The 115343-nt window shown below is 68.3% G+C and carries 86 protein-coding genes and 2 pseudogenes (2 of these 88 only partly in view); 26 read left to right on the forward strand and 62 right to left on the reverse strand.

What is annotated here, in order from left to right; all coding sequences use genetic code 11:
* The 5 genes in view from PQB87_RS25720 to PQB87_RS25740 are tightly spaced (at most 58 nt apart) and all read right to left on the reverse strand, a layout consistent with a single transcriptional unit that may run on beyond the window.
* Positions 1 to 511: the 5' portion of an NAD-dependent epimerase/dehydratase family protein gene (locus PQB87_RS25720; RefSeq protein ID WP_489244248.1), read on the reverse strand. It extends 398 nt beyond the left edge of the window; only the first 511 of its 909 coding nucleotides appear in the window; its start codon is at positions 509 to 511; the stop codon falls past the left edge of the window.
* A gap of 58 nt (positions 512 to 569) precedes the next feature.
* Positions 570 to 1406: an SDR family NAD(P)-dependent oxidoreductase gene (locus PQB87_RS25725; protein ID WP_261318356.1), complete on the reverse strand. Its 837-nt coding sequence runs from the start codon at positions 1404 to 1406 to the stop codon at positions 570 to 572.
* Between the two features lie 37 nt (positions 1407 to 1443).
* On the reverse strand, positions 1444 to 2202 hold the full coding sequence (locus PQB87_RS25730; RefSeq protein WP_027791663.1) for an SDR family oxidoreductase: 759 nt from the start codon (positions 2200 to 2202) through the stop codon (positions 1444 to 1446).
* A 40-nt stretch (positions 2203 to 2242) separates the two neighbouring features.
* Complete coding sequence (locus tag PQB87_RS25735; protein ID WP_174414038.1) at positions 2243 to 3100, reverse strand: SDR family NAD(P)-dependent oxidoreductase; 858 nt, start codon at positions 3098 to 3100, stop codon at positions 2243 to 2245.
* Positions 3101 to 3103: 3 nt separating this feature from the next.
* The gene (locus PQB87_RS25740; protein ID WP_027791661.1) at positions 3104 to 3520 is read right to left on the reverse strand and encodes a nuclear transport factor 2 family protein; all 417 of its coding nucleotides are present in this window, start codon (positions 3518 to 3520) and stop codon (positions 3104 to 3106) included.
* Between the two features lie 460 nt (positions 3521 to 3980).
* Between PQB87_RS25740 and PQB87_RS25745 the strand changes: the two genes are divergently transcribed.
* Together PQB87_RS25745 and PQB87_RS25750 are read left to right on the forward strand one after the other, a co-directional pair.
* The gene (locus PQB87_RS25745; protein WP_027791660.1) at positions 3981 to 4190 is read left to right on the forward strand and encodes a hypothetical protein; all 210 of its coding nucleotides are present in this window, start codon (positions 3981 to 3983) and stop codon (positions 4188 to 4190) included.
* 297 nt (positions 4191 to 4487) lie between these two features.
* Positions 4488 to 5984: an FAD-dependent oxidoreductase gene (locus tag PQB87_RS25750; RefSeq protein WP_153489502.1), complete on the forward strand. Its 1497-nt coding sequence runs from the start codon at positions 4488 to 4490 to the stop codon at positions 5982 to 5984.
* Positions 5985 to 6150: 166 nt separating this feature from the next.
* Here the strand turns inward: PQB87_RS25750 and PQB87_RS25755 are convergent, their stop codons facing one another.
* Positions 6151 to 7809, reverse strand: coding sequence for an acid phosphatase (locus tag PQB87_RS25755; protein ID WP_059484882.1), 1659 nt, complete (start codon positions 7807 to 7809; stop codon positions 6151 to 6153).
* Positions 7810 to 8281: 472 nt separating this feature from the next.
* On the opposite strand from PQB87_RS25755, the gene ftsH reads away from it, so the two are divergent.
* On the forward strand, positions 8282 to 10264 hold the full coding sequence (ftsH, locus tag PQB87_RS25760; RefSeq protein WP_489244250.1) for an ATP-dependent zinc metalloprotease FtsH: 1983 nt from the start codon (positions 8282 to 8284) through the stop codon (positions 10262 to 10264).
* Between the two features lie 83 nt (positions 10265 to 10347).
* Positions 10348 to 10815: an OsmC family protein gene (locus PQB87_RS25765; protein WP_233343867.1), complete on the forward strand. Its 468-nt coding sequence runs from the start codon at positions 10348 to 10350 to the stop codon at positions 10813 to 10815.
* A gap of 7 nt (positions 10816 to 10822) precedes the next feature.
* Here the strand turns inward: PQB87_RS25765 and otsA are convergent, their stop codons facing one another.
* From otsA to PQB87_RS25780, 3 genes are all read right to left on the reverse strand, one after another.
* Positions 10823 to 12229: an alpha,alpha-trehalose-phosphate synthase (UDP-forming) gene (otsA, locus tag PQB87_RS25770; protein WP_489244252.1), complete on the reverse strand. Its 1407-nt coding sequence runs from the start codon at positions 12227 to 12229 to the stop codon at positions 10823 to 10825.
* Positions 12230 to 12827: 598 nt separating this feature from the next.
* Entirely contained in the window at positions 12828 to 14447 is a 1620-nt protein-coding gene (locus tag PQB87_RS25775; protein ID WP_081064640.1) for a methyl-accepting chemotaxis protein, read from the reverse strand.
* Between the two features lie 476 nt (positions 14448 to 14923).
* A complete protein-coding gene (locus PQB87_RS25780) occupies positions 14924 to 17002 on the reverse strand; it encodes a TonB-dependent receptor (protein ID WP_226218612.1) in 2079 nt (692 codons plus the stop codon).
* 420 nt (positions 17003 to 17422) lie between these two features.
* On the opposite strand from PQB87_RS25780, the gene adhP reads away from it, so the two are divergent.
* Entirely contained in the window at positions 17423 to 18451 is a 1029-nt protein-coding gene (gene adhP, locus PQB87_RS25785) for an alcohol dehydrogenase AdhP (RefSeq protein ID WP_059683610.1), read from the forward strand.
* A gap of 64 nt (positions 18452 to 18515) precedes the next feature.
* Here adhP and PQB87_RS25790 read toward each other — a convergent pair whose 3' ends face one another.
* The 3 genes from PQB87_RS25790 to PQB87_RS25800 all read right to left on the reverse strand — a co-directional run bounded on the left by PQB87_RS25790 (position 18516) and on the right by PQB87_RS25800 (position 21805).
* Positions 18516 to 19985 (reverse strand): sialidase family protein, encoded by a 1470-nt coding sequence (locus tag PQB87_RS25790; protein ID WP_111940078.1) that lies wholly within the window; start codon positions 19983 to 19985, stop codon positions 18516 to 18518.
* A gap of 474 nt (positions 19986 to 20459) precedes the next feature.
* Positions 20460 to 20891, reverse strand: coding sequence for a MarR family winged helix-turn-helix transcriptional regulator (locus tag PQB87_RS25795; RefSeq protein WP_027791650.1), 432 nt, complete (start codon positions 20889 to 20891; stop codon positions 20460 to 20462).
* A complete protein-coding gene (locus PQB87_RS25800; protein ID WP_153489507.1) occupies positions 20888 to 21805 on the reverse strand; it encodes an alpha/beta hydrolase family protein in 918 nt (305 codons plus the stop codon). The genes PQB87_RS25795 and PQB87_RS25800 overlap by 4 nt, the downstream gene beginning before the upstream one ends.
* A 355-nt stretch (positions 21806 to 22160) precedes the next feature.
* On the opposite strand from PQB87_RS25800, the gene PQB87_RS25805 reads away from it, so the two are divergent.
* Positions 22161 to 23072 carry an ABC transporter substrate-binding protein gene (locus PQB87_RS25805; RefSeq protein ID WP_226218602.1) on the forward strand — a complete coding sequence of 304 codons (912 nt, stop codon included), beginning with the start codon at positions 22161 to 22163 and terminating at the stop codon, positions 23070 to 23072.
* 52 nt (positions 23073 to 23124) lie between these two features.
* The gene (locus PQB87_RS25810; RefSeq protein WP_489242856.1) at positions 23125 to 24219 is read left to right on the forward strand and encodes an LLM class flavin-dependent oxidoreductase; all 1095 of its coding nucleotides are present in this window, start codon (positions 23125 to 23127) and stop codon (positions 24217 to 24219) included.
* Positions 24220 to 24324: 105 nt separating this feature from the next.
* On the opposite strand, the gene PQB87_RS25815 is transcribed toward PQB87_RS25810, so the two are convergent.
* From PQB87_RS25815 to PQB87_RS25865, 11 genes are all read right to left on the reverse strand, one after another.
* Positions 24325 to 25257 (reverse strand): ABC transporter substrate-binding protein, encoded by a 933-nt coding sequence (locus PQB87_RS25815; RefSeq protein WP_489242857.1) that lies wholly within the window; start codon positions 25255 to 25257, stop codon positions 24325 to 24327.
* A gap of 34 nt (positions 25258 to 25291) precedes the next feature.
* Positions 25292 to 27079, reverse strand: coding sequence for an amino acid ABC transporter permease/ATP-binding protein (locus PQB87_RS25820; RefSeq protein WP_489242858.1), 1788 nt, complete (start codon positions 27077 to 27079; stop codon positions 25292 to 25294).
* 70 nt (positions 27080 to 27149) lie between these two features.
* Positions 27150 to 28502, reverse strand: a complete 1353-nt coding sequence (locus PQB87_RS25825; protein ID WP_321937777.1) for an LLM class flavin-dependent oxidoreductase — start codon at positions 28500 to 28502, stop codon at positions 27150 to 27152.
* A 7-nt stretch (positions 28503 to 28509) separates the two neighbouring features.
* Positions 28510 to 29559, reverse strand: a complete 1050-nt coding sequence (locus PQB87_RS25830) for an LLM class flavin-dependent oxidoreductase (RefSeq protein WP_060071895.1) — start codon at positions 29557 to 29559, stop codon at positions 28510 to 28512.
* Between the two features lie 63 nt (positions 29560 to 29622).
* Positions 29623 to 30570 (reverse strand): ABC transporter substrate-binding protein, encoded by a 948-nt coding sequence (locus tag PQB87_RS25835; RefSeq protein WP_059683599.1) that lies wholly within the window; start codon positions 30568 to 30570, stop codon positions 29623 to 29625.
* Positions 30571 to 30626: 56 nt separating this feature from the next.
* Positions 30627 to 31187 carry a GNAT family N-acetyltransferase gene (locus tag PQB87_RS25840; protein ID WP_489242859.1) on the reverse strand — a complete coding sequence of 187 codons (561 nt, stop codon included), beginning with the start codon at positions 31185 to 31187 and terminating at the stop codon, positions 30627 to 30629.
* Between the two features lie 317 nt (positions 31188 to 31504).
* Positions 31505 to 31906, reverse strand: a complete 402-nt coding sequence (locus PQB87_RS25845) for a type II toxin-antitoxin system MqsA family antitoxin (protein WP_042974280.1) — start codon at positions 31904 to 31906, stop codon at positions 31505 to 31507.
* 2 nt (positions 31907 to 31908) lie between these two features.
* Positions 31909 to 32205: a type II toxin-antitoxin system MqsR family toxin gene (locus PQB87_RS25850; protein WP_489242860.1), complete on the reverse strand. Its 297-nt coding sequence runs from the start codon at positions 32203 to 32205 to the stop codon at positions 31909 to 31911.
* Positions 32206 to 32308: 103 nt separating this feature from the next.
* Positions 32309 to 33349, reverse strand: a complete 1041-nt coding sequence (locus tag PQB87_RS25855; protein ID WP_059683597.1) for a succinylglutamate desuccinylase/aspartoacylase family protein — start codon at positions 33347 to 33349, stop codon at positions 32309 to 32311.
* Between the two features lie 254 nt (positions 33350 to 33603).
* Entirely contained in the window at positions 33604 to 33879 is a 276-nt protein-coding gene (locus PQB87_RS25860; RefSeq protein WP_027791638.1) for a hypothetical protein, read from the reverse strand.
* Between the two features lie 243 nt (positions 33880 to 34122).
* A complete protein-coding gene (locus PQB87_RS25865; RefSeq protein ID WP_059683595.1) occupies positions 34123 to 35673 on the reverse strand; it encodes a sensor domain-containing diguanylate cyclase in 1551 nt (516 codons plus the stop codon).
* On the opposite strand from PQB87_RS25865, the gene PQB87_RS25870 reads away from it, so the two are divergent.
* The 4 genes from PQB87_RS25870 to PQB87_RS25885 all read left to right on the forward strand — a co-directional run bounded on the left by PQB87_RS25870 (position 35672) and on the right by PQB87_RS25885 (position 41029).
* On the forward strand, positions 35672 to 36046 hold the full coding sequence (locus PQB87_RS25870; protein ID WP_175830151.1) for a hypothetical protein: 375 nt from the start codon (positions 35672 to 35674) through the stop codon (positions 36044 to 36046). The two genes, PQB87_RS25865 and PQB87_RS25870, sit on opposite strands and share 2 nt — an antisense overlap.
* A gap of 140 nt (positions 36047 to 36186) precedes the next feature.
* The gene (locus tag PQB87_RS25875) at positions 36187 to 39063 is read left to right on the forward strand and encodes a xanthine dehydrogenase family protein molybdopterin-binding subunit (protein ID WP_111940029.1); all 2877 of its coding nucleotides are present in this window, start codon (positions 36187 to 36189) and stop codon (positions 39061 to 39063) included.
* Positions 39060 to 39773 (forward strand): (2Fe-2S)-binding protein, encoded by a 714-nt coding sequence (locus PQB87_RS25880; protein ID WP_111940030.1) that lies wholly within the window; start codon positions 39060 to 39062, stop codon positions 39771 to 39773. Before PQB87_RS25875 ends, PQB87_RS25880 begins: the two co-directional genes overlap by 4 nt.
* Positions 39770 to 41029, forward strand: a complete 1260-nt coding sequence (locus PQB87_RS25885) for a cytochrome c (RefSeq protein WP_111940031.1) — start codon at positions 39770 to 39772, stop codon at positions 41027 to 41029. Before PQB87_RS25880 ends, PQB87_RS25885 begins: the two co-directional genes overlap by 4 nt.
* 89 nt (positions 41030 to 41118) lie before the next feature.
* On the opposite strand, the gene PQB87_RS25890 is transcribed toward PQB87_RS25885, so the two are convergent.
* A complete protein-coding gene (locus tag PQB87_RS25890) occupies positions 41119 to 41283 on the reverse strand; it encodes a hypothetical protein (protein ID WP_165580347.1) in 165 nt (54 codons plus the stop codon).
* Between the two features lie 203 nt (positions 41284 to 41486).
* Here PQB87_RS25890 and PQB87_RS25895 point away from each other — a divergent pair, with 203 nt between their 5' ends.
* Positions 41487 to 41951 (forward strand): hypothetical protein, encoded by a 465-nt coding sequence (locus PQB87_RS25895; protein ID WP_059683586.1) that lies wholly within the window; start codon positions 41487 to 41489, stop codon positions 41949 to 41951.
* A 142-nt stretch (positions 41952 to 42093) separates the two neighbouring features.
* On the opposite strand, the gene pal is transcribed toward PQB87_RS25895, so the two are convergent.
* From pal to PQB87_RS25915, 4 genes are all read right to left on the reverse strand, one after another.
* Entirely contained in the window at positions 42094 to 42585 is a 492-nt protein-coding gene (gene pal, locus PQB87_RS25900; protein WP_059683585.1) for a peptidoglycan-associated lipoprotein Pal, read from the reverse strand.
* A gap of 388 nt (positions 42586 to 42973) precedes the next feature.
* Positions 42974 to 44170 carry a porin gene (locus tag PQB87_RS25905; protein ID WP_059683583.1) on the reverse strand — a complete coding sequence of 399 codons (1197 nt, stop codon included), beginning with the start codon at positions 44168 to 44170 and terminating at the stop codon, positions 42974 to 42976.
* Positions 44171 to 44457: 287 nt separating this feature from the next.
* A complete protein-coding gene (locus tag PQB87_RS25910; RefSeq protein WP_489242862.1) occupies positions 44458 to 45036 on the reverse strand; it encodes a hypothetical protein in 579 nt (192 codons plus the stop codon).
* A 186-nt stretch (positions 45037 to 45222) separates the two neighbouring features.
* Positions 45223 to 46215: a GlxA family transcriptional regulator gene (locus PQB87_RS25915; protein ID WP_060061728.1), complete on the reverse strand. Its 993-nt coding sequence runs from the start codon at positions 46213 to 46215 to the stop codon at positions 45223 to 45225.
* Positions 46216 to 46549: 334 nt separating this feature from the next.
* On the opposite strand from PQB87_RS25915, the gene PQB87_RS25920 reads away from it, so the two are divergent.
* From PQB87_RS25920 to PQB87_RS25955, 8 genes are all read left to right on the forward strand, one after another.
* Positions 46550 to 47524 (forward strand): NAD(P)H-dependent flavin oxidoreductase, encoded by a 975-nt coding sequence (locus PQB87_RS25920; RefSeq protein WP_059484897.1) that lies wholly within the window; start codon positions 46550 to 46552, stop codon positions 47522 to 47524.
* A gap of 563 nt (positions 47525 to 48087) precedes the next feature.
* Positions 48088 to 49194 carry an ATP-binding protein gene (locus PQB87_RS25925; RefSeq protein WP_021158777.1) on the forward strand — a complete coding sequence of 369 codons (1107 nt, stop codon included), beginning with the start codon at positions 48088 to 48090 and terminating at the stop codon, positions 49192 to 49194.
* Positions 49195 to 49353: 159 nt separating this feature from the next.
* The gene (locus PQB87_RS25930; protein ID WP_489242864.1) at positions 49354 to 51840 is read left to right on the forward strand and encodes a DUF5682 family protein; all 2487 of its coding nucleotides are present in this window, start codon (positions 49354 to 49356) and stop codon (positions 51838 to 51840) included.
* Between the two features lie 100 nt (positions 51841 to 51940).
* Complete coding sequence (locus tag PQB87_RS25935; protein ID WP_059552223.1) at positions 51941 to 53065, forward strand: vWA domain-containing protein; 1125 nt, start codon at positions 51941 to 51943, stop codon at positions 53063 to 53065.
* Positions 53062 to 55299, forward strand: a complete 2238-nt coding sequence (locus PQB87_RS25940) for a YehQ family protein (RefSeq protein ID WP_489242865.1) — start codon at positions 53062 to 53064, stop codon at positions 55297 to 55299. The genes PQB87_RS25935 and PQB87_RS25940 overlap by 4 nt, the downstream gene beginning before the upstream one ends.
* 168 nt (positions 55300 to 55467) lie before the next feature.
* Complete coding sequence (locus PQB87_RS25945) at positions 55468 to 59739, forward strand: WGR and DUF4132 domain-containing protein (RefSeq protein WP_489242866.1); 4272 nt, start codon at positions 55468 to 55470, stop codon at positions 59737 to 59739.
* 42 nt (positions 59740 to 59781) lie between these two features.
* On the forward strand, positions 59782 to 60528 hold the full coding sequence (locus tag PQB87_RS25950; protein ID WP_489242867.1) for a lysozyme inhibitor LprI family protein: 747 nt from the start codon (positions 59782 to 59784) through the stop codon (positions 60526 to 60528).
* Between the two features lie 86 nt (positions 60529 to 60614).
* Entirely contained in the window at positions 60615 to 61664 is a 1050-nt protein-coding gene (locus tag PQB87_RS25955; RefSeq protein WP_489242868.1) for a hypothetical protein, read from the forward strand.
* A 122-nt stretch (positions 61665 to 61786) separates the two neighbouring features.
* Here the strand turns inward: PQB87_RS25955 and PQB87_RS25960 are convergent.
* The 19 genes and pseudogenes from PQB87_RS25960 to tssJ form a co-directional block, all read right to left on the reverse strand.
* Positions 61787 to 61948 (reverse strand): annotated as a pseudogene (locus PQB87_RS25960) (helix-turn-helix domain-containing protein); the annotation flags it as partial.
* Positions 61949 to 62150: 202 nt separating this feature from the next.
* Positions 62151 to 63641 (reverse strand): ISNCY family transposase, encoded by a 1491-nt coding sequence (locus PQB87_RS25965; RefSeq protein ID WP_489242869.1) that lies wholly within the window; start codon positions 63639 to 63641, stop codon positions 62151 to 62153.
* Positions 63642 to 63877: 236 nt separating this feature from the next.
* Positions 63878 to 68617 carry an RHS repeat-associated core domain-containing protein gene (locus PQB87_RS25970; RefSeq protein WP_489242870.1) on the reverse strand — a complete coding sequence of 1580 codons (4740 nt, stop codon included), beginning with the start codon at positions 68615 to 68617 and terminating at the stop codon, positions 63878 to 63880.
* Between the two features lie 14 nt (positions 68618 to 68631).
* Positions 68632 to 69897, reverse strand: a complete 1266-nt coding sequence (locus tag PQB87_RS25975) for a hypothetical protein (protein WP_489242871.1) — start codon at positions 69895 to 69897, stop codon at positions 68632 to 68634.
* A 15-nt stretch (positions 69898 to 69912) separates the two neighbouring features.
* The gene (locus PQB87_RS25980) at positions 69913 to 72117 is read right to left on the reverse strand and encodes a type VI secretion system Vgr family protein (RefSeq protein ID WP_489242872.1); all 2205 of its coding nucleotides are present in this window, start codon (positions 72115 to 72117) and stop codon (positions 69913 to 69915) included.
* Complete coding sequence (gene tssH, locus PQB87_RS25985) at positions 72114 to 74774, reverse strand: type VI secretion system ATPase TssH (protein WP_489242873.1); 2661 nt, start codon at positions 74772 to 74774, stop codon at positions 72114 to 72116. The genes PQB87_RS25980 and tssH overlap by 4 nt, the downstream gene beginning before the upstream one ends.
* 12 nt (positions 74775 to 74786) lie before the next feature.
* Positions 74787 to 75863 carry a type VI secretion system baseplate subunit TssG gene (tssG, locus tag PQB87_RS25990; protein WP_489242874.1) on the reverse strand — a complete coding sequence of 359 codons (1077 nt, stop codon included), beginning with the start codon at positions 75861 to 75863 and terminating at the stop codon, positions 74787 to 74789.
* A gap of 8 nt (positions 75864 to 75871) precedes the next feature.
* Entirely contained in the window at positions 75872 to 77743 is a 1872-nt protein-coding gene (gene tssF / locus PQB87_RS25995; protein ID WP_489242875.1) for a type VI secretion system baseplate subunit TssF, read from the reverse strand.
* A gap of 4 nt (positions 77744 to 77747) precedes the next feature.
* Positions 77748 to 78296 (reverse strand): type VI secretion system baseplate subunit TssE, encoded by a 549-nt coding sequence (tssE, locus tag PQB87_RS26000; protein WP_021157089.1) that lies wholly within the window; start codon positions 78294 to 78296, stop codon positions 77748 to 77750.
* A 16-nt stretch (positions 78297 to 78312) separates the two neighbouring features.
* The gene (locus tag PQB87_RS26005; protein ID WP_027791618.1) at positions 78313 to 78804 is read right to left on the reverse strand and encodes an Hcp family type VI secretion system effector; all 492 of its coding nucleotides are present in this window, start codon (positions 78802 to 78804) and stop codon (positions 78313 to 78315) included.
* A gap of 71 nt (positions 78805 to 78875) precedes the next feature.
* Positions 78876 to 80384: a type VI secretion system contractile sheath large subunit gene (tssC, locus tag PQB87_RS26010; RefSeq protein ID WP_489242876.1), complete on the reverse strand. Its 1509-nt coding sequence runs from the start codon at positions 80382 to 80384 to the stop codon at positions 78876 to 78878.
* Positions 80377 to 80931 carry a type VI secretion system contractile sheath small subunit gene (gene tssB / locus PQB87_RS26015; RefSeq protein ID WP_048024666.1) on the reverse strand — a complete coding sequence of 185 codons (555 nt, stop codon included), beginning with the start codon at positions 80929 to 80931 and terminating at the stop codon, positions 80377 to 80379. Before tssB ends, tssC begins: the two co-directional genes overlap by 8 nt.
* Before the next feature lie 91 nt (positions 80932 to 81022).
* The gene (gene tssA, locus PQB87_RS26020; protein WP_489242877.1) at positions 81023 to 82138 is read right to left on the reverse strand and encodes a type VI secretion system protein TssA; all 1116 of its coding nucleotides are present in this window, start codon (positions 82136 to 82138) and stop codon (positions 81023 to 81025) included.
* Positions 82125 to 84506 carry a serine/threonine-protein kinase gene (locus PQB87_RS26025; RefSeq protein WP_174412992.1) on the reverse strand — a complete coding sequence of 794 codons (2382 nt, stop codon included), beginning with the start codon at positions 84504 to 84506 and terminating at the stop codon, positions 82125 to 82127. Before PQB87_RS26025 ends, tssA begins: the two co-directional genes overlap by 14 nt.
* Before the next feature lie 75 nt (positions 84507 to 84581).
* Positions 84582 to 85277 carry a type VI secretion system-associated protein TagF gene (gene tagF, locus PQB87_RS26030; protein WP_091919606.1) on the reverse strand — a complete coding sequence of 232 codons (696 nt, stop codon included), beginning with the start codon at positions 85275 to 85277 and terminating at the stop codon, positions 84582 to 84584.
* On the reverse strand, positions 85259 to 88888 hold the full coding sequence (gene tssM / locus PQB87_RS26035) for a type VI secretion system membrane subunit TssM (protein WP_489242878.1): 3630 nt from the start codon (positions 88886 to 88888) through the stop codon (positions 85259 to 85261). The genes tagF and tssM overlap by 19 nt, the downstream gene beginning before the upstream one ends.
* Position 88889: 1 nt before the next feature.
* Positions 88890 to 90212, reverse strand: coding sequence for a DotU family type VI secretion system protein (locus PQB87_RS26040; protein WP_111943532.1), 1323 nt, complete (start codon positions 90210 to 90212; stop codon positions 88890 to 88892).
* Between the two features lie 15 nt (positions 90213 to 90227).
* Positions 90228 to 91643 (reverse strand): type VI secretion system baseplate subunit TssK, encoded by a 1416-nt coding sequence (gene tssK, locus PQB87_RS26045; protein WP_489242879.1) that lies wholly within the window; start codon positions 91641 to 91643, stop codon positions 90228 to 90230.
* On the reverse strand, positions 91640 to 92155 hold the full coding sequence (gene tssJ, locus PQB87_RS26050; protein WP_233343325.1) for a type VI secretion system lipoprotein TssJ: 516 nt from the start codon (positions 92153 to 92155) through the stop codon (positions 91640 to 91642). The genes tssK and tssJ overlap by 4 nt, the downstream gene beginning before the upstream one ends.
* A gap of 632 nt (positions 92156 to 92787) precedes the next feature.
* Between tssJ and PQB87_RS26055 the strand changes: the two genes are divergently transcribed.
* Both PQB87_RS26055 and tagH read left to right on the forward strand, forming a co-directional pair.
* On the forward strand, positions 92788 to 93174 hold the full coding sequence (locus PQB87_RS26055; protein ID WP_060341867.1) for a TssQ family T6SS-associated lipoprotein: 387 nt from the start codon (positions 92788 to 92790) through the stop codon (positions 93172 to 93174).
* Positions 93175 to 93218: 44 nt separating this feature from the next.
* Positions 93219 to 94664: a type VI secretion system-associated FHA domain protein TagH gene (gene tagH / locus PQB87_RS26060; RefSeq protein WP_489242880.1), complete on the forward strand. Its 1446-nt coding sequence runs from the start codon at positions 93219 to 93221 to the stop codon at positions 94662 to 94664.
* A 52-nt stretch (positions 94665 to 94716) separates the two neighbouring features.
* Here tagH and PQB87_RS26065 read toward each other — a convergent pair whose 3' ends face one another.
* The 9 genes from PQB87_RS26065 to PQB87_RS26105 form a co-directional block, all read right to left on the reverse strand.
* Positions 94717 to 96195 carry a sensor domain-containing diguanylate cyclase gene (locus tag PQB87_RS26065; protein WP_489242881.1) on the reverse strand — a complete coding sequence of 493 codons (1479 nt, stop codon included), beginning with the start codon at positions 96193 to 96195 and terminating at the stop codon, positions 94717 to 94719.
* A gap of 435 nt (positions 96196 to 96630) precedes the next feature.
* Positions 96631 to 98076: an NAD-dependent succinate-semialdehyde dehydrogenase gene (locus tag PQB87_RS26070; protein ID WP_059552233.1), complete on the reverse strand. Its 1446-nt coding sequence runs from the start codon at positions 98074 to 98076 to the stop codon at positions 96631 to 96633.
* Between the two features lie 152 nt (positions 98077 to 98228).
* The gene (locus tag PQB87_RS26075; RefSeq protein WP_059683536.1) at positions 98229 to 99527 is read right to left on the reverse strand and encodes a c-type cytochrome; all 1299 of its coding nucleotides are present in this window, start codon (positions 99525 to 99527) and stop codon (positions 98229 to 98231) included.
* A 15-nt stretch (positions 99528 to 99542) separates the two neighbouring features.
* Positions 99543 to 101777, reverse strand: coding sequence for a xanthine dehydrogenase family protein molybdopterin-binding subunit (locus PQB87_RS26080; RefSeq protein WP_060061750.1), 2235 nt, complete (start codon positions 101775 to 101777; stop codon positions 99543 to 99545).
* Between the two features lies 1 nt (position 101778).
* Positions 101779 to 102234 (reverse strand): (2Fe-2S)-binding protein, encoded by a 456-nt coding sequence (locus PQB87_RS26085; protein WP_021162722.1) that lies wholly within the window; start codon positions 102232 to 102234, stop codon positions 101779 to 101781.
* Positions 102235 to 102382: 148 nt separating this feature from the next.
* A complete protein-coding gene (locus PQB87_RS26090; protein WP_021162723.1) occupies positions 102383 to 102682 on the reverse strand; it encodes a putative quinol monooxygenase in 300 nt (99 codons plus the stop codon).
* A 93-nt stretch (positions 102683 to 102775) separates the two neighbouring features.
* Entirely contained in the window at positions 102776 to 103834 is a 1059-nt protein-coding gene (gene curA / locus PQB87_RS26095; RefSeq protein ID WP_489242882.1) for an NADPH-dependent curcumin/dihydrocurcumin reductase, read from the reverse strand.
* A gap of 234 nt (positions 103835 to 104068) precedes the next feature.
* On the reverse strand, positions 104069 to 104689 hold the full coding sequence (locus tag PQB87_RS26100) for a TetR/AcrR family transcriptional regulator (RefSeq protein ID WP_021162725.1): 621 nt from the start codon (positions 104687 to 104689) through the stop codon (positions 104069 to 104071).
* Between the two features lie 249 nt (positions 104690 to 104938).
* A complete protein-coding gene (locus tag PQB87_RS26105) occupies positions 104939 to 105958 on the reverse strand; it encodes a DNA-binding protein (protein WP_489242883.1) in 1020 nt (339 codons plus the stop codon).
* A 251-nt stretch (positions 105959 to 106209) separates the two neighbouring features.
* Between PQB87_RS26105 and PQB87_RS26110 the strand changes: the two genes are divergently transcribed.
* Positions 106210 to 106701: a papain-like cysteine protease family protein gene (locus PQB87_RS26110; protein WP_048024691.1), complete on the forward strand. Its 492-nt coding sequence runs from the start codon at positions 106210 to 106212 to the stop codon at positions 106699 to 106701.
* A gap of 281 nt (positions 106702 to 106982) precedes the next feature.
* On the opposite strand, the gene PQB87_RS26115 is transcribed toward PQB87_RS26110, so the two are convergent.
* The 5 genes and pseudogenes from PQB87_RS26115 to PQB87_RS26135 form a co-directional block, all read right to left on the reverse strand.
* The gene (locus PQB87_RS26115) at positions 106983 to 107552 is read right to left on the reverse strand and encodes an MFS transporter (RefSeq protein WP_489244282.1); all 570 of its coding nucleotides are present in this window, start codon (positions 107550 to 107552) and stop codon (positions 106983 to 106985) included.
* 3 nt (positions 107553 to 107555) lie between these two features.
* Positions 107556 to 108311 (reverse strand): annotated as a pseudogene (locus tag PQB87_RS26120) (MFS transporter); the annotation flags it as partial.
* 71 nt (positions 108312 to 108382) lie between these two features.
* Positions 108383 to 109270 carry an isocitrate lyase/PEP mutase family protein gene (locus PQB87_RS26125; protein ID WP_060061755.1) on the reverse strand — a complete coding sequence of 296 codons (888 nt, stop codon included), beginning with the start codon at positions 109268 to 109270 and terminating at the stop codon, positions 108383 to 108385.
* Positions 109271 to 109278: 8 nt separating this feature from the next.
* On the reverse strand, positions 109279 to 110169 hold the full coding sequence (locus PQB87_RS26130; RefSeq protein ID WP_489242884.1) for an amidohydrolase family protein: 891 nt from the start codon (positions 110167 to 110169) through the stop codon (positions 109279 to 109281).
* Positions 110170 to 110233: 64 nt separating this feature from the next.
* Positions 110234 to 111529, reverse strand: a complete 1296-nt coding sequence (locus PQB87_RS26135; RefSeq protein WP_048024695.1) for an MFS transporter — start codon at positions 111527 to 111529, stop codon at positions 110234 to 110236.
* 123 nt (positions 111530 to 111652) lie between these two features.
* Here PQB87_RS26135 and PQB87_RS26140 point away from each other — a divergent pair, with 123 nt between their 5' ends.
* Together PQB87_RS26140 and PQB87_RS26145 are read left to right on the forward strand one after the other, a co-directional pair.
* A complete protein-coding gene (locus PQB87_RS26140; RefSeq protein WP_048024697.1) occupies positions 111653 to 112549 on the forward strand; it encodes a LysR family transcriptional regulator in 897 nt (298 codons plus the stop codon).
* Positions 112550 to 112641: 92 nt separating this feature from the next.
* The gene (locus tag PQB87_RS26145) at positions 112642 to 113307 is read left to right on the forward strand and encodes a cation diffusion facilitator family transporter (protein ID WP_059650693.1); all 666 of its coding nucleotides are present in this window, start codon (positions 112642 to 112644) and stop codon (positions 113305 to 113307) included.
* A 193-nt stretch (positions 113308 to 113500) separates the two neighbouring features.
* Here the strand turns inward: PQB87_RS26145 and PQB87_RS26150 are convergent, their stop codons facing one another.
* Positions 113501 to 114691, reverse strand: coding sequence for a helix-turn-helix transcriptional regulator (locus PQB87_RS26150; RefSeq protein ID WP_059683527.1), 1191 nt, complete (start codon positions 114689 to 114691; stop codon positions 113501 to 113503).
* A 281-nt stretch (positions 114692 to 114972) separates the two neighbouring features.
* On the opposite strand from PQB87_RS26150, the gene PQB87_RS26155 reads away from it, so the two are divergent.
* On the forward strand, positions 114973 to 115343 hold the 5' end (the start) of the coding sequence (locus PQB87_RS26155) for an alpha/beta hydrolase (protein WP_233343309.1). The gene runs 568 nt beyond the window's last position; the window shows 371 of its 939 coding nt (coding positions 1-371); the start codon lies at positions 114973 to 114975; the stop codon falls past the right edge of the window.

Raw genomic sequence — 115343 nt, forward strand, 5'->3', positions numbered from 1 at the left:
TCTCGTTGCGCAGCCCCGGCACCGACCCGACGACGAACGGCGCGTTGACGCTGCAGACGGCGAACGACTGCGTCGCGAGCGCGCGGACACGTTCGTCGGCGAGATGGCGCGAGCGCACGTACGGCACCGTGTCGACGAGCGCCGGCGCGACCTGCGGATAGAAGCTGCCGACCAGCACCGCGCGCTTCACGCCCGCGTCGCGCGCGAGCGCGAAAAAGCGCGGCACCGCGTCGACGTTCGCGCGCTCCCAGTGCGCGGCTTCGTCGGTGCCGGGCGGCAGGTGGCGGATATCGTTGCCGGCCGCGAACAATACCGCGTCGAACGGCGCGAGATCGTCGCGCGTGAAGTTGCCGGCCACGTAATCGCGCAGCAGGACGTCGAACTGCGCGAGTGCGCTGCCGGCGGAGGGTGGCTTGCGTGCGGCGAGTGTCACGCGGTTGCCTTGCGCGTGCAGGTGCAGCGCGGCATGGCCGCCGATGAGGCCGGTGCCGCCGACGATCAGGATCTTCATGGTGTCTCCGGTAGCGGCGCTTTCGTGCCGCGTGAAATGAACAGGCGGGCGGTGCCGCTCAGAAATTGAAGCCGTTGCCCGTGACGACGGGCATGTTGGTCCAGAAGCCGTTCGGGTCGCGATACCAGCCGGCCGCCGCGAGCGCGCCGCCGTCGACATGCAGCGTCGTGCCGGTGACCCACGCGGCGAGCGGGCTCGCCAGGAACAGCGCGGCACCCGCGATATCGCCGGCCGCGCCGAAGCGCCCGAGCGGGATCCAGCGCGGGATGTGCTCGCGATGCTCGGCCGCGACCATCGCGCTGACGGGCACCTGCGGCGTCTCGGTGGTTTCGGGGGCGATCTGGTTCACGCGAATGCCGGCCGGCCCGAGTTCGAGCGCGAGGCTTTTCGTGAAGCCGGTCAGCGCGGCCTTGAACGACGCGTACACGGTGCAGTTCGGAATGGCGCGAAAGCCTTCGATCGACGACACGCCGACGATGCTGCCGCCCGCGCCGCGCTTGCGCAGCAACGGCAGCATCGCGCGCGTGACGACGAACACCTGGCGCAGGTTCGCGTCGAACAGCCGCGCGATGTCGTCGTCGGTGCAGTCGTCGAACGGTTTCGCGATCTGCAGGAAGTCGCCCACATTGTTGACGAGCACGTCGAGGCCGCCGAAGCGCGCGTCGACGGTTCGTGCGAACGCATCGACCTGGTCGCGGCGCGTGACGTCGACGGTGCCGACGAGCGCGTCGACGCCCGCCGCCTCGAGCACCTGGCGCACGTCCTGCGCGCGGGCCGGGTCGATCTCGGCTACCGCGACGCGCGCGCCGGCCGCGCCGAACGCTTCCGCACATGCACGGCCGATGCCCGCACCGCCGCCGGTGACCAGCACGGTCTTGCCGTTGAATGAAATCATCGATGAACTCCTTTGAACGGGAGAGCAGTGCGTCGCGTCACAGCGACGACACCAGTTGCGCGTTGTCGATCCGCAGCTCCGCACCGTTCACGAAACGCGATTCGTCGGACGCGAGGAACAGCACGAGATTCGCGACGTCCCGCGGGTCGCACATGCGTGCCATCGGATCGCTGCCGATGCCGAGCGCGGCCGGGTCGAGATCGGGCATCAGCGCCTGCGTCATCGGCGTCCAGATCCCGTCCGGATGGATCGAGTTGCAGCGGATGCGGTAACCGCTGCGCTTGCAGTGCACGGCGACGCTGCGCGCGAGCGCCGTCACCGCGCCTTTCGACCCGGTGTATGCGCACATCATCGGCAGCCCGCCGAGCGCGGCGACCGACGACATCATCACGATCGAACCCGGCGTGTCGTTGCCCTTCATCGCGCCGATCGCATATTTGCAGCCGAGGAAATAGCCGTCGGCGTTGGTGCGCATCACGCGCCGCCATGTGTCGAGGCTCGTGTCCTCGATCGAGCCGACCGGGCAGATCGCCGCGTTGTTGACGAGCACGTCGAGGCGGCCGAAACGGTCGAGCGTCGATGCGATCGCCTGTCGCCAGCCGTCCTCGTCGGCGATGTCGTGGCGGACGAACAGTGCGGCGTCGCCGATCTCGCGTGCGAGCGCGCGGCCGGCATCCTCGTCGATGTCGGTCAGCACGACACGCGCGCCTTCGGCGGCGAGCAGCAGCGCATCCGCGCGGCCGACGCCGCTTGCCGCACCGGTGACCAGCGCGACCTTGTTTGCGACTCGATTCATGGTCGGTCGTATTCCCTTGACGTTGAAAGAAGGCGGGCGCTCATGCGGCGCCCGGTGCGCGGCCGGCCTTGATCGCGTCGAGCGCGGCCGTGCCGTAGATCTGCGCGATCGTGTCGTCGACGCGCGGGTTGGTGCGCAGTTCGTGGCCGCCGTCGACCGCGAAACTCTGGCCGGTCACCCAGCCCGACTCGGGGCCCGCGAGATAGCGCACCGCATGCGCGATCGCTTCCGGTTCGCCGAGCGTGCCGAGCGGGATCTGTTCGAGAAAGCTGTCGACGAGCGCGCGGTTGTCGAACATCGGCGCCGTTGCTTCGGAGCGCGTGAGGCCCGGGCGCACCGCGTTCACGCGGATCTTCGCGCCGGCCAGTTCCTCGGCCGCGCCGCGCACGAGCGCTTCGAGCGCAGCCTTCGCGGTGCAGTACGCGGACAGCCAGCGGAAATTGATCTGCGCGGCCGTCGACGAGATGCAGACGATCGCGCCGCCGCCGCTGCCGGCGAGCCGCGGCGCGGCGTGACGGATCGCGGCGAACGCGCTGTGCAGGTTCAGGTCGATTTCGGCGCGGAAGGTGTCGGCGTCGTGCAGCAGCAGCGGCCGGAAGCCCGCACCGCCAACCGTCGGCACGACGATGTCGAGGCGATGGTCGAGCGCCCACGCGCAGTCGAGCGCGGCCTGCAGGTCGCCTTCGTCGCAGGCGTCGCCCGCGTGGATCGCGACGCGGCCGCCGGGCACGGCGTCGGTCAGTTGCCGTTGCGTGCGTTCGAGCGCGTCGCGGCGGCGGCCCATCAGCACGACGGCCGCGCCGTCGGCGACGAGCGCGTGCGCGCAGGCCGCGCCGATGCCGCCGGCGCCGCCCGTGACGAGTGCGGTGCGGCCGTCGAGGGGAGCAGCGGTGCGCATCGTTCAGCCCTCCAGCGGCAGGTCTTGCGACCAGTCGACGTGCAGCGTGCGCGCGGCGAAACGCCACGTGCCGCCGTCGAACACGCAGCGGTCGCGATAGCGCAGCCCCCAGTCGAGCTTGCGCTTCACGCCGTCGCGCACGTAGACGTGGCAGGCGACGCCATAGGTCTCGACGTCGGCCTCGCCGCCGTCGAGCGTCACGAGCTGGTTGTGCACGTGATGCTGGGTCGCTTCGTAGCGCTCGATCACGCGCATGCCCGTCACGATCGCGTCGCGATCGTCGAAGCGGAAGCCGGGCCCGGCGAGCTGCGCATCGGGCGTGAAGAGGGCGGTGAGTCGCGGCCAGTCGCGCCGGTCGACGGCTTGCGCGTAGCGGCACGCCAGTTCATACAGCGCGTGGCGGGGATTCGAATCGGTCATGCAGTGCTCCCGTGGAAGAACGGAAAGAGTCGGCCGCGCCGCGAGTGCGGACGCGGCGGCATTGCGACGTCGAGGCGAAGGTTCGCATCGGAGCGATGGCGACTCATCATCCATACGGAGCAGGGCGAGGGTCGGGGAAAACACCGGGGCCGGGCGCCGCGTGCCGCGTGATCGCGCCCGGATGGTGCGGCGCAGCGGCCGGCGTGCGACAGGCGTCTGACGATTGGCGCGGCCGGCCGCGACAGGCGTGCAACGCGCCGCGTCTCCTCCGCGTGTGCGAAGCCATCGCGCACGATGCTGCGATGCGACACGCCGTGCGCCCGCCGCTCAGCGTTTGCCCCTAGTCGAAATGGACGATGGCCGGCGGCCGGGCGCTGGCTACCGTGCAGTCATCCGGTGCCGCATGCGATGCGCGCCGGACACGAACCGCACCAGCGGACAACCGGAGGGGACGACGATCATGAGACTGACGACTCGCAAGCTGTGCGTACTGGCGATGGGCACGTTCGCTGCCATGGCGATGGCGCGATACGGCGCCGATCAGGTTCCGTCGCCACCGTATGCGGCCGGCATCCTGCAATGCCGCTCGGTCGACGCGAACGGGCTGCCGGCCGGCTGCGTGCCGATCGATCCGTCGCACTTCGGTTTCGCCGCGCTGCGCGGCATGTGACGTCGGCGCGGCTGCGCGCCGTGCAGGCCGGCAGCCGTGGCGGCGAGATGGCGTACCGACGCCCTTCGCCACGACCACGTCGGAATCATCGCGCGGGCCGATCCCGTTTGACGCGGGTCGCTGATTCAACCGGGCGCGGGACGCGTGCGTCGCGCACGCGCACCGTCGCACGCCCGTCCCGGCATAGGGGCATAGGGGCATCGCGGCAACGTCGGCAACGGGCGCCTGTCCGGCCCTCGCCGCATCCACCGCTGTTCATCGCTTCCCTCAGGTTTCCTACACGCTGACCCATTCCTCATGTCATCCGACTATTCCCTGACTCACCCCCTGAACATTCGAGACGTGCATCGCTGGGATGCCGAACACGATGTCGTGATCGTCGGTTTCGGCGCGGCCGGCGCCTGCGCGGCGATCGAAGCCGCGCGCGCCGGCGCCGACACGCTGATCGTCGAGCGCGCCTCGAGCTACGGCGGCACGAGCGCGCTGTCGGGCGGCGAGATCTACCTCGGCGGAAGCGGCGGCACGCCCGCACAGCGGCAGGCCGGCTTTACCGACGACACCGAGGATCTGTACCGCTACCTGATGCTGGCCGGCGGGCGCGACGCCGACGAGGCGAAGGTGCGGCTCTACGCGAACGAAAGCCTGGCGCACCACGACTGGCTCGTCGCGCAGGGCCTCACGTACAAGAACACGTTCATTGCCGAGCGGATCGTCGAACCGGAGACCGACGATTGCCTGATCTGGTCGGGCAGCGAGGAAGCCTGGCCGTTCAGCGAGGCCGCGAAGCCGTGCCCGCGCGGGCACACGCCGCAATGGCCGGGCTGGGGCGGCGGGCAGATGCTGATGCGGGTGCTGGCCGAACGCGTGGCGGCGCTCGGCGTCGCGACGCGTTACGACACGCGCGCGCTCGCATTGATCGTCGACGACGATGGCGCGGTGCGCGGCGTCGTGCTGCGCGCGTATGGCGAGACGGCATGCGTGCGTGCGCGTCGCGCGGTGATCCTGTGCGCGGGCGGTTTCGCGATGAATCGCGACATGGTGCGCCGCCATGCGCCGCAGTTCCTGCGCTCGGATGAGCCGATCGGCAGCCCCGGCGACGACGGCTCGGGCATCCTGCTCGGCCAGAGCGCGGGCGGCGCGGCGATCCACATGGACCAGGGCTTCGTCAGCCTGCCGTTCTATGCACCCGAATCGCTGATCCGGGGAATCTTCGTGAACGCGCGCGGCCAGCGCTTCATCAACGAGGACGGTTATCACGGCCGCACGGGTCATCACGCGTTCCACCAGGCCGGCGACCGCATCTACCTGCTCGTCGACCAGGCGACGTACCGCGAGCCGCCCGCGATTGCGCGGATCGGCATCGCGGCGGCCGGCGAAACGTGGGAGGAAGTCGAACGCGACCTGCAGATGCCGGCCGGCACGCTGACGGCGACTGTCGACGTCTACAACCGCCATGCTGCCGAAGGCGCCGATCCGCTGTTCCACAAGGCGGAGAAATGGCTGCAGGCGCTGATCGAGCCGCCGTTCGTCGCGCTCGATTGCCGGATCGACTACGCGTTCTATCCGCATTTCACGCTCGGCGGGCTCGACACGCTGCCGACCGGGCAGGTGGTCGACGCGACGCGCGCGCCGGTGCCGGGGCTCTATGCGGCCGGCCGCACGACCTGCGGGCTGCCGCGCTGGGGCGCCGGGTACAGCTCGGGGTTGTCGCTGGCCGACGCGACGTTCTTCGGCCGGCAGGCCGGCCGTCACGCCGCCCAGGCGGGGTGCGACGCGCTGCGCAACGCCGCGTAGCGTTGGCCGGGGGGAAATGAACGACGCCCCGGGCAATCGTATTGCCCGGGGCGTCGTTTCGGGCACCCAAGTGCCCAAGTGCTTGAGCGGCTCAGCCGCTCAGCCGCTCAGCCGCTCAGCCGCTCAGCCGCTCAGCCGCTAAGCGGCCAACCAGACCAACCCGCCGTCAGCCGAGGTCGAGCGCGTTCGTGAGATCGCCCGGCGGCGTCGCGCCGCGCGCGGCGAACGCCTTGTTGCGCGCGACCACGCCGTCGAGCGGCGCAAGCCCGTGCACGCGGCTGATGAAGCGCAGGATCGAGTTCGTGTCGTACAGCGTGTGATCGACGAAACCCTTCTTCGCGAACGGCGAGATCACGAGCGCCGGAATCCGTGAACCGGGGCCCCAGCGGTCGCCCACCGGCGGCGCGACGTGATCCCACCAGCCGCCGTTCTCGTCGTGCGTCATCACGATCACGGTGTTGTCCCATTGCGGTCCGCGCCGGATATGGTCGATCACCGTCGCGATGTGACGGTCGCCCGATTCGATGTCCGCGTAGCCCGCATGCATGTTCAGGTTGCCCTGCGGCTTGTAGAACGTGACGGCCGGCAGGCGGCCCGCGTCGATGTCGGCGATGAAGTGGTTGGTCGACGGCTCGTCGCCGAGCCCGGCGTCGCGCAGGTGCTTGCTGCGCGCATCGGTGCCGGGCGCGTAGTTCGCGAAATAGTTGAACGGCTGGTGGTGGTACTGGAAATCGGGCACGGTGCCCGTGTCGCGATGCTCGAGCGCGTACTGCCACGCGCCGCTGTACCACGCCCAGTCGATGTTCTTTTCCGACAGGCGATCGCCGATCGTCGCATAACCCTGCGGCGGCATCACGCGATGGTCGGCCGGGTCCGCATACGCGGCGTTGCCCGGGTCAGGCGGCGGCACGTAGCTCGGCTGGTACGGCGGCGCCATCGTGTTCACGCCATAGCCGTCCGGCGTCAGCGGGCCGTCGCCCGCGAACTTCGGCGGGCCGTCGAGCGCGGACGCGGGCGAATCGTCGGCGAGCTTCAGGCGCGTGCCGGCCGGATCGTCGCCTTCGACCTTCGACAGCAGTTTCGCCGCATGCGGATGCTTGTGCGCGTCCGGATACAGCGGCGGCTGCGCGGAGATCAGGAACATGTGGTTCATCCACGAACCGCCGAAGGCCGCCATGAAGAAGTTGTCGCACAGCGTGTATTGCCGTGCGAGGTTCCACAGCCGCAGCGTGTCGGCCGAATTGCGGTAATGGCCCATCACGAGGCCGCCCGAATCGGCCCACGCGGCGAACTGGTCGTTGCGGCCGCCCGCGATCTGCATCTGGTTCTGGTAGAAGCGGTGCCACAGGTCGCGCGTGATCACGCCGTTCGGCAGCGGCTTGCCCTGCGCGTCCGTGATCCGGAACGGCGCGTTCGGCAGCTTGTCGATGTCGCGCTCGGCGATCGCGTAGCGCTTGCCGTCCACTTCCTGCGCCTGCGGCACGAGCCCGCCCCAGATCTTCGGCAGCACGGGCAACGGCGTCTTGCCGTCGCGATCGAGCTGCTGCGCGTGCTCGGGCCGTACCTCGCTCAGCGGATGGCTTACGCCCGGGAAATCGCCGTACAGGTTCGCGAAGCTGCGGTTTTCCGCATAGATCACGACGATGTGCCGCACACGCTGGCGCAGCGCTTCGTCGACGCGCAGGTCGGCGGCGGAACGCGGCGCGCCGGTGGTTTCGCAGCCGCTGAGCGCGACACCCGCACCGAGCGCGGCAAGGCCGCCGAGCACGCGGCGGCGGTCAGGATCGGCAGGAAGGTCGTCGGGGCGATCGGGGGTGTCGTTCACGTCGTGGGTTCCTCGAATGGGCGGGTGGACGGGGCGTAATGCACGGCGGTGCCGCACCGGCTGCCGTGCCCAACGATGGAAGGCAACGGCCCGTATGGCGTATCGGCGCGCGCGATGCATCTGTCACAAAAATGTCACGAACGCGACTATAACGCGGCAACGGGGGCGGATGAAAGGTGTTTGTCGGACGATTCCCGTCGCGCCGCGGGCGATGCGCGACGCACTCGCGCGAACTAGACTTGATTCAGGGGCGGCGCGTCGCGGCGTGCCGCCCGGGCGAGGATTGCCCGGCGATGCCGGCCGACGGCGTTGTCGCGGCATCGTTGATGCGCAGGAGCGAGGCGAGATGGCACGCATGACTACCGCTGCCGCATGGCCGCCGACGCCGCGCGCGGGCTGCGCGCGTAGCCACGCACGTCCGCCGTGCCGCGGCAGCGCAGCATAGCGTCGCGCGCACGTCCGGCCGGATGCCATGGACAGGAAATTCGACTACCCGGGATTGCTGATCGCGGCGGGCTTCTTCGTGCTGTTCGCCGCGCAGTTGCTGATGCTGCGTCCGTCGTCGGCGTCGATCGCGTACAGCGATTTCCACCGGCTCGTCGTCGCACGGCTCGTCGACGATCTCGAAGTCGGCCCCGCATCGATCTCGGGCACGCTGAAGATGCCGCAGGCCGGCGCGGTGCTGCCGGCGTCCGAAGCTTCGGCCGTGCAGCAGGCCGGCGCGCCGTGGCGGTTCACGACCAACCGCGTGAGCGACGAACACCTGACCGACACGCTGACCGCGGCCGGCATCCGCTATCACGGCGCGCCCGACACGAGCTGGATGGCATCGCTTGCCTCGTGGCTGCTGCCGCTCGTGCTGTTCGTGTTCATCTGGAACATGATGCTGCGCAAGCGCGGCGGGCTGCAGGATTTCACCGGGATGGGCAAGAGCCGCGCGCGCGTGTACGTGCAGCAGGAAACCGGCATCACGTTCGACGATATCGCGGGCATCGACGAAGCCAAGGCCGAACTGCAGCAGATCGTCGCGTTCCTGCGCAACCCCGAACGCTACCAGCGGCTCGGCGGCAAGATTCCGAAGGGTGTGCTGATCGTCGGCGCGCCCGGCACCGGCAAGACGCTGCTCGCGCGCGCGGTGGCCGGCGAGGCGGCCGTGCCGTTCTTCTCGATCAGCGGCTCGGCGTTCGTCGAGATGTTCGTCGGCGTCGGCGCGGCACGCGTGCGCGACCTGTTCGAGCAGGCGCAGCAGAAGGCGCCGTGCATCGTGTTCGTCGACGAGCTCGACGCGCTCGGCAAGGTGCGCGGCGTCGGCCCGATGTCGGGCAACGACGAACGCGAGCAGACGCTCAACCAGTTGCTCGTCGAGATGGACGGCTTCCAGGCCGGCTCCGGCGTGATCATCATGGCCGCGACGAACCGGCCGGAGATCCTCGATCCCGCGCTGCTGCGGCCGGGCCGCTTCGATCGCCACATCGCGATCGACCGGCCCGACGTGAACGGCCGCCGGCAGATTCTCGGCGTGCATGTGAAGCGCGTGAAGCTCGCGGCCGACGTCGATCTCGGCGAGCTGGCATCGCGCACGCCGGGCTTCGTCGGTGCCGATCTCGCGAACGTCGTCAACGAGGCCGCGCTGCATGCGGCCGAACTCGGCAAGCCGGCGATCGGGATGGCCGACTTCGACGAGGCGATCGATCGCGCGCTGACGGGCCTCGAACGCAAGAGCCGCGTGATGAACGCGCAGGAGAAGCTGACCATCGCGTATCACGAGGCCGGCCATGCGCTCGTCGCGGAAAGCCGCGCGCATTGCGATCCGGTGAAGAAGGTGTCGATCATTCCGCGCGGCGTGGCGGCGCTCGGTTATACGCAGCAGGTGCCGACCGAGGATCGCTACGTGTTGCGCAGGAGCGAACTGCTCGACCGGATCGATGCCTTGCTCGGCGGGCGCGTTGCCGAGGAGCTCGTGTTCGGCGACGTGTCGACGGGCGCGCAGAACGATCTCGAACGCGCGACCGCGATGGCGCGCCACATGGTCATGCAGTACGGGATGAGCGAGAAGATCGGGCTTGCGACGTTCGACGACGGCGATGTGCGCCAGGGCATGCCCGGCGCGTGGCATGCGGGCGACGGGCGCTGCAGCGAGCACACCGCGCGGATGATCGACGACGAGGTGCGCACGCTGCTCGCCGACGCGCATGCGCGGGTCGCGATGACGCTCGGCGAACGCCGCGATGCGCTCGAACGCATCGCGCGACGGCTGCTGCAATCCGAGGTGCTCGAGCGCGAAGCGCTGCAGGCGCTGATCGACGGGCGCGTCGAACCGTCGTCCGCGACGCCGGCCGCACCGGCACCGGACGACGAAGCCGGCGCACGCGGCGGCGCGATCGAAACGGAGCATGCGTCCGCGGTCGAGCGCGATTTCGTCGCATACGGGCCGCCACGCGAACCCGAGCGCTGAAGGTACCGCGAACCTGCGGGCGGCGCGCATCGATGCGACTGCGTGCCGGCATTCCTTTCCCAGTTGATCCGCGCGGAGTCGCCATGAGCGAGGCGCACATATCGGTCGATGTCGCGCAGCAGGCGCGCTTCTGTTTCGAAGTGGTGTTTGCCGGCACGACGCTGTCGCCGGTGCTCACCGACGAACCGCCGCCGCTCGGCGAAGGACGCGGGCCGAACCCGATCCGGTTGCTGGCCGCGGCGGTCGCGACCTGTCTTGCGGCGAGCCTGCTGTTCGCGCTGGAAAAGCAGCATGTCGATCCGCAGCCGATTGCCGCACACATCGATGTCGACATGGTGCAGAACGAAGCGGGCAGGGTGCGCGTGGGTGCGATGTCGGTACGGCTGTCGATCGGCAGGACGTGGGCCGATCTCGCGGCGGCGACGCGCGTGCTCGATCAGTTCGATGCGTACTGCGTACTGACGGAGAGCCTGCGAGAAGGCATTCCGGTGTCGGTCGATCTGTGCGATGTGAGTGGCGCGGCGCTCGAATACGCGGCGACGGACGCGTGAGCGCGCGTCAGGATTCGGCCGCGGCCGCGACTTCGGCCGCTTCGGCGAGCGCGTCGAGAAAGCGCGTGCGCCACCAGTGCACGTCGGTCTTGCGCAAGATCGCCATCAGCGCCGCATGACGCTGGCGGCGCTCCTCGAGCGGCATCGCGAGCGCACGCTGGATCGCCTGCGCGGTGCCTTGCGTGTCGTATGGATTGACGAGCAGCGCCGACTTCAGCTGCTCGGCCGCGCCGGCAAAACGCGACAGCACGAGCACGCCCGGATCGGCCGCGTCCTGCGCGGCGAGAAATTCTTTCGCGACGAGGTTCATCCCGTCGCGCAGCGGCGTGACGAGCGCGACGCGGCTCGCGCGATAGAGGCCCGGCAAGCGCTTGCGCGCGACGGTGCGGTGAATGTAGCGCATCGGCATCCATTCGAGTTCGCCGTAGTCGCCGTTGATCGCGCCGCACAGGCTGTCCATCTCGCGCCGCAGGTCGTCGTATGCGCCGAGATTCTCACGGCTCGGCGCGGCGATCTGGATCAGCGTCGCGCGGTCGCGGTTCTCCGGATACTGTTCGAGCAACTCGCGGAACGCATGCACGCGCTGCGGCAGCCCTTTCGTGTAATCGAGCCGGTCGACGCCGACCAGCAACTGGCGCCGCGAATATTCGTCGCGCATCCGCTCGAACATGTCGAGGCCGTCGCGGTCGCGCGCAAGCGCCTCGAATTCGTCGACGTTGATGCCGATCGGGAACGCGCCCGCCGACAGCGTGCGGCCGAATGCACGCAGCCGGCCGTCCGGCAGCCGCGCGGCGCCGGCTTCCGCTTCGACGTAATGCTCGAAGTGGAGCAGATCCGACTCGGTCTGGAAGCCGACGAGATCGTATGCGAACAGCGAGCGCATCAGCCATTCGTGTTCCGGGATCGCGGCCATGATCGGCGGCGGCGGCATCGGGATGTGCAGGAAGAAACCGATCGGATTCGTACAGCCCATCGCGCGCAGCTCGGCGGCGAGCGGAATCAGCTGGTAGTCGTGGACCCAGATGGTGTCGTCGGGACGCAGCAGCGTGCGCAGCTTGCGCGCGAACAACTGGTTCACGCGCCGGTAGCCGTCGGCGAAGCGGCGGTCGAACTGCGCGAGATCGAGCCGGTAGTGAAACACCGGCCACAGCACGTTGTTCGAATAACCGAGGTAGTAGGCGTCGTAGTCCTGCGGGTCGAGATCGATCGTCGCGAGCTGGATGCCGCCGACGTTCTGGATCTGCACGTCGTCGCCATGCGCGGGCTGGTCGTCGCCGCCGCGCAGCTTTCCGCTCCAGCCGAACCAGACGCCGCCGGACTCCTGCAGGCTGTCTTTCACGGCAACGGCGAGCCCGCCGGCCGCGGCTTTACGGGGATCTGCAATGCGATTGGATACGACGACGAGTCGGCTCACCAGCTCTCCTGACGATTGTTGGGGGAAGGTTCGTGCGGCCGTGGCGCGAGAAGCTGACGCCGCCATCGGCACGCGGTGTGCGAAGCGATGGGGCCGCAATACGATCGGACGGGAGTCAGGGCACGCGATTCGCCGTCCGAACGCGGAGTGCTTTTTTAAGCATACTCGTCATTCGTTCGTTTTAAAAGTCTGCGTCGGCGAGCGATGCGCGAGCGAACGCAGCGTTTTCTCCATGCCGCCGGTGTGGCAACGCGCGATACATGGCCGGGATCGAAACTTGCGCAACGCTGCAAACGCGGCGTGCGCGACGGCATGCGGAGGACGGGCATCGCGCGCGATCGTCCGTGACGATACGCGTTGCCGGACACGCGCTCGATGCCGCGCCGGTCGGTAGAAACGACCGGCGACGACGCGGCTACGCCGATGCGCGAGCTACACGCGCGCGTGCCGCGAACCGGAAAGGAGACGTGCGACGGCGCGCGTGCGAACAGATCGAGCCGGACGTTGACGATGCGCGGCGCATCGCGCGGTATGCGCAAGCGTGACGCAGGCGGACCGGCGAAACCGCGTGCGTATCGCCGTCTCCTTGCGGTATCCGTTACGCGGCGGCCGGTTGCCAGTGATGCGCGGCGGGTTCCTGCGCGTGCGCGCCCGACGACGTCACGTGCGTGCCGGACGGCATCCGGAACGCGGCGACCGTTTCGGACAGCTCGCGACCTTGCGCCTCGAGCGACTTCGATGCGGCCGCGGCCTGCTCGACGAGCGCCGCGTTCTGCTGGGTCGTCTCGTCCATCTGCGTGATCGTCAGGTTCACCTGGTCGATGCCGCGGCTCTGCTCGGCCGACGCGGCCGCGATCTCGCCCATGATGTCCGTCACGCGCGCGACGGCCTGCGTGACGTCCGACATCGTCTTGCCGGCTTCGCCGGCCAGCGCCGAGCCGTCGCGGATCGTCTGCACCGACGCGGTGATCAGTTCCTTGATCTCCTTTGCCGCCGTCGACGAGCGTTGCGCGAGACTGCGCACCTCGCTCGCCACGACCGCGAAGCCGCGGCCCTGTTCGCCCGCCCGCGCCGCTTCGACGGCTGCATTCAGCGCGAGGATGTTGGTCTGGAACGCGATGCCTTCGATGATGCCCGTGATGTCGGCGATCTTCGACGAGCTCTGGCCGATTTCCGTCATCGTGTCGACCACGCGGCCGACCACCGAGCTGCCGCGATGCGCGACATCCGACGCATTCGCGGCGAGCGCGCTCGCCTGTTGCGCGTTCTCGGCATTCAGCCGCACCGTCGACGTGAATTCCTCCATCGTCGCGGCGGTTTCCTGCAGCGACGCGGCCTGTTCCTCGGTGCGCTGGCTCAGGTCGAGGTTGCCCGACGCGATCTCGCTCACGGCATGCGCGATGCTGTTCGATGAATCGCGCACGCGGCCGACGATGCCGATCAACCGCTCGTTCATGGTCCGCAGCGCGTCGAGCAGGTCGCGGGTCTCGTCGTTGCCGCTGACGTGGATACGGCTGCCGAGATCGCCGTTCGCGACCGTGCGCGCGACGTCCACGGCCGAGCCGATCGGCACCGTGATCTTGCGTGTCAGCCACAGGCCGCCGCAGGCCGCGACCGCGACCGCGATCAGGCAGATGCCGGCCAGCAGGTTGCGCTCCATCGCATAACGATCCGCGAATTGCTGGGCGATCGCGAGTTCGCGTTCATGCGTATAGGTCGCGTAGGCATCGGTCGCGCGCACGAGCTGCGCGAGCAGCGGGCGGCAGTTGTCGTCGATGTCGGCGGTCGCCTCTTCTTTCTTGCCGGCTTGCGCGAGCCCGACGATACGCAGCGCGACGGGCCCGTAGCTGGATTCGATTCGGGCGATGTTGCCCACCAGTTCGCGCGCGCGATCGGAGGTGTCGGTCGCGTTCGCCATCATCTCCTTGAGCTTCGCGAGATGTTCCTGCACGTCCTTGTGCGCCTGGTTCACCTCGGCCAGTTCGAGCTCGAGATCGGACGGTTTGGTCACGAGCACGATGTTGCGCGCCGCGATCGCGCGCCGGTCGACCGCGGTTCGGATTTGCGCGGACTGGTTCGCCCGCGCGTTGATGCCGTTCATGTAGCGGGAAAACTCGGCGTTCGTATCGGAGAGTGCCTTGAGTGCCACGCCCGACACGATCACGACGACCGCGGCGAGCAGGCCGAAGCCGCCGAGGAGTTTTGTCTTGATGCTCATTCTGGCGATATTCACGTTGTGCCTCTGCGCGTGTGGTTGGCAAATTGAATTTATTGTTCGACCAGATACGGGCTCGTGCCGGCATTAACGGGTATACCGAATGATTCTTTACCCTTCGAAAACCCTGATATTAGTTTTTTTAGCGCTGGAATCCTTTTTGGGCGGGTTTGCTCGAACCCGGGGAGAAAGAACCGAGGCGCCCGTGATTCAAAGGTTTATACGTGGAATTTGAAACCGGTTTTATCCTGCGAGGCAAAATAGATCTTTTTGCTAATAATCGTATGATGAATTTGTTTCTATTTATGGGTGAATAAAATGAAATTCCCTCGCGCTCTAATTGGGGAGGGAACCGGTGCGCGTCGTCGGTATGTGTCGCGCGATGGGCGGCATTGTCCGGAAAACGGAAATCCGTGGCGGAGTGGAGGCGCCGCAAGGCGGCCCGCGGCCCGCGGCGGGCGCCGCGGGCCATGAGAGGGTCAGAACGTGGTGCGCAACCCGGCCATCACGCTGCGGCCGCCTTCCGGCGCGAGGCCGCGCACGACCGAGGTCGAATAGCGGATTTCCTGGTTCGTCAGGTTGTCGCCGCGCAGGTACGCGAGCCAGTGCGTCGCACCGACGCGGAACTTGTAGGTCAGCATCACGCCGAGCGACGTGTAGCCGTCCGTCGAAAAGTCGTTGTCGGGCACGCGATGCTGCGACCACGCATGCGTGACCTGCGCGCGCGCACCGAACGGGCCGTAACCGTAGTCGGCCGCGAGCGTCGCGCGCAGCGGCGCGATGCGCGGCAGCGGCTGGCCCGTATCGACGTTGCGTGCGTGCGTGTAGTCGGCCGTCAGTTCCAGGTCGACCGTATGGCCGCGCCGCGCGAAGGCGCGCCACTTGCCGTCCAGCTCGATGCCGTAGAACTCGGCGCGCACGCCACGGTAGATCGCCTCGTTGAGCGAACCGTCGGTACCGGGCGCGACCGGTTCGCCGTCATCGTTCACCACGCGGCCCGTGTTGTACTCGGTCAGGTAGTTCGAGAAGCGGTTGTAGAACACGCCGACGCTGCCGCGATTCGGCCCGCTCGCGTAGCGCAGCGACAGGTCGGTCGACACGGCCTTTTCCTTCGACGCGTTCGGGTTGCCGATCAGGAACTGGCCGGTCGCATCGTGCGGGCCGTTCGAATACAGCTCGTAGAAGGTCGGCGCGCGTTCGGTGTATGCGACGTTGGCCGCCACCGACCACACGGGCGTCAGCGAGAACAGCGCGCCGGCCGAGACGCTGCCGGCATTGAAGTCGCGCGGCTGTGCTCCCGCGAATTTCTCGACGCCGGCCGGATCGGGGTCGACCTTCACGTGCTCGAAGCGCCCGCCGAGGCTCAGCTTGAGCGCCGGGACGACCTGCCATTCCTCGAGGCCGAACAATGCGACGCTGTTCGTGCGCGTGGACGGCACGAGCAATTCGTCACCGAGCGCCGAGAACGTGTTCTGGCCGAACTGCACGCCGATCGCGCCTTCGAACGGGCCGATCCTGCGATGCCGCGCCTCGATGCGCGCCTCGTAGCCGCGGTTGCGGAAGGTGGTGGCCGTCTCGCCGTTGTCGACTTCCTTGTGGCGATAGTCGGTGTACGCGAAGTCGAATTTCAGCTTCGTGAACGGCCCGCTCAGGTTGCGTATCTCGGAGGCGAGCGCGAGCCGTTCCTGGCGCATCCGCAGGCGCACGTCGTCCTCTGCGACGGAGCCGTAGTTCGACTCGTAGCCGCTGTACGACAGGCCCGCGAAACCGTCGGCCCACGTGTACGACGCGCCGACCGCGCCGCCATGCACGCGGCCGTCGCTGTTCGGCACGTTGCCGTACGGTTGCGGCGTGTCGGGGCCGTCGATCGCGCGTTGCTGGCTGCTGCGCGCGTAGCCGGGAATCCGCAGCTTGCTCGTTTCGCGGTCGAACGCGTCGACATGGAACGCGAAGCGGCCGTTGCCGCCTTCGACCTGCGCGGCGCCCGCACGTACCGAATTGGCGCCGCCGTAGCGCGCGTCGAGCGCGCCCGTCACGCCTTCGATCGCCTCGCGCGGAATCCGGTTGTCGATCGTGTTGACGACGCCGCCCACCGCATTGCCGCCGTACAGCAGCGCGGCCGGCCCGCGCACGATTTCGACGCGCTCGATCGACAGCGGATCCTGCGGCACCGCATGGTCGTATGACAGCGACGACGCGTCGTAGGCCGCGACGCCGTTCTGCAGCAACCGGATCCGGTCGCCGTCCATCCCGCGGATGATCGGGCGGCCGACCATCGGCCCGTAGGTGGTGGTCGATACGCCGGGCAGCCCGTTCAGCGTCTCGCCGAGCGAATCGGCCTGGCGGCGCGTCAGCGCGTCGCCGGACAGTTGCGCGGTCGGCGAGATCAGGTCGGTGTCGCCGAGCGGGTTCGCGGTCACGAAGATCGGCGCGAGCGCAGTGGTTTGCGTCGGTGCAGGCGACGCGGGCGCATCGGCCTGCGCGTGCGCGACGGCGGCGAACAGCATCAGCGAGACGGGCGAGAGCGGGCGAAGCGGTAGACGAGGGAGGTCGCGCATGGTCGGTGAATCAGTTGGAATGAGTTGGAATCCGATCGGAAGGCGAGCCATGCGGGTCACGGCTGGATACGATATATTGTTGCGTCTGCGGCGCGCAGTGACCCGTCTGGATATGACTCGGCGTAACCCGGCCACCCGGATGAAACGGTTTCAGGTGGGCGAGATCACGAAATGATATGTTATATCATTTCAAATTCCAAGCAAAACGGCCGCCTGCCACAGGGTTTCCGACAAACGGCTGAAATGGCTGCGAAAGCAGAGGCGGGCCGTCAACCCGGCGGCGCAGCGGCGGCTTGCGCGACACGTCCCGTCATGAATCCGCCACCGGCGTGCACGATTCCTGCCCCGTTGACACGTATCAATGCGTTCCGGTTTCGAGCCCGGATACTGGTGCGCTCATCGACCAGACAGGAGCGACGCATGACTCAAACCATGAAAGCGGCCGTGGTGCACGCGTTCGGCGAGCCGTTGCGCATCGAGGAAGTGCCGATCCCGACGCCGGGCCCTGGCCAGATCCTCGTCAACATCAAGGCGTCGGGCGTCTGCCATACCGACCTGCACGCAGCCGACGGCGACTGGCCCGTGAAGCCGTCGCTGCCGTTCATTCCCGGACACGAAGGCGTGGGTGTCGTCGCGGCGGTCGGCGCGGGCGTCACGCACGTGCGCGAGGGCGACCGCGTCGGCGTGCCCTGGCTCTACACCGCATGCGGCCACTGCGAGTACTGTCACACCGGCTGGGAAACCCTCTGCCACGGACAGCAGAACACCGGTTATTCGGTCAACGGCAGCTATGCGGAATACGTGCTCGCCGATCCCGACTACGTCGGCCATCTGCCGGCGCAGGTCGCGTTCGACGAGATCGCGCCGATCCTGTGCGCGGGCGTCACGGTCTACAAGGGCATTCGCGTCACCGATACGCGCCCGGGCCAGTGGCTCGCGATTTCCGGTATCGGCGGGCTCGGCCACGTGGCCGTGCAATACGCGCGTGCGATGGGCCTGCACGTCGCGGCCGTCGACATCTCGCCCGACAAGCTCGCACTCGCGCGCGAGCTGGGTGCCCAGCTGACGATCGATGCGTCGATCGACGATCCCGCGAAGGTGATCCAGAAGGAAATCGGCGGCGCGCACGGCGTGCTCGTCACGGCGGTGTCGCGCAGCGCGTTCGCGCAGGCGCTCGGGATGGTGCGGCGCGGCGGCACGGTGGCGCTCAACGGTTTGCCGCCGGGCGATTTCCCGCTGCCGATCTTCTCGAGCGTGCTGAACGGCATCACGGTGCGCGGGTCGATCGTCGGCACGCGGCGCGATCTGCAGGAGTCGCTCGATTTCGCGGCGGACGGGCTGGTGCGCGCGCATATCCATCGCGACCGGCTCGGCAACATCAACGACATATTCGCGCGGCTGCGCGAAGGGAAAGTCGACGGTCGTATCGTGCTCACCGACATGCACTAAAGCGCATTCGGGCCCGCTGCCGCGACGCGACGGACGTCGCGGCAGCGCTGCGCTCACGCGTGCATCACGGCGCGAAGAACACGTCGGTGCGGTTCGTCAGGTTGCCCGCGTTGGTCTGCACGAAGAACGGGTGGAACGACGACGAAGGCATCACGTCGAGCCCCTGGTAGTCGCCGATGAAGAAGCCTTCCGCGTTCGGCGCGAGCTTCATGTCGAACGGGCCGCCGACGCGCCGCTCGTCGGCGAACGTCGTGCCGCCGTCATGCGAGATCTTGCGCCAGAAACCGGTCGGCAGCGTCGTCGTGTTGCCGGCCTGCAGGTCGCGGAAGTCGTAGTAGGTGACCATCACGGCGCCCGTGTTGTCGACGCGCACCGACGGATTGAACGCGGGGCGCCCGGTCGGCGTATTCAACTGCTGCGGCGTGCTCCACGTCGCGCCGCCGTCCTTCGACGTCGATACGGCGATCTCGTCATACGTGCCGCCGTTGAAGCGGCTGTCCTGCCACACCACGTAAAGCTGCCCCGAGGCCGGATCGATCGCGGGTTCCGGAATGATGTCGCCGGTGCGCACGGGCTCGCCGGTGTTCGGATCGGTGACGCCGACCGTCTGCAGCCCCGCGATCACCTGCGGCTTCGTCCACGTCGCGCCGTCGTCGGTCGACTTGATGAACGCGACCTTGCCGGCCGCCTTGCTGAACGGCGGCTGGATCAGGTCGAAGAAGTCGTAGAGCGTGCCGCTCTTCGGATCGACGACGATCTGGTTGCCGATCGTCTGCTGACGCGACGGCACGTTGACGATCACCTTCGGGGCGCTCCAGGTCTTGCCGCCGTCGGTCGTCTTCGAGAACAGCGTCGGCCCGCGATATGCGTGCGTGTGCAGGTTCGCGTACGGGTTGCCGTTCGGCAGCTCGAGGCGGTCCCACACCGCGTAGGCCGTGCCGGCCTTCACCGGGTTCGCCGTCACCGATTCCTTGTCGTTGAAGAACTGCGTCGTCGGTTCGTCGTTCGCGATCAGCACGGCCGGGCTGCTCCAGGTCTGTCCGCCGTCGGTCGACACCGACGCGGCCACCGCGTTGGCATTGTTCGACTGGTTGAACGAGATCGATACCGAATACGCGGTGCCGTCCGGCCCGAACGATACCCACGGATCGGACGCGCGCTCGTACTTCAGCCCGCCCGGCGCGCATGCGCTGAACGGCTGCGGCGTGCGGGCCCAGGTCGCGCCCGCGTCGAACGTGTAGCCGGCGACGAGCCCGTGGGCACCGCCGTTCGACCAGCGGTCCTGCTGCCACACGCCGATCATGTTCATCGGGTTCGCCGGGTTGACCGACAGCCAAGGTTCGACCTCGGCGTTCACGTAGTTCGTGCCGGGGCCGCCGATGGTGCAGGCGGCGAACGGGCTCGGGCCGGACACGACCACGGGGTCGGCATGCGCGGCCGCCGCGGCGGCCATTGCCACGGCCGCCGCGGCGGACAGGCGGGTGAGGCGGGTCAGGCCGGTGACAAGCGGATGAGATACGGTCGAACGTCGCATGGACTGCTCCTCGTTGACGTGCGGCGGCGATGGCGCGGCATGGAGCGGCACGTCGCGCACCGGTACGCGGCGGCAACGGATGCCGTGCCGCGCGTCGGATCGTGTCGTTCAGGAAGCCGTTTCGGTCATCGCAATCCGCGTGTGCTGGATGCCGCCAGCACGTCGGTCAAGACACCTCTTCGTTTTCATTGCTTGTCGGGTGCGTCCAGGGAGGCGGACGCGACGGGAAGGCCAGTCCGTGCATACGGCGAATGCGTCGAAGTGGATTGAATGTAGGCGATCGGTATGCGGCGAGGCAGGCGATTTTTTGTAACAGTACGTAGCCGGAAAGCGTTGCCGAAGCAGCGCTTCCCGGGCGCAAGATTTTCCGCCGGAAAGTTCGGAAACCGAATCGAAAGAGCGAATCGAAGGCACGAATCGGAATCGCTATCGATTACGCGGATTCGTGCCGATGCGGTGCGCGGTCGGCGCGGTTCAGCGTTCGGCCGGAAAGCGATCCTGCAACGCATGCAGCCAGCGCGCGACGACGTCGAGTTCGGCGTCGGAAAAACCGTCGCACAGCTTGCCGTTCAGCTCGCGCAGCAGCACGCGCGCGCGCTTGAGCGCCGCCTGGCCGTCGTCGGTCAGGTACAGCCGCGTGGCGCGGCCGTCGTCCGAATCGGCGTGGCGCGTGATGAGGCCGGCCTTTGCCATGCGGTCGGCGAGGCCCGTCATCGCGGACGGCGCGAGCTGCAGCGCGGCGCCGACTTCGCCGATCAGCGCGCCGTCCTGCTTCGCGAGACAGAACAGTGCACCGGCCTGCGCGGCGCTCGCGCGCGTCTCGGTTTCGGCCTTGCGGTCGATCCAGCGCTGCACGCGTCGCTGGCCGATGTTCAACATGAAAAACAGTCGTCGGTCTTCGCTCAAGCTGGGTTCCCGGCTGCAATGGAAAGGGAGGGGCGGCCCGCGGTGCGTGGCGCGTCGAGTGCCCGCGCGAGCCAGTCGGCCACGTCGGGCCACAGCACGGTGCCGGGGCGACTGCGAAAGAAGCCCATGTGCCCGACCGGGCCGCTGCCCGCCGCGCGCGGATCGATCTGGCGGCGCTCGACCGGCGCGCGGGTCAGATAGCTTACCAGCAGGCCGATCGCGGCCGGGTTCGCCCACGGGTCGTCGTCGAAGCCGAGCGCGAGAATCGGCAACTGCTGCTTCGCGAAGCGCTCGGCCGCGCCGAGCGTCGGATCGTCGAAGAAATAATGCGGCAGCGTCGTCCAGCGGCTCCATTCGCGGAACACGCCGGCCGGCATGTCTTCGCCAAGCCCGAGCCGCTTGCCGGGCACGTAGCCGAGCAGCGCCGACATCAGCGGGCCGAGCACACGCAGGATCAGCCGCACTTTCACGCGTTCGGCCGCCTGCGTGATCAGTCGCGTGCTGCCCGCATGCGCGGCGACGAGCACGGCCGCGCGCAGGTGCGGCGTGGCGGCGGACAGCCCGATCGCGTGCCCGCCGACGCTGTGCCCGACCGCCAGCAGCGGCACCCCTTCATAGGCCTGCCGTGCCCACGCGGTCGCGGCACCCACGTCGAGCTCCATCCAGTCGCGCATGCGGGCCTGCAGCGCACCCAGGCGCGCGGGCCGCGATGCACCGATGCCGCGATAGTTGTAGGTGAGCGCAGCGAAACCGCGCTCGGTCAGGAAGCGCGCGAAGCCCGCATACAGCCGCTCCGGCACGGCCGTCGCCGGATGGATCAGCACCAGCGCGCGCGGCGCCGCGTCCGGCGTCCACAGCGTGCCGTGCAACGCGTAGCCGTCGGCGGCGGAAAACTCGATGGGTTGGGAGGTCATGGCCGTCCTCGTTCCGGATGGTTATTTCGTATGCGAAATATAGTCCGGGATTTATTTCGCGCACGAAATATCTGTCGAGGATTCATTCGAACCGGGTTCACGGACGGGCGGCGGGCGGCATCTGGCGATACCGGTCACGTCATAAAACATTTGCATCTTTGCATAGAAGAATATTGCGTTTGTTTCATGGTGCGGATCGACGTATCTTCACCGGTTCCATCCGTTCCGCCGGCCGCCGGGCACGGCGGATCACGTGGCGCCGCGATCGCGCGGGCGCCCGCCAACCTTCCGGGAGATCACGTTGCTGAGCCGAATCGTCACGGCACTCTTGCTGGCGCTTGCCGCGCAGCCAGGCATGGCCAAAGACACCGTCACGCTGCGCGTCGGTGAACAGAACTACTTCAACATCCAGGCGTCGATGGAGGCGTCCGGCGTGCTGAAGGACCTGCCTTACACGATCGAGTGGAAGCACTTCCAGGCCGCCGCGCCCGTCGCCGAAAGCCTGAACGGCAATGCGATCGACGTCGGCTTCCTCGGCGATTCCGCGCTGCTCACGCTGGCCGCGCGCGGCGCGCCGGTGAAAGTCGTCGCGGTGTCGCGGCAGAGCCTCGACGGCGTTGCGATCCTCGTGCCGAAGAACTCGCCGGTGCGCACCGTCGCCGACCTGCAGGGCAAGACCATTGCCGTCTGGCGCGGCGCATGGAGTCAGCAGCTCGTGCTGCGCGCGCTCGAACACGCCGGCCTGCGCGCGGATTCCGTCAAGTACGCGTACCTGATGCCGATCGATGCGACCAACGCACTCGCGAACGGCTCGGTCGACGCCGTGTCGCTGTGGGAGCCGTTCGTCAGCACGCTCGCGTTGCGGCAGGGCGCCCGGCCCGTGACGACCGCGCAGGGGCTGATGCCCGCGCTGAGCTTCGTCGCCGCGAACGAGCAGGCCGCAACGGGCAAGCGCGCCGAGATCACCGATTTCCTGAAGCGCGTGGTGGCCGCACGCCAGTGGGTCGACAGCCATCCGCGCGAGTATGTCGACCTGTGGGCGAAGCGCGCGAAGCTCGAGCCGGACGTCGCGTACCGCTGGCTCAACAATGCGCACCAGCGCGTGGGCCCGGTCGACGACACGGCCGCGAAGGATGCGCAGAACACCGCCGACTTCCTGCACAAGGCCGGCGTGATTCCGACCGCGTACGACACGGCGAAACTGCTCGACCGCTCGTATGCGGGCGCGTTCGCCGCGCCCGCGCAGAAGACGGCCGCCGCGCAGTGAGCGTGCCGCAACGCGCAGCCATTTCCGATCGACCACGAGAAGGACCATCGACATGCCCGTCGACATCATCGGCATGATCACCGCGACGCCCGGCGCGGAGGTCGACGTACCGGGCGGCGCCGCCGTCCAGCCCGACTACGTGCGCCGCTTCGCGCAGGCGCACGAAGCCGCCGGCTTCGACCAGATCCTGGTCGGCCATTTCAGCAACGCGGCGGACGGTTTCATCGTCGCGTCGTTCGCGGCCGCCGCGACCGAACGCATCCGCATCCTGCTCGCGCATCGGCCGGGCGTGATCGTGCCGTCGGCCGCCGCGCGGCAGATCGCGACGCTCGACGTGTTCAGCGGCGGCCGCCTCGCGCTGAACGTCGTGTCGGGCGGCGACGATGCCGATCTTCAGCGCGACGGCGATTTCGTGCCGCACGACGCGCGCTATCGCCGCACCGGCGAGTATCTCGACGTGCTGAAACAGATCTGGCAGGCCGACGCGCCGGTCGATCACGATGGCGCGTTCTACCGGTTGCGCGGCGCGTCGCCGCTCGTGAAGGGCGCGCAACGGCCGCATGTGCCGATCTATTTCGGCGGCTCGTCGCCGGCCGCGCTGGCGGTGGCGGGCGAGCATGCCGATGTCTACATGACGTGGGGCGAGCCGCTCGCGTCGGTGCGCGAGCAGATCGCGCGCGTGCATGCGGCCGCCGCGCCGTTCGGGCGTGCGCCGCGCATCAGCGTGTCGTTCCGGCCGATCGTCGCCGATACCGAGGCGGCCGCGTGGGAGAAGGCCGAGGCGATCCGCGAGCGCGTGCGCGCGGCGCGGCTCGCGAACGGCCAGCCGATCGACGGCCACGCGCCGCAAAACGCGGGCTCGCAACGGCTGATGGCCGCCGCCGCGCAGGGCGACGTGCTCGACGAGCGGCTGTGGATGGGCGTCGCGAACCTGACCGGCGCGCGCTGGAATTCGACCGCGCTGGTCGGCACGCCCGAGCAGGTCGCGCGTGCGCTCGGGGCGTATTACCGGCTCGGCGTTTCGACGTTCCTGATTCGCGGGTTCGATCCGCTCGACGATGCGCTCGATTACGGGCGCCACCTGATTCCGGCGATTCATGCGCAGGTCGCGGAGCTCGACCGGCATCACGCGGCGGTGCCGGCGTAGGCGCATCGCGTCGTTGCGACGCAGGAGGCTGCTTCGATTCGCCCCGGCATTCCCGTTGCGGGATGCCGGGGCGATGTCGTTCGGGTGGTCGAGTATCGATAGCTTTCAGAACGACGGCAATCCCGGCGGATTGGTTTCCGCCCGCGCGATCGCCTCGCTCTGCAAACCCCAGCGCGCGAGCGCCTGTCCGTAGCGGCCGCTGCCGATCAGCGCGTTCGTCGCCAGCGTCAGCGCGGGCGCGAGCCCGCTGCCGCGCCGGGTCGCGATCGCCACGTCGGCGTTGGCCGGCCAGCCCGCATTGACGACGCCGACCCGGCGGATCTTGCCGGTGCGCGCGGCCTCGTACGCGAGCGACGCGTTCGGGTTCAGTTCGGCATCGGCGCGGCCCGACAGCAGCGCGACGCGCGACGCCGCATCGTCGTCGAAATATTGCAGCTCGGCCGGCTTCAGCCCCTGCGCCACGTTGCGCTTGTTCCACTCGAGCAGGATGCGTTCCTGGCTCGTCCCCGCGCCCGTGATGATGCGCAGGCCGGCGATGTCCTTCGGCTCGGCGATCCTCGCGATCGGGCTGCCGGTGCGCACGTAGAAGCCGTGCAGCCCGAGGCGGTAGGTCGTGAAATCGTATTTCTCCTTGCGCTTCTCGGTCACGCCGACGTTCGAGATCACCGCGTCGTACTTGCCGGACGTCAACCCGAGCGGCCAGTCGGCCCATGCGATCGGCACCAGCACGAGCGTGCGGCCGAGCGCGTCGGCGACGAGCTGCGCATAGTCGGGATCGGCGCCGACCACGGTGCGCGCGTCGGTCGCGTAGGTCGACACGGGCGGCGCGTGCGGTGAAATCGCGACCGTGAATGCGCCGTCGCGCACCCAGCGGTAGCCGGCTGCCGCGCGGATCGCCGCGTCGTCGCGTTCGGCACGCACGCGGCCCGCCTGGCGCGGGTCGAGGTCGGCCGTCGCGGCGGCCGCATGCGCCGCGCGCCACGGCAAGCCCGCTGCCGCGACCAGCGCGGCGGTCACGAACTGGCGTCGGTCGGTCATCGTGCGGCCCCTCGGGAGTCGGCAGCGGCGCGCATCACAGCACCCGCGACAGGAACGCGCGCGTGCGCGCATGCGTCGGCGCGTCGAGCACGACGGCCGGCGGCCCGGATTCGACGATGCGCCCGCGCTCCATGAACAGCACGTTGTCCGCGACTTCGCGCGCGAAGCCGATCTCGTGCGTGACGATCACGAGCGTCGTGCCCGAGCGCGCGAGTTCCTTGATCACGTCGAGCACCTCGTTCACGAGTTCCGGGTCGAGCGCGGAAGTCGGTTCGTCGAACAGCAGCACCTTCGGGCGCAACGCGAGTGCCCGCGCGATCGCGACGCGCTGCTGCTGGCCGCCGGAGAGCTGGCGCGGATACGCATCGGCCTTGTCCGCGAGACCGACGCGAGCGAGCAACGTGCGGGCGACGCGCTCGGCGGCGTCGCGCGTGACGCCGCCGACGGCGACCGGTGCCTCGATCAGGTTCTCGAGCACCGTCAGGTGCGGGAACAGGTTGAAGTTCTGGAACACCATCCCGACGGCGGTGCGCCGTGTCAGCACGTCGCGCTCCTTCAACTCGTAGAGCACGTCGCCGTCGCGGCGATAGCCGATCAGTTCGCCGTCGATGTCGATGAAGCCGTCGTCGACGCGTTCGAGATGGTTGATCGTGCGCAGCAGCGTCGACTTGCCCGAGCCCGACGGCCCGACGATCACGGTCACGCTGCCGCGCGGCGCGACGAACGAGACGTTGTCGAGCACACGCTGCATGCCGAACTGTTTCGATACGCCATGCACGGCCACTTCGCCGCCGGCGCGTGGCGCGACGGCCACCGTATCGGCATCGCCTTCGGCGCGCACGAGCGAGTCATCGTGGCGGGACCTGACACGCCGCCACAGCACGCCGAGGCGCGCGAGCGCGAACGTGACGACGGATGGCGGCGGGTTGCGCAGCGCGCCGCGCGCATAGTGGCGCTCGACCTGCACCTGGATCGCCGACAGCACGGTCAGGATGATCAGGTACCAGACGGTCGCGACCATCAGCAGCGGAATCACCTCGAGATTGCGGCGATAGATCACCTGCACCGTGTAGAACAGCTCCGGCATCGCGAGCACGTAGACCATCGACGTGCCTTTCGCGAGCGAGATCAGGTCGTTGAACGCGGTCGGCAGGATCGCGCGCATCGCCTGCGGCAGCACGATCCGCGTGGTCTGGCGGCCGCGCGGCAAGCCGAGCGCGGCCGCCGCTTCGAGCTGCCCCTGGTCGACCGCGAGAATGCCGCCGCGAATCACTTCCGCGGAAAACGCCGCGTGGTTCAGCGTGAGGCCGAGCACGGCCGCGAGGAACGGGCTGATCAGGTCGGTGGTCGGCGTGTCGAACCACACGATGCTGGTGAACGGCACGCCGAGCCGCACATGCTCGTACAGGTAGCCGAGGTTGTTCAGGATCAGCAGCAGCACGATCAGCGGAATCGAGCGGAACAGCCACACGAAGGCCCACGCGCTCGCCGACAGCAGCCGCGAACGCGACAGCCGGGCCAGCGCGACGAACGCGCCGAGCACGAAGCCGAACACCGCGCCGAGCAGCGTCAGCACCAGCGTGCGCGCGAGCCCCGACAGCACCGGCGGCGACAGGAACCATTCGGCGAACACCGGCCAGCCCCATTGCGGGTTGCCGAGTATCGAATGCAGGACGATCGCGATCAGCGCGACGGCGAGCACGGTGCCGGCCGTGCGCGACCGGTGGCGCGCGGGCACGATCCGGAAACGCGTGCCGGCGTCGCGCGCGCCGGGGGAAGAGAGCGGCGGCAGCGCGCCGCCGAGGTGGGTCGTGTCGCTCATGTCGGTGGAAATCCTCGAATCGGTCGGGCGGACGCGCCGCGCACGCGCACGGGCGGCGCGGCGGCGGGTGTCAGGCGTGCGCTTCGGCCGCCGTTTCGGGCGACGCGTCAGGCACCGCGTGACGGCTTGCCTTGCGCGGCAGGCCGAGGTGGTCGCGCAGCGTCGCGCCGGGCAGGTCGCGGCTGTAGCGGCCGCGCGCCTCGAGCACCGGGATCACGAGCTCGACGAAATCGTCGACGCCTTGCGCCTGCACCGCAAAGCCGAGGATGAAGCCGTCGCCGGCGCCCGCGTCGTGCCAGCGGATCAGCTCGTCGGCGACATGCTCGGCCGTGCCGATGAAGTTCGGGCGCGGCGTGGCGACCGCGAGCGCCGTCTCGCGCAGCGACAGGCCTTTCTGTTTCGCGTCGGCCTTGATCCGGTCGGTGGTCGAGCGGAAGCTGTTGCGGCCGAGCTCGCCGAGTTCCGGGAACGGCGCGTCGAGCGCGTACTGCGTGAAATCGTGGTGATCGAAATAGCGGCCCAGATAGGCGAGCGCCTCGTCGATCGTCAGCAGGTCGCGGATCGCCTGGTATTTGTCCTCGGCCTCGGCGGCCGTGCGGCCGACGATCGGCCCGATGCCGGGGAAGACCTTCACGTCGCTGCCTTGCCGGCCGTGCTCGATCGCGCTCTGCTTGACGCGCCGCGTGAACGCGGCCGTTTCGTCGAGCGACGGCGAATGCGTGAACACGGCGTCCGCATACTTTCCGGCGAGCCCGATGCCGGTGTCGGAGGAGCCGGCCTGGAAGATCACCGGCTGCCCCTGCGGGGACCGCTGGATGTTCAGCGGGCCCGCGACCTGGAAGAAGCGGCCGTGGTGGTCGAGCGTGTGGAGCTTGTCGCGATCGAAGAAGCGGCCGGTCGCGCGGTCGCGCACGAATGCGTCGTCGTCCCAGCTGTCCCACAGGCCCTGCACGACGTCGAGGTATTCGTCGGCGATCTCGTAGCGCAGCTCATGATCGGGATGCACCTTGCCGAAGTTCTTCGCGGTGCCCTCGAGCGGCGTCGTCACGACGTTCCAGCCCGCGCGCCCGCCGCTGATCGCATCGAGCGACGCCAGCTGGCGGGCGACCGTGAACGGCTCGCTGTACGACGTCGAGATCGTGCCCGCGAGCCCGATCTTCTTCGTCGCGACCGCGAGCGCCGACAGCACGGTCAGCGGCTCGAAGCGGTTCAGGAAGTGCGGGATCGACTTCTCGTTGATGTAGAGGCCGTCCGCGACGAACGCGAAGGCGATGCCGGCGGCTTCCGCCTTGCGGGCGATGCCGATCGCGAAATCGAGGTTGATGCTCGCGTCCGGCGGGTTGCTCGGGTGCCGCCATGCGTTCATGTGGCTGCCTGCGCCTTGCAGCATCAGGCCGAAAGGGATCGATCGTCGGGTCGTCATGGGAGCGTCACGCGTTCTGGTCAGGGGAAAGGGAGCGGTCGGCCGCGAGGGCCGCCTGCAACGGCGTGGCCGACAGCGCGCCGCCGAGCCATTCGGCCGATGCGAGCCGCGCCGCGTAGTCGGTCACCGGCGAATCGATCACGAACGCGTCGACGTCGAGCCGCCGGCTCAGCGCATCGAGCGCGTGGTGCACGCGCTCGGGGGTATCGGCCAGCACCGTCGGGCGCAGCTCGTCGATGCGGTAGTCGGACGCGCCGCTCTGCCGCGCGAATTCGGCGGCCGCCTGCGCACTGGGGAGGTTGAAGCTCTGCCCGCCCGCGAGCTGCAGCTTGAAGATCTTCAGCGGCCCGATCAGTTGCTCGGCCTCGTCGCGCGTCGGCGCGGCCACCGCGTACAGCGCGACCAGCGGCCGTGTGCCGCCCGCGCTGCGGTACGCGTCGAGCGAGCGTTCGATGTTCGCGTCGTCGCCGTTGAAATGCCCCGCGTAGCAGAAGCGCCAGCCGTTGCGCGCGGCGAGCGTGCCGCTGTCCGGCGAGCCGCCGAGCAGGATGCGTTCGGGCGCCTGCGGCGGCACGGGCAGCGCGACTGCGCCGGCGAGCGGGTGATCCTCTGCCACGCCCCAGCCGAGAAACGCGTCGAGTTCCGCGAGCTGGCCCGCGAAGTCCGGCTTGCGCGCCTTGTCGTGGAACCACTGCAGCGCGCGCGTGGTCAGCGGCAACCCGCCGGGCGCCTTGCCGACGCCGAGGTCGACGCGGCCCGGCGCGAGCGCAGCCAGTACCTTGAACGTCTCGGCGACCTTGAACGGGCTGTAGTGCTGCAGCATCACGCCGCCCGAGCCGACGCGGATGCGTGACGTATGCGCGAGCAGGTGCGCGACGACGATCTCCGGCGCGGAGCTCGCGAAGGCCTGCGTGCCATGATGCTCGGCGACCCAGAAGCGCTCGTAGCCGAGCTGTTCGGCGCGCTGCGCGAGCGTCGTGGTGAAGCGCAGCGCGTCGGCGGCGTTCGCGCCGTCGGCGATCGGACTCTTGTCCAGCAACGAAAGCGAGTAAGACATGGTGGGCGGCGTTCCTGCTTGAGCGTGAAGTGAGCGTGACGGGACGAAGGGCGGGCGTGGCGCTCAGCTCTTCGGCAGCCCGGGCGGATTCGTGCGCGACTGGTCGATCGCTTCGGACGCGAGGTTCCAGCGGTCGAGCACCTGCTGGTAGCGGCCGCTCCTGATCAACCCGTTCAGCGCGACGGTCAGCGGATCGGCGAGCCCGCTGCCGCGGCGCGTCGCGATCGCGATGTCGGCCGTGCGCGGCCAGCCGCCGCTGATTGCGCCGACGAGCCGCGTCTTGCCTTGCTGCGCGCTCTGGTACGCGAGCACCGAGTTCACGCTGAACACGGCATCGGCACGGCCCGACTGCACGGCGACGATGCGCATCGCCTGGTCGTCGTAGTACTGGATCTGCACGGGTTTCAGCCCGTGCGCGACGTTCTCGCGATCCCACGCGAGCAGGATCTTTTCCTGGTTGGTGCCCGCATCGGTCACGATACGCAGCCCCGCGACGTCCTTCGGCTCGCGGATCGCCTGGATCTTGCTGTCGTTGCGCACGTAGAAGCCGACCTGGTCCTTGCGGTAGGTCGAGAAATCGAACTTCTGCTTGCGCTCCTCGGTGACGGTGACGTTCGAGATCACCGCGTCGACTTTTCCGGATTCGAGCGCGAGCGGCCAGTCGGCCCACGCGAGCGCGACGATCTTCAGCTTGCGGCCGAGGCTGTCGGACACGAGCTGGCCGACGTCGGCGTCGAAGCCGATCACCGTGCGAGCATCGGTTGCATACGAACTGATCGGCGGCAGGCTCGGCGCGATGCCGATCGTCAGCGTGCCGGGTTCGGCGAACTTGAACGACGCGGGCACCGCGCGCTCGACTGCCGCATCGGCCACGCCGCGCGGGCGCCCGCGCTGTTCGGGGCTCAAGTCGAACGTGGCGGCGGCCGCGGCCGCGGCGAACGCGGTCAGGCCAATCAACGCGGTGGCCAGCGTGCGCGCGGCACGGGAGGAAAACGGTACGGCTCGTTGCATGAAAGCGTCCTGTGGTGGCAAGCGGTAATCGGAGGAAGGCGGGGGCGCGGCGGCGGTCAGCGCGGCAGCGCCGGTTCGGGCACGGGCGCCCACAGGTCGGCCAGCGTCGACGTGCGCGACGGATCGGCGAGATCCTTGCCGAACCGCAGGTGGTAATGCACCTCGGGGGCGATCGACGAATCGAACAGCCGCGTATAGCCGGTGCGGTCGTACAGCGCCCATGCTTCGGGCTGACGAAAACCGGTAGTCAGGTAGATGCGGCGATAGCCCTGCTGCACGGCGCGCAGTTCGAGTGCCTCCACGATGATGCGTGCGAGGCCCTGACGGCGCAGGTCCGCGCGGGTCCAGATGCGTTTGAGCTCGGCGGTCTGCGCGTCGTAGCGCTTGAACGCGCCGCCGCCGATCGTCTCGCCGTCGCGCAGCAGCAGCACGAATGCGCCTTCGGGCGGCGCGAACAGTTCGGCCGGGTAGCGCGCGAGCTCCTCGCGTGCGGACGCGTGGCTGTCGGGGCGATACGCGTTGTAACGGGTCGAATACTCGTCGATCAGTGCGTCGATCAGCGGTTGCGCGCGGACGTCGAGCGGCGTCGTGTCGATGATGCGATCGGTCGTGGCCATGGGCATCGCGAAGGGCGCGCGATGCGGACGTTCCTGGCGGGGTGCGGGCACGCGGCCCGTCCGGTCTGTTCCGTTATCGCGACGCGGTTGTCGTGATGGCGGCGGCCGGTGCGTGTCCTGCTGGGATGCAGATGGCGGGCCGCCGCCGTTTTGAACACGTTAGCGGCGCGGCCGGCAAAGGCGAACGAAGCAATTTCGATAAGGATTTCGCGGCGGACGTCAGAAGGCTCGCAGCGGGAGTGGGGTGGCGACGACGCGGTGCATGCGCGTGCATCGAAGCCGATGCACGCGCGTGCGCGATGCCGACATGCGAGCGCCTATGCCGCCCGGACTTCGGCGAGCAGATCGGGGTGACGATCGAGGATCTTCAGCAGTTTCACGAGGGCAAGCGGCGGATTCGTCTTGCCTGTTTCGTAACGGGAGAACGCGTTGACGCCGCCGCCGAAAAGCTCGGCCGCCTCGCGCTGGTCGAGCCTCAGCTTCTTGCGTACCTTCGCGATGTAATTCGGGTCGACGATGGTGGCGTTCACCTGCTTGTTGAACTCGCTGATCGCTTCGCCGAGACGGGTCGCTTCGTCGAGATCCAGCACCGATTCCCCGCAGGCCGGGCAGAACTCGCCGGTGATGGCGCGGACGACGGTCGACCGGCCCTTGTAGGTATAAGGGATGTCGCGCGTGTCGCGGACGAGCTTCGCGGCACCGCATGCAGGACATTTCATTTTCATCGCTCCTTGAAAGACACGATCAGCACATCGTCGATCACCGTCAGTTTCAGGTACACGTCGCCACGCACCGTCAACGGCCGGTAGACGTCCTGCCAGATCGTGTGGTCGGCGTACGTCGTCATGCTCTTGTGGAAGTCGAGGTCGGTCAGCGACATCACGACATCGAGCGCCTCCCGTTCCGTGAAACCGAGTTGCCGCGCGCCGAGTACCGCGCTCGCGGTCAACCGGACCCGGCCGGATTCGACCAGCGCCTTGACGAGGGACAGCTTGCAATGAGGCCTTCTCTTTTCCATTGGCGATCATAACCAAGTAAGTTAATTTGTCAAGTTGGTTAATGGCGAGCGCATGCCGTCCGCCATGACTGGCAGACCGCATGGAAAGGAGATGGATCCGGTTTTAGGCCGTCTGGCCGATGCTCGGCGGGGCCGACAACTCCGCGAGCTGGAACAGGCAATCGCCGCGCTGCACCTGCGCGGGCACGCGCTTGCACACCACTTCGCCGTCGCCCTTGAAGCGGTGCAGCACCGGCTCGCGCAGCGGCGTATCGGGGAAGTGCACCCACGCGGCAGGCTGCCCGGCCTTCACCTGGTCGCCGAGTTCGACGAGCGGCTCGTACAGCCCGCGCTCGTACGCGTAGACGAAGTGGCGATCGCCGTCGACACGCATGAAGCGCGTGACGGTGGGCGGCGCGTCGGGCACGAGCGCGCCGTGCAGCAGGCCGATGTAACCGAGGTAGTGCAGCAGCCCGTGGCGGCCCAGCCGGATCAGCGACGGGTCGGCCATGCCGGCACCGCCGAGTTCGGTCACGATCGAGATCGCGCCCTGGCGGCGCGCGGCCGAGGCCGAGTGCACGGGATTCGGCGCGTGCAGCAGCGCGTTCTGCAACCCGAACGCGACCAGCAGCCCGTTGAGCTTCGCGGCTTCGTCGGCGTCGAGCGGGTCGATCGCGAGCATGTTGCCGCCCTGGTACAGCAGCGAGCTGCCGCCCGAGTGCAGGTCGACCAGATACTGCGAGCGCGCCAGCAGAACATGCTCGATGTAGTGGGCGATCATCTGCGTCGGCGTGCCGGCCGGGTCGCCGGGGAAGCTGCGGTTCAGGTTGCCCTGGTCGAGCGGCGACACGCGCAGGCCCGCGTCCGCCGCCGGGAAATTCGCCATCGGCAGCAGGATCAGCTGCCCGCTGACCATCCCGGGATCGATCTCGCGCATCAGCTGCGACACGATGATCTGGCCTTCGTACTCGTCGCCGTGGTTGCCGGCCATCACGAGCGCGACCGGGCCGTCGCCGTTGCGAATCGACGCGATCGGGATCGGCAGCCAGCCATACGCCGAGCGGTGTACGGAATGCGGCAGCCGCAGGTAGCCCGCGTGCTTGCCTTGTGCGTCGAGATCGATTTCGCAGTGGATGGGATTGCGGTGTGAGGAGGAGGCGGTCATGGCGGCATCGTTCGATGAACGGAATCTGCCATCTTATCGGGAAACGACCGCTGCGCGCCGCGCCGGGCGCGAGCGACGCCAAACGCCATCAGCCGGCAAGCGCATGGAGGCATGCGGGGGAGTTGCAAAGCCGATACGCGGAACCCGGTGCGATGTTGCAGCGGTGAACGCATGCCGGCATGCCGGCCGGCCGCATTCGGGCCTGGTGTTTCGCGCCGGCCCTTGCCGCGACGGGGCCGGCGCGCAAGGCCGGCTTACCGGCCCGATGTTTCAGCTTCGAGACGTCCTTCTTCCCACAGTGCCCAGAAACGGCTGCCGGCACGATACGGATTCGCGCGGCGCGCGGCGTGATCGGCGATGCCCTGGCGAAACGCGCCGTACAGCGTCAGCGGCGGATTGTCGACGCATCGGGCTTCGCGTGCGGCCGGCATGCGGCGTTCGGAAACGAGCCGGCGGATCAGTGACGCGCCGTCGATCACATCCAGTTCGTCGATGGTTTCGCTGCGGCTGAGGACTTCGACGGTATTCATGTTGGGTCTCCCTGACCACCTGTTTCCCTGACAGGGAGCAATAAGAGTGCCAGGTTCGAAAAGCCCGGCACTGCCTCGATCGTGCAGGCTTCTGCAGCCAACGTGACGGGTGGCGGGCGCCGATGTTACGGAACACGTCACGTGACACGCGAGCGCGCGACGCCACGTGCGGTCACGTAAAGCGTTTCGGAATTGAATCGTCGGGAGGCGTTGACGCGGGAGAAAGAGGACTGCGCAGCCGGGTCAGCTCGCGGTGGCCGGCGTGACCCGGCTGCTGCCGCTCGAATAGAAGCGGTAGATGCCCTTGCCGGCCGATTTCGCGTCGTACAGCGCGCTGTCGGCCTGCCGGATCAGTTCGTCGGGGGAGCCGTGCCCGTCGTCGAGCGCGATGCCGATGCTGATCCCCAGGATCACGGTCTCGCCGATCGACAGCGTGTACGGCGCCGAGATCTGCCGGATGATGCGCGCGGCGAGGAGCGAGCACGCGTGCATCGTCGCGTCGTCGATCGCGACGACGAATTCGTCGCCGCCGATGCGCGCGGCCAGCTCGCCGGGCGGCAGCGTCTTGCCGAGTCGCTCGGCGACCTGAGTCAGCACGTCGTCGCCGGCCTGGTGGCCGAACCGGTCGTTGATTGCCTTGAAGCCGTCGAGGTCGAGATACATGACGGCGAGCCCGGACTCCGGCGTGTGCGGCCGGCTCGCGAGCATCCGCCTGAGTTCCGCATGCAGTTCGTGGCGATTCGGCAAACCCGTCAGCGCATCGTGCCGCGCGAGATGCCGGATGTGCTGTTCGGTCTGCCGGCGCGCGGTGACGTCCTCGACGATGATCACCGCGTTGCCGTCCGGCACGAGATGGCGCGTCAGTTCGAGCTGGCGGCCATCGGCGAGCACCAGGTCGAGCGGTGCGGGTTCGTCGCAGGTCAGCCAGATCTCGCACTGCGCGGCGAGACGCGCGCCGCCGGGATCGATCGCGTCGTTCGCGCCGAGCGCCGCGACGACGGCGGGCAGCGGCGTTTCGAGCATGATCTGGCGCGGCGAGCCGAACAGTTGCGCGGTGCGCCGGTTCGCGACGATCACGCGGTGCTCGCCGTCGATCATGCACAGGCCGTGCGGCATGTAGGTGAGCGCGGCGTCGAAGCGCGCGACGAGTTCGGCGTTGCGCTGGCGCGCGGCAATCAGCGCGACGAGCACACGATAGTGACGCTGGACGACGGTGCGCATCGCGGCGAGGTAGATCGCGAGCGGCGGCAGCAGCAGCCACGCCCCCGGCCGGTGGGCCAGCAACGCGCCGATGCCGATCGGCAGCACGCCGACCGTGACCTGCGACATCGCGAGCCGGGGCAGCGCCGAATTGCGCGACGCGATCCCGCCGAACACGCCGCCCGCGACCATCACCGACAGCGTGCCGAGCTCGACGTCGACGGCCTGCACGCAGCCCATCACGCCGAGACCGAGCACGAAGCACGCGACGAGCGACACGGGCGCATAGCGCATCGCCCAGTATTCGGCGCGATCGTCGCCGCCGTCGCGCTGAACCGTGTACGCACGCGCGATCGAGAGCCGCGCGATGAGCAGGCCGACGTCGACGATCAGCCACGCGAGGCACCAGAGCTGCTGCAGCCGGATCAGCGCGACGGCCGCGACGAAGCCGCTCGCGAGCCCGGAGAGCGCCATCGGTCGGACGTCCTCGAACAGGGTAACGAGCATCGACGGGCGCAGCGCGGCCGTCACACGGTGGTTGCCGGAGGGGGGAGTGGCGAGAACGGAGTGCAGGAGAGATGCCCTGACTGCCATGGTTTTTGACCTCGACACGATGTCGCTTGATATCGCGATGGCTGGCGGCACCCGCACGGCACGTGGCGGAAGCCCGGCCAGGCCGGATGCGCACGACATTACCATGAAAAACGGGCGGCGCGGGGCGCCCGGATCGCCCGACGGACCCGCGTGCCGCGTCGGCCACCAGTCGTCAACCCCGCCCACGAAAGTCTTGCGCATTCGCTGGCGCCGGGGCAGCATCGTTGCGAACCGAACGAGGCTCGGCGATCGACAGGAGACAGGCGCGTATCCGCCGGGCGCGGTCGACACGAACGAAACCGCCGCAAGCGGGCAGGCGATGCGACCTGATGACCTGATCGCCACCCGCGACCGGCTGTCGCAGCCCGGCTGAACACCGTTATAAGAAATTCAATAAGTATTTCATGCGGGAAATACTATAGGCGATATATCAAAAACAATGCCAGAATGCGCGCCGCTCCGAACGTCGCGACATCCGATCGCCGTCCGAGCCGTATCAGGAGGTTCCCCCCAATGAAAAACCACGGCCTGTCACGGCGGGGTTTTCTGAAAGCCAGCGTGCTGGCGGGCGTCGCAGTGTATGTCGCGCCCCTGGGCAGCCGCGCGTTCGCGGCGCTCTTCGAAGAAAAACTCCTCACCCCCGTCAAATGGGATAGCGTCACCGGCATCCCCCAATTCCGCATCGACGGCATCGCGAAGGTCACGGGCTCGAAAGTGTTCGCCCGTGACGTGCGCGCGGCCGACATGCCGCACTGGCCGCAGCAGCAGTCTCATGCGCTGATCCTGCGCGTCACGCAGGCCGACCGCACGTACGAAGGCTTCGACCTTTCGCTGCTCGGCGACGAGCTGAAACCGGACCGCGTGGTCACGGCCGACGATCTCGTGCGCGACGGCGTCGCGTTCCCGGCGTTCTACGGCGACGACATGCTGCTGCCCGCCGGCAAGACGCCCGCGTATCTCGGCCATGCGGTCGCGATCCTCATCTACCACGACTTCGCGCGCTTCCGCTTCGCGAAGAACGCGCTCAAGTTCCGCGACGACGTGATCCGCTACGGCGCGGTCACGGGCCCGCTCGAGCGCGATCCGTGGGGCACCTTCCGCTACGTGCGCGTGGGCGGCAAGACGGCCTACGACGACGATGTCTATTCGAGCCTGAAGGACGCGCCGATCTTTCCGAGCATGATGCGCAAGCACCTGCCGGTGTGGCCGGACGGCAAGGAGCACGGCAAGCTCGACGAGCAGGGCATGTTCCTGGCCGGGCAGATCGCGAACGAGCTCGACCATCCGTCGGCCGACTGGCTCGTGTTCGACCGCGAGTACAACACGCAGTCGGTCGATACCTCCGCGCTCGAACCGGACAACGCGAACTGCTGGTACGACGCCGCGACGCAGTCGCTGCACCTCGTCGTGCCGACCCAGTCGCCGCTCGAAGTGGCGGAGAACGCGGCCGCGATGGTCGCGAAGTGCCGTTTCCCGGTGAAGAAGCTGTTCGTGCATCCGTGCTACACGGTCGGCTACGGCTCGAAGGATCACTTCAACGTGCCGTTCTACGGCCTCGTCTGCGCGCTGTACGCGGACGGCCGCCCGGTGCGTTTCGCGAACGATCGCTACGAACAGTTCCAGACGTCGCTGAAGCGTCACGCGTTCAAGATGCATTACCGGATCGCCGTGGATCGCAACACCGGCCTGCTGCAGTCGTTCAAGGGCGACTTCGAGGCGAACGGCGGCGGGCGCTCGAACTTCTCGCCGTCGGTCGCGATGGTCGGCGCGACGGCCGCGCAATCGATCTACTACTTCCCGAAGAGCGACCTCGCGGCCGTGGCGATTGCATCGCGCGCGATCGATGCCGGTTCCGCGCGCGGCTACGGCACGCTGCAGAGCATGGCGGCGACCGAGATGGCGGTCGACGAGATCGCCGCGCAGTTGAACATCGACCCGATCGATTTCCGCCTGCGCAACGCGCTGCGTTCGGGGATGAAGAACACGCAAGGGGCGATTCCCGCCGGCGCGCTGCGCGTCGACGAGGTGCTCGAGCGCTCGAAGCAGCATCCGCTGTGGACGCGCCGCGCCGCGCGCAAGGCCGAATACGAGGCGGCGAACCCGGGCAAGCGCTACGGCGTCGGCTTCGCGTGCGTGCAGAAGGACTTCGGCACGGGCGCGGAAGCGTCGTTCGCGAAGGTCGAATTCGACGAGAACGGCAAGGTGTCGCTGCGCCACACGGCTGCCGAGATCGGCACCGGGATGTCGACGTCGCAGGCCGTGGCCGTCGTGAAGTGGCTCGGCCGTCCGGCGACGGACGTGCAGGTCGCGGTGACCGAGTGGCCGGACCTGCCGGTCGAGACCAGCGGCGATCCGTACATCATGTCGCAGGCCGACCAGGATCGCCTGAGCGCGAACCCGCGCTGGTCGCCGAGTTATGCGTCGCCGTCGAGCGCGACGAACTCCGCGTACTACTTCACGCACAGCACGCGCGAAGCCGCGCGCGCGGTGTTCCGCTACGGCCTATGGCCGGCGGCGATGTCGATCTGGACGCGCGGCCTCGGCGGCGGCCAGGCCGCGCCGTACACGATCCGCATCGAGGACGCGCGCTGGGTCGACGGCAAGCTGACCGCCGACGGCCTCGAGCCGCTGTCGTTCGAACAGCTCGCGAAGCAGGCGCATGCGCTCGGCCTGCCGACCGGCGCCGTCGTGCACGTGTTCAACCGCTGGCAGTGGACCGACGCCGAGTTCGAAGTGGGCGGCGTGGTCGATCGTTTGCCGATCGACGGGCTGTCGCTGCGCGTCGGCGCACCGAAGACGGGTGACAACGGCCCGGTGCCCGGCACCGCCGCGCCTGCCGGCGCGACCGCGATGCGCGGCACGCTGGCGCCGACCGCGAACGGCTACCGCGTGCTGGACCGCAAGCGCGTGTTCATCCCGCCGACGAGCCGCAACAACGCGGCCGTCACGTACTACACGGCGGTCGGCACGCTGGTCGAGCTGGCCGTGCACGAAGCGACCGGCAAGGTCGAGCTGCTCACGCATCACTCGATCATGGAATGCGGCAACCAGATTTCGCCGCAGCTCGTGTCGGGCCAGTTGCAGGGCGGTCTCGCGATGGGTATCGGCCACGCGTTGCATGAATACCTGCCGCTGTATGAAGACGGCCCCGGCAACGGCACGTGGAACTTCAACCGTTACCAGCTGCCGCGCGCATCCGACGTCGCCGTCTGGACGCAGACGGGCGACGTGCTGCCGCCGCTGTCCGAGACCGATCCGCCGAAGGGCGTCGCCGAAGTGGTGATGATCCCCGTCGTCGGCGCGATCGTGAACGGCATCGCGCACGCGATCGGCCATCGTTTCACCGACCTGCCGGTGACCCCGCAAAAGATTCAGGAGGTGCTCGCATGACGACCGCCCAAACCGCGGCTTCGGCCGCGAGCGCCAGCGCCGCTGCGACCGGCGCTTCTGCACCGGCCCAGGCTTCGGCCGTACCGGACTCTGCACCGGCCTCGGCTCCGGCCCCGGCCGTACCGGCCTCGGCACCGGCCGCCGTCGAGCGTCCGCTCGTCCGGTTCCAGTCGAAACCGCTGTCGATCAACATCAACGGCAAGTCCGTCGGCCCGATGCAGGTGCCGGAAGGGCTGATGATGATCGAGTTCCTGCACGAATACGCGGGCCTCACCGGGTCGCGGCTCGGTTGCGGGCAGGGCATCTGCCACGCGTGCGTCGTGATCGTCGACAAGCCGGACGGCACGAGCGAGGAAATGCGCACCTGCATCACCGGCGCGCATTTCTTCCACGGCCGCGCGATCCGCACGATCGAAGGCCACGCGAAGCGCAACGAAGCGGGCGAAGTGGTCGAGCTGTCGCCGATCCAGCAGAAGTTCCTCGAGCACTTCAGCTTCCAGTGCGGCTATTGCACGCCGGGCTTCGTCAATGCGGCGACCGTGCTGATCGAACGCCTGAAGCGCGAACCGGTTGCGAAGGCCGACGTCGAGCGCACGATCACCGAGGCGCTCGATGCGCACCTCTGCCGCTGCACGGGCTATGTCCGCTACTACGAAGCCGTCAAGGACGTGGTGCTGACGACGCCGGGACTCGTGAAGGACGCCGCATGAAACGCACATTCGCTCATCGTATCGCGCGGGCTGCGGGCCTCCCGGTGCTCGCGGCGGCTTGCGCGCTGCTGCTCGCCGCATGCGGCGGCCACGACGCACCGGCCTCGAACGCCGCTTCCGGCGCGCCCGGTGCCGACCCGGTCGCGCGCGGCCGTTATCTCGTCAAGGCCGCCGACTGCGCGGCGTGCCACACCGCGAAGGACGGCGCGCCGTTCGCCGGCGGCGCGCCCCTCGAATCGCCGTTCGGCACGTTCTACGGCTCGAACATCACGCCGGACAAGGATCACGGGATCGGCAGCTGGAGCGCGGACGATTTCTACGCCGCGCTGCATGACGGCAAGGCGCCGGGCAAGCGCCTGTATCCGTCGATGCCGTACACGTCGTACCGGCAGCTCACGCGTGCCGATTCCGACGCGATGTACGCGTACCTGAAGACCGTCAGGCCGGTCGCGCAGGAAAACCGCGAGCACGAGCTGAAGTTCCCGTACAACCTGCGTTTCGGGATGGTCTTCTGGGACATGGTGTTCCTGAAGGACAGCCTGCCCGATGCCTCGGCCGGCCAGTCCGCCGACTGGCAGCGCGGCCGCTATCTGGCGGGTGCGCTCGGCCACTGCGCGGAATGCCACACGCCGCGCGCGTTCACGGGCCAGCTCGACAGCGCGAAGCCGTTCGCGGGCGCGGCGCTCGGCCGCGTGGCCGCGCCCGACATCACGCCGGCCGGCCTTGCCGCGCGCGGCTGGACGGGTGCCGACCTGCAGACGTTCTTCGGCGTCGGCATCGCGCCGCAAGGCTCGGCATTCGGCGAGATGTACCCGGTCGTGCACCTGAGCACGCAGTACATGACGAAGGACGACCTGCGTGCGCTGTCCGTGTACCTGCTGGGCGATACGCCGCCCGCGCCGCAACCGGTGAAGCCGGTGTCGGCCGACGCCGCGCAGCTCGCGGCCGGCCGCTCGGTGTATCTCGCGGTCTGCGCGGGGTGTCACGGCTTCAACGGCGAAGGCAAGCCGCACGTGGCGGTGCCGATGAACGGCAATTCGACGGTGCGCCAGGGCGACCCGCGCAACCTGCTGGTCGCGATGCTCGACGGCATCGGCGAGCAGAAGTTCGCCGGGTTCGAGAACCTGCAGCCGATGCCCGGTTTCGCGCACACGCTGAGCGACGACGAACTCGCGCAGCTCGCGAACTACCTGCGTGCGACGTGGGGCGGCCAACCCGCGAGCGTCACGCCGGCCGACGTGAAGGCCATGCGTTAAGTCGTGCCGCCGGGCGGGGCGTCGCGCGCGATTCAGCCGGTTTCCGGTGTTCGTGCGCGACGCGTCGCCCGACTGTTCCCAGCGGTTCTTCAGTAGCCGCTGCCTCCTCCGCCACCGCCCGCACCTCCCGCGCCACTGCCGCCGTACCGGCTCATGCCCGGCCCTTGCGGAGCGCCGCCACCCGACGTACATCCTGCCGACAGCACGAGCACCAGCGCCGCGATCAGCGCCGCGGCCAACGTTGCGGATCTCATTTCCACCTCCTTGCAACGCGCAGGCCGCGGGAAAGGCCGGTTCGCGTGAACCGTGCGTCTGCGCGCTGAAGAAACGTTTCGGGCGGGCCGTTTATTCCATGCCTTTTGCGGATCGTCGAATGCGAGGGGGGCGGACCGGCGTCGTCGCACGGCGTGTTGATACACTGCGGCACGCCGCCATTCCGGTTCCGACCACGAAAAACATGAGTGCCACCGCTGAACGTCCGTCGTCGCGTCCGTTTCGTCCCGCCGTGCTCGGCTGCGTGTCGTTTGCCGTCGGCGGCCCGCTGGTCGCATCGCTCGTCTGGCCGGCCGTGATGCTGATCGGGTGGTCGTTGATCGACGGCCCGTCGTGGGATGAACTGAAAGTCAGCGCCGGCATGGTTCCGCTGATCTTCTTCGCGTCGTTCCTGTTCGGCTATTTCCTGCCGGCGGCCGTGACCGGCGGCATCATGGGCGCAATCGGCACGCGGCTCCGGCGGCGCTGGTTCGTGCTGCTGGGGATGGTCGTCGGCGCCGGTGCGATGATCGGTTTCGTCGAACTCGAGGGTTACCTGATGAAAATCGACCAGTTCAGCGACATCGACGCGATCGCCACGCTCGATGCGATCGTGACGTCGGCGGTGATGTCGCACTGGCTGCATCGCCGCCTCGATCGCCGGCGTTGAGCACGAAGCGTTGCGCGATCGGCCGCCTTCACGTCGATCGCGTGCAGGCGGCGGGCAGGGGCGGCACCGCGCGGCCGCTCGCGCGACCAACTGGCTGCCATGCCGGTCCTGAAGCGAATGCCGCCGTCACGGCGGCCCGGGATCAACGATAGACGAGATCCGCGCGGCGGTTCTGTGCCCACGCATCCTCGTCGTGGCCGAGCGCGACCGGCTTTTCCTTGCCGAGGCTGACCGCCTCGAGTTGCGTGGCTTGCACACCGAGCGTTTCGAGCGCGCTCGTCACGGCCTGCGAACGGCGTTGGCCGAGCGCGAGGTTGTATTCGGACGTGCCGCGTTCGTCGGTGTTGCCCTGGATCAGCACATGCCGCGCCGGATGGCTGCGCAGGTAGTCGGCGTGTGCCTGCAGCAGCGACTGGTATTCGGGCTTGACGGAGTACTGGTCGAAATCGAAGTAGATGCTGCGCTTCGCGAGCGGGCTGTTCGGATTGTTGAGCTCGTCGGCCGTCACCGTTGCGACGGCTTCGCTCGAGGGCGCGGGCTCCATGCCGGCATTCTCGGGTGTCTTGGCCGCGTGGTGGCAACCGGCCAGCAGTACGACGGTTGTCAGGACCGCAAATCGGTTCGTTTTGCTCATCGTTCGTCTCCGGCGGTTGACTGCATTGAACGCGTGGGGCGAGCGATCGGCACGCCCGTATCCGGCCGAACGGCGCGAAAGATCCGGCACCTACGACGTGAATTATGTTCGTAAGCCGGTGGTGCGCCATATGAAAGAGTGTTGCGGCCGGAACGCCAAATTTCGGCGTCGCTGCAAACAGATTAGGAAAAATGTCACAGCGTGACCAGTTTCTCCGCATTTTTTTGCGTCGACGCCACAGACCGGGCGGCATTCGTGCCGTCACGCGGCGCGATGCCGTTGCGCAAAGGCCGCGCACGGGCACGGCCTTTGCGGCTCGGGGCATGCGACCGAGCGGTGCCGAAACGCATGCCTTGCGCGGACGGCGTGGCAACGCCGTGCTTCGTCTTCAGAACTTGTGCCGCAGCCCCAGTGCGACGACGACCTGGTTGCTGTTCGCCGACGGCGTCAGCGTCCAGACGGTCGCGTTGAACGCGGGGTTGCCGTTGCCGCCGCTCACGCTCTGGTAGACCCCCTCGAGATACGCATCCGTGCGCTTCGACAGCGCATAGTCGGCTTGCGCGACGACCTGGTTCCATTTCGGCCGCGTCTGGCCGGTGCGCGTGTCGAAGCGGCCCATCGTGTACGTGTACGCGGCCGAGAGGCTCAACGCACGCGTGACGGCGAAGCGCCCGTCGACCGAGAAGTTGTCGAACACCAGCGATTCCCCCTTCAACGGCGCGATGCCGCTGCCCTGGAGCACGCCCGTCACGCCGTCGGTGGTCGAGTGCGACCACGCGGCGCCGACCGAATGCGGCCCGAACGCATAACGGCCGGCCGCGGCCCAGATCTGCTGGTTGCCGCCCGTGATCGTCGCCGAGCCGTCGACCGTGCTGAGCGCACCGTTCGGGTTCGGCGCATTGCGGTCGCGGCTGATCTTCAGGTAGCCGGCGCCGAGCTTCAGCGGCCCGTTCGCGTACGACACGCCCGCGCTCCATGCCGCGTTGTTGGCGAACTGGCCGGCCGTGTTCGAGAACCCGTACATCGCGCCGAACCTCAGCCCGCGATACGTCGGGCTCGTGTACTTCACCGCCTGGTTGATGCGGAGGTTGCGGTTCGAATCGTCGTTGTCGTACGGATGAACCGCGAGGTTGCCGCCCCAGCCGGGGCCGGACGCGCCGAGCGGTGTCACGAAATCGAGGATCAGGTCGTACTGGCGGCCGAACGTGAGCTCGCCGGCCGTCTTCGAGCTCACGCCGACCCATGCCTGGCGGCCGAACATGTCGACGCCTTTCTGCGACAGCGCGCCGGTGGTGCCCGAGAAACCGTTCTCGAGCCCGAAGATCGCGGCCATCCCGCCGCCGAGATCCTCGCGGCCGCGCAACCCCCAGCGCGATGCGTTCAGGGCGCCGCTCGTCATCGCGACGGTGCCGCTGCCCGGCGAGCCGGCGCCGTGCGTGCGCTGGTTGGTCGCGTAGGTGATCGACGTGTCGATCAGGCCGTACAGCGTCACGCTGCTCTGCGCGTGTGCGCCGTCCGACGCGAAGGCGGTCAGGCAAGTGGCAATGGCGGTCCCCGCGAGTCGCGTGCTGGCGTGTTTATTCATCTTGTAGGAATGCAAAGAAGTTTTTTATCGTTTTACCGCCGCGGTGGCCGGCGGATCGAGCGGCCATTATTGGAGATCGCGCGGTGGTCGATTAAGGCGTTGCACAGGAAAGGTCCTCTGCGAAATCGCGTGGAATCGCGGCGGGACGAAGGCGGGGAGGGGGCAGTTCGGCGGGAAACCCGTCGCCGGGTTTGCGATGCGTTCGACGGTTCGACGGTTCGACGGGAAGTCGGGTGATTCAGTTGACCCTCGCGTGATCGTCCGTCGAGCGATGGCCGACGGGGAGCCTAGCGGCGGGCAACCGGCAGCGCGGCTTCGATGCCACCGCCGCGATACGCGGCACGAACGGCGATCGCCCTGGCTTCGAGTGCTTCCGGTGAGAGCCAGGGCCGCAAGCGGACCGCGACGCGCGGCAACGCGGCAAGCTGATCGCGCAGGCGCACGATCGACCGGCAGCCACGGAATGCCGACGACCCGGCGTCGGGGCCGGACGCGGCTTCCGCAAGCTCGGCCGCCCACTCGACGCCGCGGTGGCGCCTGACTTCGTCGAGGTGCGGCAGATGGCGCGCATCGCCCGATAACGCGATCAACAGCGCGGCCCAGTGCGCGCCGCGCCATCCAGCGTTCATGTCGTCCGTGAGGTCGGCCAGCAGCGTGTCGTCCAGCACGGACAGGCTTTGCCGGCACAGGTAGTGGAAGTCGAGCGGCTGGTAGCGGACCTGCGGGTAGTCGCACAGCACATGCCCGAGTTCGGCGCCGGTCTCGACAGCAGCGGCCAGGAACCGTTCGGCCGGAGCCGGGCGGTTCAGCAGCAGCGTCGGCACGCTCCGGTAGAGCCGGTAGATGTCGTCGGGGTGATAGTGCATCGCGAATGTCGGGGTGATCGACCGGCGCGCGCGGCGCACCGTTCAGGTTGTCTGCTGATCGCCGGACAGCAGCGCCGTATGACGCCGCTGCATTTCATCGGGCTCGACCGCTTCGATCGTGGGCGCGATCGGCCGATCGTAACCGAACGGGTCGCGAATCTTGCCGGAGCGCTCACGTCGGGTTGTCTACGATTCCCCCGTGGGGCGAAAGCGATCGCGGTATGCGCCGGGGCTGAGGCCGACCTTGTCCTTGAACAGTCGGCAGAACGAGCTGGTATCGCTGTATCCCACCTGGGCCGTAATCCGCTCGAGGCTGAGATCGCCGGCCTCCAGCAAGCCGCGCGCGGCTTCGATGCGCAGGTTCTGCAAATACCGCAATGGCGGCTGATTCAGCGCCGCGCGGAATCGGCGGATGATCGTGCGCTCGCTCACGCCGAGCTCATGCGCCATCTCCGACATCTTCACGTCCTTCGTCATGTTCTTCTGCAGCCAATACTGCGCGCGGTGAACCAGCGAGTCGGCGTGTTCCTTGTCTGCCAGCAACGGGAGATACGGCAATTGCTTCGTCTGGCTGACGTCGATCAGCATCGTCTTCGCGCACTGCGCGGCGATGGCCGCCCCGCAGAAGCGCTCGATGACATGGATGGTCTGCAGCAGGTAGGACGCCGATGCCCCGGCACAGATCAGGCGATCGGCTTCGGTGACGACGGGTTCCAGCTGAAGGTCGACGCGGGGAAACCGGCTGCGGAACTGATCGGCCAGCCACCAAGTGGTCGTCGCGGGCCGTTCGTCCAGGAGGCCGGTTCTGGCCAGGACGAACGTGCCGGTGCAGTTCGCCGCAAGGTAGGCCCCCGCGTTCCATTGCGAAACCAGCCAGTCGCATGCGGCCGACTGTCGTGCCAGCAACCGGTCGAAGGCCTTGCCGCTTGCGTAATGCGCACTGGGGATGAAAACCAGGTCGAACTTCTCGCGCGGCCGGATCGGCTCCGTGTTCAGTTGCAAGCCGTTGCTCGCCATGACCGGCTTCCCCGTCGGAGAAACGAACCGCCATTCGAACTGCGCATTGCCGTCGCCCCTTTGTCGCCGCCAGTGCGCGTTCGCGATCTGCAGGATGTCGGCGAACCCGCCCAGGCTGGAAGCGTAGCAATCGTCATACGCAAGAATGGCGGCGCGGGGCATGATGTGTCGGATATCGCATTCGATGTGTCAGTTTCGCCAATGTACGGCAGTTCGGCGCGCGAGGAAACTGGTCGTGTCAACCTGGCGCCAGTTGGCGGGCAGCGACAGGATCGCCATGCGGCCGGCAGCGCGGGGGACGCAGTATCGTGTGCCGGCCGGGCCGCGAGAAGGCCGATGTGGGTGCCCCCGGGTAGCTGCAGGCGCCTCCGTTGCCCGGCAGCGTGGATTTCCGTCGGCTTCGCGCCGCCGATTCAGCCGCGCAGTGACGCGCGTCGGGGCCGCAGCGTGCCCTGCATGCGAAGGCGCTTTCGTCTCAACCTGAACCGCAAACATCATGAAAACCAGGATCACCGAACTCTTCGGCATCGACTATCCGATCATCCAGGGCGGCATGCACCATGTCGGGTACGCGGAGCTGGCCGCAGCAGTCTCCAACGCCGGCGGACTCGGCATCATCACCGGCCTGACCCAGCGATCGCCGGCCGATCTGGCCGCTGAAATCCGGCGTTGCCGCGAAATGACCGACAAGCCGTTCGGCGTGAACCTCACGTTCCTGCCGACCGTCACGTCCCCCGACTATCCCGGCTACATCCGGGCCATCGTCGAAGGCGGGGTCAAGGTCGTCGAAACGGCCGGCAACAACCCGCAGCCCTACCTGGCCGCGCTCAAGGAAGCGCACATCAAGGTGATCCACAAGTGCACGTCGATTCGCCACGCGCTGAAGGCCGAGTCCATCGGCTGCGATGCGGTCAGCGTGGACGGATTCGAATGCGGCGGCCATCCGGGCGAGGACGACATTCCGAACTTCATTCTGCTGCCACGCGCCGCCGAGGAGCTCAGGATTCCGTTCGTGGCCTCCGGCGGCATGGCTGACGGCCGGTCGCTGGTTGCGGCACTTTCGCTCGGCGCGGACGGCGTCAACATGGGAACGCGCTTCGTCGCCACCCGCGAGGCGCCGGTGCACGAGAACGTGAAGCAGGCGCTGGTCGCGGCCTCCGAACTGGATACGCGCCTGGTCATGCGCCCGTTGCGCAATACCGAGCGCGTGCTGCGCAATGCCGCGGTCGATCGCATTCTCGAAAAGGAAAGCAGGCTCGGCGCCGGCATCCGGTTCGACGATATCGCCGAAGAAGTCGCCGGCGTGTATCCGCGCATCATGAAGGAGGGCGCGCTCGACGCGGGCGCGTGGTCGTGCGGCCTGGTCGTCGGCCTGATCCGCGATATCCCGACCGTGAAGGAACTCGTCGAGCGCATCGTGAGCGAGGCGACGGAGATCATCCGCAGCCGCCTGGCACGTATCGCGGTTTGATCCGGATTGGCGACGCGGGATGCAGCCACCCGTCGCCGACGAATCTTCGCCGGCGCGATGCCGGCGAGGATTCTTGCGGGATGTGGTCGACGAGGGCCGACCGGGCGACCGCGGCGATGATCGAACGCGTGCGGTTGGTGGCCGCTGTGTCGATGTAGCGTCTGTCGCGTCGCCGGTTCCAGTCGCCTCGCGGCGCGACCGGACTCGAGCATCCTGTCCGTCGTGAACTGAATCACTTCACGACGGACAGGGTGCTCGTGTGTTCAATGACTTCCCCTTGTCGGATCGGGCAACCCGGGTTGCCCGATTCCGCTTTCCCCTCGGGCAGCGCCCCCGGACCTCATCCGGATTCCGGCCGGGCCGACGCCACCGCGTCGCGCCACGCGAGCCCGAGGCGGTTTCTCCCCGGCTCGGCGCATCGCAAGCCGGCGCCCGCTCCGGCGATCGGCCCATGAGATGACAAATACCGTCATCGACGGATCGAGATCTTGCGCGCGGCGATATAATTCGCGCTCCGAGGGCCTTCGAGCCCGACCGCGAATACAAGACAAGAAGAAGCAGACATGGCTCCGTCTCAACCGCATGCATTGCAGCGTCCGCCCGCTGAAGTCCTGTATGCCGATCAGCTCGCGCAGCTGAAGGCGCAGGACGGCGCCCAACCACGCCCGCCGGGCTGGCAACTGAGTCTGACGGCCGCCCGCGCATTCATTGCCGGCGATCGCTCGCTCGGCATCGCGCCGAAGGTGGTCGCGCCGATCGCGAGCATCGAGCGCATGCTCGTCACGCTCGCCACCGGGCGCGGGCTGATGCTGGTCGGCGAGCCGGGCACCGCGAAATCGATGCTGTCCGAGCTGCTGGCGGCCGCGATCAGCGGCACGTCGACGCTGACGATCCAGGGCGGCGCATCGATCACCGAAGACCAGATCAAGTACGGCTGGAACTATGCGTTGCTGATCAACGAAGGGCCGAGCCCGCGCGCGCTCGTGCCCGCGCCGCTGTACCAGGGCATGCACGACGGCCGGATCGTGCGCTTCGAGGAAATCACGCGTGCGCCGCTGGAAGTGCAGGACTGCCTGCTCGGCATGCTGTCGGATCGCGTGATGGCCGTGCCCGAACTGCACGGCGAACACGGGATGCTGTACGCGCGCGAGGGCTTCAACATCATTGCGACCGCGAACACGCGCGACCGTGGCGTGAACGAGATGAGCGCGGCGCTCAAGCGGCGCTTCGATTTCGAAACCGTGTTTCCGATTCTCGACTTCGACAGCGAACTCGCGCTCGTGCGCGAAGCCAGCGCGCGCCTGCTGGCCGGCAGCGGTATTCCGGCGGCCGTGCCGCAGCCGGTGCTGGAACTGCTGGTCACCACGTTTCGCGATTTGCGCGGCGGGGCCGGCGATGCGGCGGGCAGCGACGGCGCGATGGACCGGCTGACGGCGGTGATGTCGACGGCCGAAGCGGTGAACGTCGCGCATGCGGTCGGCGTGCGCGCATGGTTTCTCGAGCAGCGCGAAGGGTCGCCGCAGGATCTGGTCGACTGCATCGCCGGCACCGTGGTCAAGGACAACGCCGACGACCGCGCGAAGCTGCGCCGCTATTTCGAACAGAAGGCCGCCCGGCGCGAAGGGGCGCACTGGCGCGCGTATTACGCGGCACGCCACCGTCTGCCGTGACGCGCGACATGAGTACGACCGATCGCGGCGGCATGCGCGGGCCGGGACGTCGTGCGCGCGATGCGCACGGCGTGCACGGCGTAGAGGGCGTAAAGGGGAGATCGGGCGGCATCGCGTCCGGCGCCTCCGCACGTATCGTCTTCGACTGACAGGCGCCGCATGCAGACCGTGACGCCCGGCCAGCCGCACATCGTCGGCATCCGCCATCACAGCCCCGCGTGCGCGCGGCTGGTGGCCGAGCGCATCCGCGCACGGCGGCCGCGCTACGTGCTGATCGAAGGGCCGGCCGATTTCAACGGCCGGCTCGACGAACTGTATCGTCCGCACCGCCTGCCGATCGCGATCTACAGCTATCTGTCCGGCGATACCGCGCATTACGGCTCGTGGACCCCGTTCGCCGAGCATTCGCCGGAATGGCAGGCATTGCAGGCGGGGCGCGAAGTCGGCGCGACGGTTCGGTTCATCGACCTGCCCGCGTGGCACGCGGCGTTCTCGCGGCTGGAGAACCGCTATGCCGATGTCGCGGACGCCGAACACGAGGCCCGCGCCGACGCATACGAGCGCGCGCTGGCGGACACGCTCGCGGTGCAAGGCCGCGATGCGCTGTGGGATCACCTGTTCGAGGACGTCGGCGATACGCCGGGCGCACTGGATGAACTCGAGGCGCGCCTGTCGACCTACTTCTCGCATCTGCGCGCCGACGATCCGGGCTCGCTCGGCAACCAGGCACGCGAACGGATGATGGCGCGCTGGATCGCGTGGGCCGTCGCCGAAGCCGGCGGGCAGGCGGACGACGTGCTGGTCGTCTGCGGCGGTTATCACGCGCCGGCGCTGGCGACACTCTGGCGCACGCAGCCGGCCGCGTTGCCCGATACGCCCGAACCCGGCGCGATCGACGGTGATGCCGGTGCCGTGCCCGACGAACGGGACGATGACGCCGGCACGTGCGAGACGGATTCGACGACCGCCGACGAGGCCGCGCGCAGCGTCCGCTACGGTTCCTATCTCGTGCCCTACACGTTCAAGCGTCTCGACGCGTTCGCGGGCTACGCATCGGGGATGCCTTCGCCGGCTTATTACCAGTGGGTCTGGGCTGACGGCGCGGAAGCGGCGGCGCGGCGCGTGCTCGAGAACGTGATGCAGCGGCTGCGCGCGCGCAAGCTGCCGGTATCGACGGCCGACCTGATTGCCGTGCACGTGCGGGCCGAAGGGCTGGCACGCCTGCGCGGCCACGCGCGGCCGTTGCGTTGCGACTGGCTCGACGCGCTGGCCGGCGCGCTGGTGAAGGAGGCGCTCGACGCGCCGCTGCCGTGGACCTATCGCGGGCCGCTGCGGGCCGGCACCGATCCGGTGCTGGTCGAGGCGATGGATGCGCTGGCGGGCGACGCCGCCGGCGAGCTCGCGCCCGGCACGCCGCAACCGCCGCTCGTCGCCGCGGTGCGCGACGAGCTGGCCGCGCTCGGCATCGTGCTGCACGGCACGCTGACGCTCGACCTGCTGACCGACCAGGGGCGTGCGCGCAGCCGCGTGCTGCACCGGCTGGCGCTGCTGCGCGTACCGGGCATCGTGCGCCGCCAGGGCGCACAGCTTGCGATGTCGGGCGAACGCGACGAAGTCTGGCAGCTCGGCGAGCCGCTCGAGCAGCAGGCGGCGCTGATCGAAGCAGGCGCGTGGGGCGCGACGCTGTCCGACGCGGCACGCGCGCGGCTCGAGGATGAATTGCGTGAGGCGAGCGGGCGCATCGCGCCGCTCGCGGCTGGCCTGAACCGCGCCGCGTGGGCCGGGCTGGCAGCGCTGAGCACCGCGCTGCTGGACACGCTGCACGATGCGGTCGCGCGCGAGCAGCGCTTCGAGTCGCTCGCCCCGGCGCTCGGCAACCTGCATACGCTGCTGCGTCACGGCCATCTGCTCGGCATGAACGATGCACCGGTGCTGCGGATCGTCGTCGAGGCCGGGTTCGATCGCGCGCTATGGTTGCTGGAGCCGGCCGCCGCGCTGCCGCCGGCCGATCTCGACGCCCACGTGCAGGGGCACGTCGCGCTGCGCCGGATCGTGGCCGACGTACTGGCCGGTGCCGACGGTGTCACCCACACGCCGCTCGCGATCGAGCCGTTGCGCGCGCTGGCCGTCTGGCGGCGCAAGGCGGCCGATACGGCGGCGGCGCCCGCGAGTCGCGGCGCGGCGCTCGGGTCGCTGCTCGGCCTGGCGGGGCAGGCCGGCGTCGACGACGGTCAACCCGTCGCCGGCATCGACGATGCGATGGCGCTGCTGCGGGCGATGGCGGCCGCCGCGCTCGGCGATGCGCTCGGCGGTTTGCTTGCGCTGGCGCGCGAGATACTGGCGAGCGCGCCGGCTTTCGTCGCGGGCATGGATGCGACCGTGCGCGCGCTCGACGACGCCGATTTCGTGCTTGCGTTGCCGGGGCTGCGCAGCGCATTCGCGTGGTTGCCGCCGCGGGAGCGCGGGCAGCTCGCGGATCAGGTGCTGGCGCTGCACGACGCGACACACCTGTCACGCCGCGTGCTGACGGAGCGGCACGCGGACGATGCCTCGCCCGAGGCGGCCGCGCACGCCGCGCGCATCGAGGCGCAGGTGCTCGGCCGTCTGCGCCGCTGGGGGCTCACGCCCGATCCGGAGGCGTCGTGAAGTGCCGATCGACAGGCCGCCGTGCATCCGGCTTCCGCTTCCTTCACCACGATGTCGCGCCGTCACGGCACGGTGCGGCGCGTTTTCCGCGAGTCCTGCCATGCCGCTGAACATTCCCGGTCCGCTCGAACGCTGGCGCCTGCTGCTCGGCGAACCGGCCGAGGCCGCATGCGGCACGCCGGGTGCGGACGCGCGGGCCGCCGATGCGGCGCTCGACTGGCTGTACGGTCGCGACGACGACCGCGCGCAGCGCGGCGAGCGCGGGGCCGGCCTCGGGCCGTCCGCGCTGAGCACGCCGGACTGGATCAACACGATCCACACGCTGTTTCCGAAGGAGGTGATCGACCGGCTCGAGCGCGACGCGGTCGAGCGTTTCGGCATCGACGAAGTCGTCACGAACCTCGAGGTGCTGGAGCGGATCGAGCCGTCCGAATCGTTGCTGCGCGCCGTGCTGCACACGAAGCACCTGATGAATCCCGAGGTGCTGGCGGCCGCGCGGCGGCTGGTTGCCGAGGTGGTCCGGCGAATCATGGAGCGGCTGGCGACCGACGTGCGGCAGGCCTTCAGCGGCACCCGCGACCGGCGCCGCCGCTCGCGGATGAAGATCGCGCGCAATTTCGACTACACGCGCACGCTGGCCGCGAACCTGCGTCACTGGCATCCCGAGCGGCGCAAGCTGTATCTCGACACGCCGGTCTTCAACAGTCGCACGCGTCGCCACGCCGAGCCGTGGGACATCGTGCTGCTCGTCGACCAGAGCGGGTCGATGGTCAACTCGGTGATTCACAGCGCGGTGATGGCCGCGTGCCTGTGGCAATTGCCGGGCATGCGCACGCGGCTCGTGGCCTTCGACACGTCGGTGGTCGACCTGACCGCCGACGTGTCCGACCCGGTCGAGCTGTTGATGAAGGTCCAGCTCGGCGGCGGCACGGACATCGCGAAGGCCGTCGCGTATGCGCAATCCTGCGTCGCGAATCCCGCCCGCACGATCATCGTGCTGGTCAGCGATTTCTATGAAGGCGGCAGCGGCTACGAACTCGTGCGCCGCGTGAAGGCGCTGGCCGAGAGCGGCGCGCGCGTGCTCGGGCTGGCCGCGCTCGATTCGGCTGCCGAGCCCGCCTACGACCGCGAGATGGCCGCGCGGCTCGTGAACGCCGGTGCGCAAGTCGGCGCGATGACGCCCGGCCAACTGGCCGCGTGGCTCGCCGAGAAGGTGCAGGGATGAGCGCGCCGATCCGCGACGACCTCCTCGAACTGACGCCCGAAGCGCTGACGGCGCTCGCCAATGCCGGGTTCGTCAAGCGCGCACAGAAGGATGTCGCCGCCGGCGCAGTGCCGGCGGTGGCCGTCGACGGCGACGGTACGGTGCACGCGTCGTTCGCCGACGGCGTGCGTACCAGCCTGCCACCGGGCCGGACCTTGCGCGACGCTGCGTGCAACTGCACCGCGAGCGGCATGTGCCGGCATCGCGTGATGCTGGTGTTCGCCTATCAGGCGAGCAGGCAGGGGAACGAAGCGGCTGCCCCGGGCGAGGTGCGTGCAGACGGAGACGACAGGACGGGGCAGGCCGATACGCGCGATGAATCGATCTGCAATCCGGACGATGTCGCGCGCGGCGCTACAGGCACCGGTTCGGACGATGCGCCGCCGGGCGACGACACGAACGGCACGTCGTCCGCGGATCGCGCATGGAGCCCCGCCGATTTCGACGATGCCGCGCTGGCGGCGAGTTTTGCGCCGTCGGTGCTCGAACAGGCCGCGCGCATGGCGGCCGCGCGGCCCGCCGTGACCGTGCAGCCGTGGTCCGGCGCACAGTCGTCGCCGGTTGCACGCCTGCCGATGTGCACCGTGCGGTTCTTCTCGCGACGCTCGCTCGCGCATGCGCGTTGCGACTGCCGGCAAGGCAGCGGCTGCGCGCACGTCGTGCTGGCCGTCTGGGCATTCCGACAGGCCGGGGCACCGGCCGACGGCGTACCGGAGACGATCGTCGAGGTGCGCCCGCCGGCCGGCGAAGAAGACGAGCGTGGCGACGACCGGTCGCCGTTGCGCGACGACGCGGCGCACGCGCTGATCGCCGACCTCGACAGGCTGGTACACGCGCTGTGGCTGGACGGTTCGAGCCAGCCGCCGATCGCGCTGGCCGCGCGCGTGGAGTCGCTGCGCGGCCGCCTGCGCGAGCGTGGCTGGCAGTGGGTCGACGACGCGCTCGACGAAGCCTGGCAGCTCGTGCACGCGCAGCATGCGCGCAGCAGCCGCTTCGAGCCGCTGCGGCTCGTGCGCGTGCTGGCCGAACTGTGGGCGCGCCTGCGCGCGGCGCTGTCCGCCGCGACGCAGCTTGAGGGTGCTGCCGTGCCGGCCCGCCAGATGCTCGGCATCGGCGTGAAGGGCGAGGTGGAACTCGATCATCTGCGGCTGGTGTCGCTCGGCGTCGAGCTGTGGGCCGACGACGCGGAAGAGGGGGCGAGCGTGCTGTTCGCCGATCCCGATACGCAGACCGTGATGGTGCTGACGCGCAACTGGCCGCGTGCCGCCGACGTCGCGGCCGGCGGCCGTGCGCCGGATCTGGCCGGCCGCCGCGTCGCGGGGTTTCCGTTGCGGCAGATCGCCGCCGGGCAGGTCGTCACGAAGACCGCGAAGCGGCGCGCGAACGGTGCGGTCGACATCTCCGCCGGCGTGCGGCAGACAGGCGTGCTGCCGCTGTCGCCGACCTCCTGGGACGATCTCGTCGCGCCGATCCGCCAACCGGGCATCGCGGCGCTCGTCGCGCACCTGCGTGACGCGCAGCCCGACTTCGTGCGGCCGAGACAGGCGGCGAACGGCGCGGCGGCCGGCGCGGCCGGGTCGCTGCACGTGGTCGCGTTCGAGCCGATGGTCGTGCGGTCGGTCCATTGGGATGCGGCCGCCCAGGTGCTGCACGCGCGGCTCGCGCAAGGCGAAGGCGGGACGGCCGAGGTGGGCGGCAACGATGTGCTGCACCTCGCGCTGCCGCATCGCGCCGTGGCACCCGGCGCGGTCGATGCGCTGGCGCGCGCGCTGTCCGGCGAATGGGGCGCGTTGCGCGCGCTGGCGGGCACCGTCCGGCTGCATGCGGGCACGGCCGTGATGCGGCCGCTGGCCGTGTTGACCGCGCAGCGCGCCGTCGTGCTGCAGACCGAAACGACGGCGCCGCAACCGCTGCCGCTGGCCGGCGGGCGCGAGTCGTTGCCCGCGCTGGTCGCGCTCGCTGAGGACACGCTGGCGCTGCTGTCCGAGTGGCTGCGCCAGGGCATGCGCCATCAGGGCGGCGGCGCGATCGAGCGTGCGCTGGCGCAGGCCACGCGACTGGAGCGCGCCGGCCTCGCGCACGCCGGGCGGCTGCTGCGCACGCTGGCCGACGGCCTGCGCGGTGCGCAATCGGCGTCGATCCTGACGCAACTGGGTTCGCTGACGTTGCTGCTGCTGGGCATCGTCGAGCAATGACGGCATGACCGTCGAACGGGCGAGCAGGCGGCGCCCGACACCGCGAGCCGTCGGGCAGGCTGCACGGCTCGCGGGATGAATGAACGAGAGGGCGCCATGGCTGCGTTGCGGCCATGGCATGCGGGCGCGGCATCGTGCCGCGTCGTCGATCCGAGTGAGAGGGAACGGATGCGTCGTTTTGAACTGATCGAAGGCAACTCCAGCAAGTTCTGGGAAGTGGAGCAGGAGGGCTCCGGGCTCAATATCCGCTGGGGCCGCATCGGCACCGCGGGCCAGAGCCAGACGAAGTCGTTCGCGGACGACGCGAAGGCGCGCGCCGCGCTCGACAAGCTCGTCAAGGAGAAGACCGGCAAGGGCTATGCCGAAGTCGCGGTAGCGGCCGGCGCCGGCATCGGCGCGACTGCCGCCAAGCCGCCGGCCGCCGCGTCGTCGGCAACCCCGGCCGCGGTGACGCAGGCGTCGACAGACGCGGAACCGGCCGCGAACGCGCAACCCGCAGCGGCAAAGGCCGCGAAGGGTGTGCCGCCCACACCGTCGGCCCGGCCGGCCGCATCGACGCCGCCTTCAACGGTTTCCAGCGCCACCGACACCGCCGCCGCGCCCTTGCCGCCGGTCGCCGCCGAAGGTTTCGATGCGCAGTGCGAGCGTGTCTTCGAGACCGTGCGCGCGCAGATCGCGAATGGCGACCTGAAGCCCGGCGAGACGTTGACGGCTGCCGTGATCAAGCGCCGCTACGACGTCGGCGACCAGGGCGCCGCGATGGCGCTCGACCTGCTCAAGTCGCGCCGCCTGCTGCATGGCTGGGGCGCGTCGGCCAGCGTGCACGAGCACGGGCAGGCGACTGCCGTGGCGCTCGGCGAGTGGTTGGCGTCCGAGGCGGCCGCCGCGCCGGCGCCTGCCGCACCCGCCGTCGCCGACACCGGCGCACCGCCGTGGCTGATGCACGGCGATCCCGTGCGGCTGTCGCCGCAGATCCTGCGCGAAGCCTACGCATCGCGCCGTTTTCCCGTCGCGGTGACCGTGCTCGACGTGCGCGCTGCGTGGCTGAAGATCGAAGGCAAGGACGGGTACTCGATCGACATCGGCGCGACCGACGCGGCGCTGCGCCCGGCCGCCCAGCGAATGCTCGACCGGCTGGCCGCGCGTACGCCGATCGCCGGGCCGGTGGCGGACGCGCAAGCCGACGCCGTGCTGTTCGCGCTGGCGATGACCGTGGGCGACTATCACGGCGAAACCGCGATCGGCCGCCCGGTCGCCGACTACCTGGTCGCGCAATACGGATTGACGGGCGCGATCGACGTGCTGCTCGACGCGTTGAAAATCCACGTGCACGCCGATTACGACCGTCAGGCGCAGCGCCGCCACCATCGTTTCTCGACGAATGTCGAGGGCCCGGTGCGCGAGAGCTGGCGCGGGCCGATCGTCGGCGGCGAGGCGGCGCTGCGCGAGCATCTTGCCGCGGCGAGCGAGGCGGACTGGCAGGCCTGCGTCGACAGGATCGAGGCCGCGTTGCCGGCGCTGCACCCGACCCGCCAGCCGATACCCGCACTGTTGTTGCCCGATGCGCCGCAGCTGTCGAATGCGCTGGTGCGCAGGCTGAGCGCTGAACGCGACGTGCCCGATACGCTGCACTGGATGCTGCTGACTGCGACCGATCCCGATGCGATCGCGGTGGTCGGGAGAATCCGGCCGAACAGCTATGGCCGCGAGTTCTGGGGAATGTCGCGGATGGTCGCGACCGTGCTGCGCGAGCGCGGCACGGCAGCGTTCGACGTGCTCGAACGCGGCGCCGCCGCCGACGAGGCGGGCGACGCGCTCGCCGCGATCGGCACGCCCGACGCGGTGGCTGCGCTGGCGAGGGTCGCCAGCGGTTCGAAGGGCGCGCTCGCGCGTCTGTCGCTGTCGCTCGATCGCTGGCCGCTGGCGGGCATGGTTGCGCTGTCGCGGCTCGTGGCCGCGGGCGGCAAGGATGCCGGGCTGCTGACGCCGAGCCTCACGCGCCTGTTGCGCGCGCATACGGCGCACGTCGACGCGCTGCGGCCGTGGCTCGACGCACCGGCCCAGGGCGTGATCGACAAGCTCCTCGCGCTGCTGGCCGGCCCGGCCGAGGTCGCATCGGCCGAGGAGTTGCCGGGTGTGCTGGCCGCGCCTCCCTGGCTTGCCGCGCGGCAGAAGCGGGCGGCTGCGCTCACGCTGGAGCCGCTCGAACTGGCAGCGGTCGAATGCTGGGACGAAGCGAAGCGCAGCCAGGCGAAAACGCTCGACCGGTGGGAAATGAGTCGGCTCGCCGCGGCGTCGAAGGACACGATGCTGCTGATCGCCGGCCTCGGCTTCGAAGCGAGCAAGAAATATTACGGGCCGCTCGGCGAGGCGGCGGCGAAGGCGATCCGGCAAGGCGATGCGCCGGCGTTCGTCGCCGCGTGGCGCGCGATGATCGACGCGCGCAAGCGCGAGCGTTACTTCTGGTACTGGCTGCGCGCCGAATTCCTGACGCTGTTGCCGGCCGCGGTGGCCGTCGACATCTGGAACGCGGTGGCCGGCGAACACAGCACGACAGGCGTGAACCCGCTGATGGCGACCTTCGGCCTGCCCGCGTTGCCCGGCCTCATCGCGACCGTGCGCAACAAGCCGACCGAGAATTTCGGCTACGCGCTGAATTACGGCGCCGTCGAATGCGCGCCGATCGCGGCCCGCGCGTTCGCGAAGCTGAAGACCTTGCGCGACGACGGCCGTGCGTGGCTGCTGAAGTTTCCGGAGCATGCGGCCTGCGGCCTGATCGCAGCGTCGCTCGGCAAGCCGGGCGAAGCGCGCGACTGCGCCGGCGCGGCGCTGCGTTTGCTGCAGGCGAACGGCCACGAGGCGCTGCTGATCGACGTCGCCTCGCGCTATGCCGACGACGCGGTGCCGCAAGCGGTGCGCGCCGTGCTCGACGAGAGCCCGCTCGACCGTTTCCCGACCAGGCGCAGCAAGCTGCCCGAATTCTGGCAGCCGCGCGGCTGGCGCCGGCCGGTGCTGAAGAACGGCAAGGCGCTGCCGGACGACGCGCTCGACCATCTCGGCCAGATGCTGACGTTCCCGACCGGTGAAGGCGTCTACGGCGGCATCGACGTCGTGAAGGACGCGTGCACGCCGGCGTCGCTGGCCGACTTCGCGTGGGACTGCTTCAACGCATGGCTCGATGCCGGCGCGCCGGGCAAGGAGGGTTGGGCGCTCACCGCGTTGGGCCTGTTCGGCAACGACGACACCGCACGCAAGCTGACGCCGCTGATCCGCACGTGGCCCGGTGAATCGGCGCATGCACGCGCGGCGACCGGCCTCGACGTGCTGGCCTCGATCGGCAGCGACGTCGCGTTGATGCTGCTCAACGGCATCGCGCAGAAGGTCAAGTTCCGCGCGCTGCAGGACCGCGCGCGCGAGAAGATCGATGCGATCGCGGAAGCGCGCGGGCTGTCGTCCGAGGAACTGGAGGACCGTCTCGCGCCGGATCTCGGGCTCGACGAACAGGGGACGATGCTGCTCGACTTCGGTCCGCGTGCGTTCCGGGTCGGCTTCGACGAGACGCTCAAGCCGTATGTGCGCGAGACCGGCGCCGACGGCGTGGCCGGCGCGCGGCTCGCCGATCTGCCGAAGCCGAAGAAGACCGACGATCCCGTGAAGGGCAAGGAAGCGGTCGAGCGCTTCAAGGTGCTGAAGAAGGATGCGCGCACCATCGCGAGCCAGCAGGTCGCGCGGCTCGAGGTGGCGATGTGCGGGCGCCGCCGCTGGACACCCGAGGTGTTTCGCGCGTTTCTCGCCGAGCATCCGCTTGTGCGCCATCTTGTCCAGCGCCTTGTCTGGGGTGTGTACGAAGTCGACGACGGCGGCAACTTCGGCGGCACGCTGAAGGCCTGCTTCCGCGTGGCGGAAGACGGCACGGCGGCGACTGCCGACGACGATGCGTTTACGTTGCCGGAGGGCGCGACGATCCGCATCGGGGTGCCGCATGCGCTGGAGATCGCGCCGGCCGATGCCGCCGCATTCGGGCAGGTGTTCGCCGACTACGAGCTGCTGCAGCCGTTCGCGCAGCTCGGTCGCGACGTGTACCGGCTGACCGACGACGAGCGCAACGGGCGGCAGCTCGAACGCTGGAAGGGCGTCAAGGTGCCGACCGGCCGCGTGCTCGGGCTCGTCAACAAGGGCTGGCGGCGCGGCCAGGTCGAGGACGCAGGCTGCATCTGGTATTTCACGAAGCCGCTCGGCGCGGGCAAGGTGATCGAACTGTCGCTGGACCCGGGGATCTTCGTCGGGGCGGTCGACATGAATCCGGATCAGCAACTCGGCGCGTTGCAGGCCGGTTCGCCGTCGAACTGGGGCAGCATTCGCGAGCCCGATGCGCTGTCGACGCTCGACGAGATCTCGGCGAGCGAGTTGATTCGCGATCTGGAGGGGATGCGGGAGTAACACGTGACCATTGCGTGACCATTCACCTTCATCCCATTCGACATGAAGACAACGATTGCCCTCCGGACGCTGGCCCGCATTGCATTGCTGCCGGCGTCCATCTGGTTCGCCGGCGCCGTACACGCCGCCTCCTTCAATTGCCATCTGGCCAGACAACCGGCGGAGCAAACGATATGCGCCGTCCCCGAGCTGTCGAAACTCGACGATCAGCTCGCGATCGCGTGGTCGCTCGCGCCGCAACGCGTTGACAGGTCGCACGGCGAGTCCGGCCTCAATGGACTGAAGCGCGATCAGCGCGGCTGGCGAATCCAACGGGATGCCTGCGGACGAGACGTCGACTGCCTGCGTACCAGCTATCTCCGGCGGCTGCAGCAGCTTTCCCAGCCCAACCCCGAAATCGTGCTCGACATCAACGACTTCCACTGGTCGCAAACCTGGACGCTCCTGGAGATTTCGTCCAGGCCGTTGCCGCGCAATCGCGGCGGAATCATCATGATTCACCTCAACCCGTATGCCGATGCCGCACGGCTGACGTTCGACGCGTCATCGTGGAACGGTGAAAACAGCGGACGGGAATACAAGGCAGACGCCGTCGTGCGAGCCGACGGCAAGGCATTCCACGTGGGCGCCGACGGCTGCCAGCTCGATTTCGCCATTCACGGTGCGCAGATGGAAGTCGAACAGCGCGGTCAATGCGGGACCGTGCTCGGCCACGGCAGCGACGTAGATTTTCAGGGCACGTATATCGACGAGGAGCACGCTCCGAACAAAGGCTTCCAATTTGAATGACCGTCTGAACCGCACGTCTGCAAACCGACACGCCGACCGCCTCGGTCACGCCTGTCGCCCATTCGCCCGTTCCTGCAATGCCAACCATGACGCAGCTGACACCTGAACTCCTTGCCGTCCTGCACCGGCCCGTCCTCGACGAAACCGATCTCTTCACGCTGGACGACTTCTTCGAACTGGCCGAAGTCGACGAACTGCGTGCGCAGGCGCAGGACCGTCGCCGTGCCGACGCGATCCTGCACGCGTGTGCGGCCGAGCTGCCGGCGCTGCATCCGAATCGCGCGGCGTTGCTGGCGTTGCTCGGTGGCGCGATCGTCGAGGGCGGGGCCGATCCGCGCATCCTGTTTCCGGCCGCGCTGGCGAGGCTTGGGGCGTGGCTGCCTGAACTCGCGCCGTTTTGCGCAAGGGCAGTCGAGGATGACGATGATGATGCCACCGACGACGAACGGCGCGACTGGCACGCCGCCCGGCAACGGCTCGATGCGCTCGACGGGCGACAGGGCCGGGAAATCGATGCGTTGCGGGACGCAGTCGATACGCTCGTTCTGCCGCTGATGGCGATGCTGATGCGCGACCGTGACAATCACGGCGATCTTGTGGCCGACACCGCGCTGCAGGCGTTGCTGGAGCGGATCGCCGACAACGACAGTTTGCCGTTCGATCAGTTGCACTTTCTGTGTGCAGCGTCGGCGTTGAGCTACGAACCGGAGTGCGTCGTCGTGCTGCCGGCTTCCGGCACGGGCTTCGTCGCCAGCGCGCATGCGGTCAACAACACGTTCCATGCGTTCACGCTGCTACAGCGCCTGATCGGCGAACATGCGCGGACGCTGCGCGTCGGCGAGCCGATCGCGCCGAGGAGCGGCGACGAAGATCAGGATTCGTCGGAGTTTCACTGGCTGCAGGGGCATGCGTACGCGAACGGCGTGCTGGTCGACAACCTGGCGCTCGCATGGGGCGAAGCGTCGTTGCGCAGCCACCGCAAGCACGGTAAATGCGTGCTGATCGCGCTGGAGACGGAGGAGGGTATCAAGAGGAGCTGGAACGGCTTCAATGGCGTCTGCCATCCGGCGCAGAACCCGTCCGTGACGCTGGTGCGGTTCCTGACGAGGGAGGAAGTGGCCGCGTATCTGGTTTGATGCGTTGGGGCGAAATCGGCGTAGTGATCACGGATGATCGACAGTGCCCGATCGGCCAGATCAGCGTCCAGCCGTCGATTACCGGGACGCCCACGCTTGCGCGAAGCCAGTCCGGCGGCGCCAGACTCACGGTAACGATCCACCAGACGCTGGAGCTGACGCACGGTCACGCCCAGTCGTTCGGCCGCGCGTCCGGGCTTGAGTCCCATGTCCACCACGGCCTGGATTACCTTGAGTCGATCAAGCTCTCGCATCGTCAGTGTCACCAATCCGGCTGGCTGCATGGTCGGCCCCCGTGCTTGCTCAACGAGCCGTCCAGCATGCCAGCAGTCAAAAACACGACATCTGTAAATAGCCAGAACACGACATTAGGATATAGCTGCTACAACAAATGTCATACCCGGATTCAGATGTCCACCTTCCAGCTATTTAGAGATGTCCGGTTTTAAGGTCGGTTTTGCTGCGTCTCTTTCCTCGCTTTAACCGTTACGCAGTGTCGAAGGCCGGCGCCTGAACGGGCAGGGCGCTTGCGTTCGTTTCCTCCGTTTTTGCAGACCGACGGCCAGGTTTGTTTGGCGGCTTTGCGGTTTGCCGACATTGCGCCAGATCCACGATCACATGCTCGACGTCAGCCTGCGTGATCTTGCGTTGCTTCTTCTTGCCCGGTTCAGCCTCGTTTCGATTGGTCCGGGTCGCGTCGCCTCGATGTGTTCGGGACGGGGCTTTACCGATTCGGCTGTTATCGCGTTGCGCCTGAAGCGCTTGCGCGACCTGCAGCACATGGCTCAAACGCTTGTGCTCAACGACGGCACCTTGATCGATTTCAGCCAGGCGGTCATATTCCTTGTAGGGCAACGCTCGACCATCAGCACGAATCTCGATCCGCCCATCCGGGTACTCCCACACCTCGATCTGCCGGTCGATCAGCTTCCGGTTCTCCAGTGTGTCGTCCAGTAAGTACATCACCCGGTCGTACTGCACCGTCAGCGACTTCGTTACTTTCCGCGGCTCGCGCCACGTCAGCGCCAGATCCAGACTCTCGTCGGCCCGCAGCGGCCGGTGCGCATTGAACTCGCTCTTCGGCGGCTTCGCGAAGCGCGCGTTGTAGGCGGCCATGAAGGAGGGCGCGTAAGCGTTGGCGTCGACCACCGTGTTGATCCCGCGCAATCTCAACTCCTTGACCAGTCGATCCTGCAACGTCAGGTGCGCTCGCTCGACGCGCCCCTTGGCCGAGCTGCTGTTCGCGCAGAACGTGTCGATGCTCAGCTCGTACATCGCGCGGCCGAACGGTGTCACACGGTTACCGGTCTTGCCTGGCTTCACGTTGCGGAACACGCTGGCCTTGTCGCTGTAGAACGCCCCAGGTTTGCCGTGCCGTTCGATGTACGCGCGCGTCGCCTCGAAGTAGCTGAACGTCGACTCCGTCTGCGTGAAGTGCAGCATCATCAACCGGCTCGTCGCGTCGTCCACATACACCAGCAGCGCGCAGGCCGGCGCCCGGTTCTCGAACCATCGATGATCGCTGCCGTCGATCTGGATCAGTTCGCCCAGGCACGCCCGGCGCGCACGCGGCTGATAGACCTTCGGCGGTCGTTGCCGGCGTGGAATCCACAAGCCAGCCTCCGTCATCAGCTTCCTGACCGTTTCCTTGGCCAGCCGAATGCCGTGACACTCCCAGAGCTTCTCGCAGGCCAGTGTCGGCCCGAAATCGGCGTAGCGATCTCGGATGATCGACAGCGCACGATCGGCGGCTCCTGGGTCCAGCCGACGGTTGCCGGGCTTCGCTCGATGTCCCGATACCAAACCCGCCGCGCCATGTTCCCGAAGTCGGGCGACCAGCCGGCGAATCTGCCGGGTCGTCAGTTCCAGCCGTTCCGCTGCACGCCACGGCTTGAGCTTGCCATCCGCCACGTCTTGAATGACCTTGAATCGGTCCAGCTCGCGCATCGTCATCGTGATCCACTCCGTTGCAGCCATCGCAGCCTCCGGCGCCGGACACCCGGCGGCCGAACAGCTTACGCGGCACGAAAGCGGACATTTCTATGTAGCTAAAAGCGGACATTTCAATCTAGCCACTACAACACAAATTGCCGATAATTCACGTTATGTCAACTCGCAAAGCTGAACGAACCTATTACCCACATCGGCGAACACGCCGTTATCCATCAGCGATATTGCGGTGGCACGAACCATGGCCGGCGGGCGTGCCGACGTTACAACTTGGGGTCGCGCTTGCCGGTCATGCATTCGTGCCGTCCGCCGCGTGTATAGACGTCCACGCGCGCAATCTGCGACATCGAACCACCGGAGTACACCGTCAACCGGCCGATGCCCAACGGGGCCAAGAGCCGGGACAGCATCGGTCTGCAGGCAGGCGCGCATGTCGTCCGGTCATTGATCAGGGTGACCTCATCGCCGAGCAGGCCTTCACGATGCCCCAGCAATAAAGTGCCCGCCTCGGAGTGAAATAGAAATTGAAACGTGTTTCCCTTTGACCCATCAAGGCCGAGGCATTGCCGCCACGCCCGCGTCAACTGGAAATCCTGGGTCTCCCGCAAAGTGGAATTGATCCCGTACACGCGATCCGAGCCCAAAATCGTGCCGATCGATCCCAATTTATCCCCGGTCTTGAACCGGCCATCAGGATTGTTTGGCAGATCGAGCCCTCTTCTTTCCCGAAATGACCGGATTCTTTGATAGCCTTCAAATGGCGTTTCCTCTCGTTTAAGACCGAGAGGATCTCTCCAGCCAAATACGTTGGGCGCGTATTGGTATGGGTTGATTCCACCATCGATTCGAATGGGGTCCTGGCTGACGAAGCTCCCGACCACCGGATCGTAATATCGGTATCGGTTGTAGTGCAGGCCCGTTTCCCAGTCCTCGTACTGCCCCTGGAGCCGTAGTGGCTGATCGTCGGCAGCGTGCATCCGGGCTGAACTGACATGCCCCCACGCCCCGTAACGCCCCTCCCAGATGATCGCACTGGATTGATCGATCAGTCGTGTCGGCGCCCCGCTGGGCTCGGTTTGGAAGAACACGTTGCGCGCCGCAAATTCCGACGCCGCCGTCGACTGATCCGAACGGTTCTTCGGTGCGTATCGCAACGCTGCCAGTGGTCGAAACGTACCAGGGTAATAAACCCACTCGCACGATTCTCCGTAGCCATCCGCTGGAGATATGTCGACCGGACCCGCTCCCCAGCCGGGATCCGGCTCGTTGACGACATTCATCAACGGCACGTCGACGTTCTGGCCCGGGTGCGCTATTTCACCCACCAACGCGTCGCCGTCCCAAAAGTAATCGTGACGGTGCGACCTGACTGTTGATGCTGATACCGACCCGGCCGGCGCGTCAGGCGTGTCGAGGATCTGCGTAGTCTTCCGGATGCGCCGCTGAAAGACGTCGTACGCGTAGCGGGTATGAATACGACTCGCCTGGATCGCAGGGTCCGCCGGCATGCGTACCGCCGATGTTTCGATCAGCAGCCCGTCGCCGTCCCAGCGCAGCAGCAAATCCTGTTGCGCGTCACGCTTGCGTATCAGGTTGCCCGCACGATCGAACGTATAACGACAGCCATCGTGCTCGCCCTCGCGTACCCAGGCATCGAGTGGCAACGTCAGGTCCGACACACCGGTGCGATGGCCCGGGTTGCTTCTCGTCGTCAACAGGTCGCCCGCAGGATCGTGCAGGAAGCGCAGCAGTTTGCCGCTCGGGTCGAGGTACGCGGTCAGCTTGCCCATCGGGTCGTAATCGAAACGTTCGATACCGAGTCGGGAGTCGCGCTTCTCGGTCATCTCGCCGTTGGCATCGTATGTGTACTCGGTGGCAAAGATGGCGCCGGTACCGGACAACAATGTTTGCCGCGCCAGTTGCCCCTCCTTCGTGTACACCAGCTCGCGTCGCAACGCCTCGCCCAGGTATTCCACGCAGATCCGGCCAAGCGCATCCCGCTCGAGCTTGACGGGCGCGGCATCGTCGATCTGGATCGAGGCGACGGCGCCGAATGCATCGTAGCCATAGCGTACGGTGTGCGTCACCGTTTCGTGACCGGTCACGAGCCGTGTGCGGCGCTCGATGCGCCGCCCGACCGTATCGTACCGGTAAGCGATGACGAAATCGTCGCCTTGCCTTTCTTCAATGAGGCGGCCTGCGTCGTCGTAGCCCAGTCTGAGGCAACTGTCCGGATTCTGCGCCCCGACGAGCCTGCCGATGCGGTCGTATTCGAATTTCTCGATGCGAAAACCGTCAGCCTGTCGGGAGTCCGAGACCTGCTTCTGCACCACGCGCCCGAACCTGTCGGTCAGATAGAGAACAGCCAGCCCGGCCGGGTCGACACTCCGTCGCAGTTCGCCGAACTCGCCATACTCGTAGCGACGCAGTTGGCCCCAGTAGTCGACTTCCTCGACAATACGGCCCATCGCATCGCGCGTGAGCTGGTATCGTTCGCCGCGCTCGTTGATGACGCCAATGAGCCGGCCCTCCGTATCGTACTGGTATTCGACGCTGGTTCCGTCCAGCGATATCCGTTTGGTGATTCGCCCCGGCGTCGAGTACTGAAGCTGCGCCGTAGCGCCGGCCGGATCGCGATAGTGCGTCAGGTTGCCATCGGCATCGTACCCACACAGAACCTCCTTCCCGCTCGGCTCGATTGCGCGCGTCAAATTGCCATTGCGGTCGTATTCGTACCGACTTGTCTGTCCGAGTGCGTCGATCACTTCGACGAGATGTCCTCGCGCATCGTGCCGATAGAGCGTTCGATGGCCGAGTGGGTCCGTCACCGCCGCCAGATGACCGTCGCGGTCGTATTCGAGTCGCGAAAGTTCGCCGCACGGTCCGATCTGTGCGACAAGCTGTCCGTACGAGTCGTACTCGTAACGAGCGGTCGCATTCGACGGCGTCGTTTGTGCAAGCAAATTGCCTCGCTCATCCCATTCGTATCGCCATTGTCGTTCGCCTGGCAACGTCACGCAGACCGGATGATGGTTCGAGTCGTACTCGGTTCGAATCGATCTGCCGTCCGGCAGCGTTTCCATCACGAGATTGCCGCGCCGATCGTATGCCCACGACGTGATACGTCCGGCGGCATCGGTCGCGACACTCGTGCGTCCCCTTGCCTCGTACCGGTAACTCGTGACACCGCCGAGCGGATCCAGCTCGAATACAGGCATGCCCTGCGCGTTCAGTTGCAGTACTGTCGTATGTCCCAACGAATTGGTGATACACGTTTGCATTCGTGCGCGGTCGTACACAAATCGGTAATCGAACAAGCCGTCGTCGCCCCATGCATGGTCGACGCGCCAAACGCCGTCGTCGTCGGTGCAGTAATGGTAATGAAACGACATGCCCCGCGCGGTCGTATGCCTGACGATCCGATGCCCGTCCGCATAATCGAAGCGATACGGGCATCCCATTGCATCGACCGCAGCACGCAAGTTGCCGTCTCGATCATGCTCGTAGGTAACAAGCGGATGCGCGTGTCCATTCGCGTCGACCAGCGTCAATGCGGTCAGCAATCCGGCATGCGTGGCGCCGTTCGCATCATGACGGGCGGCGTCCCGGATCTCGCATGCGATGACGCGCCCGGTTGCGCCATCCCGTCTCCATTCGGCGATACGTTCGAGTCGTCCGCCCTGATCGCGTTCGAAGACCCATGCATTTCCGTTCGGGTCGGAGATGCGATGGATGGGCAGCGTCGGTCTCGACTCGCCGCTCGGCGGGATAATCGTTTGCTGCCATTGCGGCGGCAACGGGAATCCGTATTCGATGCTTTCGCGCGTGCGCAGCAAAAGCCGGTCGCCGAGCAGGTACAACGCATCCGCTTGCTGCCAGTCACATTCGCGCGAGGACCAGCCCTCGGTCGCGGGCAGTGCATCGAACGCAGTCGTATGATCCGGAAGATAGGCGACCACGCCGATCGCGTCGTCGTTCGGCAACAGCTCCAGCCGGATATCCGCTGGCGTCTGCCAACCTGCTCCAACGGCACCGATATGCGTATCGTGACTTGAATAGTATCGATCCCACTCGAGCGGCAAGCGTCCCGATACGATGAAGTCGCGTTGCTCCACGACCACTTCACCCGTCGACGCGTCCACCGGCTCCGCGTGCAACACCTTGCAGCGCAAGAACCCCGGCTTCAGATGCAGCTTGTCCGCCAGCGTCCTCGCCCACTTCGACCCCTGAAATGCCTTGAACAACCCCTTCGCCGCCGCGGCCATGTTCATGATCGGTGGTCCACCCACCAACACGGGCCTTCCTGCCGGAATCGGCAGCATCACCGAACTCGGCATCGACGGATAGGTTCGATCCGTATGCGCGCTGTTATGCGGTGGCGGCTCCATCCCGATCGACCAGCAACTCAACGCCTCCAGCGCCATGTACGACATCGGATCGTTGTTGGCGAGCACCGTCTTGCTGCCCATGAACGATTCCCCGTCATTTGACGGTTCGAACTCGGCCGGCGGCGGGGCAAACGATTCGCCAAGCGGAAAATGCAAACCCGGAACGTGATACGCATGCGTTCCGGCCGTGGCCCGCATCATGCCGTTCACGAGAATCGGCCTGCCGCTGCCGCCCCCCGATCCGACGTTCGAGCCAAGATCGTCGCTGATGCGATTCCTGATCGTGTTGGCTGCTTTCGCCAGTTTCATCCCCTCGGCGACATTGGGGTCGCTGGTCAGTTCATTGACCTGCTGGCCCGCTTCATCGGCGAGGTGTTCGAGCTGCTTCACATCTTCAGGGTGATCTTCGATGTATTCGGTCACCTTCTCCTGCACGATCATCATCGCAATGCAGCCGGCCACAGCCTTTGCGGCCTGGATGTACTCGCGCAGATCGAGCATGAACCCGACATGGGGGTGCGGCAGGAACACCGGCGGCGTACCTGGCGTGACCAGTACCGAATGAACGTCCACGCCAACAACGGGATCCAGATGCTTGACGGCCAGAAGTGCCACGGTTTCGCCCCCGCTCAGCGACCACTGCGCAACGCCGCGACCTTCTCGCTCAACGCGTTGCGCCGTCGGTCCTGTACACCGAGCTGCGACACCATCCACTCGACAACCATCGGCAGATTGCTGTTCGCCCGCATCGGCTCGTCGATCATCAATCCCGCATCGAGCGCGTTGAACCCGGCCTCCAGCGCATGGTCACGCTCCCCTGCCCGCTCCCAGCACACCGCGCTCATCCGCCACGCCTCGACCGTCATCAGCCCGTCCTTCGCGGCGGTAGTCGACGCCACCGCACGCTCATAGCAATACGCCGAGTGCGCATAATCCCGGTGCGTCAGATGCACGCTCGCTTCGCCGAACCAACCATTCGCGACAAGCTTGTGCCCGGCCGGATGCCCTGCTTCGACCGCACGCGTCCCGCTGCCGACGGCACTCCGATACGCTTCGATCGCACGCTCCCGATCGCGCCACTTCAGATATGCCGCACCTGCGATCAAATGCACGACAACGCACTGATCAAACCACTCCTCGCGCTCCGCGACGCTCAGTGCCGCCGCACGCAGTTCCTCGAGTCGTGCGGGACTGCCGCCTTCGATCATCTCGGTCAGCATCACGAAGTGCCGTCGGAACTCGCCGCTCGGCCCGCGCTCGCCCGATTCCGCCAGTAACTCGCGAGGCACGCTCGCCATCGAATACCTGGCGTGCACGACGAGAACCGCGGCGCGATGCCGTTGCATCAACGCAGCAAACGGCGCGATATCGATACGCGGCACGACAAAGCGCACGCGCTCGGCAAGCTGCGGCGCGACTGCAATGATCGACAGCACATCGTCCATCCATCGCACCCATGCCGCGTCATCCCGCACTTTCGCCGGCTCCAGCACGAACACCATCGCCGGAAAAACATCCGGATGGTGCCGCATCAGGCTGTCGGCAACCGCGAACAGATACAACAAGGGATTCTTGCCGTCGTCATACGGCGGCTGCCAGTTCGCACGCACGCCCTGCGCATCAGACCCCTCTCGCCGGCTGTCGTAGAACGCAACGAGGTCATCCGTCAATGCCTTTGCATAACCCGATTCATTGACGAACGACGCCCGCATCGTCCTGACCGCGCACGACGTCTCGTCCTGAACCTGGAAATACAGCCGCACGAGCTCCGAATCGGTCTCGTCGGTCTGCCAGATCATCAACCTCGCGGCTTTGTCTTTCGCGAAACTCATCCAGTCCGCGTGCGCATCCATGAACCTGCGCTCCACCGGATTGGTCGGTTGCCAGTTCTGCATTCTCGCGAACCTCCGTCACGGATTCAGTTTCAGGACGGCACCTTCGACCGTGTGCTCCGCAGTCGCCGACGACGTCACCGTCTTGCCGTTCACGCTGTGGGTGTTCGTACCGGTCGATGCGACGTTGACGCCCTGGATCGTGATGGTGCCGTCGCTTTTCATCACGATGCTCGACATCCCGCAGACGAGCGCAAGCTGATCGCCTGCGTTGACGAGCACCTGATGCTGCACGCTGGTCGTATGGTTCGCACCGACGTTAACGGTATGCTCCCCGCCGACCGTGTGCGTATGCGCATTCGCAATCGTCGACGTGCGCGTGCCGATCTCTTCTGTATGCGCCGACGCAACCAGCGTCTTCATGTCCTGCGACGTGGTCTGATACATCTGTCCGACGTTCAGCGTCTTGGCTTCGCCGATCGTTTCGGTCTTGCCCTTCGCGACCGTCTCGGTATGCACGCCTCCAATGGTCGCGTCCCGATTCGCGGCAATCGTCACGGTTTCGTTCTGTCCGACCGTCCGCGTCCGGTTGCCGACGACGCCATGCGTCTCGTTCGCCCCGATCTGCGCGACCCGGTTCTGCCCGATATTCACCGTCTCGTTCTGCCCCACGCTCCGTTGCCGGTTGTTCTTCACCTGCATCGTTTCGTCGTTCCCGACCGTATGCGTATGGTTGTTCCCGACGGAAAGCGAATGATCGAGTTCCGTCTCCGCATCGAAATTCCGTTCCGCGTGCATCCAGAGCTGCTCGGCGCCCTTCTTGTCCTCGAACCGGAACGCATTCGCATGCTCGGTCGTCCCGCCCGGTGACGAGCGCGACAGCAACCCGCTCTGCGTCGCGCTCCCCGGCAGCCCCCACGGCGGCATCCTTTCGCCGTTGTAAACCCGCCCGGTCACGATCGGCTCATCCGGATCGCCGTTCAGGAAATCCACGACGACCTCGTCGCCTACCCGCGGAATCTGCACCCCCCCGAATCCGCCACCCGCCCAAGGACTCGACACCCGCACCCAGCACGACGAATCCTGATTGCTTTGGCCATACCGATCCCACCGGAACTGCAGCTTCACGCGCCCGTATTGGTCGGTCCAGATTTCCTCCCCCGGCGGCCCGACCACGGTGGCCGTCTGCGGCCCGTTGGTGCGCGGCCGCGGCGTGTCGCGCGGCGACCGGTAAGGCAGGCTCGACGGCTGCACGAGCATCATCGTCCGATGCACCACAGCCTCCGCGCCCTGATCGCTCGCATACGCGTTCTCCTGGAAGCGGTACTGGCACCGCACGATCAGGTGTTCGCGGTTCTGGTCGGCGCGCGGGCAACGTTCGAGCGTGAACAGGTAACCGGGCGCGGCACCGCGCACATCGGTATCGGCGCTCGCCCGCTCATGTTCGGCCTGCTGCTCCTCGAGCCGAACGCGGCTGTAATGTGCGCCCGGCGCATCGTCGCGATAGCCGCCCGGCCATTCGAACGACGCAAGACTGTCGTGATCGTGCCCACGCGGATCGACCTTCTGCGACGAAAGATCGGCGCGCGGCCTCGTATAGTCGTAGTCGGTGGTCTGGTGCCGGCCGACGCTCACTTCCTGCGCGGGCAGCCAGCCGTCGATGCGCTCCTCGTCGGCGATCGCGGTGCGATCGCGCGCGATGTACGGAATCGTCTCGTAGCCGGGCAGCGCCGTGTGCGACGACATCGCGTCGCCCAGCATCAGCGTATGCGTATCCTCGGCGTGCCTGAACCAGAAGTAGATCCCCTCGAACTCCATCAGCCGCGACACGAACGCGGCGTCGGTCTCGTTGTACTGCACGCAGTAATCGCGCGGCACGTAAGTCTCCGCCAGGTGGCTCTCGATCGGAAAGCCGTACGTCGACAGGACCTCCTGCACGATCTCCGGCACGGTCTTGTTCTGGAAGATCCGGCAATCCGAGCGGCGCGTCGCGAGCCACAACCAGGGCCGCACGATCAGCTCGTAGCCGTAATATCGCTCGGCGCGCCGGCCGGCGAGCGACGCGCGCGCCACGATGCCGTTCAGGTAGCGCGTCGACAGGTCCTGCTGTTCGATCCGGACCGTCACGGGCTTGCCGAGCATGTCCTTCAGCGACAGGCTGTGACTGTCGGCGAGCGCCTCGATCCGGAATTCGAACAGCCGGCCGAGTTCGTCGCTGCCGTCGAGCGTATGGAACTTGAGGTCGTCGCCGTGCGGGCTGTCGAGTGTGAATACGCGATTCAAATCGCCTCCTCCTCGTCGAACCGGTATGCGAATTCGCCGTCGGCCGCGCCCAGCTCGATCGACGACAGCGTGCGGCCCTCGAGCGTCGCCTGCAGGATCGCGCGGCCGATGCGCGGCATCACGGTATGCGTGAGGATCGCGTCGACCATCCGGCCGCCGGACTCGATCGTCCGGCAGCGCTCGACGACCAGCGCGGTCGCCGCGTCGGTGCAGCGCAGCCGGATGCCGTGATGCGCGTCGATCCGTTGCTCGATCCGCCGCAACTGCAAGGCGACGATCCGCGCAAGCGTCGCGTCGGTGAGCGGGTAGTATGGCACGACGGTCAGCCGGCCGAGCAGCGCAGCGGGAAACACGTCGAGCAGCGGCGCGCGCAGTGCATCGGCGAGCGTCTGCACGTCGGGCAGGCGCTCGGGATCGCGGCACAGCTGCATCACGCGATCGGCGCCGACGTTCGACGTCAGCAGGATCACCGTATGCCGGAAATCGATGTCGCGCCCCTCGCCGTCCTCCATCCAGCCCTTGTCGAACACCTGGAAGAAAATCTCGTGCACGTCGCGGTGCGCCTTCTCGATCTCGTCGAGCAGCACGACGCTGTACGGGCGCCGGCGCACGGCCTCGGTGAGCACGCCACCCTGCCCGTAACCGACATAGCCGGGCGGCGCGCCCTTCAGCGTCGACACGGTATGGGCCTCCTGGAACTCGCTCATGTTGATGGTGATCGCGTTGTGTTCGCCGCCGTACAGCGTGTCGGCCAGCGCGAGCGCGGTTTCGGTCTTGCCGACGCCGGACGGCCCGCACAGCAGGAACACGCCATGCGGTTTCTTCGGGTCGTCCAGCCTGGCGCGTGCGGTCTGGATGCGCTCGGCGATCAGCTCGACCGCGTGCTTCTGGCCGACGACGCGTTCGCCGAGCGTATCGGCGAGCTTCAGCACGGCCTGCGTTTCGTCGCGCACCATCCGGCCGAGCGGAATGCCGGTCCAGTCGGCGACGACGGCGGCCACGGCGTGCGTGTCGACGGCCGGCAGCACGAGCGGCGCATCGCCCTGCAGGTCGGCCAGCGCCTGCTGGGCGGCCGACAGACGGGTTTGAGCGGCGATGCGCGCGTCGGCGTCGAGCACATGCGACGGGTCGTCGTCGAGCAGCAGCGCGCGGGCATCGACGATCGCCGTCAACGCGTCGCGTTCGGTCTGCCAGCGCGTGTCGAGCCGGTCGAGTTCGGCCCGGGCGGTGGCGATGTCGTGATCGATCGCATCGCGCCGGGCGGTATCGCCGGTGCCGAGCGCGCATTCGCGCCCGATCCGCTCGTGTTCGACGCGCAGGCTGTCGATGCGGCGGCGCGCATCCTCGACCGGCGCGGGCACCGCGTGCTGGCTGACGGCGACGCGCGCGCAGGCCGTGTCGAGCAGGCTGATCGCCTTGTCCGGCAACTGGCGGGCGGGAATGTAACGGTGCGACAGCGTGACGGCGGCCTGCAGCGCGTCGTCGAGCACGAGCACGCGGTGATGCGCCTCGAGCTTCCCGGCCAGGCCGCGCAGCATCGTCAGCGCGGCCGCCTCTTCCGGTTCGTGCACGTGCACGAGCTGGAAGCGTCGCGTCAGCGCCGGGTCCTTCTCGATGTACTGCTTGTACTCGGACCACGTGGTCGCGCCGATCGTGCGCAGCAGGCCGCGCGCGAGCGCGGGTTTCAGCAGGTTCGCGGCGTCGCCGGTGCCGGCCGCCCCGCCCGCGCCGACGAGCGTGTGGACTTCATCGATGAACAGGATCGCCGGCCGCTCGGACGACATCGCCTCGTCGATCACGCCGCGCAGCCGGCTCTCGAACTCGCCCTTCACGCTCGCGCCGGCCTGCAGCAGCCCGATGTCGAGCAGGTACAGCGCGACGTCGCGCAGCGACGGCGGCACGTCGCCGGCGGCGATCCGCAGCGCGAAGCCTTCCGCGACGGCCGTCTTGCCGACGCCGGCCTCGCCGACCAGCAGCGGGTTGTTCTGCCGGCGCCGCAGCAGGATGTCGACGATCTGGCGAATCTCGGCGTCGCGCCCGACGACCGGGTCGATCTCGCCGGCCCGTGCACGAGCGGTCAGGTCGACGGCGAAACGTGCGAGCGCCGGGCCGTCCGAGGCGCCGGCCGCGCCGCGCATCGCCGTGCCGCCGCCCGGCGCCGCTTGCCCGGCCGGCGGCGCCTCGGGCGAGCCTTCGACGATCGATTCGAGCGCATCGGCGAGCACGTCCGGCACGATGCGTTCGAATTCGCGCGTGATCGCCAGCAGCACGTTGCGCAACTGCGGCGTCTTCAGGATCGCGAGCAGCAGCACCGCGCCGCGAATGCGCGTCGCGTCGTACTTCAGCGTCGCGTATACCCACGCACGTTCGACGGCGTCGTCGATATGCACGGACAGATCCGACACCGAGCCCGCGCCGCGCGGCAGCTTGTCGAGCGCGGCGACGAGCCCGCGGTCGATCGCGGCGGCGTCGATCGCGAAGTGGCGCAGCACGCGCGGCAGGTCGCCGTCGGGCCGTTGCAGCATCTGCTTGAACCAGTGCGCGAGCTCGACGTACGGATTGCCGCGCAGCCGACAGAAGCCGGTCGCCTGCTCGAGCGTCTCGTAGAGGAACGGATTCAGTTTTCCGAACAGGTTGACGCGGCCGATATCGGACATGACGGTTCCCGTTTAGGCGGTTTCGCGATGAAGGGGTGCGCCGGTGCGCCGCACGTCGTAGCGGACGACGAGGTCGCGCGCGGGGCCCGGTTCGAGCCGCTGCCCGAGCCACGCGGTGCGGCCGATGCCCTGCGGCGCGCCGAGCGCGATCGCCGGCACCGCGTCGGCCGCCAGTTCGAGCTGCACGTCCCAGTCGAACTCGATGCCGACGTATTCGCGCACCCAGTGCGCGAGCTGCCGGGCATGCGGGCCGCCCGGCAGGAAGCGGCGGTACGCGTCGAGCGACAGCGGGCCGAGCACGATCCGGAAGCGCGACTGCGCATCGCGCACCGCGATGCCGAGCGCGACGGCGCCCAGTCGCAACGTCGGCCGCGTCGCGCGGATCGTGCAGCGCTGCGACCGTTCGATCGCGACCCACTGCGGCACGTGCTCGACGATGCGGGCCTCGACACCGAAATGCCGGCGCAGGATCTGCACGAGCCCTTCCGGGTTACGCGTGTGCCGGACGAGATGGCCGGCATGGAAATAACGCGCATGCGGCGCGAGCGTGTCGGCGTCGGCATGCGCGGCGGGATCGTTGTCGTGTGCCGCGCGCCCGATCAGGCTCGCGACATACCCGTCGAAGCGCGCGCGTTCCGGGCGATCGAGGCTCACCGTCGGCTGCGCGTCGGCCCACGCGCGGTAGAACAGCAGGATCAGGCGGTGATGAAACAGGTCGGCGAACGCGGCAAACGTCGGGTCGTCGTGCTGCGCGGCGCGCTCGTGCGCGTATTCGGTCAGGTGCGTCGGCAGCGGCCCGTTCGGGCCGAACAGCCCGAATCCGTGGATGGCAATGCGCGGCGGCACGGTGCCGTCGTCGGACACGACGGCGAGCATCGACGCCGCGAACGCGAGCGACGGTCGCTGCCCGAGCCGCACCGGCTCGTCGCGCGGCCGCGTGGCATGGCCGAGCGGCGCGCGGCCGGGCGACAGCGCATCGAGCCAGCGCAGCGCCTGGAACAGGTCGTAACCGTGCGGTGCGGCACGCAGGCGCGCCCACCACGCGTCGCGGCGTGCGGCTTCGGTGGCCGTTCCGGCACGCGGAGACATGTCGCGCTTCATATCGCGGGCCGCCTGCCGACACGCGCCGGCCAGTGCGCGAGCGTGCCGCGCTGCGCGCTGGTCAGCACGCATTCGGCGAACGCGTTGATCGACACGTGGCGCGCGAAGAACTGTTCGAGCACCGAGCCGAGCAGGAACGGGCTGTCGCCGGAGAACGCATGGTCGTCGACGGTCACGTCGACCTGCACGCCACGCCCGAACATCAGGGGGCCGGACGCGGGCAGCCGGCGGAACACCGGCGAGAACGCCACGCGCAGCACGCCGTCGATCTGCCGGCGCATCGCGGCATCGGCCGGGTCGGCATGCAGGCCGAGCAGTTCGCGCAGCGCATGCGCGCCCTCGTCGTCGTCGAGATCGGTCAGCGTGTGACGTGCGAGCCCGAGATGGCGGATCAGCCGCCACGCGGTTTGCGCGTCGGCGATCGGCGGGCGCGGCCGCGACGGGCCGCGGATCGCGACGATGCTGTCGACCGGGGCCGACAGGCGCAGCGTGAACGTGTTCGCATCACCGGGCGGCTGCAGCAGCACGAGGTCGCGGTTCGTGCACAGCGTGTCGGCCGCCAGGTAGCGCATCGTCTCGTCGTATGGCGCGCACTGGCTGTCGACGAGCGACACGTAGGTCTCGCTGCCGACGTAGCCGGTGCGCGTGCCGTTCGCGCGCGCCTGGGCGGAGACGAGCCGCGGTTCGCGCCGCACCGTGTAGTACGCGCCGTGGTTGCCGTCGTCGCTGGCGAACGACGCGTGAAACGGCCGGAATTCGCGCGACCGGCCGTCGTCGCGCTGCTCGCTCGCGAGGCGCTGCACCGCATAGACCTCGTAGTCGAGCGGCCGGCTGCGATCGACGACGACATGGTGTTCGCGCGCCCCCGGCTGCAACTGAATGCGATCGGCGCGGCGCGCGAACAGGTTCACGGCCGGCGTGCAGTTCAGTGCGAGATGGCGCGCGCTGACGGCCGCTTCGAGCGCCGCGTCGTGGCGGTCGAACAGCACGGTCAGCTCGAACTCGTCGCCGGTCGCGCGTGCGAGCGCGGCACGCAGCCCGCCGATGCTGAAGAACAGGAAACGCGCCGGAAACGCAAAATACTCGCGCAGGAGCCGGTAGCCGTGGAAGCTGCGGCCGTCGTCGGGCAGGATCGCCTGCGCGGGATCGAATCCCTCGTGGACGATCGCATCGGCATCGAGCGTATGCAGCCAGCGCGGCGGCTGCGCCGGATCGTGACACACGACGCCGAGCGCATGGGCGGCGATCAGTTCGAGCAGGTGCAGCGCGTCGCGCTCGGGGCCCGCGAGATGGAACATCAGCCGGTCGAGCTGCAGTTGCGACAGTCTGGTGCCGCCGCGCGCCTTCAGCCGGATGCGCAGCGCACCGCGCACGTCCTGCCGTGCGGCGACGACGCCGCGCGGCAGCCACGACGGTGCGCCGGTGACGCTCGCATCGGTCAGTTCGAGCGGCCAAAGCGTCAGGTCGTGCGCGGTACGGAATTCGCACGCGGTCTGCTCGGACGCTGCCGGCCGCGCACGCAGCGCCGTGCCGGCCGGCAGCCGCCAGCCTTGCGCGAGGCTGCCTTCGTTCAGCATCGGCGCGAACCGCACGATCGCCATCGACGGCAGCGGCGCGACATAACCGGGATACACGGCATCGAGCAGCGCCTGCGTGAAGCGCGGAAACTCGGCGTCCATCTTCAACTGCACGCGTGCGGTGAGGAAGCTGAAGCCTTCGAGCAGCCGCTCGACGTACGGGTCGGGCGGCCCCGATTCATTGAGCCGCAGCCGCGCGGCGACCTTCGGGAACTGCTGCGCGAATTCGCCGCCGAGCTCGCGCAGGTACGCGAGTTCACGGTTGTAGTAGTCGAGCAGGCGCGTATCCATCGCGTCAGGCGCCCGCCACGGATTGCAGCGACATCGCGCCCGTCTCGAGATCGAGGTCGGAGCGCAGCACGAATTCGAGCGGATGCGGGATCGACCACAGCGTGCCGCGAATCTCGAACAGCAGCACGTTGTGACGCCGTTCGCCGGCGCGGCCGCCCGGCGCATCGGTCACGCTGCGGACATCGATGCTGTCGGGCGCGATGCGCGGTTCGAAGCGGACGATCGCGTCGCGGATCGACGCCTCGACCGACATCCGCTCGACGCCCGACATCGGCTTGCCGACGAGCGGCCGCATCCCGTAGTTGAGCACCGACGCCTGCGCGTGCGCGAACGCCGGCCAGTCGACGAAACCGTCCTCGGCGTTGCGCGTGTTGAGCAGCCACGCGAGATCGCGCAGCACGGCCGCACGCAGGCGTTCGGTGCCGATCCACTGCGCGCCGGGCGCTTCGCTCGCGCGCTGCGGCGTGTCGTCGGTGAGCCGGTCGAGCAGCGCGGGCTGTAGCCGGTCGCGCAGGTTGCCCTCCCGGCCGTCGCGGGTTCGCGGGTCGTCCATGGTCGTCTCCGCGCCGTCACATCTCGGTGTTTTCCTTGATGTTCCAGCCGACGGTCACCTCCGCGCCCTTGCCGCCGTTGTCGTTCTGCTGCCAGTACTGCTTCTTCACCTTCGCGGCCTGGAAGCCGTAGTGCATCATCAGCCGGTCGGCGACGTCGCCCGGATCGATCCCCGCGACCTGCGCGGACGTGACGAGCACCTCCTGCAGCGTCACGCGCATGAACTCGACCTGCGTGCCGCCCGTCTTGCACGCGGAGATCTCGACCGACGACAAATGCTTACCGTTCGCGCAGTTCTTGATGATCGCGGGTGCCCCCTTGTCCATGTACGCGGCGACGACCAGATCGTTGAAGCTCGCCTTGCCCGCGTTGCCGCCGCTGCCGCTCGCCATCGCGCCCGGCTGGCTCGCGCCCCACGTGAACGACTGGATGTCGGTCCAGCCCTTGTGCTGCGCGTCCGCCGATTCGCCGGTCACGCCGTCCACCTTCATAAACATTGCCACGCCCATAACCGTCTCCGTTTCAGTGCGATGTCAGGATGAATGCCGCGTTGAAGTCCAATCGTTGCGTGCGCCGCCGCTCATTCGTTGGCCGCCTTCGCGGTCGGCAGCCGCGAGATGAGCCGCAGCGACACGGTGAGCCCTTCGAGCTGGTAATGCGGCCGCAGGAAGAATTTCGACGTGTAGTAGCCGGGGTTGTCCTCGACCTCGTCGACGACCACCTGCGCGGCCGCGAGCGGCTTGCGCGCCTTGGTTTCCTGCGACGAATTGACGGGGTCGCCGTCGACGTAGTTCATGATCCAGTCGTTCAGCCAGCGCTCCATGTCGTCGCGTTCGCGGAACGAGCCGATCTTGTCGCGCACGATGCACTTCAGGTAATGCGCGAAGCGGCAGCACGCGAACAGGTACGGCAGGCGGCCGGACAGGCGCGCGTTCGCGGTCGCATCGGGATCGTGATACTCGGCCGGCTGGTACAGCGACTGCGCGCCGATGAACGCCGCGAAATCCGAGTTCTTCCGATGCACGAACGGCATGAAGCCGTTCTTCGCGAGTTCGGCCTCGCGGCGGTCGCTGATCGCGATCTCGGTCGGGCATTTCTGGTCGACGCCGCCGTCGTCGGTCGGGAACGTGTGGCTCGGCAGCCCTTCGACCGCCCCGCCCGATTCGACGCCGCGGATCGACGAACACCAGCCGTACTGCTTGAACGAGCGGTTGATGTTCGCGGCCATCGCGTACGCCGAGTTCGCCCACGTATAGCGGTCGTGGTTCGCGGCGTCGGTGTCTTCCTCGAAGTCGAATTCGTCGACCGGGTTGGTGCGCGCGCCGTACGGCAGCCGCGCGAGAAAGCGCGGCATCGCGAGCCCGATGTAGCGCGAATCCTCCGATTGCCGCAGGCTGCGCCACGCCGCATATTCGGTGTTCTGGAAGATCTTCGTCAGGTCGCGCGGATTCGACAGCTCCTGCCACGAATCCATCTGCATCAGCTCCGGCGACGCGCCGGCGATGAACGGCGCGTGCGCGGCCGCCGCGATCTTCGACAGCTCGCCGAGCATCTCGACGTCGGGCGGGCTGTGGTTGAAATGGAAATCGCCGACCAGGCAGCCGAACGGCTCGCCGCCGAACTGCCCGTATTCCTCCTCGTAGATCTTGCGGAACAGCGGGCTCTGGTCCCACGCGACGCCCTTGTAGCGTTTCAGCATCCGCGCGACTTCGTTGCGCGACGCCGGCAGCGCCTTGATCTTCAGCAGCTCGTCGGTCTCGGTGTGCGTGACGAGGTAATGCAGCCCGCGCCACGCGCCTTCGAGCGTCTGGAACTCGTCGTGATGCAGGATCTGGTTGATCTGCTCGGACAGCTTGCGGTCGATCTCCGCGATGATCTGCTTCACGCTGCCGTATGCGTCCGTCGTCATGCCGACCGTATGTTCGAGCGCCTGCTGCGCAAGCGTGCGCACCGCGCGCTCGACCGATTCGCGCGCCTCGGCCGTCTTCGGCTTGAACTCCTTCTGCAGCAGCGCCGCGAATTCGTCGTGCGCGACGGCGGGTTGCGCGGCGTCGCGCGCGTCGACGCGGGACTGGACAGGATCATTCATCGCGGGCCTCCGGTTGGGTCGCGTCGCCGCTCTGCGCGCTCGCGTGCGGTTCGCGCACGAGCGTCTTCAGCAGGTCGGGGTCGTTGATCGCGCGTTCGATCAGTTGCTCGGCACCGTGCTTGCCGTCCATGTACGACAGCAGGTTCGACAGCTCGGTGCGTGCCTCCAGCAGCCGGCGCAGCGCGTCGACGTTGCGTGCGATCGCGGCCGGCGAGAAATCGTCGATCTGCTCGAACGTCATGTCGACGTTGAGCATCCCTTCGCCCGTCAGCGTGTTCGGCACCTGGAACGCGACGCGCGGCGCGATCGATTTCATCCGCTCGTCGAAGTTGTCGACGTCGATCTCGAGAAACTTGCGCTCCGGCAGGTCCGGCAGCGGCTCGGCACGCTTGCCCGCCAGATCCGAAATCACGCCCATCACGAACGGCAGCTGCACCTTGCGTTCGGCGCCGTAGGTCTCGACGTCGTACTCGATCTGCACGCGCGGCGCCCGATTGCGCGCGATGAACTTCTGTCCGCTGCCCGCCGCCTTGGTTCTGTCCGTCATCGTCCACTCCTTCACATCGATCAGGTTGCGCAGTCCGTCGTTGCCGCCCGCATGGCGGTTTCTTTCGTTCGGGTCATTCGTTTGATTCTTTTCATTCGCTCCGCTCGCCGCTCAGCAGGTCCAGCTTCGCAAGGCTCTCCGGCGCGAGGTCGCGGATGATTTCGTAGAAGTCGAGCGCGAGCAGCCGCTGCGCGCGCCGCAGCAGCAGCGGCGCCGGGTGGCTCGGTTCGTGCTGCTCGAAATAGCGGCACATCTTGTCGAGACCGATGCGCACGTCGTCGCGGCTCGTGATGGCGGCTTCGCGCCACGCGTGGGTGTTCGGCATCGGCGTCGACGCAGCGGGTGCCAGTGCAGCCTGCGATGCGTCGCCGGGAACGGCCTGCTGCGTGTCGGGCGACACCGGTTGCGGCTCGGGTAGCGGCACCTCGCGTACGATCCGCCGCAGCGCCCTCTCCGCGTCGCCTTCGTCGGGTGCCCATTCGCGGCCCAGCTTGTCGGTCACGCACACGCGGATCGCATCCAGCGCGTGCAGTGCCGCGCGCGCCGCGTCGAGCGGTGTCGTGCCGTCGCCCGACGCGGCCGACAGCGCGGCCAGCAGGCTTTCGCGGCTGCCGGCCGCGGGGCTGCCGGTATCGTCGCGGCCGTCGAGCAGCCGTTCGGCGTCGCGCACGCTCGGCCCGCCTTCGAACAGCGGCTGGCGGCGCGCCGCGCGCGCGCAGTCGTGTGCGCCGGCCACGTCGGCGAGCGCGTTCATCCGCGGCGTCGGGTCCGCTTCGCCGTCCGCGTCGAGCCGCGGATGCAGGGTTTCCCAGCGGCGCTCGAGCAGGTTCGCGACGAGCGCGAGCGCGTCCGCATAACCGGGGATGCCGTGCTGCTCGGTCCAGCTTCGCGCGAGACAGGCGATCACGCGCAGGTCCTTCGTGCGCGCGGACAGCGCCAGCGCGAGCCGCTCGACCGCGCGCCAGTCGGGCGCTTCGGCCGGGATCACGGTGTCGCCGTATTGCTGCTCGGCGCGCGGCGTCGCACGCTCCTGCAACTGCAGGAACTCGGCGTCGTATTCGAGGTTCTCGCCGCACGGCGCATCGGGCGCGACATCCGCGAGCAACCGGCCGATCAGGCCCGCGCGCGGTGTCGCCGGGATGCCGGGCGGCACCGCGGAAAATGCGGCGGCGGCCAGCGCCGCCTGGCTGACGTCATTCGAATGCATAGTCGATGTTGACCGGTTTGCTGCCGAAATCGATCGCCACGGTGCGGTGCAACGGCGGCAGCGAGCCGTTGCGGATTTCGATCACGTAGACGCCCGGCGTCAGCGCGACCGAACGCAGCGGCGGGCTCGCGCCGCGCCGCGCGCCGTTCACGTAGACGTCGCCCCAAGGCCGCACGTTGAAACGCACCTGCACGGTTTCCTGCGCCTTCGGCGCCCGCGGCTGTTGCTCGGCAGGCAGCGTGGTCACGGCGGCGACGGCCATCTGGTTGTCCGGCGGTTTCGGTGCCGGGGATGGCGTCGTCACCGGCGGTACGGCGGCTTCCGACGGCGGCACGTTGACGACGCGCTCCGACGCGTCGAGGCTGCCGGCGGGCGCGATGGCGGGACTGGCGCCGGCCGGCGGCGGGGCCGCGTTCGTCACGGTGGTCGCCACCTGCGGCGCGGGCGCGGCGGCCTCGACGGCCGGCGTGCTGGCAGGCTCGGCGGCGACGCGTGACGGCGCAACCTGGGCAGACGATCCGGCCGGCAGGCTGGACGGCGGCACGACGATCGGAGTCGGCCCCTGCTGGGCCAGTGTGGTAGCCGGCGTGCTCGCGGGCGGCGACGTGCCGGCCTGCTGCTGGCTCGCGACGGGCGCGGGCTCGTCGGCCACGCGGGCGGGACGCGACAGATAGGTCGCGGCGAGGCCGACGGCGATCAGCGCAACGACCGCGCCCCCGGCGTAGACAGGCAGCCGGCGCTTGCGCGATCCGGCGGGGGCCTGGCCGAGCTGGGCGCCGGTCGGCACGGAAGCGCCGCCTGACGACGCTGACGACGATGCGGCGGGATACGGCGCGGTCGTACTGGCGGCACCGGCACCGGCACCGGCGCCAGCACCAGCGCCTTCAGCCGCGAACGCGTCCGCTTTCCCGGAACCCACCGCACCACGCGCGCCGATGTCCGTATCGGGTCTTGCGGATCGCGCGCCGGTTTCGTCGTGCGTGTCGGCTCGTGCAGCGGCCGGTTCTTTCGCGCGTTCGACGTTTCCATTCGACGCATCGGATTCAACCGGTTTCGCGGCCGGCCGGGACGCATGCGATGCGGAAGCTGCGAGCGCTCCCGCAGCCTCGGCGGCGATTGCGCCTTGCGTGGCCGCTTTCAACGTTGAAGACACATCATCGGTTTCCGGCTTGCCGTCCGACACACCGGGCGATGCGGATGCCGTGTCCGTGGGCGTCGACACGGGGCCCGCACCCGCCTGCGTCGGCGGCCGCCGATCCGGCGCGGCGCTACCCGAAGCGGCCCCACCCGCGCCGATCGAAGTCACTGCAGCAGCCGGCGCGGTACCGGCCTCGACGGAAGCCGCCCCCTTGTCTCCCCCGCCCCTGCCCGCATCGCCCACGGGCGGCACGGCGGACGCGCCATACCCGCTGCCCGTCCGGTCGAAGTCCCGCAACCCGAGTTCCGCCGCGAATGCCGCGACCGATTCCGGCCGGTCCGGAATCCGCAACTGCAGCGCATGATCGACGGCCGCGAGAAAAGCCGGGCTGTACACCTCGCCGGCCGGCAGTTCACGCGACGCGAGCGGCCGGTACGTGTCCTTGATGCTGCGCACGACGGCCGCGGGCGGCAACTCGCCGGTGATCATCGCGTGCATCACCGCGCCGAGCGCATAGAGATCCGTCCACGGCCCCTGGCTGAACGCGGGATCGTCGGTGTATTGCTCGATCGGCGCGTAGCCGGGCTTGATCATCATCGCGCCGTCGTCGACCAGATCGCCGATCCGTTTGCGCGCCGCGCCGAAGTCGAGCAGGATCGCGCTGCCGTTCGGGCGGATCAGCACGTTGTCGAGCGCGACGTCGCGATGGAAGCACTGCGCGCGATGCAGCGTGTCGAGCGCGCCGAGCAGCGCGCCGACGATGTTGCGCAGTTGCGTCTCGCTGATCCGCATCCCGCCGTCGAGCAGTTGCTTGAGCGTGCGCCCCTCGTAGAACGGCATCACCATGTACGCGGTGCCGTGGCTTTCCCAGAAGTGCAGGACCTTGACGAGCCCCGGATGGTCGAATTGCGCGAGCAGGCGCGCTTCGTTGAGGAACGCGCCGCGCCCTGCGTCGAATGCCTGCGCGAACCGCTCCGAGCGCAGCGACACCGTATAGTCGCCGCCGCGCGTGGCCAGCATCGACGGCATGTACTCCTTGATCGCGACCGCGCGCCGCAACGTGCGGTCGAACGCGCGATAGACGATCCCGAAGCCGCCGATGCCCAGCACCTCGTCGAGCTGCAATTCGCCGAGGCGATGGCCGAGCGGCAGCGGCCGCACCGTGAATTCGGATGCGTCGCCGCGTGTCGCCGTGTCGTGCTCGTTGTCTCTCGATCCAGCGTCCTTCATCTCCACCACCTCTCGAAACCGCGTCCTTTCCGCCCGCCGCCGCGCCCGGCGGCCCGCCGTCCTTCTGTCCGGCCGCTAACCGCCGCCGAACAGCGTCAGGAACAGCGCGTTGTCGGGCGTGCCCGTGTGCGCGTGCGTGCGCAGCGGCGATCCGTCCGCGCGGTTGGTCCACCAGAAGCTGGTGCCGCCGTGCGGATCGAAGTAACCGGACAGCCCCGGCCACGCGGCCGGCGCCGGCCGCTCCGGCAGCGGCGCCGGCGTGCCGTCGACGATGTCCGCGTGGCTGTCGACGCCCGGCGCGAGCCGCACGCGTTCGAGCGTCCGCTCGAGATCGCCCGGCGCGCGGGCATGGCGGATCGCGTCGAGCAGCGCCTGTCCGACCTGCCAGTAGAACGCGTCGGCGGCGTCCGGCAGCCCGCTCCAGTAATCGGCCGCACGCATCGGCAGCGTGACGATCACCGGGTAGTAGCGCCCCACGCGGTCGCAGCTCGGCGCGAGGCAGCCCGGCTGCACGCACGACGCGCCGGCGCCCGCCGGGATCAGGAAATTCCAGACCGGCGCGACCGTGTAATGGCGCTCGATCTCGTCCGCGCCGCGCTGGCGCATCGCGGCCATCCCCTGCTGGAGCCAGCGCTCCCACCACAGCGCGAGCGCATGCGGCAGCCGGCTGTTCACGAAGTCGCCGGCGCCGGGAATCTTCCCGTACCAGGCCGGCGCATCGCCGTCGGTACGCGTGAACGGCGGTGTCGGGCTCATGGCTTCGGAGGGCATGTAAAGGACTCCATCTGGGGCAGCCTGAACGGGTTGCGGACACTGCCCGCATTCACTTGCAGCACGACCGGTTTGCCGTCGACCGTGAAGCGCGCAATCATCTGGTCGGAGCCGCGCCCGGCCGATACGGCCGCGCGGTCGAACAGCCGGTGCAGCGCCCACGGCCCGTCGGTCGAGAAGCCGTCGGTCGCGCCGGCCTGCCCCGACACCTGCAGCCGCACCTGGTTGCTGCCGCGCGGGCCCGGCCAGTCCACCGCGCTCTGCACGAGCGGGCCGTGCGCGTAGCGGACGATCTGCCCGTCGACGTCGAGCACCATCTCCGTGATCGACGGGTCCATTTCGAGCGGCTGGATCTGCACCTTCAGCTGCGCGGTGCGCGCACCGCCGCCGAAATAGGCGTCGCGGATCACCGCCGCCTTCTCGAACGACGCCAGCATCGCGGCGGCCGACGGATCGGCGTCCGCATTGCGGTTCGCGAAGCGCCACGGGTGCGACGTCGTATCGACGATCGACTGCAGGTTCTTCTGGAAGAAGTCGTCCATCAGGCCGCCGGGTGCGAACATCTGCGCGAAATCCGCCGGCGCGACGTCACGCGACGATCCGCGCGCGAACGGATAGCGTCCCGCGATCGCCTGCCGGCAGAAGTCGCCGACGTTCGCGCCGGCCCGCGTCGCGACGCTGCGCTGCTCGACGGTCGCCACGCTGCCGTTCGCGACGTTCGACAGGTCGTCGAGCACTTCGCGGAACGGCGTCGGCAGGCGGCCGGCCTGCGCGCGCAGCTTCGCCGGCGCGTCGGACGGCGGCGGCTGCGCGCCGCTCCTCAATGCGTCGTCGGTGGCCGTCAGGTAGGTGTACAGCGCGTCGATCGACTTCAGCACGTCGTTGAACGCCTGGGCCTGGTCGCCGCTGCCCGGCGCGAACGTGCGCAACCCGGCGAAGTGGCTGTCGACGATCTGCTCGGCGCTCGAGGGCGCTGCCGCGGACGTGTTCGCATCGCTTCCCTGGCTCGCGAAGATCTGCGACAGCGAGCTGCGCGCCTCGTCGACCTTGTCCTGCGCGCGCGTGGCGAGATTGCGCGCCCCGCCGCCCGGGGCATCGCCGAGCGCCGTGTCGCGCGCGAGCGCGACCATCAGCCGCGTGAGCGGCGAATCGGCGGACGACAGCGCGCGCGCCACCTGGATGCTCTGCGCGAGCGTCGCGGTGCGCTGCAGCTTGATGTCGGCGAGATAGTCGTCCCAGATCTTCAGGTAGTCGTTCAGGTACAGCTGGCGGATATCGCGGGCCCACGCGGCCGCGTCGTTCGGCCCGGGAATCTCGGAGAGCCCGAGGTTTAGCACCCACACTTCCTCGCGCCCGTAGGCCTCGACCTCGCCGGCCAGGCGCGGCGCGAACACGTTGCGATAGCCGTTGCGCGTATAGAGGCCCGGCACGCCTTCCGACAGCGGCTTGCCGCCCTGGCGGCGGAACACCAGCGACGCGTCGGGGCCGACCGCGCGCGCGACGCTGAAGTCGAACGCGGCGGTGGCCGGCCGCAGCGTCAGCGTGAGCTGCCGGTACAGCCGCTGCGAGAACGGCACCTGCCGCAGCCGGTCGCGCACGTCGGCCACGAGCCGCTCGTTCATCGGATACGGCGACACCGCGACGCGGCCGCCGAACAGCGCGGCGAGATGCGCACGCAGCGCGGTGCGTTCGGCCGGCGAGAAATCGGGCGGCAGCGCGCGTTCCATTTCGAGATCGACGACGGCCTGCACGAACGCAGGATCGTAGTGCGCGCTGTCGTACAGCATCAGGTACGCCTTCAGCGCCGCATACGCGAATTCGGTCTCGTCGGGCCGTGCGTCGCGCAGTGCGGCCTCCATCCGGCTCGCGGCGATCGGCAGCAGCACGTCCTCGAGCGCGCGCCGGTACACGGCGTCGACGGCCTCGTCGATCTTCTCGCCCTGGAACAGCCCCCACCGATAAGCGAGCGGCGGATGCTCCAGGTCGACGCCACCTGTATTCGCAAGGCCGCCGAGCGCGTCGAGCACGGGCAGCAGGCGGGCGACGTCGGCCGCATCGGAGAATTTCGCGCCGGCAATCTGCGCATCGACGGCCGGCACGCGCGCGCCGATCTGGTCGAGATACGCGCGATTGTTCGAATAGCTGCGCAGCCAGGCGACCAGCACGGCCACGCACACCAGCGCGAGCAGCACGTAGCCGGCGATCTGCAGCACGCGCCGCTTCTGATGCCAGCGCAGGTCGCTGCCGGCGAGCGAGGCTTCGAGGAAGATGTGCTCCTGCAGCAGCGACTTCAGGAAGAAGCTGCGGCCGGTCGAGCCGACCTGCGCGACCGGCGGCACGCCCTCGATCTTCAGGAAGCGCTTGATGCCGCTCATCACGCGATCGAACGCGGTGCCCTCCTGCGTGCCGCTCGTCAGGTAGACGCCGCGCAGCATCGGCATCGGTTCGTAGCTCGACACGGAAAACACCTCGGCGACGAACTGGCCGAGCATGTCCTGCAGGTCGGCGATCTGCTGCGGCAGCAGGTACGTCATCTCGCGCTGGCGCGCGTCGGTCTGCGCGGCGAGCAGTTCGGGCAGCCCGTCGTTCAGCCGCTGGTGCAGCAGCCGGTATTCGCGGTCGAATGCCGCACGCAGGTCGAAACCCGGCGCCTCGCTTTGTGCGAGCGGGAACGTGAAGCCCCACACCTGCGCGCATTCCGCGCGGCCGTAGTTGCCGAAATACTCGGCGAAGCCTGCGAGCAGGTCGGCCTTCGTCACGAGCAGGTACACGGGAAAGCGAATGCCGAGCTGTGCACGCAGTTCGAGCAGCCGCTTGCGCAGCACCATCGCGTGCTGCGTGCGCTCGGCCTCCGACGCGCCGAGCAGGTCGGCCACGCTGATCGTCAGCATCGCGCCGTTCAGCGGCTGGCGCGTGCGGTACTTCTTCAGCAGGTCGACGAAGCCTTTCCATTCGGCCTCGTCGAGCGCGCGGTTGCCTTCGTGCGTCGTATAGCGGCCGGCCGTGTCGATCAGCACCGCGTCGTTCGTGAACCACCAGTCGCAATGCCGCGTGCCGCCCACGCCGCGAATCGCCGCGCGGCCGAACTGCTCGGCGAGCGGAAAACTGAGCCCGGAATTCACGAGCGCGGTGGTCTTGCCCGAGCCCGGCGCGCCGATGAACACGTACCACGGCAACTGGTAAAGATACTGGCGCGACACCCGGTCGAACCAGCGCGGCAGGCCCTTGCGCACGGTGTCGGCCTGCCCGAAGCGGACCTTCTTCAGCAGCGTCGCGGCTTCGTCGAAGCGGCTGCGCAACTCGTCGAGCTGCGCTTTCGCCGGCTCGTCGGCGGTGGCCGGCCCGGGCGCCGCTTCGCGCAGCTGGTTCAGCAACTGCGCGTTGAGCCGGCCGGCGCGCCAGCTGCGCCACGCGACGCGCGCGCCCCACGCGATGAACAGCACCGCGATCGTCAGCCCGCGCGCCCAGCCGCTTTCGAGCGGGCGGACCTCGGCGAACGCGAACAGCGGGCCCGCGAGCCACACGAAGCACGCGAGCACGACGAGACCGGCGAAGGTCCAGATCTCCCGCGACGGCAACGGCCGGACGAAACGCGCGACAGCCTGGTTCATGTCAGTTTGCCCCCTGCGTTGCGCTCGCGCCGACGGCGGCACTGCCGGGCGCCGGCAGCAGCGTGATCTCGACGCGCCGGTTCAGCGCGCGATTCGCGGGCGAATCGTTCGGCGCGACCGGGTCGAGCGTGCCGCGCCCTTCCGCCGCGAGCCGTTCCGGATGGTCGAGCCGCGCGGCGATCATGCCGCGCACGGCTTCCGCGCGTTCGCGCGACAGGTCCCAGTTCGACGCGAAGCGCGCGGTATGCACGGGCGTGTCGTCCGTATAACCGGTCACGCGCACGTTGCCGGGCACCTTGTCCAGCGCATCGGCCACACGGGCGAGCACCGGCACGTAGCGGTCGATCACCGACGTCGAACCCGACTTGAACAACCCGTCGCCGCGCAGCACGATCACGCTGCGATCGGCGGCGTCGCGCACCGACACGAGGCCGGCCGCGATCTCCGGTTCCAGGAACTTCGCGATGCGCGGGGCCGGTGCCGGGCGCGGCGGCGCTTGCGCGGGCTGCAGCTTCGGCACGTGCAGCGCGTCGATCGACGCGAACAGCCGGTCCGAATGCCCGGCGAGCGCGATCCGCAGCCCGACGAACACGCCGAAGCCGATCAGCAGCGCGAGCGCCACGCACACCCACAGCGGCACGACGAACCGGCGCGCGACATCGCGCGTGACGACGTCGCGCCAGTGCGGCGACAGCGCCGGCTCGAATTCGCCGCGCACCGAGCGGATCGTGAGCGCGAGCTGGTGGCGCAGCGCGTCGAGCTGCGCATGGCCGTTGTCGAGCACGCGATAACGGCCCTCGAAGCCGAGCGCGAGACAGAAATACAGCAGCTCGAGCAGGTCGAGATGCTGGCGCGGCTGCTGCGACAGGCGTTCGAGCAGGTGGAAGAATTTCTCGCCGCCCCAGGTCTCGTTGTGGAACGACACGAGCAGGCTGTGCGACGACCACACGCTGCCGCCCCACGGCGTCAGCGCGGCCGCCTCGTCGAGCGCCGTGCACAGGCAGTAGCGCGCGCCGATGATCGCTTCCGACGGCACGCCGGCCTCCTGCGCGCGCGCCTCGAACTGCCGGATCTCGACCACGAGATGCTCGCGCAGCCACGCGGGATTCGGGTGGTGGACGGTCGAACGGATCTGCGGCACGAGGTTGAGCAACGGATTCGCGGCCGCGACGAGCGGGTTCGTGCCGCTCGCGGCCCAGCGCCCGGGGCGCGGCTGCGTCGCGGTCGGGCCGGCCGCGCCCGCCGCGGCCGGATGCGTGCCGCCCGGATTCGGCGGCACGAATCCGCCTGCGCCGGGGGAGATCGAATCGGAGGAGGAATTCATCGCGTCGCCCCGCCCTCACCCGCGTATCGCCCAGAACTCCATCGAGAGTCCAGGGAATTCGCCGGCGAAATGAAAGGCGAGACCGCCGGAGCGCGCCAGCTGCTTCCACAGGTCGCTGCCCTTGTCGATCTCGAAGTACGTATGGCCCGCGTGATATGGGATCTGCCTCGGCGCGACCGGCAACTGGCGCATCGTGATGCCCGGCAGTTGCAGCTGCACGAGATCGCGGATCCGCTCGACCGGCCCGAGCTTGGCCTGCGCGGGAAAACGTGCGCGCAGGCTGTCGGCCGGTACGTCCGCGCGCACCGCGAGCACGAAGCCGGCCGTGTCGCGCAGCACCGGGTCGGCCAGCGTCGCGACGCGGATGCCGTTGCCCGCATCGCGCAGCTCGATCTGGATCGCGTTTTGCTCGAGCACCGTCGACAGCGACCGCCGCAGTTCGGTCATCAGCTCCGCGAAGCTCGTGCGCAGGTCGTCGTGCACGTAGACGGCGAGCGACTGCGGGCGCCGGCCGGCCGCCGTGAACGTGCTCAGGTCGCACGCGAGCTTCAGCCAGTCGCAGAACAGCGCCTCCGGATGCGTCGACACGTGCTGCTGCGCATGCCAGGTCAGCGCGAGATAGCGGTTCACGAGCTGCAGCAGCAGGAAGTCCGCGACTTCCGACACGCCGCCGCGCCCGGGCTCCGACAGCCGTTCCGCGAGCGCTTCGCTGCGTTGCGTGAGCAGCCCGTGCAGCTCGCGTGCGTAGGCCAGCAGCACGGCGTCGTGCTGCGCGACGAGGCGCGGCGGGATGTAGCCGTCGTCGACGAGCAGCCGCGCATCGGTGCGCCGCTCGACGATCCGTGCGACGCCGAGTGCGTGCCAGTCGCCGGTCAGCTCGGCTTCGAGCATCAGCCGCACGTTCAGGCGCCCCGTCTGCAGCAGTGCGGGACCGAGCGCGACCGCGTTCGCGTCGGCCACTTCGTATTCGCGCACGACGTAGCGCGCGACATCGGCGCCGCCGTTCGTGCCGCTCGTACCGTTCGCGCCGTTCGCGGCATGGCCTCCGCCTGCACCGAACGACACCTCCTCGCCGCCGCCGCGCCACAGCGGCAACGCGAGCACGACGAGCTGGTCCTTCGCGTCGGCCGGCACGTCGAGCGGTTCGGGAAGATCGTCCGGATGGGACAGGTCGAACGGCGTGCCGTCGCGCATCACGCCCGACGCGGTGCGCAGCGCGACCTTGCCGAGCGCCAGTTGCTCGCGGTCGAGCTCCAGCGTGTCGAAACCCCAGAAGAAGCCTTGCAGCGGGAGGCAGCGCAGCGCGACGTAGCGTTCCCAGTGCCGTTCGAGCTGCTGGAAATGCTGCGGCCGCAGGAACATCCCCTCGGTCCACACCACCCGCTGGCGGAGCGCCGCGACCGGTGTCGCGGACATCGTCGGTTCGGTCATGGGCGCCCCTTCGCATCGTTCAGTGCGAGGCCGCCGTTGCGCACCGCGATCGACAGCTTCAGCTCGCCAGGCGACGTCTGCCAGAACTTGTAGAGATTGAGCTGCTTCGCGCGCGGCAGCGGCACCGTCAGCCGCCAGCGGTTCTTTTCGAGCATCCGGTATTCGGCGACCACGCCGACCGCGCCGGCCTCGACGTTGCCGCGATAGTGCAGCGTGCGCGATTCGCCCGGCCGCAGGATCACGCGATCGGTGCCGAGCAGGTCCGCGCCGAGCACGTTCTCCGGCTTGTCCTGCAGCGAGAAGAAATCCGCGCTGTCGAACGACGATGCCGCGCGGAGCTGGAACACCTTCAGCACGATCGGCGCAGGCTTGCGGTTCGGGTCAGGGTTGACGTCGGGCGAAACGTCGACCGTGATCGCATACGGCACCGCCGCGGCGTGCTCCGTCGCACCGCACCCCGGCAACAGCATCACGCATCCCCATACGATGAAACTGCTCGACCGCCATTGCATATTCCACCCTCGCCACCCAATAGCCGTTCGCCGGTTTTCGACTGCGAAACCGGATGATCCGATTGAAAAAGGGACAATTAATTGATCGGTAATTGTGTAATCCGTATATCCATCCATCGCAATCCGTATCGGCAAATTGTTCTTGTAAAAAGCCGGGTCATATCATTCATGGATTTTGAAAATAGATTTGTCGAGATGGTGGTCAATTGAGAATTGGGGTTGATGAATTAATGGCAAAAATCAATCCGACCGGTTCGCCATCGCGGCCCGGTTCTGTGGCGTGGACACCTGTCGGATGGGCTCGGGGCGCAAGCCGGCCGGCCACCGGGCAACGGACGCTCGCGGCGCTGACGGTGTGCCAGGCTATTCGTTTCGCACGAACGGACGGCCCGTTTTTTCGTGCATTGACGTGCGCTGACCAAACAACTGACGAATCCGAAAAACACAGCGAACTATAGGCCGTTTTTCTGGATTCACAAGCACTGAAATTCGTAGTCGATTCTGCATTCAGGTGGAAATGGAATGGCGAAATGAAACAAAACGTAACAGGCGATTCGGCGCCGATGATTGGCACTAGAATCCAACAGCGCTTGTGTGCCACCTTCCAATTACGCCAATTCCTGATTTCAATAATGAAAGGTCGTTCATCGCTCGTTCTTTTCCTCGGCGCATTGTTGCTGGGGGCCGGCGGGTGCAGTACGTCCCCGACCCGGTCGGCTGCACGCGCGACGGTCGACAGTGCGCGCGCCGCGTACGACAGCGGCGACTACGGGCGCACGATCGCGCTGCTGAGCCACGCGAAGGAAATCGACGGCGCCGACACCGACACGCAGGTTGCCGCGCACAAGCTCCTCGCGTTCAGCTATTGCGTGACGAACCGCATCACGCCGTGCCGCGCCGAGTTCTCGAAAATTCTCGACCTCAACCCGCGCTTCGACTTGTCCCCTGCCGAGAAGGGACATCCGATCTGGGGGCCCGCGTTCGAATTCGCGCGCCGCAGGCATGCGTCGTCGTCCTGAACGAACCGGCCTGCGCGCGAGCACTTCACCGAGCGACGTATGACATGCAACTGATCGTGATCGAACATGCCGGCGAGCCGGTCGAAAACGACTCCTACGACGCCGTCGTGTTTCATCCGCCGGGCGGCACCATCGGCCGGGCCAGCGACAACCATCTCGTGTTGCGCGACGACACGCGGCAGATTTCGCGGCTGCAGGCGCTGCTGCAGGTGGGCGACGACGCCTGCCTGCTGAAGAACCTGAGCAGCGTCTCGACGATCGAGGTGAACCGCGAGCCGGTCGGTTATGCGCAGGAGCGCGCGCTCAACACCGGCGACATCATCCGCATCGGGCCGTACGTGCTGCGCGCCGAACGTGACGATGGCGGCGACGGCGGCCACGCACCGGTCATCGACATGGCGACCGATACCGGCATGCGCGTCGATACGCAAGCGCAAGCGCAGGCCCGGGCGGCAGCGGCGCCCGCGCAACCGTCGTCATCGCGTATCGATACGAAAGGCGCCGGCAACCGGCTGTGGGGGCTCCTCCAGGATCGCCTCGCGCCGCGCGGCAAGGCGGCGGACGCCGCTACGCGGCCGGGCGGCCCCGCACGGACGGGCGCCGCGCAGCAGGCCGCACCGCCCGCGCCGTCGCAGCGCGACCTGCACCAGCTGTCGACCGATCCGCTCGACCTGTTCGCGCAGTCGTCGGGCGACCTCGGCGCAGCGGGCATGGCGGCGCACGCCGATCGCGGCAACGCGGCTCGCGATGCGTCGTCCGCGACGCAGGCAGATCACGCGCCCGAGTGGACGCAGCACGTGCGCGTGCAACCGGCCGCCGCGCGCACCGATACGCGGCCGGCCGACGATCCGGCGCAGCATGCGGCGCCGCATGCTGCGCGCGCGCCGACCCCCGACGAATTGCTGAGCGCGTTCTTCGAAGGCGCGGGGCTCGACACCGCCGCCGAATCGCATCAGTGGTCGGCCGAGCAGCTGTACATCGCGGGCCAGTTGCTGGCGCTGTTCGCGAACGGCACGGTCGAGCTGCTGTCGTCGCGCAGCATCCTGAAGCGCGAGGTGAAGGCGCACATGACGATGCTGCTCGATCGCGAGAACAATCCGCTGAAGCTGCTGCCCGACGGCGGCGCCGTGCTGCGGCAGATGTTCGGGCTGCCGCTGCCGGGCTTCATGTCGCCGCAGAGCGCGGTCAGCGACGCGTTCCAGGATCTGCACGCGCACCAGATCGGCATGGTCGCCGGCATGCGCGCGGCGTTGATGGACCTGCTGACGCGCTTTTCACCGCAGCGCCTGCGCGAGCGCGACGACGCGACGCGCTGGTACGAGAAGCGCGTGCCCGTGCTGTACAAGGCGAGGATGTGGGATCGCTACGCGGCGACCCATCGCGACACGGTGTTCGCGATCGAGGACGATTTCGCGTCGGTGTTCGGCAAGGCGTTTCTGGCGGCTTACGACGCGGAAGTGGAAAGCTATCGCGGCAGCGGCCGGCATTGAGCGTCATACCGCGCCCGCCATTGGTCGCGGGCGATGGGTGCCGGCGGAGGCGTCAGGTGGCCGCATCCCGCGACGCGACCTTGTTTCGCCCCGTTTCCTTCGCGACGTACAACGCCTCGTCGGCTGCCTTGATCACCGACTCGACCTCCCCTTCCTGCCCGGGCGCCCAGCTTGCCACGCCGATGCTCGCGGTGACGCGCCCGAATTCGCTTTCCGCATGTTCGATCGCCAGTCCGTCGATGGCGGCACGAATCCTTTCGGCGATCTCGGTCGCGCCCGTCGCCGGCGTATCCGGCAGGATCACGACGAATTCCTCTCCGCCATAGCGGGCGGCGGTGTCCGCCGGGCGCCGGATGTTGTCGCCGATGCACCGGGCGACCGCCGCCAGCGCGTCGTCGCCGGCCTGGTGGCCATATGTGTCGTTGTAGGCCTTGAAGCGGTCGACGTCGACGAACAGCAGCGAAAACACCGATCGGGCACGGCGCGCGCGGCGCCATTCGAGATCCAGCACTTCCCCGAACGAGCGGCGATTGTTGAGCCCGGTGAGGCCGTCGGTGCGCGCGAGCATGACCAGCTCGGATTCGGCGCGCATCCTGCGCCGCAGCTGCGAGCCCAGCATGAAGGACAGCACGATGAACGCCGCGCCGAAGGTGGCGACCAGCGCGCCGATCGTGATGGCCCGGTGCCGCCACGCGGCGTAGATGTCCTGCTCCGCCTCGGCGACCATGATGATCAGCGGCAGGTGCGGCAGCGTCTTGAAGTAGTACAGGCGGCGCACGTTGTCGATCGTCGAGGTCTCGATGAACGAGCCTTCCGGCGCCGTCTTGAAGTGGCGAAACGTTGCCGCCTTGCTGATGTCGCGACCGATGGTGTGCACGTCGAACGGCTGGCGCATGAACATGATGCCGTTCGTGCCGATCAGCGAAATCGCGCCGTGCGAGCCGAGCGCGAGGCCGGCGAACAGCGTGTGGAAATACTCGAGATTGACCGCGATCATCACGATGCCGGCGAACGAGCCGTCCGGGTTCGACACGCGGCGCGTCAGCGCAATGCTGAGCGAGCCGCCACGCAGGCGGGACGCATAGGGATCGCTGATGTAAAGCCCGGCGTCCGGATTGTCGCGGTGAACCGTAAAGTACTTGCGGTCGCCGAAATTGCCCTGGCGCGGCACGTCGTTCGCCGAATCCAGGATGATGTTGCCGGCGGAATCCAGCACGAGCATCGAGCCGAGAAAATTCGCCGTCATCGCGTGATCGAACAGGATGCCGCGCCGCAGCGCCGGCGAGGCGGCCATGACGTCCGGCCGCTGGAGGCCCTGGATCACCGCCTCGAGCGACAGGCCGTACAGCTCGATGTTGCGTTCGATGTCGCGCTCGGCGACGAGCGCGAGATTCCGCGACGTCTCGCGCGCGCGATCGAGCGCATCGTGACGGCTCTGAAACAACTGCAACACGCAGAGGCCCATCAGCGCGCACGCTATCAAGGTCCCCGCCAGCACAACGTAGTACGGCGCTGCCGACCGCGGATGCATCCGTGTCCTCTCAGATTGGCCCGGCGCTGACGCACCGGTCGTTATGGTTTGTTCTGGATAACCTATACCAAAAAGTACGGCTTCCGGGTACGAGGTGCAGTCCTGACTTGCCGGGTCGCGTGCGACGTGACCTGAGCGGTGTCGGGCGGATCGTGTTCCGCTCGGGCCGGCACCGGGTGCCGGCACTCGTTCATCGAGGGGCGTGGTCTGGCGTGTGGTGCTGCCGATGACGGAATCGAAACAATCCGTCCGCAGTGGTACGCGTATTGAAATTCCCGTCAGGTTGCCATGCGAATGCACGGCCGGCGGGAAAGCAGGCGGGAGACCGGGCGTGCCGTTGCGCGTCGCGCAACGCGAGTGCCGCCCGGCCCGCGCCGATCGTGCGCGCCGCGCCGGCGGCGCCGCGCACGCGATCGATCGGCCGTCAGACGGTCGTCAGACGGCCATCACCGTCACCGACTTCGTGACGAGGTACGGTTCGAGCGCTTCCGGCCCGCCTTCCGAGCCGTAGCCCGAGTCCTTCACGCCGCCGAACGGCATTTCCGGCCACGGCGTCGCGGGCTGGTTGATCCACAGCATCCCGACTTCGAGGCGCTGCGTGAGCAGGTGCACGTTCGCGAACGAACGCGTGAACGCGTAGCCGGCGAGACCGAACGGCAGACGGTTCGCTTCCGCGATCGCGTCTTCGAGCTTGTCGAAACCGCGGATCGCCGCGACCGGGCCGAACGGCTCGTTGTTGAACACGTCCGCTTCGAGCGGCACGTCCGCGATCACGGTCGGCGCGAAGAAGTTGCCTTCCGAGCCGATCCGCTCGCCGCCGGTTTCGATGCGCGCGCCGACCTTGCGCGCGTTGTCGACGACGGATGCCATCGCGGTGAGCCGGCGCGGGTTCGCGAGCGCACCGAGCGTCGTGCCTTCCTCGAGGCCGTTGCCGACCTTCAGCCCTTCGGCATGCTTGACCAGCGCGCGCGTGAATTCGTCGCGGATGCTGTTGTGCACGAGAAAGCGCGTCGGCGAAATGCAGACCTGCCCCGCGTTGCGGAACTTCGCGCCGCCGGCGGCCTTCACCGCGAGCGCGACGTCGGCGTCCTCGGCGACGATCACCGGCGCATGACCGCCGAGCTCCATCGTCGCGCGCTTCATGTGCAGGCCGGCCATCGACGCGAGCTGCTTGCCGACCGGCGTCGAACCCGTGAACGTGACCTTGCGGATCACCGGGTGCGGGATCAGGTACGACGAGATTTCCGCCGGATCGCCGTACACGAGGCCGATCACGCCGGACGGCACGCCCGCGTCGACGAACGCGCGCAGCAGCGCGGCCGGCGACGCCGGGGTTTCTTCCGGCGCTTTGACGAGGAACGAGCAGCCGGTTGCCAGCGCGGCGCTCAGCTTGCGCACGACCTGGTTGACCGGGAAATTCCACGGCGTGAACGCGGCGACCGGGCCGACCGGCTCCTTCACGACGGTCTGCTGCGCGCCGAGGTTGCGCGGCGGCACGATCCGGCCGTACACGCGGCGGCCTTCGTCCGCGAACCATTCGATGATGTCCGCCGCCGACAGCACTTCGACGCGCGCCTCGGTGAGCGGCTTGCCCTGTTCCTGCGTCATCAGCTGCGCGATCGCGTCGGCACGTTCGCGCACCAGCGCGGCCGCCTTGCGCATCGTCGCCGCGCGCTCGTGCGCGGGCACCTTGCGCCACGCCTCGAAGCCGCGTTGCGCGGCGGCGAGCGCGCGGTCGAGATCGGCGATGCCCGCGTGGGCCACCTTGCCGATCGGCTTGCCGGTCGCCGGGTTCACGACGTCGATCGTCTTGCCGCTCGCGGCGTCGACCCACTCGCCGTCGATCAGCAGTTGCGTATCCGTATAAGTCACGTTAGCCATCCAGACACCCCTACATTGCGTCGATAAACGCGCGCTGCCGCGAACGGCCGCGCGCCGGTTGACAGAAAAAGCCAGGCCGCCGGGGCTGGCACGCACCCGGCGGCGTCGACGGCAGGCACGCCGGCCCGCCATCGTTCCGCATGGAGTCGCGCTCAGCGCGCGGCCGCCGTCGCCTTGCGGAGTTTCGCGACGTCCGCCGCCTGCACGGCCGGCGCGCCGTTGTTCCAGCCGGCGCGCATGAAGGTCAGCACGTCGGCGATCTGCTGGTCGTTCAACTGGTTCGAGAACGCCGGCATCGGATAAGCAGACGGCACGCCATCGATCACGAGCGTCTCGCTGCCGTTCAGCGTCACGTTGATCAGCGACGCGGCATCGCCTTCGAGCACGTTCGGGTTGCCGGCGAGCGGCGCGAGCAGCGGCGCGTAGCCGCGCCCGTCCGCGCCGTGGCAATGCAGGCAGTAAGCGTTATACACCTTCGCGCCCGGATCGGCTGCCGGCCGGCCCAGCACGACCTGCGTTGCCTTCGGATCGTAGCGGTACGGCGGCGCGCCCGTGCCGCCTGCCGCCGGCAGCGATTTCAGGTAACGGGAGATTGCCGCGAGATCGTCGTCCGTGAGCGCCTGCGTGCTGTGGTTGATCACGCTGACCATCGAACCGAACGCGGTCGCATGGCGGTTCGCGCCGGTCTTCAGGAACTGCGCGACCTCGGCCTCGTTCCAGCGGCCGAGCCCCGTGTTGGGCTCGCCGGTCAGGTTCGATGCGAACCAGTTGTCGATCGGCGCACCCGACAGGAACGCCGCGCCGCCTTCGTCGAGCGCCTTCTCCTGGAAGCCGACGCCGCGCGGCGTGTGGCACGACCCGCAGTGCCCGAGCCCCTGCACGAGATACGCGCCGCGGTTCCACATCGCGTCCTTGGCCGGCTTGTCCGCGTAAGGCGTCGTGTCGAGGAACACCATGTTCCACAACGCGAGCGGCCAGCGCATGTTGAGCGGCCACGGGATGTCGGACGGCCGGTTCGCCTGCTTCACCGGTTCGACGCCGTGCATGAAGTACGCGTACAGCGCCTTCACGTCGTCGTCCTTCAGCTTCGCGTACGACGGATACGGCATCGCCGGATACAGGTTGTGACCGTCCTTCGCGACGCCCTTGCGCAGCGCGCCGGCGAACTCGGCTTCCGTATAGCCGCCGATGCCCGTTTCCGGATCGGGCGTGATGTTGGTCGTGTAGATCGCGCCCATCGGCGTGACCATCTTCAGGCCGCCGGCGAACGGCGTGCCGCGCGGCGCGGTGTGGCACGCGACGCAGTCGCCCGCTTTCGCGAGGTACGCGCCGCGCGCGACGAGCGCGCTGTCGGCCGGTGCCGTCTGCGCGGCCTGCGCGGCCGGGCCGGCCAGCATGGCGGACAGCGCGAGCAGCGATGCACGGAACGTATTCAGGGTGAGGTTTCGCATGATCGTCGCCTCCCCTCAAGCCGTCTTCAGCTGGTCGCCGACCGGCAGCTTGCGCAGCCGCTTGCCGGTCGCCGCGAAGATCGCGTTCGACAATGCCGCGGCCGTCGCGGCCGTGCCCGGTTCGCCGATCCCGCCCGGCGCTTCGCCGCTTTTCACCAGATGCACCTCGATCGGCGGTGTCTCGTTGATCCGCAGCATCCGGTAATCGGTGAAATTGCTCTGCACGACACGGCCGTCCTCGATCGTGATCTCGCCGTACAGCGCGCCCGTGATCCCGAAGATGATGCCGCCCTGCACTTGTGCCTCGATCGTGTTCGGGTTGACGGACATGCCGCAATCGACCGCGCACACGACACGCTTGACCTGCACCTCGCCGTTATCCACCGCGACGTCGATGACGATCGAGAAGAAGCTGCCGAACGCGTGCATCACGGACACGCCGCGCCCTTGCCCCGTCGGCAGCGACGGGCCCCAGCCGGCCGCCTTCGTCGCGACATCGAGCACGTTGAGCGCGCGCGGCGTCTTGCCGAGCAGCGCGCGGCGGTATTGCACGGGGTCGGTCTTGGTCTGCGCGGCCAGTTCGTCGATGAAGCTCTCGACGACGAACGTGCTGCGCGTCGGCCCGACGCCGCGCCAGAACGCGGTCGGTACGTGGCGCGGCTCCTGCCGCACGTAGTCGATCAGCTGGTTCGGCAGGTCGTACGGCAGGTCGGTGGCCACCTCGACCGCGTCGGGATCGACGCCGTGCTGGAACGCGGGCGGCGCGAAGCGCGCGAGGATCGACGAGCCGACGATCCGGTGCTGCCACGCGATCGGCTTGCCGTTCGCGTCGAGGCCGGCCGAGATCCGGTCGTAGTAGTACGGGCGGTACATGTCGTGCTGGATGTCTTCCTCGCGCGTCCAGATCACCTTCACCGGCGCGTTGACCTGCTTCGCGATCTTCACCGCCTGGCCGATCATGTCCGTCTCGAGGCGCCGGCCGAAGCCGCCGCCGAGCAGGTGGTTGTGCACGACGATCTTCTCCGGCGGAAAGCTCGTGAGCTGCTGCACGGTGTCGACCGCCCGCGTCGGCACCTGGGTGCCGACCCAGATCTCGCAGCCGTCGGCGCGCACGTGCACCGTGCAGTTCACGGGCTCCATCGTCGCGTGCGCGAGCAACGGCTGCTCGTACACGGCGTCGATGCGCGTCTTCGCATCCGCGAAACCCTTGCCGACGTCGCCGTCCTTGCGTGCGACCGCACCCTTGCCGTTCGCCGCGGCCTGCGCGAGATCGGCGACGATGTCCTTCGTCGATACCTTCGCGCCGGCGCCTTCGTTCCACTTCACGACCAGCGCCGATGCGCCGCGCTTCGCGGCCCAGGTGTGATCGCCGACGACCGCGACCGCGTTGTCCGCGCGCACGACCTGGCGCACGCCCGGGATCTTCTTCGCGGCGGTATCGTCGATGCTCGCGACCGTGCCGCCGAACACCGGGCTGTTCACGATCACCGCGTACAGCATGCCGGGCAGCCGCACGTCGAGCCCGAACTGCGCGGTGCCGTCGACCTTCTCCGGCGAATCGAGCCGCTTCGCGGGCGTGCCGATCAGCTTGAAATCCGCCGGCTTCTTCAGCGCGACGTCCTTCGGCACCGGCAGCTTCGCGGCGGCGTCGGCGAGCTGGCCGTACGACACGCGCCGGCCGCTCGGCGGATGCTGCACTTCGCCGTTCACCGCACGGCAGGACGCCGGATCGACGTTCCATTGCTTCGCGGCGGCCGCGACCAGCAGCGTACGCGCGGTCGCGCCCGCGCGGCGCAGCGGCTCCCATGCGTAGCGTATCGACGTCGAGCCGCCGGTGAGCTGGCCGCCGAGCAGCGGATCGAGAAAGAGCTTCTCGTTCGGCGGCGCATGGTCGAGCGTCACGCTCGACAGCGGCACTTCGAGTTCCTCGGCGATCAGCATCGGCAGCGCCGTGTAGACGCCCTGCCCCATCTCGACTTTCGGCATCACCAGCGTGACCTTGCCGGCGCGGTCGATCTGCACGAACGCGTTCGGTGCGAACACGCCTGCGCGCGCGGTTTCATCGCCGTCGCCACCGATCACCGAACGGCGCGCATCGTCGCCTGCCGCCGGCAGGCTGAAACCGAGCAGCAGGCCACCGCCCGCCGCCGCGCCCAGCGACATGCCGAGCTTGAGGAACGAACGGCGCGATACGCCCGCGCCGGCGGCTTGTCCAGCGGCCTTGCCTGCTTCGATCAGTCCTCGAGACATGTCACGCCTCCTTCGCGGCTTGCTTCACGGCCGCGCGAATCCGGTTGTACGTGCCGCAGCGGCAGATGTTGCCGGCCATTGCCGCGTCGATGTCGGCGTCGCTCGGGTTCGGGTTCGATGCGATCAGCGCGGTGGCGGCCATCACCTGCCCCGACTGGCAGTAGCCGCACTGGACGACGTCGAGCTCGCGCCACGCCTGCTGGACCTTGTGGCCGGCCGGCGTCGCGCCGACGGCTTCGATCGTCGTGATCTTGCGGCCCGCGACGGCCGCGACCGGCAGCACGCACGAGCGCGCGGCGACGCCGTCGAGATGCACGGTGCAGGCGCCGCATTGCGCGATCCCGCAGCCGAATTTCGTGCCGGTGAGGCCGACGACGTCGCGCAACACCCAGAGCAAGGGCATGTCGTCGGGGGCGTCGACCGTGCGGGTTTCGCCGTTGATGTTGAGGGTGACCATTCAGCCTCCGGGGCCGGTGTATTGGGGAAACGACGCGCATCGCGCGCCGCGCGGGGTTTTCGATTTCGTCGCTGTCTTCGCCGTTGCCGGGCGAGACGGCTGCCGCGCGGCCCGGGTCGGAGCGGGCCGCGGCGTGGGTACTGCTTCGTTACTCGGCCACGTCGATGCCGGACAGCACCTTGATGACCGGCGGCGCCGCGAACCAGTCGGCCGATTTCACGCGGAATTCGCCGAAATACGGGCTCGCGAGGTGTGCGTCGAACGCAGCCTGGTCGTCGTAGATCTCGTACAGGTGCAGGTTGGGCGAACCGTCCTGTTCGCGGAACAGGTCGTAGCGCCGGTTGCCGGGCTCGGTGCGCGTCTTCGCGACCATGCTACGCAGTTCGGCTTCGGCGGCCTCCGCGTGTTCGGGTTTCAGGTACAGGGACGCAATCACGTGAAGCGCCATCTTGTCACTCCTTTTGAATCGAAATCGAGCATGCCACAAGCCGGCGTCGCGCGACGCCAGCGTGCAACCATTATGGTTTGCCGTGCCGCGGTATCAGGCCAGTTCGTCCGGGCCCACGCGCACGACGACCTTGCCGAAGTTCTTGCCGGCCAGCAAGCCGATCAGCGCTTCCGGCGCGTCGGCCAGGTCGGGGACGACGTCCTCGAGCGTCTTCACCTTGCCCTGCGCGACCCATTCGCGCATCTCCTTCAGGAACGGTGCATAACCGGTCGCATAGTGGTCGCGGATGATGAAACCCTGCATCCGGATGCGCTTGCGCAGGATCGTGCCCATCAGTGCCGGCACGCGATCACGGCCGGTCGACACCGCGGTGTCGTCGTATGCCGCGTCGTTGTAGTGCGCGATGATCCCGCACACCGGCACGCGCGCGTGATCGTTGAGCAGCGGCCACACCGCGTCGAACACGGCCCCGCCGACGTTCTCGAAATAGATGTCGATGCCGTTCGGGCATGCGTCCTTCAGCTTCGCGGCGAATGCCGGGTCGCGGTGATCGACGCACGCGTCGAAACCGAGCGTATCGGTCACGTATGCGCACTTGTCGGCGCCGCCCGCGACACCGATCACACGGCAGCCCTTCAGCTTGGCGATCTGGCCGACCACCGCGCCGACCGCGCCGCTCGCCGCCGCGACGACCACGGTTTCGCCGGCCTTCGGCTCGCCGATTTTCAGCAGCCCCGTGTAGGCGGTGAAGCCCGGCATGCCGAGCACGCCGAGTGCATACGACGGATGCGCGACGTCGCGGCCGAGCGGAATCAGGTCGCGGCCGTCGGACAGCGCATAATCCTGCCACCCGGCGCCCGCGACCACGAGGTCACCTTCGCGGAACGCGGGCAGGTTCGACGAGACGACCTGGCTGACGGTGCCGCCGACCATCGGCTGGCCGAGTTGGGCCGGCGGCGCATAGGACGGCGCATCGCTCATCCGGCCGCGCATGTACGGGTCGAGCGACAACCAGACCGTGCGCAGCAGCACCTGGCCGGCACCGGGCGTCGGCACGGCACCGGATTCGGTGCGGAAGTTGCCCGGTGTCGGCGCGCCGACCGGGCGCGAATTCAGGACGATCTGGCGGTTTGCGGTCTTGCTTTGCGGCATGTAAGTCTCCGTCAACAGAAATGGACGTGCTTCGTGGGCACGATCGGATCAGGGCTGGACCAGCGGAGACGCCCGCATGCGGCAACGTCGGCGATCGGGCCGTCGCGGCTGCGTGCGGGCGCTTGAAACAATGGGGAACAGCGTAACGCGGCGTGGCACGTTCGTCATACTTGTTTGAGTAGACCAGTCGTCTAGATTCAGGGCAAAAACAAGGCGCGCCGATGCGCGCCCGGGTTACGACTGTGCTCCGCCATGCTCGGCCGGCGGCAGGTTCAGCATGCGCCGCGTTTCGACCATCGCCCTTTCGAGCGGCTTGCGGTCGCGGTGAATCTTTTCCAGCAGCGTCGCGCCCAGCCACATCTCGTAGAGGATCGCGGCCGTGTGCGACGGATCGGCGATCCCGCTCAGCGAGCCGTCGGCCAGCCCGGCCTCGATGCCGCCCGCGAGCCGCTCGATGATCTGGCTCGTGCCCTGCCGCAGCACCGCGCGCATCGCTTCCGACAGATCCGACACTTCCGCGCCGAGCTTCACCGCGAGGCACTTGCCTTGCGGATCGTCCGCGCATTGCGTGTGCAGCCAGTTGCGCCAGTACGTCATCAGGCGCTCGGCGCCGGTGCCGGCCTGATGCTTGAGCAGGTTGTCGAGATGCGCGTGATAGCTGTCGAAATACGCTTCGAGCAGCGCTTCGCCGAATGCCTCTTTCGAGCCGAAGTAATGGTAGAACGAACCCTTCGGGATGCCCGCCGCAGCGAGAATCTCGTTCAGGCCAACCGCCGAAAACCCCTTGTGGAGCATGATCGGCTTGGCGATATTCAGGATGTGCTGGCGGACTTCGGCGCCCGAAGATGCATTCATGGTGGCGTATGTTAGCAACGATTAGACCGGTCGTCTAGCGGCATCGACCCGGCATGTTGAGCGGCACTTTACCCGATCCCCGGCGGGCACCCAAACGTTGCGCAGGCTTTCCTTCCTCTGCTATATGGCGAGTTGATCGGTAACGTCGGGTGGGTGGGCGATCGCGCGTGTAGCCGTCTTGTTTGTTTGCCTGCTTGCCGGCGGTCGGCGTGCATCGCCATCGGCTGATGCACGCTCGCGGCCGCGCCGTCAGCGCGGCGCTTCGTCAGCACGCTTTCGCGTGCGTGCGCGTCGCTCGTCCCGTTGCACGGCCGGCGCCGCCTTCGCGCCACGCAGCGGCGCGCGGCGCACGAGCACCGTCATCTCGCGCCGCAGCGCATCGAGTTCCTTGCCGCGCGCCGCATCGGTCGCCTGCGCAGCGTCGAGCTGCCCCTGAAGCACGCCGCATCGATGCAGCGCGTCGCCCAGTTGCGCCTGCAGCGCGGCAACATCTTTCCGCTGCTGCGCATCGCGCTGCTCCGTGCGCGATGTCACGGCATCGAGCTCCTTTTGCAGTCGCGCGGCGGCGAGCCGCTCTCGATCGATCTCCTGGAGTGCCCGCTTCTCCGACGCACGCAAGCGTTCCTCGGCCCGGCCGGCGTCGTCGCGTAACCGGTCGAGCTGGGTGGTGAAATCCGCGCGGGCCTGCGCGAGTGCGCGGTCGCCTTCCGCGTTGTCGGCTGTCAGGCGCTCGATGTCCGCTTGCAGCGCTTGCCGCGATGCTTCGTCGGCCGCCCTCGCCTGCTCCAGTTCCTGAATGCGCACCTGCGCGGCCAGCAGCGCGGCCGTGCGTTGCTCCAGCGCGGTCTCGGTGCGGGCCAGCTCAGCCTGCAGCGCCGCGACTTCCGCCCTCGCCGCCGTCCGTTCGGCTTCGACTTCCGCGCGCAATGCGTCGAGCGCGGCGGCCGCGTCGGCGCTCGACCGGTTCCATAGCGCCGCGACCAGTTCGCCGGCGGCGGCCTGCAGATCGGCCGGCAGGTCGGGATGCTCGATGCGGACGCGGCTCTTTTCCCGCAACTCGGCCCAGAACTCGCCGAGCACGGCCGTCGGCGTGCTCATGCTGCCCTTGCGAACGAGCTGGTACAGGCGGTTCGCGGTGGGCGTGATGCCGAAGCGGAAGAACAGCAGCGCGCAGGCTTCGCGATACAGCTCGCGGGTTTTCGGGAAGTCGACCTTGAGGCGCTCGATTTCGGCGGTCAGGCGGGATTCGTCGGCGGCGAGATCGGACATGGCGGGTTTCGGTGGAAATTTCGTCAATAATATAACGTAAACCGTTAGAAATTCAATTATGGCGATTTATAGATTTGACATTATTTCTATAATGTCGAGATCGACGCGGTGTGTGAAATGGCAGACGTCCGTTTGCCCCTCCTCCTGCATCGGCGCATGCCGGCTGCGCCGATGCAATCACCCGTCACGAAAGTTGTCGTCGCGCCCGATTCTTCATACGCTTAGGGATCACTCCTGCCGGGAGATCCGAAATGGTGGACGTCAGATTGAACGTGCCGTTGGTCGATCAGAGCGGCGTAAAGAAGACCAAATCAGGATCCAGGGCACTGAAGAACGCGTGCTGGTATGCGGCGGCATGCATGGTTTCCTACTTCCACCGCCCCGGGCCGCGCCTGGGCATGCCGGAGTTATGGCGGGCGGATCAGGGGCTTCCCCCGTCGCGGATCCCCGACTTGTGCGCGGCCGAAGGGCTCGTGGCGCTCAATCAGCCGACGGCCATTACACCCGAGTGGCTCGCGTCGGTTCTGACGGACTACGGCCCGATCTGGGCTGCGGGGCACTTCCTGGATCGGCCGGACCAGCCTGAAATCGGTCACGTGATCGTCATCACGGGCATCCAGCAACGCATCGTTCATTACAACGACCCGGAGGGGCCGCCCGCGCGCACGATGCTGCTGGGCACGCTCGACGCCGGACGGTGGAGACCCGACGGACTGCTGGTGAAGGGGCAGCACCGCTATTGATGGCCTTGCGGGCGTCCATCCCCCGCCCGGCGGAAACGCCCCTGCAACCGCTTCGGAAAACCGTCAACATTGCGGGATTGACCGCCGGTGCCCTGCCTTGCCGCGTCGTCGGCATCCACCCGGCACAGCCGTGACGAAAACAGAAGAACGAGGAGCCCGCGTTGCGCCATAGCGGCTGCCGCTGTTTCGACGTCGCGGGTGAACCGGGCGACGCCGTGCACGTATCGACGGATTCGTCACCGACGCGCCGGTGCCGGATCGTGCGCGACGCCGACGCCGGATCAGCGCGACGCCGACGCGGCGACCGCCGCCTGGGACGGGCGTCCGCGCTTCGCCGGATGCGTCTCCGGCATCCGCCAGTACACGAGCAGCGAAATCGCCGCGCACGCGGCGACGTACCAGAAGAACACCGTCTCGTTGCCGCTCGCCTTCAGCCGCAGCGCGACGAATTCGGTCGTGCCGCCGAGGATCGCCGTCGTCAGCGCGTAAGGCAGCCCGACCGCCAGCGCGCGGATCTGCGGCGGGAACAGCTCGGCCTTGACCAGCATGTGCACCGACGTGAAGCCGCTCAGCACGACCAGCCCCGCGAATACCAGCGCGAACGCGGCGAGCGGTTCGTGCACATGCCCGAGCGCCGTGAAGATCGGCACGGACAGCAGCGTGCCGCCGATCCCGAACCACAGCAGCACCGGCCGGCGGCCGACGCGGTCCGACACGAGGCCGAACAGCGGCTGCAGCGGCATGTACAGCAGCAGCGCGGCGGTGCAGATCCAGGTCGCCGTCTCCTTGTGCAGCCCGACCGAGTTGACGAGGTATTTCTGCATGTAGACCGTGTACGTGTAGAACGCCACGGTGCCGCCGACCGTGATGCCGATCGCGAGCAGCAGTTCGCGCCAGTGGGCCGCGAGGTCGGCCGTCATGCGCGTCTTCGCCGCGCGCGCCCGGCTGGCGATGAACGCATCGCTCTCCACGACGTTGCGGCGCATGTAGAGCGCGAACAGCGCGAGCAAGCCGCCGACGAAGAACGGAATCCGCCAGCCCCAGCGCTCGAGGTCGTGCGTGCCGGCGAAGATGCGCTGCATCGCGAGCATCAGGCCGAGCGCGACGAGCTGGCCCGCGACCACGCTCACCTGCAGGAAGCCGACGTAGAAGCCGCGCCGGTTCGGCGGCGCGATCTCGCTCAGGTAGGTCGCGCTGGTGCCGTATTCGCCGCCCATGCTGAGCCCCTGCAGCAGCCGCGCGGCGACCAGCAGCGCCGGCGCGAGCACGCCGATCGTCGCGTACCCGGGCGTGACGGCGATCAGCATCGATCCCGCGCACATCGCGAGCACCGACTTCGTCAGCGCGGCCTTGCGTCCGCGCCGGTCCGCGTAGACGCCGACGAGCCAGCTCCCTGCCGGCCGCGCGATGTACCCGACGGCCGCGATGGCCGCCGTGTTCATCAGTTGCACGGTCGGCCGGTCGGCCGGAAAGAATGCCGGCGCGAAGTAGATCGAGAAGATGCTGTACGCGAGAAAGTCGTACCACTCGATCAGGTTGCCGGCGAGCCCGCCGACGATCGAGCCGATGCGCGGCCGCTCGCCGGCCGCCCCGGTGGGGGAAATTGCCACGCTTGTCTCCTGTTCTTGTTCGTATGTGCCGGGCGGCCGCCGGGGTTGCCGGCCCCGCCCGTGCCGGCGGCTTAGGCGCGATCGGCACCATAGCGGGCGTCGAGCGCGTCGAAGCGCGCCTTGTCGACGAGCCGCTGCCGTTCGGCGAACGGCGCGACGAGCGCGGGGTTTTCGTCGAGCCGGCCCGTGTCGCGCAATTCGGTCAGCGCGGCCTGCATCCCGTGCACGGCCCCCTGCAGCGCCGCATTCGCGTACAGCACGACGCCGTAACCGAGGCGGGCCAGGTCGTCGCGCGAGCGCGTCGGCGTCTTGCCGCCGATCACGATGTTGATGAGCTGCGGCGTGTCGAACAGCGCGGGCAGCCGCTCGACGTCCTCCGGCGTGTCCATCGCCTCGATGAACAGCACGTCCGCGCCGGCTTCCGCATAGCGGTGCGCGCGCTCGATCGCGTCGTCGATGCCGTGGACGGCGGCCGCATCGGTACGCGCGACGATCAGCAGGTTCGGATCCACGCGCGCGTCGACGGCCGCCTTCAGCTTGCCGACCATCTCGCCGGCCGGAATCACTTCCTTGCCCGCGAAATGGCCGCATTTCTTCGGCAGCACCTGATCCTCGAGCTGGATCGCGTCGGCGCCGCTGCGCTCGAGCGTGCGCACGGTGTGCAGCACGTTCAGCGCATTGCCGAAACCGGTATCGGCATCGACCATCAGCGGCAGCTCCACCGCATCGCGCACGCGCGCGGTGTGCTCGGCCAGTTCGCCGAGCCCGATGAAGCCGAGATCGGGCAAGCCGAGCGACATGTTGGTGACGCCGGCGCCGGTCAGGTACAGCGCGCCGAAGCCGAGATCGGCCGCGACCCGGGCGCTGAGCGCGTTGAACGTGCCGGCGACGAGCAGCCCCTGGCGGGCGGCGATACTGCGCCGGAAACCGGCGCGACGAAGTGCAGTTTGATCGGACATGCAAGGCCTCATTGGTCGAAACGAAACAGGGTTCGCGGCGTATCGCGCAGCACGCGCAAGCGCTCGCCGGGGTCGGGCAGCCAGCGCGCGAGCGCGGCATGCGCGGCGTCGAAATCGACGCGCTCGCGGTGCTGCGTGTGCGGCCAGTCGCTGCCCCACACCAGCCGCTCGGCGGTGAACGCGGTGCGCAGCGCGCGCGCGGCGCCGAACGCGTCGATCGCGCCATCGCCGGCCGCGCTGTTGCGATACGCGGCCGACAGCTTGACCCAGACGCGGCCGGTATCCGCGAGCAGCAGCAGGCGGCGGAAGCTGGGCGCGCGCTCGGCGAGCGCGGGCGACGGGCGGCCGAAATGGTCGATCACCAGCGAGCAGCACTGCGCGAGCAGCGGCGCGGTGATCGCATGCAGATCCTCGATGCCGCGATGGATCTCGACGTGCCAGCCGAGCGCGTTGATGCGGGCAAGCAGCGCACGCCAGGCGGGTGCGCCGAAATCCGGGATCGGCAGCCCGACGAGGTTCAGCCGCATCCCGACCACGCCCGCCCGGTCGAGCGCGTCGAGATCGTTGTCCGAAATCGCCGGATCGACCACCGCGACGCCGCGGAAGCGGCGCGGGTAACGGCGCAGCACGTCGACGAAATACGTGTTGTCGGTGCCGAGGAAGCTCGGCTGCACCAGCACCGCATGCGTGATGCCGTGCGCGGCGAGGTGCGCGACGTACGCGTCGAGCGGCGCATCGTAGTCGGGCGCGTGCCGGATCACGGGCGCGAGCGGCAGGCCGCGCGCGAACACGTGCGCATGCGCATCGACGGCGGCGACGGCGGGATCTCCGGCGTACCACACGTCCACTGACGACGCGGCCGGAACCTGTTCGACGAGGTGATTCACGAGGCAATCCATGACGAGTCTGCAAGGGGCGCCCGGCCGCTGCGCCGGGCGATTCGATGGCGGGAAGCGGTGAAACCTACAACGACGCCTCGGCGCGCGGCTGGCCGGCGGCATCCGCGTCGCCGCCCGGCGCCGCGCCGGACAGCCGCCGGTTGCGCGTTTCGGGCAGGAACCACACCGCGATCACGACCAGCCCGTATGCGATACCCGCGTCGATGCCGAGTGCCGTGCCGAGCGGCAGCGACTCGCCCATCCGCCCGACCAGCACCGGGAAGCCGGCCGACGCGATGCGGCCGAAGTTGTAGCAAAAGCCGACGCCGCGGCCGCGCACGTTGCGCGGGTAAAGCTCGTTGAAGAGCGTGCCGAGCGTCGCCGGGATGCCGGCCGAGAACAGGCCGAGCGGGAAACCGAGCAGCAGCATCGCGACGTCGTTCAGCGGCAGGAACACGTACAGGTTCACCATCACCGCGCAGCACGCGGCGAACAGCATCACGTTGCGGCGGCGGCCGATCCGGTCCTGCAGGTACGCGCTGACGAAGCAGCCGCAGATGAACGCGACGATCACGACCGCGAGATACGCGCCGGTGCCGAGCACCGACAGGTGCCGTTCGGTCTTCAGGTAGGTCGGCAGCCAGATCGTGATCGCGTGATAGCCGCCGTGCGCGCCGACGCCGATCAGCCCGCCGACGACGGTTGCGCGCACCACGGAGCGGTCGAAGATGCCGACCGTCGGCCCTTCGCCGGCGCCCGCCGTTGCCTGCGCGGTCGCGTCGACCGGCGTCGCGCGCGGCGGCTCCGGAATTGCGCGGCGGATATACAGCACCAGCAGCGCGGGCAGCGCGCCGATCGCGAACAGCACGCGCCAGGCCCATTCGGCCGGCAGCCAGGCGAACACCAGCATGTACAGCAGCACCGCGCCGCCCCAGCCGAAGCCCCAGGCACTCTGCACGATGCCCATCGCCTTGCCGCGATGGCGCGCGCCGACCGTTTCGGCGAGCAGCACCGCGCCGGCCGTCCACTCGCCGCCGAACCCGAGCCCCTGCAACGCCTTCAGCACCAGCAACTGCTCGAAGTTCTGCGCGAACGCGCTCAGGAACGTGAACAGCGAGAACCAGCACACGGTGATCTGCAGCGCGCGCACGCGCCCGTAGCGGTCGGCGATCATGCCGGCCAGCAGCCCGCCGAGCGCGCCCGCCACGAGCGTTGCGCCGCCGATCAGGCCGGCCTGCCCCTTGCCGATGCCCCAGGTCGTCAGCAGCGCGGGGATCACGAGACTGAACATCTGCGTGTCGAGCCCGTCGAGTGCCCAGCCGGCAAAGCAGCCGCGCAACGTGCGCCGTTCGGTCGTCGATAGCTCACGGGTCCAGTTCAATGCAGGTCTCCTCGTGTGGTCATGCCGGCGTCGTGCGCCGGATGGTGTGGCCCGATGAGCATCCTATGAAGCGCGGGGATAATTCGCTACCATGTTTTGAATAATTATTCATAACGTGAGCTTATGGAAATCAGGCACGTTCGCTACTTCCTCGCGATCGTCGATACGGGCAGCTTCACGCGCGCGGCCAGCGAGCTCGGCATTGCGCAGCCGGCGCTCAGCCAGGCACTGAACCGGATGGAGAAGGAGCTGGGTGTCCGGCTGTTCGACCGCTCGCGGCGCGGGGCCACGCTGACGGCGGCCGGCCTCGCGATGGTCGACGACCTGCGCCTGAGCCTCGCGCGCCTCGACGCGGCCGCACACCGGGCCGGCGAGATCGGCGCGCAGCGCGCCGGGCGCCTGACGATCGGGTTCGTCAGCGCCGCGCTGTTCGACACGCTGCCGCGCGCGATCCGCGCGCTGCGCGAAAACACGCCCGACGTCGAACTCGTGATGCGCGAGATGAGCAATGCGGAGCAGGCGATCGCGCTCGAGCGCGGCGAGATCGACATCGGCCTGCTGCATACGCCGGTCGCGGTCAACGGCCGGATGCGCGAGCAGCTGATCCGGCGCGATCCGCTCGTCGCCGTGCTGCCGAAGGATTTCCGGCGCCAGCCCGACGGCACGGTCACGCTGCAGGATCTCGCCGGCACCGGGCTCGTCTGGTTTCCGCACGACCAGTTGCCGCTGATCCGCGCGGGCATCCTGAGCGCCTTCCGGCAGGCCGGACACCCGGTCGACATCGTGCTCGACGTGAACCGCACGCTGACCGTGATCTCGTGCGTCGCCGCCGGGTGCGGCGTGTCGCTGCTGCCGCGTTCGATTCATACGTTCGCGTTCGAAGGCGTCGCCTACAGCACCATCCGCGATGGCGGCGCGCTGCCGCTGTTCGAACTCAGCGCGATCTGGCCCGCGCGGTCGCGCCCGACGCTCGCGGATCGCTTCGCCGCGCTGCTGCCGTCGGCGGACGTGCAGCGCTGACCGGCCGCGCCGCATCCGGCGTTGTCACCGATCTGCCACCGTCGCCCGGTAGCGTGCGGGTCTGACCCACGCTATCGACAGACGAATCCGCCATGCAGCGCACGTCGCGCGCCACGCCCCACGTTTATGCGGCCACGTCCCGTGCCCTCGCCGCCAGCCTTGCGATCAACCTGCTGCTGCTCGTCGTCGAGACGGTCGCGGCATGGTCCGCGCATTCGTCGGGGTTGCTCGCGGACGTCGCGCACGCGGCGATCGATCTCGCAGCCGATGCGCTGATCCTCGTTGCATGCCGGCTCGACGCGCGCCTGCCGCCGGAACGGCGCCCGACCTGCGAGCCGCTTGCGCTCGCGGGCCTCGGCGCATTGCTCGTGGCGACCGGCGCGCAGATGATCTGGCACGCGACGAACCGGTTCGCTGCGCCGCCCGTCGTACAGCCGGGCATGACGACGCTCGCGCTCGTTGCCGTCACGCTCGCCGGCAAGGCCGCGCTGTCGCACTGGATGCTGCGCAAGGCACGCGAGACGGGCTCCGCGCTGCTCGAGGCGAGCGGCTGGCATGTCCGGACCGATGCGCTGGCGTCGCTGCTGGCGGCCCTCGCGATGGGCGCGGCACGGGTCGGCTTCGGTCGTCTCGACGATCTGGCCGCGCTCGCGATCGGCGCGCTCGTGATCCGCACGGGCGCCGGTTTCATCCGGCGCGGCTGCGCGCAGTGGCCGGCGCTGGCGTCGTGGGCGGGTCGTTCCACGCGCGGGTCGTGAACGTGCCCGGCAGCGTCGGCGTCGGGCATCCGGTCTCCGCGAGCGGCTGCGCTGAATGAAGGAGCGGCTCGCGCGGGTGCGAGCCGCTTTCGCATGATGTCGTCGCCACGGCGTGGCACGTGACGCGTCGATCGTTGCCGATGTATCGCCGGACGAATGCGGCCGGTTCCGATGAATCGGCGTCGGCTGTCGCTTACCCGAGCGGCACGACGCTCCCGAGCAGAATCCGCACGAGCGTCGCCTGGCGCGTGACGCCCGTCTTCGAGAAGATCGCGCGCAGGTGCGTGCGGGCGGTGTTCTTGCTGATCCCCGATTCCTCCGCGGCCTCCTCGAGCGTCAGCCCGTTCGTCAGCAGCAGCGCGAGCGACGTCTCGGCCGGCGTCAGGTCGAACAGCTTGCGGATGATTTCCTGCGCACCCTGCGGCTTGCGGTCGGGGTCGCGCAGGAACAGCGTGACGGCCGGCCGCCGCTTGTTGTCCTCCGACCAGTCGGACAGCAGCACCGTGCGCACCAGCAGCCCGAGGCGCGGCTTGTCGAAGCTGCGCGTGATCGGCATCGCCTCGACGGTCGCCGCGGCCGTGCCGTGGTGCCCCATCACCGCGTGGCGGATCAGCCGCTTGAGCGTGCGGTTCTCCTGCGCATCGGTCGCCTCGATCGTGCCGCGCGCAATCGTCAGACCGTTGTTCTGCTTCAGGATCTCGTCGGCGACGCTGTTCATGTCGATGATCGTGCCGTTCTCGTCGAGCGTGATCGTGCCGATCTGCATCCGGTTGATCGCGTTCGCATAGATCGAGCGCTCGACCTCGGCCGTGTCGAGCCGCGAATGCAGCTCGACCGCACGCTTCAGGTGCGGCAGCAGCAACGCGCAGATCGCCTTGTCGCGCGCGGAGAACTGCTTCGAAGCATGGTTGCGGCATACGCGGAACCGGCACTCGACGCCCGACGGCGTGCGCAGGTCCGCGCCGAGGATGTAGCGCACGTCCTGCGGCTTCAGGAACTGCTTGTACAGTTCGCTCGACAGCCAGCCCGTGTCGCCGAACACGTCGTCGACCGTGACCACGCGATCGGCCGGCAGGCCGACGAACGGATCGAGCGAATAGTAGTAGTTGTTGTACGACGCTTCGCCGTCACCCGGCACGACCGGGCCGTATTCCGATGCGTGCACGGACAGCGGCGCGCGGCGGTCGCTCGCGGCCGCGCGCAGGATCAGCGTCACGTAGTTGGCCTGCAGCAACCGGCGAACCATCTCGAGCGCGCCCGCCCACGGCGGCGTTTCCAGCGGGCCCTGGTAGATGCGCGCCATCAGCTCGCTGAAATCCGCGACGCCGATGTCGGCCTCGTCACTGGTTGCCTGGCTCTCTTGCGGAGCCCATCTCGTCTCCATCAGCACGCTCCATCCTCCATACGACATGTTTCCGGCGCGACCCAACCGCGCCGCCATGATTAAGACGCGTCTAAATTCCGGCGTCATCGGGAGATTCACTGAATGGTGAGAATTGGCCATCCGGACGAACCAACCATCGTCCGATCGGATGATGTGGCGCCCTGCCCGCTACGCTGGAATCCCCGTCAGGCCGTGCCGGCAAGCGTCCGGCCCGGACTCAGGGAAAACCGCGACACGGGTTTACCTGATTCAAACCGCATCCGATTCAGACAGGAGTCCCCATGCCGCTCGACCCACAGGCGCAGGCGCTGCTCGCCGCGTTCGCCCAGGCACCCGCGATCGATTTCGCGCAACTGACCGTTCCCGCGTATCGCGCGAGTCTCGCCGCCGGCGGCGCGTTCGCCCCGGGCGATGCCGTCGCCGCCGAAGAGGACTGGCAGATTCCCGCATCGGGCCGTCAGTTGTCCGCACGGCTGTATCGGCCCGCTGCCGACGGGCCGTTACCGCTGACGGTGTTCTTCCACGGCGGCGGCTTCGTGGCGTGCGGCATCGATTCGCACGCGAACCTGTGCCGCAGCCTCGCGGCCCGTGCGCGCACGCTCGTGCTGTCGGTCGACTACCGGCTCGCGCCCGAGGCGCGTTTCCCGGCCGC

This window comes from Burkholderia sp. KL41, assembly GCF_057005415.2.

Bases quoted from the DNA above. Each gene is read 5' to 3' on its own strand.
- PQB87_RS25860 (WP_027791638.1), bottom strand. From the start codon at position 33,879: ATGAATACCGTCGAAGTCCTCAGCCGCAGCGAAACCATCGACGAACTG.
- PQB87_RS25875 (WP_111940029.1), top strand. From the start codon at position 36,187: ATGAAAAACCACGGCCTGTCACGGCGGGGTTTTCTGAAAGCCAGCGTG.
- PQB87_RS25750 (WP_153489502.1), top strand. From the start codon at position 4,488: ATGTCATCCGACTATTCCCTGACTCACCCCCTGAACATTCGAGACGTG.
- PQB87_RS26090 (WP_021162723.1), bottom strand. From the start codon at position 102,682: ATGGCGCTTCACGTGATTGCGTCCCTGTACCTGAAACCCGAACACGCG.
- PQB87_RS25765 (WP_233343867.1), top strand. From the start codon at position 10,348: ATGAGCGAGGCGCACATATCGGTCGATGTCGCGCAGCAGGCGCGCTTC.
- PQB87_RS25865 (WP_059683595.1), bottom strand. From the start codon at position 35,673: ATGGCAGTCAGGGCATCTCTCCTGCACTCCGTTCTCGCCACTCCCCCC.
- tssB (WP_048024666.1), bottom strand. From the start codon at position 80,931: ATGACGGACAGAACCAAGGCGGCGGGCAGCGGACAGAAGTTCATCGCG.
- tssE (WP_021157089.1), bottom strand. From the start codon at position 78,296: ATGGACGACCCGCGAACCCGCGACGGCCGGGAGGGCAACCTGCGCGAC.
- PQB87_RS25740 (WP_027791661.1), bottom strand. From the start codon at position 3,520: ATGACCGATTCGAATCCCCGCCACGCGCTGTATGAACTGGCGTGCCGC.
- PQB87_RS25800 (WP_153489507.1), bottom strand. From the start codon at position 21,805: ATGACCTCCCAACCCATCGAGTTTTCCGCCGCCGACGGCTACGCGTTG.
- PQB87_RS25890 (WP_165580347.1), bottom strand. From the start codon at position 41,283: ATGAGATCCGCAACGTTGGCCGCGGCGCTGATCGCGGCGCTGGTGCTC.
- PQB87_RS26025 (WP_174412992.1), bottom strand. From the start codon at position 84,506: ATGAAGGACGCTGGATCGAGAGACAACGAGCACGACACGGCGACACGC.
- PQB87_RS26005 (WP_027791618.1), bottom strand. From the start codon at position 78,804: ATGGGCGTGGCAATGTTTATGAAGGTGGACGGCGTGACCGGCGAATCG.
- PQB87_RS25965 (WP_489242869.1), bottom strand. From the start codon at position 63,641: ATGGCTGCAACGGAGTGGATCACGATGACGATGCGCGAGCTGGACCGA.
- PQB87_RS25910 (WP_489242862.1), bottom strand. From the start codon at position 45,036: ATGCACTATCACCCCGACGACATCTACCGGCTCTACCGGAGCGTGCCG.
- PQB87_RS25840 (WP_489242859.1), bottom strand. From the start codon at position 31,187: ATGGCCACGACCGATCGCATCATCGACACGACGCCGCTCGACGTCCGC.
- PQB87_RS25835 (WP_059683599.1), bottom strand. From the start codon at position 30,570: ATGCAACGAGCCGTACCGTTTTCCTCCCGTGCCGCGCGCACGCTGGCC.
- PQB87_RS26085 (WP_021162722.1), bottom strand. From the start codon at position 102,234: ATGGTCACCCTCAACATCAACGGCGAAACCCGCACGGTCGACGCCCCC.
- PQB87_RS25925 (WP_021158777.1), top strand. From the start codon at position 48,088: ATGGCTCCGTCTCAACCGCATGCATTGCAGCGTCCGCCCGCTGAAGTC.
- PQB87_RS25850 (WP_489242860.1), bottom strand. From the start codon at position 32,205: ATGGAAAAGAGAAGGCCTCATTGCAAGCTGTCCCTCGTCAAGGCGCTG.
- PQB87_RS26070 (WP_059552233.1), bottom strand. From the start codon at position 98,076: ATGGCTAACGTGACTTATACGGATACGCAACTGCTGATCGACGGCGAG.
- PQB87_RS25780 (WP_226218612.1), bottom strand. From the start codon at position 17,002: ATGCGCGACCTCCCTCGTCTACCGCTTCGCCCGCTCTCGCCCGTCTCG.
- PQB87_RS25870 (WP_175830151.1), top strand. From the start codon at position 35,672: ATGGTTTTTGACCTCGACACGATGTCGCTTGATATCGCGATGGCTGGC.
- adhP (WP_059683610.1), top strand. From the start codon at position 17,423: ATGACTCAAACCATGAAAGCGGCCGTGGTGCACGCGTTCGGCGAGCCG.
- tssH (WP_489242873.1), bottom strand. From the start codon at position 74,774: ATGTCCGATATCGGCCGCGTCAACCTGTTCGGAAAACTGAATCCGTTC.
- PQB87_RS25915 (WP_060061728.1), bottom strand. From the start codon at position 46,215: ATGCCCCGCGCCGCCATTCTTGCGTATGACGATTGCTACGCTTCCAGC.
- tssK (WP_489242879.1), bottom strand. From the start codon at position 91,643: ATGACCGAACCGACGATGTCCGCGACACCGGTCGCGGCGCTCCGCCAG.
- PQB87_RS25955 (WP_489242868.1), top strand. From the start codon at position 60,615: ATGACGCAGCTGACACCTGAACTCCTTGCCGTCCTGCACCGGCCCGTC.
- PQB87_RS26125 (WP_060061755.1), bottom strand. From the start codon at position 109,270: ATGTCCGATCAAACTGCACTTCGTCGCGCCGGTTTCCGGCGCAGTATC.
- PQB87_RS25905 (WP_059683583.1), bottom strand. From the start codon at position 44,170: ATGAATAAACACGCCAGCACGCGACTCGCGGGGACCGCCATTGCCACT.
- PQB87_RS25950 (WP_489242867.1), top strand. From the start codon at position 59,782: ATGAAGACAACGATTGCCCTCCGGACGCTGGCCCGCATTGCATTGCTG.
- PQB87_RS25805 (WP_226218602.1), top strand. From the start codon at position 22,161: ATGGCCAAAGACACCGTCACGCTGCGCGTCGGTGAACAGAACTACTTC.
- PQB87_RS25895 (WP_059683586.1), top strand. From the start codon at position 41,487: ATGAGTGCCACCGCTGAACGTCCGTCGTCGCGTCCGTTTCGTCCCGCC.
- PQB87_RS26065 (WP_489242881.1), bottom strand. From the start codon at position 96,195: ATGCATCCGCGGTCGGCAGCGCCGTACTACGTTGTGCTGGCGGGGACC.
- tssJ (WP_233343325.1), bottom strand. From the start codon at position 92,155: ATGCAATGGCGGTCGAGCAGTTTCATCGTATGGGGATGCGTGATGCTG.
- ftsH (WP_489244250.1), top strand. From the start codon at position 8,282: ATGGACAGGAAATTCGACTACCCGGGATTGCTGATCGCGGCGGGCTTC.
- PQB87_RS25935 (WP_059552223.1), top strand. From the start codon at position 51,941: ATGCCGCTGAACATTCCCGGTCCGCTCGAACGCTGGCGCCTGCTGCTC.
- PQB87_RS26150 (WP_059683527.1), bottom strand. From the start codon at position 114,691: ATGGAGACGAGATGGGCTCCGCAAGAGAGCCAGGCAACCAGTGACGAG.
- tssG (WP_489242874.1), bottom strand. From the start codon at position 75,863: ATGTCTCCGCGTGCCGGAACGGCCACCGAAGCCGCACGCCGCGACGCG.
- PQB87_RS25775 (WP_081064640.1), bottom strand. From the start codon at position 14,447: ATGAGCATCAAGACAAAACTCCTCGGCGGCTTCGGCCTGCTCGCCGCG.
- tagH (WP_489242880.1), top strand. From the start codon at position 93,219: ATGCAACTGATCGTGATCGAACATGCCGGCGAGCCGGTCGAAAACGAC.
- PQB87_RS25790 (WP_111940078.1), bottom strand. From the start codon at position 19,985: ATGCGACGTTCGACCGTATCTCATCCGCTTGTCACCGGCCTGACCCGC.
- pal (WP_059683585.1), bottom strand. From the start codon at position 42,585: ATGAGCAAAACGAACCGATTTGCGGTCCTGACAACCGTCGTACTGCTG.
- PQB87_RS25845 (WP_042974280.1), bottom strand. From the start codon at position 31,906: ATGAAATGTCCTGCATGCGGTGCCGCGAAGCTCGTCCGCGACACGCGC.
- PQB87_RS26080 (WP_060061750.1), bottom strand. From the start codon at position 101,777: ATGTCTCGAGGACTGATCGAAGCAGGCAAGGCCGCTGGACAAGCCGCC.
- PQB87_RS26105 (WP_489242883.1), bottom strand. From the start codon at position 105,958: ATGTCCGATCTCGCCGCCGACGAATCCCGCCTGACCGCCGAAATCGAG.
- tssM (WP_489242878.1), bottom strand. From the start codon at position 88,888: ATGAACCAGGCTGTCGCGCGTTTCGTCCGGCCGTTGCCGTCGCGGGAG.
- curA (WP_489242882.1), bottom strand. From the start codon at position 103,834: ATGCCGCAAAGCAAGACCGCAAACCGCCAGATCGTCCTGAATTCGCGC.
- PQB87_RS25945 (WP_489242866.1), top strand. From the start codon at position 55,468: ATGCGTCGTTTTGAACTGATCGAAGGCAACTCCAGCAAGTTCTGGGAA.
- PQB87_RS25920 (WP_059484897.1), top strand. From the start codon at position 46,550: ATGAAAACCAGGATCACCGAACTCTTCGGCATCGACTATCCGATCATC.
- PQB87_RS25730 (WP_027791663.1), bottom strand. From the start codon at position 2,202: ATGAATCGAGTCGCAAACAAGGTCGCGCTGGTCACCGGTGCGGCAAGC.
- PQB87_RS25930 (WP_489242864.1), top strand. From the start codon at position 49,354: ATGCAGACCGTGACGCCCGGCCAGCCGCACATCGTCGGCATCCGCCAT.
- tssA (WP_489242877.1), bottom strand. From the start codon at position 82,138: ATGCATTCGAATGACGTCAGCCAGGCGGCGCTGGCCGCCGCCGCATTT.
- PQB87_RS25830 (WP_060071895.1), bottom strand. From the start codon at position 29,559: ATGTCTTACTCGCTTTCGTTGCTGGACAAGAGTCCGATCGCCGACGGC.
- PQB87_RS25815 (WP_489242857.1), bottom strand. From the start codon at position 25,257: ATGACCGACCGACGCCAGTTCGTGACCGCCGCGCTGGTCGCGGCAGCG.
- PQB87_RS25855 (WP_059683597.1), bottom strand. From the start codon at position 33,349: ATGACCGCCTCCTCCTCACACCGCAATCCCATCCACTGCGAAATCGAT.
- PQB87_RS26040 (WP_111943532.1), bottom strand. From the start codon at position 90,212: ATGAATTCCTCCTCCGATTCGATCTCCCCCGGCGCAGGCGGATTCGTG.
- PQB87_RS25885 (WP_111940031.1), top strand. From the start codon at position 39,770: ATGAAACGCACATTCGCTCATCGTATCGCGCGGGCTGCGGGCCTCCCG.
- PQB87_RS25725 (WP_261318356.1), bottom strand. From the start codon at position 1,406: ATGATTTCATTCAACGGCAAGACCGTGCTGGTCACCGGCGGCGGTGCG.
- PQB87_RS25745 (WP_027791660.1), top strand. From the start codon at position 3,981: ATGAGACTGACGACTCGCAAGCTGTGCGTACTGGCGATGGGCACGTTC.
- PQB87_RS26110 (WP_048024691.1), top strand. From the start codon at position 106,210: ATGGTGGACGTCAGATTGAACGTGCCGTTGGTCGATCAGAGCGGCGTA.
- PQB87_RS25975 (WP_489242871.1), bottom strand. From the start codon at position 69,897: ATGCAGAACTGGCAACCGACCAATCCGGTGGAGCGCAGGTTCATGGAT.
- PQB87_RS26055 (WP_060341867.1), top strand. From the start codon at position 92,788: ATGAAAGGTCGTTCATCGCTCGTTCTTTTCCTCGGCGCATTGTTGCTG.
- PQB87_RS26075 (WP_059683536.1), bottom strand. From the start codon at position 99,527: ATGCGAAACCTCACCCTGAATACGTTCCGTGCATCGCTGCTCGCGCTG.
- PQB87_RS25810 (WP_489242856.1), top strand. From the start codon at position 23,125: ATGCCCGTCGACATCATCGGCATGATCACCGCGACGCCCGGCGCGGAG.
- PQB87_RS25940 (WP_489242865.1), top strand. From the start codon at position 53,062: ATGAGCGCGCCGATCCGCGACGACCTCCTCGAACTGACGCCCGAAGCG.
- PQB87_RS25825 (WP_321937777.1), bottom strand. From the start codon at position 28,502: ATGACGACCCGACGATCGATCCCTTTCGGCCTGATGCTGCAAGGCGCA.
- PQB87_RS25820 (WP_489242858.1), bottom strand. From the start codon at position 27,079: ATGAGCGACACGACCCACCTCGGCGGCGCGCTGCCGCCGCTCTCTTCC.
- PQB87_RS26100 (WP_021162725.1), bottom strand. From the start codon at position 104,689: ATGAATGCATCTTCGGGCGCCGAAGTCCGCCAGCACATCCTGAATATC.
- PQB87_RS26130 (WP_489242884.1), bottom strand. From the start codon at position 110,169: ATGGATTGCCTCGTGAATCACCTCGTCGAACAGGTTCCGGCCGCGTCG.
- tssF (WP_489242875.1), bottom strand. From the start codon at position 77,743: ATGGATACGCGCCTGCTCGACTACTACAACCGTGAACTCGCGTACCTG.
- PQB87_RS25880 (WP_111940030.1), top strand. From the start codon at position 39,060: ATGACGACCGCCCAAACCGCGGCTTCGGCCGCGAGCGCCAGCGCCGCT.
- PQB87_RS25735 (WP_174414038.1), bottom strand. From the start codon at position 3,100: ATGCGCACCGCTGCTCCCCTCGACGGCCGCACCGCACTCGTCACGGGC.
- PQB87_RS26140 (WP_048024697.1), top strand. From the start codon at position 111,653: ATGGAAATCAGGCACGTTCGCTACTTCCTCGCGATCGTCGATACGGGC.
- PQB87_RS26145 (WP_059650693.1), top strand. From the start codon at position 112,642: ATGCAGCGCACGTCGCGCGCCACGCCCCACGTTTATGCGGCCACGTCC.
- tssC (WP_489242876.1), bottom strand. From the start codon at position 80,384: ATGAATGATCCTGTCCAGTCCCGCGTCGACGCGCGCGACGCCGCGCAA.
- tagF (WP_091919606.1), bottom strand. From the start codon at position 85,277: ATGCCCTCCGAAGCCATGAGCCCGACACCGCCGTTCACGCGTACCGAC.